General features: G+C 62.6%; 78 protein-coding genes and 1 tRNA gene. 24 read left to right on the top strand and 55 right to left on the bottom strand.

Annotated elements, in window-relative coordinates:
* Positions 1 to 85: 85 nt before the first annotated feature.
* The 4 genes from ACFRJ9_RS20015 to ACFRJ9_RS20030 form a co-directional block, all read right to left on the bottom strand.
* Complete coding sequence (locus ACFRJ9_RS20015) at positions 86 to 1,096, bottom strand: exonuclease domain-containing protein (RefSeq protein WP_377671584.1); 1,011 nt, start codon at positions 1,094 to 1,096, stop codon at positions 86 to 88.
* Positions 1,097 to 1,196: 100 nt separating this feature from the next.
* Entirely contained in the window at positions 1,197 to 1,883 is a 687-nt protein-coding gene (locus tag ACFRJ9_RS20020; RefSeq protein WP_377671586.1) for a hypothetical protein, read from the bottom strand.
* Entirely contained in the window at positions 1,880 to 2,818 is a 939-nt protein-coding gene (locus tag ACFRJ9_RS20025; protein WP_377671588.1) for an ABC transporter ATP-binding protein, read from the bottom strand. Before ACFRJ9_RS20025 ends, ACFRJ9_RS20020 begins: the two co-directional genes overlap by 4 nt.
* Positions 2,815 to 3,216, bottom strand: a complete 402-nt coding sequence (locus ACFRJ9_RS20030; RefSeq protein ID WP_377671591.1) for a GntR family transcriptional regulator — start codon at positions 3,214 to 3,216, stop codon at positions 2,815 to 2,817. The genes ACFRJ9_RS20025 and ACFRJ9_RS20030 overlap by 4 nt, the downstream gene beginning before the upstream one ends.
* A gap of 130 nt (positions 3,217 to 3,346) precedes the next feature.
* Here ACFRJ9_RS20030 and ACFRJ9_RS20035 point away from each other — a divergent pair, with 130 nt between their 5' ends.
* Positions 3,347 to 4,111, top strand: coding sequence for a DedA family protein (locus tag ACFRJ9_RS20035; RefSeq protein WP_377671775.1), 765 nt, complete (start codon positions 3,347 to 3,349; stop codon positions 4,109 to 4,111).
* A gap of 75 nt (positions 4,112 to 4,186) precedes the next feature.
* Here ACFRJ9_RS20035 and rdgB read toward each other — a convergent pair whose 3' ends face one another.
* The 6 genes from rdgB to clpS form a co-directional block, all read right to left on the bottom strand.
* Positions 4,187 to 4,858, bottom strand: coding sequence for an RdgB/HAM1 family non-canonical purine NTP pyrophosphatase (rdgB, locus tag ACFRJ9_RS20040; protein ID WP_377671593.1), 672 nt, complete (start codon positions 4,856 to 4,858; stop codon positions 4,187 to 4,189).
* Positions 4,855 to 5,613, bottom strand: a complete 759-nt coding sequence (gene rph / locus ACFRJ9_RS20045; protein WP_377671595.1) for a ribonuclease PH — start codon at positions 5,611 to 5,613, stop codon at positions 4,855 to 4,857. The genes rdgB and rph overlap by 4 nt, the downstream gene beginning before the upstream one ends.
* A gap of 79 nt (positions 5,614 to 5,692) precedes the next feature.
* Positions 5,693 to 6,490 (bottom strand): MBL fold metallo-hydrolase, encoded by a 798-nt coding sequence (locus ACFRJ9_RS20050; RefSeq protein WP_377671597.1) that lies wholly within the window; start codon positions 6,488 to 6,490, stop codon positions 5,693 to 5,695.
* The gene (murI, locus tag ACFRJ9_RS20055) at positions 6,487 to 7,491 is read right to left on the bottom strand and encodes a glutamate racemase (protein ID WP_377671599.1); all 1,005 of its coding nucleotides are present in this window, start codon (positions 7,489 to 7,491) and stop codon (positions 6,487 to 6,489) included. The genes ACFRJ9_RS20050 and murI overlap by 4 nt, the downstream gene beginning before the upstream one ends.
* Positions 7,492 to 7,594: 103 nt before the next feature.
* A complete protein-coding gene (locus ACFRJ9_RS20060) occupies positions 7,595 to 8,161 on the bottom strand; it encodes a DUF2017 domain-containing protein (protein WP_377671602.1) in 567 nt (188 codons plus the stop codon).
* Positions 8,154 to 8,516 carry an ATP-dependent Clp protease adapter ClpS gene (gene clpS, locus ACFRJ9_RS20065; RefSeq protein ID WP_377671604.1) on the bottom strand — a complete coding sequence of 121 codons (363 nt, stop codon included), beginning with the start codon at positions 8,514 to 8,516 and terminating at the stop codon, positions 8,154 to 8,156. Before clpS ends, ACFRJ9_RS20060 begins: the two co-directional genes overlap by 8 nt.
* A gap of 37 nt (positions 8,517 to 8,553) precedes the next feature.
* Between clpS and ACFRJ9_RS20070 the strand changes: the two genes are divergently transcribed.
* The gene (locus tag ACFRJ9_RS20070; protein WP_377671607.1) at positions 8,554 to 9,882 is read left to right on the top strand and encodes a nicotinate phosphoribosyltransferase; all 1,329 of its coding nucleotides are present in this window, start codon (positions 8,554 to 8,556) and stop codon (positions 9,880 to 9,882) included.
* Complete coding sequence (locus tag ACFRJ9_RS20075; RefSeq protein ID WP_377671610.1) at positions 9,882 to 10,508, top strand: isochorismatase family protein; 627 nt, start codon at positions 9,882 to 9,884, stop codon at positions 10,506 to 10,508. Before ACFRJ9_RS20070 ends, ACFRJ9_RS20075 begins: the two co-directional genes overlap by 1 nt.
* Positions 10,509 to 10,583: 75 nt before the next feature.
* Here the strand turns inward: ACFRJ9_RS20075 and ACFRJ9_RS20080 are convergent, their stop codons facing one another.
* The 8 genes from ACFRJ9_RS20080 to ACFRJ9_RS20115 form a co-directional block, all read right to left on the bottom strand.
* Positions 10,584 to 12,359: a DEAD/DEAH box helicase gene (locus ACFRJ9_RS20080; protein ID WP_377671613.1), complete on the bottom strand. Its 1,776-nt coding sequence runs from the start codon at positions 12,357 to 12,359 to the stop codon at positions 10,584 to 10,586.
* Between the two features lie 112 nt (positions 12,360 to 12,471).
* Positions 12,472 to 12,810 (bottom strand): DUF3039 domain-containing protein, encoded by a 339-nt coding sequence (locus ACFRJ9_RS20085; RefSeq protein ID WP_377671616.1) that lies wholly within the window; start codon positions 12,808 to 12,810, stop codon positions 12,472 to 12,474.
* 8 nt (positions 12,811 to 12,818) lie between these two features.
* The gene (nagB, locus tag ACFRJ9_RS20090; protein ID WP_377671619.1) at positions 12,819 to 13,601 is read right to left on the bottom strand and encodes a glucosamine-6-phosphate deaminase; all 783 of its coding nucleotides are present in this window, start codon (positions 13,599 to 13,601) and stop codon (positions 12,819 to 12,821) included.
* Positions 13,602 to 13,688: 87 nt separating this feature from the next.
* Positions 13,689 to 15,260 (bottom strand): transporter, encoded by a 1,572-nt coding sequence (locus ACFRJ9_RS20095; RefSeq protein WP_377671622.1) that lies wholly within the window; start codon positions 15,258 to 15,260, stop codon positions 13,689 to 13,691.
* Positions 15,242 to 16,087, bottom strand: coding sequence for an ABC transporter ATP-binding protein (locus ACFRJ9_RS20100; RefSeq protein ID WP_377671625.1), 846 nt, complete (start codon positions 16,085 to 16,087; stop codon positions 15,242 to 15,244). The genes ACFRJ9_RS20095 and ACFRJ9_RS20100 overlap by 19 nt, the downstream gene beginning before the upstream one ends.
* Positions 16,088 to 16,127: 40 nt before the next feature.
* Positions 16,128 to 17,228 (bottom strand): NADH:flavin oxidoreductase/NADH oxidase, encoded by a 1,101-nt coding sequence (locus tag ACFRJ9_RS20105; protein WP_377671628.1) that lies wholly within the window; start codon positions 17,226 to 17,228, stop codon positions 16,128 to 16,130.
* Positions 17,228 to 18,205, bottom strand: a complete 978-nt coding sequence (locus ACFRJ9_RS20110; RefSeq protein ID WP_377671631.1) for a tetratricopeptide repeat protein — start codon at positions 18,203 to 18,205, stop codon at positions 17,228 to 17,230. Before ACFRJ9_RS20110 ends, ACFRJ9_RS20105 begins: the two co-directional genes overlap by 1 nt.
* Before the next feature lie 38 nt (positions 18,206 to 18,243).
* A complete protein-coding gene (locus ACFRJ9_RS20115) occupies positions 18,244 to 20,007 on the bottom strand; it encodes a hypothetical protein (protein WP_377671634.1) in 1,764 nt (587 codons plus the stop codon).
* A gap of 202 nt (positions 20,008 to 20,209) precedes the next feature.
* Here ACFRJ9_RS20115 and ACFRJ9_RS20120 point away from each other — a divergent pair, with 202 nt between their 5' ends.
* A complete protein-coding gene (locus tag ACFRJ9_RS20120; RefSeq protein ID WP_377671778.1) occupies positions 20,210 to 21,502 on the top strand; it encodes an AI-2E family transporter in 1,293 nt (430 codons plus the stop codon).
* Positions 21,503 to 21,631: 129 nt separating this feature from the next.
* Here the strand turns inward: ACFRJ9_RS20120 and ACFRJ9_RS20125 are convergent, their stop codons facing one another.
* Positions 21,632 to 22,426, bottom strand: coding sequence for an alpha/beta hydrolase (locus tag ACFRJ9_RS20125; protein ID WP_377671636.1), 795 nt, complete (start codon positions 22,424 to 22,426; stop codon positions 21,632 to 21,634).
* 19 nt (positions 22,427 to 22,445) lie between these two features.
* Positions 22,446 to 22,790 carry an ATP/GTP-binding protein gene (locus ACFRJ9_RS20130; RefSeq protein WP_377671639.1) on the bottom strand — a complete coding sequence of 115 codons (345 nt, stop codon included), beginning with the start codon at positions 22,788 to 22,790 and terminating at the stop codon, positions 22,446 to 22,448.
* Positions 22,791 to 22,839: 49 nt separating this feature from the next.
* On the opposite strand from ACFRJ9_RS20130, the gene nucS reads away from it, so the two are divergent.
* From nucS to ACFRJ9_RS20145, 3 genes are all read left to right on the top strand, one after another.
* Positions 22,840 to 23,535: an endonuclease NucS gene (gene nucS, locus ACFRJ9_RS20135; protein WP_377671642.1), complete on the top strand. Its 696-nt coding sequence runs from the start codon at positions 22,840 to 22,842 to the stop codon at positions 23,533 to 23,535.
* A gap of 31 nt (positions 23,536 to 23,566) precedes the next feature.
* Entirely contained in the window at positions 23,567 to 24,814 is a 1,248-nt protein-coding gene (gene nagA / locus ACFRJ9_RS20140) for an N-acetylglucosamine-6-phosphate deacetylase (RefSeq protein ID WP_377671645.1), read from the top strand.
* A 276-nt stretch (positions 24,815 to 25,090) separates the two neighbouring features.
* A complete protein-coding gene (locus ACFRJ9_RS20145; protein WP_018776337.1) occupies positions 25,091 to 25,294 on the top strand; it encodes a cold-shock protein in 204 nt (67 codons plus the stop codon).
* A gap of 175 nt (positions 25,295 to 25,469) precedes the next feature.
* Here the strand turns inward: ACFRJ9_RS20145 and ACFRJ9_RS20150 are convergent, their stop codons facing one another.
* The 25 genes from ACFRJ9_RS20150 to argS all read right to left on the bottom strand — a co-directional run bounded on the left by ACFRJ9_RS20150 (position 25,470) and on the right by argS (position 52,982).
* On the bottom strand, positions 25,470 to 27,986 hold the full coding sequence (locus ACFRJ9_RS20150; protein ID WP_377671647.1) for a bifunctional lysylphosphatidylglycerol flippase/synthetase MprF: 2,517 nt from the start codon (positions 27,984 to 27,986) through the stop codon (positions 25,470 to 25,472).
* Entirely contained in the window at positions 27,968 to 29,266 is a 1,299-nt protein-coding gene (locus tag ACFRJ9_RS20155) for an alpha/beta hydrolase (RefSeq protein ID WP_377671650.1), read from the bottom strand. Before ACFRJ9_RS20155 ends, ACFRJ9_RS20150 begins: the two co-directional genes overlap by 19 nt.
* A 5-nt stretch (positions 29,267 to 29,271) precedes the next feature.
* Positions 29,272 to 29,703 (bottom strand): DUF2550 domain-containing protein, encoded by a 432-nt coding sequence (locus ACFRJ9_RS20160; RefSeq protein ID WP_377671652.1) that lies wholly within the window; start codon positions 29,701 to 29,703, stop codon positions 29,272 to 29,274.
* 10 nt (positions 29,704 to 29,713) lie between these two features.
* The gene (locus tag ACFRJ9_RS20165) at positions 29,714 to 29,998 is read right to left on the bottom strand and encodes a F0F1 ATP synthase subunit epsilon (RefSeq protein ID WP_216923952.1); all 285 of its coding nucleotides are present in this window, start codon (positions 29,996 to 29,998) and stop codon (positions 29,714 to 29,716) included.
* A gap of 1 nt (position 29,999) precedes the next feature.
* On the bottom strand, positions 30,000 to 31,454 hold the full coding sequence (gene atpD / locus ACFRJ9_RS20170; protein WP_377671655.1) for a F0F1 ATP synthase subunit beta: 1,455 nt from the start codon (positions 31,452 to 31,454) through the stop codon (positions 30,000 to 30,002).
* An 84-nt stretch (positions 31,455 to 31,538) separates the two neighbouring features.
* The gene (locus tag ACFRJ9_RS20175; protein WP_377671658.1) at positions 31,539 to 32,429 is read right to left on the bottom strand and encodes a F0F1 ATP synthase subunit gamma; all 891 of its coding nucleotides are present in this window, start codon (positions 32,427 to 32,429) and stop codon (positions 31,539 to 31,541) included.
* A 76-nt stretch (positions 32,430 to 32,505) separates the two neighbouring features.
* Positions 32,506 to 34,143 (bottom strand): F0F1 ATP synthase subunit alpha, encoded by a 1,638-nt coding sequence (gene atpA / locus ACFRJ9_RS20180; protein ID WP_377671780.1) that lies wholly within the window; start codon positions 34,141 to 34,143, stop codon positions 32,506 to 32,508.
* A gap of 85 nt (positions 34,144 to 34,228) precedes the next feature.
* A complete protein-coding gene (locus tag ACFRJ9_RS20185; RefSeq protein ID WP_377671661.1) occupies positions 34,229 to 35,056 on the bottom strand; it encodes a F0F1 ATP synthase subunit delta in 828 nt (275 codons plus the stop codon).
* Positions 35,056 to 35,610 (bottom strand): F0F1 ATP synthase subunit B, encoded by a 555-nt coding sequence (locus ACFRJ9_RS20190; protein WP_377671664.1) that lies wholly within the window; start codon positions 35,608 to 35,610, stop codon positions 35,056 to 35,058. The genes ACFRJ9_RS20185 and ACFRJ9_RS20190 overlap by 1 nt, the downstream gene beginning before the upstream one ends.
* 56 nt (positions 35,611 to 35,666) lie before the next feature.
* A complete protein-coding gene (atpE, locus tag ACFRJ9_RS20195; protein WP_009356484.1) occupies positions 35,667 to 35,870 on the bottom strand; it encodes an ATP synthase F0 subunit C in 204 nt (67 codons plus the stop codon).
* 78 nt (positions 35,871 to 35,948) lie between these two features.
* Complete coding sequence (gene atpB, locus ACFRJ9_RS20200; RefSeq protein WP_377671666.1) at positions 35,949 to 36,749, bottom strand: F0F1 ATP synthase subunit A; 801 nt, start codon at positions 36,747 to 36,749, stop codon at positions 35,949 to 35,951.
* A gap of 81 nt (positions 36,750 to 36,830) precedes the next feature.
* Complete coding sequence (locus ACFRJ9_RS20205) at positions 36,831 to 37,166, bottom strand: hypothetical protein (protein ID WP_377671669.1); 336 nt, start codon at positions 37,164 to 37,166, stop codon at positions 36,831 to 36,833.
* Positions 37,153 to 37,644, bottom strand: coding sequence for a hypothetical protein (locus ACFRJ9_RS20210; RefSeq protein WP_377671671.1), 492 nt, complete (start codon positions 37,642 to 37,644; stop codon positions 37,153 to 37,155). Before ACFRJ9_RS20210 ends, ACFRJ9_RS20205 begins: the two co-directional genes overlap by 14 nt.
* A gap of 120 nt (positions 37,645 to 37,764) precedes the next feature.
* Entirely contained in the window at positions 37,765 to 38,877 is a 1,113-nt protein-coding gene (locus ACFRJ9_RS20215; protein ID WP_377671674.1) for an MraY family glycosyltransferase, read from the bottom strand.
* Positions 38,878 to 39,159: 282 nt separating this feature from the next.
* Positions 39,160 to 40,116 carry a glycosyltransferase gene (locus ACFRJ9_RS20220; protein ID WP_377671677.1) on the bottom strand — a complete coding sequence of 319 codons (957 nt, stop codon included), beginning with the start codon at positions 40,114 to 40,116 and terminating at the stop codon, positions 39,160 to 39,162.
* Entirely contained in the window at positions 40,117 to 40,902 is a 786-nt protein-coding gene (locus ACFRJ9_RS20225) for a WecB/TagA/CpsF family glycosyltransferase (protein WP_377671680.1), read from the bottom strand.
* A complete protein-coding gene (locus tag ACFRJ9_RS20230; protein WP_377671683.1) occupies positions 40,899 to 41,771 on the bottom strand; it encodes an L-threonylcarbamoyladenylate synthase in 873 nt (290 codons plus the stop codon). Before ACFRJ9_RS20230 ends, ACFRJ9_RS20225 begins: the two co-directional genes overlap by 4 nt.
* A gap of 12 nt (positions 41,772 to 41,783) precedes the next feature.
* Complete coding sequence (gene prmC, locus ACFRJ9_RS20235) at positions 41,784 to 42,656, bottom strand: peptide chain release factor N(5)-glutamine methyltransferase (RefSeq protein WP_377671686.1); 873 nt, start codon at positions 42,654 to 42,656, stop codon at positions 41,784 to 41,786.
* A gap of 34 nt (positions 42,657 to 42,690) precedes the next feature.
* Positions 42,691 to 43,764 carry a peptide chain release factor 1 gene (gene prfA / locus ACFRJ9_RS20240; RefSeq protein ID WP_377671689.1) on the bottom strand — a complete coding sequence of 358 codons (1,074 nt, stop codon included), beginning with the start codon at positions 43,762 to 43,764 and terminating at the stop codon, positions 42,691 to 42,693.
* A gap of 253 nt (positions 43,765 to 44,017) precedes the next feature.
* Positions 44,018 to 46,159 (bottom strand): transcription termination factor Rho, encoded by a 2,142-nt coding sequence (gene rho, locus ACFRJ9_RS20245; RefSeq protein WP_377671692.1) that lies wholly within the window; start codon positions 46,157 to 46,159, stop codon positions 44,018 to 44,020.
* A 306-nt stretch (positions 46,160 to 46,465) separates the two neighbouring features.
* Positions 46,466 to 47,440, bottom strand: a complete 975-nt coding sequence (thrB, locus tag ACFRJ9_RS20250; RefSeq protein ID WP_377671695.1) for a homoserine kinase — start codon at positions 47,438 to 47,440, stop codon at positions 46,466 to 46,468.
* A gap of 2 nt (positions 47,441 to 47,442) precedes the next feature.
* Entirely contained in the window at positions 47,443 to 48,546 is a 1,104-nt protein-coding gene (gene thrC / locus ACFRJ9_RS20255; RefSeq protein WP_377671698.1) for a threonine synthase, read from the bottom strand.
* Positions 48,547 to 49,863 (bottom strand): homoserine dehydrogenase, encoded by a 1,317-nt coding sequence (locus tag ACFRJ9_RS20260; RefSeq protein ID WP_377671701.1) that lies wholly within the window; start codon positions 49,861 to 49,863, stop codon positions 48,547 to 48,549.
* Positions 49,856 to 51,328 (bottom strand): diaminopimelate decarboxylase, encoded by a 1,473-nt coding sequence (lysA, locus tag ACFRJ9_RS20265; RefSeq protein ID WP_377671704.1) that lies wholly within the window; start codon positions 51,326 to 51,328, stop codon positions 49,856 to 49,858. The genes ACFRJ9_RS20260 and lysA overlap by 8 nt, the downstream gene beginning before the upstream one ends.
* A gap of 4 nt (positions 51,329 to 51,332) precedes the next feature.
* Complete coding sequence (argS, locus tag ACFRJ9_RS20270) at positions 51,333 to 52,982, bottom strand: arginine--tRNA ligase (protein ID WP_377671707.1); 1,650 nt, start codon at positions 52,980 to 52,982, stop codon at positions 51,333 to 51,335.
* A gap of 221 nt (positions 52,983 to 53,203) precedes the next feature.
* Between argS and ACFRJ9_RS20275 the strand changes: the two genes are divergently transcribed.
* The 6 genes from ACFRJ9_RS20275 (at position 53,204) to ACFRJ9_RS20300 (ending at position 57,807) form a co-directional block, all read left to right on the top strand.
* A complete protein-coding gene (locus ACFRJ9_RS20275; RefSeq protein WP_377671710.1) occupies positions 53,204 to 53,683 on the top strand; it encodes a hypothetical protein in 480 nt (159 codons plus the stop codon).
* 5 nt (positions 53,684 to 53,688) lie between these two features.
* The gene (locus tag ACFRJ9_RS20280) at positions 53,689 to 54,561 is read left to right on the top strand and encodes an FAD:protein FMN transferase (protein ID WP_377671713.1); all 873 of its coding nucleotides are present in this window, start codon (positions 53,689 to 53,691) and stop codon (positions 54,559 to 54,561) included.
* Positions 54,558 to 56,060: an FAD-dependent oxidoreductase gene (locus tag ACFRJ9_RS20285; RefSeq protein ID WP_377671716.1), complete on the top strand. Its 1,503-nt coding sequence runs from the start codon at positions 54,558 to 54,560 to the stop codon at positions 56,058 to 56,060. The genes ACFRJ9_RS20280 and ACFRJ9_RS20285 overlap by 4 nt, the downstream gene beginning before the upstream one ends.
* Positions 56,061 to 56,154: 94 nt before the next feature.
* A tRNA-Arg gene (locus tag ACFRJ9_RS20290) sits at positions 56,155 to 56,227 on the top strand.
* Positions 56,228 to 56,408: 181 nt separating this feature from the next.
* Positions 56,409 to 57,425, top strand: coding sequence for a M4 family metallopeptidase (locus ACFRJ9_RS20295; RefSeq protein WP_377671782.1), 1,017 nt, complete (start codon positions 56,409 to 56,411; stop codon positions 57,423 to 57,425).
* A gap of 79 nt (positions 57,426 to 57,504) precedes the next feature.
* Complete coding sequence (locus tag ACFRJ9_RS20300) at positions 57,505 to 57,807, top strand: protealysin inhibitor emfourin (protein ID WP_377671719.1); 303 nt, start codon at positions 57,505 to 57,507, stop codon at positions 57,805 to 57,807.
* A 44-nt stretch (positions 57,808 to 57,851) separates the two neighbouring features.
* On the opposite strand, the gene ACFRJ9_RS20305 is transcribed toward ACFRJ9_RS20300, so the two are convergent.
* Entirely contained in the window at positions 57,852 to 58,823 is a 972-nt protein-coding gene (locus tag ACFRJ9_RS20305; RefSeq protein WP_377671722.1) for a GlxA family transcriptional regulator, read from the bottom strand.
* 81 nt (positions 58,824 to 58,904) lie between these two features.
* Here ACFRJ9_RS20305 and ACFRJ9_RS20310 point away from each other — a divergent pair, with 81 nt between their 5' ends.
* From ACFRJ9_RS20310 to hrpA, 3 genes are all read left to right on the top strand, one after another.
* Positions 58,905 to 59,075 carry a hypothetical protein gene (locus ACFRJ9_RS20310; protein WP_377671725.1) on the top strand — a complete coding sequence of 57 codons (171 nt, stop codon included), beginning with the start codon at positions 58,905 to 58,907 and terminating at the stop codon, positions 59,073 to 59,075.
* A gap of 158 nt (positions 59,076 to 59,233) precedes the next feature.
* Positions 59,234 to 60,226, top strand: coding sequence for a helix-turn-helix transcriptional regulator (locus ACFRJ9_RS20315; RefSeq protein WP_377671727.1), 993 nt, complete (start codon positions 59,234 to 59,236; stop codon positions 60,224 to 60,226).
* 13 nt (positions 60,227 to 60,239) lie between these two features.
* Positions 60,240 to 64,190, top strand: a complete 3,951-nt coding sequence (gene hrpA, locus ACFRJ9_RS20320; RefSeq protein ID WP_377671731.1) for an ATP-dependent RNA helicase HrpA — start codon at positions 60,240 to 60,242, stop codon at positions 64,188 to 64,190.
* Positions 64,191 to 64,252: 62 nt separating this feature from the next.
* Here the strand turns inward: hrpA and ACFRJ9_RS20325 are convergent, their stop codons facing one another.
* Genes ACFRJ9_RS20325 through ACFRJ9_RS20335 form a run of 3 tightly spaced genes read right to left on the bottom strand, consistent with a single transcriptional unit; the run spans position 64,253 to position 66,728 of the window.
* Positions 64,253 to 64,681 (bottom strand): HIT family protein, encoded by a 429-nt coding sequence (locus ACFRJ9_RS20325; RefSeq protein WP_377671734.1) that lies wholly within the window; start codon positions 64,679 to 64,681, stop codon positions 64,253 to 64,255.
* Complete coding sequence (locus ACFRJ9_RS20330) at positions 64,678 to 65,832, bottom strand: NAD(P)-dependent alcohol dehydrogenase (protein ID WP_377671737.1); 1,155 nt, start codon at positions 65,830 to 65,832, stop codon at positions 64,678 to 64,680. Before ACFRJ9_RS20330 ends, ACFRJ9_RS20325 begins: the two co-directional genes overlap by 4 nt.
* Positions 65,829 to 66,728, bottom strand: coding sequence for a sulfurtransferase (locus tag ACFRJ9_RS20335; protein WP_377671739.1), 900 nt, complete (start codon positions 66,726 to 66,728; stop codon positions 65,829 to 65,831). Before ACFRJ9_RS20335 ends, ACFRJ9_RS20330 begins: the two co-directional genes overlap by 4 nt.
* A 71-nt stretch (positions 66,729 to 66,799) precedes the next feature.
* Here ACFRJ9_RS20335 and ACFRJ9_RS20340 point away from each other — a divergent pair, with 71 nt between their 5' ends.
* Positions 66,800 to 67,882 carry a PLP-dependent cysteine synthase family protein gene (locus ACFRJ9_RS20340; protein WP_377671742.1) on the top strand — a complete coding sequence of 361 codons (1,083 nt, stop codon included), beginning with the start codon at positions 66,800 to 66,802 and terminating at the stop codon, positions 67,880 to 67,882.
* On the opposite strand, the gene ACFRJ9_RS20345 is transcribed toward ACFRJ9_RS20340, so the two are convergent.
* Entirely contained in the window at positions 67,879 to 68,532 is a 654-nt protein-coding gene (locus ACFRJ9_RS20345) for an MBL fold metallo-hydrolase (protein ID WP_377671744.1), read from the bottom strand. The two genes, ACFRJ9_RS20340 and ACFRJ9_RS20345, sit on opposite strands and share 4 nt — an antisense overlap.
* Positions 68,533 to 68,626: 94 nt before the next feature.
* Between ACFRJ9_RS20345 and ACFRJ9_RS20350 the strand changes: the two genes are divergently transcribed.
* On the top strand, positions 68,627 to 69,094 hold the full coding sequence (locus ACFRJ9_RS20350) for a Fur family transcriptional regulator (RefSeq protein ID WP_377671746.1): 468 nt from the start codon (positions 68,627 to 68,629) through the stop codon (positions 69,092 to 69,094).
* Here ACFRJ9_RS20350 and ACFRJ9_RS20355 read toward each other — a convergent pair.
* From ACFRJ9_RS20355 to ACFRJ9_RS20375, 5 genes are all read right to left on the bottom strand, one after another.
* Positions 69,091 to 69,981: a metal ABC transporter permease gene (locus ACFRJ9_RS20355; RefSeq protein WP_377671749.1), complete on the bottom strand. Its 891-nt coding sequence runs from the start codon at positions 69,979 to 69,981 to the stop codon at positions 69,091 to 69,093. The genes ACFRJ9_RS20350 and ACFRJ9_RS20355 overlap by 4 nt on opposite strands.
* A complete protein-coding gene (locus ACFRJ9_RS20360; protein WP_377671752.1) occupies positions 69,982 to 70,797 on the bottom strand; it encodes a metal ABC transporter ATP-binding protein in 816 nt (271 codons plus the stop codon).
* A gap of 152 nt (positions 70,798 to 70,949) precedes the next feature.
* The gene (locus ACFRJ9_RS20365) at positions 70,950 to 71,951 is read right to left on the bottom strand and encodes a metal ABC transporter solute-binding protein, Zn/Mn family (RefSeq protein ID WP_377671754.1); all 1,002 of its coding nucleotides are present in this window, start codon (positions 71,949 to 71,951) and stop codon (positions 70,950 to 70,952) included.
* A 111-nt stretch (positions 71,952 to 72,062) separates the two neighbouring features.
* On the bottom strand, positions 72,063 to 73,130 hold the full coding sequence (locus tag ACFRJ9_RS20370; RefSeq protein ID WP_377671757.1) for a hemolysin family protein: 1,068 nt from the start codon (positions 73,128 to 73,130) through the stop codon (positions 72,063 to 72,065).
* Complete coding sequence (locus ACFRJ9_RS20375) at positions 73,127 to 74,479, bottom strand: hemolysin family protein (RefSeq protein ID WP_377671760.1); 1,353 nt, start codon at positions 74,477 to 74,479, stop codon at positions 73,127 to 73,129. The genes ACFRJ9_RS20370 and ACFRJ9_RS20375 overlap by 4 nt, the downstream gene beginning before the upstream one ends.
* 479 nt (positions 74,480 to 74,958) lie before the next feature.
* On the opposite strand from ACFRJ9_RS20375, the gene ACFRJ9_RS20380 reads away from it, so the two are divergent.
* The 6 genes from ACFRJ9_RS20380 to ACFRJ9_RS20405 all read left to right on the top strand — a co-directional run bounded on the left by ACFRJ9_RS20380 (position 74,959) and on the right by ACFRJ9_RS20405 (position 82,506).
* Complete coding sequence (locus tag ACFRJ9_RS20380; protein WP_377671763.1) at positions 74,959 to 78,753, top strand: multifunctional oxoglutarate decarboxylase/oxoglutarate dehydrogenase thiamine pyrophosphate-binding subunit/dihydrolipoyllysine-residue succinyltransferase subunit; 3,795 nt, start codon at positions 74,959 to 74,961, stop codon at positions 78,751 to 78,753.
* Positions 78,754 to 78,892: 139 nt separating this feature from the next.
* Entirely contained in the window at positions 78,893 to 79,492 is a 600-nt protein-coding gene (locus ACFRJ9_RS20385; protein WP_377671765.1) for a GDSL-type esterase/lipase family protein, read from the top strand.
* Between the two features lie 2 nt (positions 79,493 to 79,494).
* On the top strand, positions 79,495 to 80,772 hold the full coding sequence (locus ACFRJ9_RS20390; RefSeq protein ID WP_377671768.1) for a serine hydrolase domain-containing protein: 1,278 nt from the start codon (positions 79,495 to 79,497) through the stop codon (positions 80,770 to 80,772).
* A gap of 84 nt (positions 80,773 to 80,856) precedes the next feature.
* Positions 80,857 to 81,705, top strand: a complete 849-nt coding sequence (locus tag ACFRJ9_RS20395; RefSeq protein ID WP_377671770.1) for a DUF4097 domain-containing protein — start codon at positions 80,857 to 80,859, stop codon at positions 81,703 to 81,705.
* Entirely contained in the window at positions 81,705 to 82,319 is a 615-nt protein-coding gene (locus ACFRJ9_RS20400; protein WP_377671773.1) for a PadR family transcriptional regulator, read from the top strand. Before ACFRJ9_RS20395 ends, ACFRJ9_RS20400 begins: the two co-directional genes overlap by 1 nt.
* Before the next feature lie 112 nt (positions 82,320 to 82,431).
* Complete coding sequence (locus tag ACFRJ9_RS20405; protein ID WP_369299106.1) at positions 82,432 to 82,506, top strand: 50S ribosomal protein bL37; 75 nt, start codon at positions 82,432 to 82,434, stop codon at positions 82,504 to 82,506.
* The last annotated feature ends 141 nt before the right edge of the window (positions 82,507 to 82,647 follow it).

The following is an 82,647-nucleotide window of genomic DNA, read 5'->3' on the forward strand; positions in this document are numbered from 1 at the left end:
CCCGGACAGCACCCAACGCAAAGCGGCCCCCGACACGAAAGCCGGGAGCCGCTCACAACTGCCTCTTGACAACAACTTCTACATATCAGTTGCCGCCGACCATCTGCAGGAATTCGCCTTCTGAGACAACCTCGATTTGCTGGCCCTTGGCGTGGAGTTCCAGGACCCTCTTTGCCTTGCCTGTCAGCCGTCCGGCGCGAAGGTCCCCGGCCACGAAGCCGTCCCCCACCACCAGCACTGTGGTCCGGGCGGTCACCCTGCTTTCGGGGCGGGCCCCCATGTCCGCGGCCCGGGATTTCGCGTCGGGTCGCGTGATGGCCAGGTCTCCGGTGAAGACCACCGTTTGCCCGAAGAGCGGGTGCCCGGGTTCTGCCGCGGGATTGGGCAGCGGATTCGGCCCTTCCTCCGGCCAGGCCGACCAACCTCCGGCGACGCCGGATCCCGGGTCCGTTGTCCGCCCGACAGGGCTCCCCGTCTTCGCCGCAAGAGCTGACAGCGTTGCCTTCGAGAGGCCAAGTCCGGGGTCGAAGGCGGGCTGCTTGGGCAGGTTGAGGCCCAGGGACAGGTACAGTTCCGCAATGCTGTTGGCATCGTTGCGGCGTGCGATGTCCACCAGGATTCCGGCGCATGCGCGGGCGTCCTCGGCGGCGTCGTGGTGGTTGACCAGTGGCACGCCGGCTTCTTCGGCCGCATAAGGCAGGGAGTTGGACACCAGCGAGTAGCAGCGGCGTGAAAGCATGACCGTACAGACGTATTCGTAGGCGGGACCGGCGAGGCCGGAGACTTCCAGGCCCGAGCGGATGACACCGAGGTCGAAAGCGGCGTTGTGGGCGGCCAGCACGTCGTCGCCGATGAAGGCTCCGATCTCAGGGAAAAGCTCCCCGAACCGCGGGCGTCCGGCGACGTCTTCGGCGCGAATGCCGTGGATGCGCGTGTTGTGGAATTCGAAATGGTCGTGGTTCTCGGGCGGCCGCATCAACCACGAGGCTTCCTCGACCACGACTCCCCCACGGACTTTGCTGAGTCCTACGGAACAGGGAGAGCCCCTGAAGCCGTTGGCTGTTTCGAAGTCGATCGCCGTAAAGTCCAATGCCACTGGACAAGATTACAGGCGGGCAGGGCCGCCCCTTGCCGATTTCGACGGCGGGGCGGCCCTTCCGGCCTGCATTGTGGCGAGTATTACGTCAGCGGCAGTTTCACGGTGTGGCGCGACGCAGGGTGCTGTACGAGCCGGCTGCAAGGACCACGCAGAGCAGGGCCGTCCATCCGCTGATGCTCAGCGGTGTTTGCACGTAGAACCAGTTGCCGATCACGCCCCACCATTCCCACAGCGTGGAGAGCGCACCCAGTCCGATCAGGAGCACCCCTGTTCCTACCGTGGAGATCAGTACGCCGGTGGTCCCCCATCGCTTGAAGATGGTGGCGAACCAGAAACCGATGATGAACATGAACATCATCACTACGAAGAAGAACGCCGCCGTGGAGTACCAAGGTCCGTCGGTGACCCAGGGAATCTTGAAGAAGAATCCATAGACGCCCCAACCGTTGGTGGCGCCTTCAATGGCACCGCCGACCAAGTAGAGTCCAGTCATGCCCAAGGCAATCAGCGAGAACAACCCCAGGGTGCCCAGGTAGAACGCCTTCCGGCTGATGCTCAGGCCTTGCGAGAACGGGAAGACCAGGGTCATGCTCTGGATTCCCAGGACCATGAAATACCACATGGGCGCTTGGCTGCCGCCGCCGTACTTGCCCTCCTGCACCGGGATGAGCGCGAAGATGGCCAGCGACATCAGGAAGGAAGCGGCGAGGATGGTCAGCGGCCATCCGATGTACGTCCATTTGTTGATCAGTTGCATTCTGGCAACTGCCACTGCCCTGCTCATCGCCGTGCCTCCATCGTGTCATCTGCGAAGTCTCCGGTGCCCGGCCGCGTGCCGCCCTGGCCCGCGCCCGCCATGGTCTTGCGAACAACCAGTTGCTGCAACGAAACCGGCGACAACTCCAGTCCCAACTCCTGCGCTTCGGCACGTTCGCGGCTGCCGAGTGCTTCGTCCACAGTGACTGAGGCCAGGGACCCCAGCGTTTCCCGGTGCAGGATCTTCCGGCCGGCCAGGAATGCGTCCACCTTTTCAGCGGAGCCGGAAACGGTAACGGCAGAGCCGCGGATGTCCTCGGCGTCTGCGTCCATGATGATCCGGCCTCGATCGATGACCACCACATGCTCCAGGAGGTTTGCGACCTCGTCGATCAGGTGCGAGGAGAGGATGATGGTGCGCGGGTGCTCTGCGTAGTCCTCCACAAGGCGGTCGTAGAACAATTGCCGGGCAACGGCGTCGAGCCCCAAGTACGGTTCGTCGAAGAAGGTCAGCTCTGCCCTCGAGGCGAGTCCGATGATGACCCCCACCGCTGACAATTGGCCACGCGAGAGCTTCTTGATCCGCCGCTTCAGGGGGAGCTGGAAGTCCTCGGCCAAGCGGTCCGCGAACTCCTGGTCCCAATTCCGGTAGAACAGTGCGGCGGAGCGGAAGGCGTGCCGGGGCTGGAAATCGTCGGGGTACTTCTGTGATTCGCGAATGAAGCAGATCCGGGACAGGACCGCGTCGTTCTCGTACGCACCGGCGCCGAACACGAGTGCCTCGCCGGACGTGGCGAACGCCTGGGCGGTCAAGATGGACATCAACGTGGTCTTGCCGGCTCCGTTGCGGCCCAACAGTCCGTAGATCCGGTTGGCCGTGAGGTTGAGGTTGACGTTGTCCAATGCTTTGAGATCTTTGTAGCGCTTGTTCAGGTTACGGGCCTCGACGATGGTGTCGTTCACAGGGCCGCGCTCCTTTCCTTGTCTGTCCCGGCGTCCGGGACCAGCCCGGAACTGCGTTCAATCATGGTGTTCAGCTGCTCCGCCGAGATGCCCAGTTTCCGGGCCTCCAGCGTCAGCGGCTTGACGTACAGTTCGACGAACTCTTCGGTGCGCCGCGCTATCAACTGGGCGCGTGCCCCTGTAGCTACGAACATCCCTATCCCCCTGCGTTTGTAGAGAATCCCTGAATCCACCAGCACATTGACGCCCTTGGCAGCAGTTGCGGGGTTGATGCGGTGGAACGCTGCGAACTCATTGGTGGATGGCACCTGCGACTCTTCGGCCATGGTGCCGTCCACGATTCCGTTCTCAATGAGTTCGGCGATCTGCACGAAGATCGGTTTGCTGTCATCAATCATGAGCATCACCGCCTCACTGGTTCATTACTCATGTAACTAACCATACAAGCAGTAGGGCTGGAGTCAAGGCCTTCGCGGGAAAATCACGACGACGGCCGTCAAGTAGGCTTGATGGGTGATCTTTTCTGCGATAAGCGACCTTGCCGTATCCACTTTCGGGGGCGCGGGACCAGTGCGGCCGCCTGCGGCGTCGTTCCTGCCGGACTGGCTGAACCCCCAGATCTTCCTGGCCGACCCCGCTTTGGCTCCGTGGGTGGTCCTGCTGGTTTGCGGCATTGTCTTCGCGGAAACCGGCCTGCTGGTGGGCTTTTTCCTCCCCGGCGACTCCATGCTGTTCACGGCCGGACTCCTGGTCGCCACGGAGACCATTAAGTTCAACATCTGGGCCCTCACCGGCCTGATCATCGTCGCGGCAATCGTCGGCAACCAGGTGGGTTACCTCATCGGCTCGAAGGCCGGCCCCGCCATCTTCAACCGGCCCAACTCCAAACTCTTCAAGAAGGAGAACGTCGAAAGCGCGCACGCCTTCTTCGAAAAGCACGGCGGCAAAGCGTTGATCCTGGCCAGGTTCGTCCCCATCATCCGCACATTCGTGCCCGTGATTGTGGGTGTGGCGCAGATGGACAAGCGAAAATTCTTCCTCTTCAACGTCATCGGAGCCGTACTCTGGGGTGGCGGCGTCACCCTCCTGGGGTTCGTCCTGGGTGACCGCATCCCGTGGGTCAGCAACAACCTGGACATCATCTTCATCGTCATCGTGCTGATCTCGGTTGTCCCCGTCATCATCGAGGTAGCCCGCGGATTCATTGCCAAGCGCAAAGCAGCCGCCGAAGGCACCAACCCGGTGGAGGAATTCATCGAGGAGCACGAGGGCGGCAAGCACGGCGAGCGCTAGCCTCCACCGACCGCAGACAAACGAAATGGCACCCCGTAATGCGGGGTGCCATTCGTTGACAACGAACAATCCTGGTTACTGCTGCGTGGAGTCCGCCCTGGACAGCGCCGAGACGATGGACGGAAGCAACGCCCTGAACGCCTGGCCGCGGTGGCTGATGGCGTTCTTCTCCTCGGACGTCAGTTCCGCGCAGCTGCGGTCCATGCCGGTGGGCTGCAGCACCGGGTCATAGCCAAAGCCACCTTCACCCCGTGGCTCGCGCAGCAGTGTGCCCTCCAGCTGGCCGTACTCCACGGTCTCGTGCGCAACGCCGTCAGCATCGGGCACAGCCAGTGCAGCGGCGCAGACGAAAGCTGCTCCACGGAAGGCATCCGGAACATCCGACAACTGGGCCAGCAGAAGGTTCAGGTTGGCGGAATCATCCCCGTGCCGGCCCGACCAGCGCGCCGAGAAGATACCCGGCGCACCGCCGAGGACATCCACCGCCAAACCTGAGTCGTCGGCGATGGCCACCAAGCCGGTAGCCTCGGCGACTGCGCGGGCCTTCAGGAGCGAGTTCTCGGCGAAGGTCACACCGGTTTCGGCAACATCCGGCGCACCTACTGCAGCGGCATCCACCACTTGGGTGTCGACGTCGAGCCCTGGAACCTGGCCTCGCAGCAGTTCGCGCAGTTCCTTCAGCTTTCCCTTGTTGTGGGTGGCCAGTACCAGGCGGGGCGCGCCGACAGCTGCAACGTGTGCGCTCACGGAGCTTCCGCCAGCGTCTCGCGCTGGATTGCTGCCAGCTGGGTGGTGCCGAGGAGGGCGAGGTCCAGGAGGGCGTTGAGTTCGTCACGGTCGAACGGTGCACCTTCTGCGGTTCCCTGGACCTCGACAAACTTGCCCGAGCCGGTGACCACAACGTTCATGTCGGTCTCGGCACGGACGTCTTCCACATACGGAAGGTCCAGCATGGGCACGCCGTCGATGATTCCCACCGAAACAGCGGCAATCGTGTCCACCAGTGGCTCGGCGTTGCGGGCTATGAGCTTGTTTTCCCTGGCGAAACGGATCGCTTCGGCGAGCGCCACATAAGCCCCGGTGATGGCAGCGGTGCGCGTACCGCCGTCGGCCTGCAGGACGTCGCAGTCCAGGACGATCGTGTTCTCGCCCAGCGCTTTGGTATCGATGATGGAGCGCAGCGAACGGCCGATCAGTCGAGAAATTTCGTGTGTCCGGCCACCGATCTTGCCCTTCACGGACTCACGGTCCGAGCGGGTGTTGGTGGCGCGGGGAAGCATGGCGTATTCGGCAGTGACCCATCCACGGCCTTCGCCTTTGAGCCAGCGGGGCACACCCTCGGTCAGCGAAGCCGTGCACAGCACACGCGTGTTGCCGAACTCGATCAGAGCGGAGCCTTCGGCCTGCTTGGACCAGCCACGGGTGATGCTGATGGGTCGCAGTTGGTCGGGGGTCCGGCCATCGGCGCGGATGACGGGCGTGGTGGTAGCTTCAGAAGTCATGCTTCAAGCTTAGCCAAGCTGAAAGCAACGCCCGACGCCGGTACTCGCCACGGGCGGTCAAAGCGCCTGGGTCCCGCCCTTAGACGGTGTAATGGACTCCCGCTACGGCTACAGCAACGTCCCCGGCAAACACGGGCTTGGCCTCGGACATGACCTTGGTCTGCGACGTCCAGACGGGGATGTGGGTCAGCAGCAGCCGTTTGGCCCCTGAGTTGCGGGCTGCTTCGCCTGCGCGCTTTCCGGTGAGGTGTACGTCCTTAATGGCGTCGTCCCGGCCTTCCTCGAAGGCGGCCTCGCACAGGAACAAGTCGGCATCCTTGGCGGCATCCTCGAGCCCCTGGCAGGAATCAGTGTCGCCTGAGTACGTCAGGACACGGGTTGCCACAGTGCCGTCCTTGCCCGTTTCCGTCGCTTCGACCCGGAGGGCGTAGGCCTCTTCGACGGGGTGGTTGACGGCGTACGGCGTCACCGTGAACGGGCCGACAATGACCGGCTTGAGTTCTGTCCAGTTGGTGAAGTCGAATTCCTCGTGCATGCCCGGATCAAGATCCAGCCCGTAAGCCGTAGCCATCCTGTCCGCCGTGGCAGCGGGACCCCATACAGGAATCCTGTCGCGTCCCCAGCCGCCGGGCTTCCACCTGACAGCCACGTGGAGTCCGCACAGATCCATGCAGTGGTCCGGGTGCAGGTGGGTGAGGAAGATCGCGTCAATGTCTTCAAGATCGGTGTACCGCTGGATGGCACCCAGGGCGCCGCTGCCCAGGTCCATCACGATCTTCCATTCCCTCTCGCTGTCGTGAGCGGTCACCAAATAGCACGACGCCGGGGAACCGGGACCGGGGAATGACCCCGTACAGCCCACGATGGTCAGTTTCACAGGCCACGACCCAGGGCGGCTCCGGCAGCGGCGCCAAGGCCCGCCTCCGGCTGCGCGAAATAGGAGCGCCGGGACAGGCTGGCCCCGGCCCTCGCTGCTTCCAGCATCTCCGGGGTAATGCGGGCCAGGCTGCCTGTGGGGTACTGCGCCGCAACGTGATCCACGTGCTTTACGGACAGGACTTCGGGGCCCAGGAAGCGGCGCGCGAGTGTCTCGAACTGTGCAGCATCTCCGGTGGCGATGAACTCATGGCTGGGTGCGGACGGCGCGGTCCGCTGGATGCCGTGGGTGGCAAGGGCGCGATAGACGTCCTTTGCCGTTTCCTCGGCGCTGGAGACCAGCATGACGTCCTCGCCCATGACAAAGGAAATGACACCGGTCAACAGCGGATAGTGCGTGCAGCCCAGCACCACGGTGTCCACGTTGGCCGCTTTGAGTGGCTCAAGGTACTCATTGGCCGCTGCCAGGAGTTCGGGGCCCGTGGTAACGCCGGCTTCCACGAAGCTGACGAACGCAGGGCAGGCCACGGACGTGATGGTCAGGTCCGGAGCCGCCGCGAACGTGTCCTCGTAGGCACGTGAACCGACCGTGGCAGACGTACCTATGACGCCGATCCTGCCGGTACGCGTTGCAGAGACAGCACGCCGCACGGCAGGCTGGATGACCTCGATGACGGGGATCCCGTAGCGGGCTGTGTAGCGTTCCCGGGCATCCCGGAGCACCGCGGCGGAGGCGGAGTTGCAGGCAATGGTCAGCAGCTTCACGCCGGAGTCCACCAGTTCGTCCATCACCCCCAGGGCGTTGGCCCGGACTTCCGCGATGGGCAACGGACCGTAGGGCCCGTTTGCGGTGTCGCCAACGTAAAGGATGGATTCGTTGGGAAGCTGGTCAATAATGGACCGCGCCACGGTGAGTCCACCAACGCCCGAGTCAAAAATTCCGATGGGGCGGGTGCCCTGTTGGTCGATGACCACGTTTTCCTGGGATTCTGCTGAACTCATGATTATTCGAGAATAAGGCTTCCCCTGTGTTGCGGCCATCACTTGTGGTCCCTGCCTCGTGTCTGATTTGTCACACGGCAGGAGCCACCTTCAGCCTGCCGGATCAGGATTTTGCCTGCCTGGCCGCCATCATGGACTGCACCAGGGACTCCTGGAGCCAGGTGGTGAAGTTGTACACAAGGGCGAGGTAGCTCTCCACGTCCTCCGCCTGGGACCAGTCCTGCATGCTGTGGATGTGTTCGGCATCGGCCTCGTCACGGATGTCCAGACGCTCGGCAAGGACCAACCGCACATCGTTGAGGGCCATGGACCAGCGTGTGGCGTCCTCCGGTGTCAGGACGAGGTCGTTCTTGTCCAGCCCCAACGCCGTCGCCCTCAAGGCGCCGATCTTGTTTTCCCGGACGGAGCGTTCGGTGAGCTGCCGGAATTCCAGCGAGCCGCCGTCGTCGTCCTTCATGACGTTGGGCAAGAGGCGCAGCAACGCGCGGTCACTGGGTTTCTTCACGTCCATGTCCAGGCCAATGAGCGCCGCCAAAGGGTCCTCGTTCTCGCGGACATCCGATTCCAGCATGGAAATGACGTCGTCCAGCAAGCCGCGCAACAGGTCCCGCTCGGCAGGTTCCAGATAGCCGGTGATGCCCTTGATTCCGTACTTAAATGCCTTAGCCACTCTGGCGGCCGCCCTTCCCGGGAGTTTCGTTGCCGCTTGCAGCCTTCTCAACAGTGGCCCACAGGCCAAATCCGTGCATGGCCACCGCGTGCTGCTCCACCTGCTCCTTGCTGCCGTGGGCAACAATGGAGCGGCCTTTCTTGTGGACCTCCATCATGAGCTTGTGTGCTTTGGACTCGGAGTAGCCGAAGTAGCTCTGGAACACGTAGCTCACATAACTCATGAGATTGACGGGATCATTCCAGATCACCAGGTTCCAGGGAATATCCGGGGCGGTCAGAACATCGGTGGACGTCTGCTCTGCAGTCTCCGTCCGTTCATCGATGTCCGTGCCAAACGCAACGCTAGGGGTCATCTGTCCATTCTATGGCGGCTCGCACTAGAGTGAATTCGTGAGTAGAGCCACGTCCTGGGACCATCCCGCAACTTCCTTGTACACCGACCACTACGAACTGACGATGCTTCAGGCCGCCCTGCACTCGGGGGCCGCCCATCGACGCTCAGTGTTCGAAGCTTTCGCCAGGCGCCTGCCGGACGGCCGCCGCTACGGCGTCGTGGGCGGCACCGGGCGCCTTTTGGAGGGGATTGCGGACTTCCGCTTCGGTGAGGCCGAACTCGCGTTCCTGGAGCAGAACAAGGTGGTCAACCAGGAGACACTGGACTACCTTGCCAACTACAAGTTCAACGGCGACATCTGGGGTTACGCCGAGGGCGATGCCTACTTCCCCAACTCCCCCATCCTGATCGTCGAGTCCACGTTCGCCGAGGCCTGCATCCTGGAAACGTTCATCCTGTCCGTCCTCAATCACGACAGCGCCATCGCTTCGGCCGCCTCAAGGATGACATCAGCGGCAGGGAACCGTCCTTGCATCGAGATGGGCTCCCGGCGCACCCAAGAGGAATCGGCGACGGCGGCCGCCCGCGCCGCGGTGATCGCCGGCTTCGCCAGCACCTCCAACCTGGAAGCAGGACGGCGCTACGGCATCAAGACAGTCGGCACTGCGGCGCACTCCTTCACCCTCCTGCACGACACCGAGCGCGAGGCGTTCGAAGCGCAGATCGCCGCTTTCGGCCCCGGAACATCGCTATTGGTGGACACCTATGATGTGGAGACCGCCGTGCGTACCGCCGTGGAACTCGCCGGGGAAAAGCTCGGCGCCGTCCGGCTGGACTCGGGCGACTTGATCGCACAAGCACAATGGGTCCGGCAACTGTTGGACGACCTCGGCAACGTCAACACCCGCATCGTGGTGACCTCGGACCTGGACGAATTCGCCATCGCGGCCCTGCAGTCCGCTCCCGTGGACTCCTACGGCGTGGGAACGTCCTTGGTGACCGGATCCGGAGCTCCCACGGCCAGCATGGTCTACAAGCTGGTCAGCCGCACCAACGACGACGGCGAGTTCATCTCCGTGGCCAAGGCAGCGAAGAACAAGGCCAGCGTCGGCGGACGCAAGTACGCCCTCCGCAAACTCAACGAACGAGGCCGGGCCACCGCCGAAGTCGTGGGCATCGGGCACCGGCCGGAAGACGACGGCAACGATCGCTCCCTGCTTCAGCAGTTCGTGAAGAACGGCGAAGTATTGCCCGGCTGGACAGGCCCCGAAGGCGTCGTCCGCGCCAGGGAACGGCACGCAGCCACCATGGCCGAACTCCCCGCGGTAGTTAACCGCCTGCAACGCGGCGAAGCCGCCATCCCCACCATCTACGAGGAGGACTGATGTCCAAGGCCCTGATCATCGTCGATGTGCAAAATGACTTCTGCGAGGGAGGCACCCTCGCCATAGACGGTGGCGCCGCTGTCGCGGGCGCCATCACCGAGTATGTCGACGCCAACCAACAGCACTTCGACCACATCGTCGCCACCCAGGACTGGCACATCGAACCCGGGACCCATTTCTCCGAAGATCCTGACATGGTGGACTCCTGGCCTCCCCATTGCCGGGCACGGACCAAAGGCGCCGAACTCCACGAGGACCTTGACCCCGAGTACATCCAAGCCTATTTCCGGAAAGGGCAGTACACCGCGGCCTACTCCGGATTCGAAGGCATCCTGGCTCCCGAAGACGACGTCCCATCCGGCGACCTGAAGGCCGGCGCCGCCGTGGCCGAAGTCCTGGACGAGGATGCGATCGGGCTGGATGACTGGCTGCAGAGCCACGACGTCGAAGATGTCGTGGTGGTGGGCCTCGCCACCGACTACTGCGTCAAGGCAACCGCCCTGGACGCAGTACAGGCCGGCTACAACACCACCGTCATCGCAGAACTCACGGCCGGAATCGCCCACGACCTTGGCGATTCCTTCGACGAAATGGAAGCAGCCGGCGTCGAGGTGGAACGCGACTGAGGCTGGACCTCCACGCCTGAATACGCCGAAGGGCGCCGCAACCACGGCGCCCTTCGGCGTTCTTGCTTGAAAGTGCTATTTACGGCCGATGAACCAGTCTTGGAGCTTTCGCAGGCGGGCCTGCAATTGCTCCTCGTTTGCCTGGGCCACCGCCGGACCGCCGCATACTTCCCGCAGCTTGGTGTGGACCACTCCGTGCGGGGTACCGGTGCGGGCCGACCAGGCGGCCACGTTCTTGGCTAATTCGTTCCGCAAATCCATGAGCATCCGGTGATCAGGGATCGCCGGAGAAGCGGCGGCCGCCAGCGGAGACTGGCGTTTCTTGCGGGACTGTTGTTCGTGCTGGCGTTGACGCAGCAGCGTCCCCACCTGTTCGGCGTCGAGTAGTCCGGGAATGCCCAGGAAGTCCAGTTCCTCGTCGGAACCGATATCCGCCCCCGTGCCGAACTCTCCACCATCGAAGAGGACACGGTCAAAGGAAGCCTGGGAGTCCAACGCTTCGAACTTGCCCTTGGTGAGCTCGTCCGAGGCTTTGTCCTCACGGTTTGCCTCCGCCATGAGGTTCTCTTCGGGATTGAAGAGACCGTCCTCGTCTTTCTCCGGACGGTCCAGGGCGTGGTCGCGCTCCGCCTCCATGGTGTTGGCCAGGATCATGAGCGGCGGTACCGACGGCAGGAACACCGACGCCGTTTCGCCCCTCTTGCGGGCACGCACGAAGCGGCCAACAGCCTGGGCAAAGAACAGCGGCGTCGAGGTGGACGTCGCGTAGACACCCACCGACAATCGCGGGACGTCTACGCCTTCGGACACCATGCGGACGGCAACCATCCAGCGCTTGTCCCCGGCCGAGAACTCCTCGATCTTGTTCGATGCCTTGGAGTCGTCCGAGAGGATCACCGTGGGCGACTGTCCCGTGATCTTCTTGAGTTGGCCCGCATACGCCCGGGCGTCGTCGTGGTCCGTCGCGATAACCAGCCCACCGGCGTCTGGAACGGTCCTGCGGACTTCGCCGAGCCGCTTGTCTGCCGCGGCAAGCACTGCCGGTATCCACTCACCCGTGGGGTTCAAGGCCGTACGCCAGGCCTGCGAGGTGATGTCCTTCGTGACGGCCGCTTCACCCAGGGAGGCGGCCATTTCGTCTCCCGCGCTGGTCCGCCACCGCATCTGGCCCGAATAGGCCATGAACAGCACAGGGCGCACCACATGGTCCCGCAGTGCATTGCCATAGCCGTACGTGTAATCGGCCTTGGACCGGCGAATGCCATCACGGTCCTCGGCGTACTCGACGAACGGGATGGGCGAAGTGTCGGACCGGAAAGGTGTACCTGTCAGGGACAGTCGCCTCGTGGCGGGGTCGAAAGCTTCCCGCAAACCGTCACCCCAGGACAGGGCTTCACCACCGTGGTGGATCTCATCCAGGATGACCAAGGTACGGGCGGCTTCGGTCTTGGCGCGGTGCAGCATGGGCTTGCTGGCCACCTGCGCGTACGTCACCGCCACACCCACAAACCCGCGGCCATGCTGTCCATCGGAGTTCTTGAAGTTGGGATCGATGGCCACACCGACCTTGGCCGCGGCGTCTGCCCACTGCCGTTTCAAGTGATCAGTGGGTGCCACGATGGTGATGCGGTTGACCACGCCGCTGTCCAGGAGCGTGGTGGCGATCCGCAGGGCGAACGTGGTCTTGCCGGCACCCGGCGTAGCCACGGCCAGGAAGTCCTTCGGATGGCGGGTCATGTAGAGGTCCAGCGCCTCCTGCTGCCAGGCACGCAACTTGGGAGCCGTGCCCCAAGCAGCACGTTCCGGATACGCCGGAGGCAGTGATGGCCCGCCAAAAAGTGTTTCTGTCATGCTGACTCCCCCAGCCCGGTCGCAGCGGAAATTATCCCCGGTGTTCCGGGCACGCCGCAGCAGACCGCATTGCGGTCACCATCAGAAAGGACCTGTGTTCTCTTCCCACCCACTACTTGGAGTTGTCCGGGCCGCCGCTGTTGCCACCGTCTTTACCGGGGCGAAGGCCTTCGTAGATCTCCTTGCACTCCGGGCAGACCGGGAACTTCTGGGGATCGCGCCCCGGCGTCCAGACCTTGCCGCACAGGGCAATGACGGGCTCGCCGGTCATGGCGGATTCCATGATCTTTTCCTTGCGGACGTAGTGGGCAAACCGCTCGCGGTCGCCGGGCTCCACTTCCTGTCGCGTTTCCTCGCGCTCAATGGTGGCAGTGGACGTTCCGGCTCCGGAAAGCTCGCGCATGGGGTCGTTTTCGAATGGATCCGGAGGAAGCGTAGTCATGCCAAACATCTTACCGTCTACAGGCCCTGCCACTCCGGCTTGTTGTCGAAGGTGTGCCGGTAGTAGTCGGCCAACTTGAGCGATGACGCAGCCGCTTCATCCACCAAGATGGTGGCGTGGGGATGCATCTGGAGGATGGACGCGGCACAGATGGCAGCCACGGGGCCCTCCACGAAGTCACGTACGGCCTGGGCCTTCTGGGCGCCCGTTGCAACCAGGACCACGTGCCGGGCATCCATGATGGTCCCCAGGCCCTGGGTGACTACGTGATGCGGGACGTCGTCGATGCTGTCGAAGAAACGTGCGTTGTCCTTGCGGGTCTGCTCGATCAGCGTTTTGATGCGCGTGCGTGAGGCAAGGGAGGAGCCGGGCTCGTTGAAGCCGATGTGGCCGTCCGTCCCTACGCCCAGGATCTGGAGGTCCACTCCGCCGACGGCCTTAATGGCGTCCTCGTATGCCTGGCAGGCTGCCTCGAGGTCTTCAGCGGCACCGTCCGGTCCATGGACGTTCTCGGGGCGGATGTTGACCCGGTTGGTGAATTCGCGCCGAATGACCTCGCGGTAGGACTCGGGGTGTCCCGCGGCCAGTCCCACGTACTCGTCCAAGGCGAATCCATGGGCCTGGCTGAAATCCAGTCCCCCGGCCTCGTATCGGTGCGCCAATTCGTCATAGACGGGCAGCGGGGAGGAACCCGTGGCCAAGCCCAGCACAGCGTTCGGCTTGCGGCGCACGAGTGCCTCGATGGCATCAGCTGCCAAGGCACCGATCTGCTTGGTGCCAGGGAGAATGACAACTTCCATCGTCACGGCCTTTCTAGGTAAGAATTGTCGAGTTATCTGAAAGAGACGTTATCCCATGTCCCATGTGTTCGCATGGTTGTTACGCGGCTAACGATTCACACTGAGTTGGGCGAACATTTCCGGGCCACGGGCGTCCAACCATTTTCCCCCGAGTCGGACTCCAACAACGAACAACACCACGCCCAACACCGGGCCAACCACCAGGTTGATCCATCCCGCCTCCGGACCTCCACTGAATGCTTGCACGGCCACCAGCGCGAACTCCGGAGCGATCAGGAGGGCCAGGACCCCCATTCCCACCGCCTGCACGGCCAGCGTCTGGGCCACGTTTCCCGGCGGTTTCTTGAACGGGCTGTCACCAGGCAAAGGGACAGCGATGTTGTAACGTGCCGAAATCACCGAGGACAGGCCCAGCCCGGTGAAAAGCGTTCCCAGTGAGAGTCCCAAAAGGTTGGGAAGCCAACCCCAGTCCCCCGTAATGAAGAGCGGACCCACGGTAAAGATCAACACCACAGGAAGGGAGATGGCCAGGCATGCCATGGCACGTCCCAACCTGTCGTCAACACCGCGCACACCGGCAGCAAGGTGAAGGGCGAAGGCCGTGTTGTCATAAGAGATGTCAGCGCAAATGGACCAAGCCATCATGAACGCCGTCAAGGGTCCAAGAATCATGAGCAAGCCATAGCTGCCGCTTTGGGTTCCGCCGAAGAAAAGCAGCACGGGAAGAAGCGGAACCACCACCAGCGATCCCGCGTACCGCGGATCCTTCAACCAGTAAACCAACGCCCGGGCCGCAACCGCCCCGGCAGGGGTCGAGGGAAGGACAGCGAAGAGCCCGAGCTTTCCGCCTTTCCTTGCCGTCCCGCCGGAGTAGGCCGGCGTCACCAGGGCTCGTTGGAGGAGCACGTGCCAGCAGAGGAACAAACCGCCAAGGGTTACCGCTGCGATCAGGAACTTCAAGCCGGCGGCGGCATAGTCACCTGCTTCCATCTCTCCGCCCAAGGACCAGGCAGCCCCGAGAGGTGTCCAGGAAACAGTGCGGGCCAGCACCGGAAGGTAGTCCGCGCTGCCCCGGACCCCGTTGACGATGCCCAGCATGATGGGCCCCATCAGCATCAACGGAATGAAGACCATGATGCTGCTGACGTCCTTGAACCGACGCGAAGCGGCAAGTCCGGCCGTCGCGGTAGTGACAACCTTGGACAACACCACGCAGGTCAGGGCACCCAGCACCGCGGCCAACAATGCCCCGGCAACCGCGGGAACGCTGCGCCACCACGTACCAACCGTGCCCAATGCCGCCAGCAAAGTGGCCAGGCCGGGGATCCCGATGAAACCCGCCAACGCAAGTCCCGTCAGCAGTTGCCTGGGTGGAATCGCGAATGTGGTGAAGCGGGCGGGGTCCAAGGTCATATCGGCCGCTGATGCGACAAGGGGGATGATCGCCCACCCGAGGACGGTAGCCGCACCGCTCAGCACCACCACTGTCTGCGCGATCCCGGCATCCGCCCAACGAAGGGCAACCAGTCCGCCGATCAAGAGAGACAACAGGCCCAACGCGTAAAGGAGTCCCAGGGCCATCCCCACAAGCTGCCACGGACTGCGTTTGAAGCCGTTCAGGAGCAGCCGCCACTTCAGGCTTAGAAGGTGCGCAACCATTCCAGCCCTTCCGTCCGGTGTCCGCCGCCAACCAACTGGACAAACCGTTCCTCCAGCGTGGATCCGTTGCGGACTTCCTCCACCGAACCGGCTGCCAGGACGCGGCCACCGGCCACCACTGCCACGTGGCTGCACATCCGCTGGACCAGATCCATCACGTGGCTGGACACGATCACCGTGCCGCCGGAGGCAACATAGTCCTCCAAAATGCCACGGATATTGGCCGCCGAGACTGGATCCACGGATTCGAAGGGCTCATCCAGGACAAGGAGGCGCGGAGCATGGATCAGAGCCGAGGCCAAGGCGATTTTCTTGGTCATGCCAGCCGAGTAGTCAACAACCAGGGAACCAGCGTCGGCCTCAAGATCAAGTGCTGCCAACAATTCGGTGACCCGTGTGCCCACAACCTCGCGGTCCATCCCGCGAAGCAGGCCCGAATACGTGACAAGCTGCTCGCCGGTCAGCCTGTCGAAGAGCCGGACACCGTCAGGCAGCACGCCCATGAGTTTCTTGGCCTCCAAGGGCCGCGCCCAGACGTCCACCCCGTGGATCAGCGCCGTCCCGAAGTCCGGCCGGAGCAGTCCCGTGGCCATGGACAGCGTCGTAGTCTTGCCTGCACCGTTGGGACCGACCATTCCGTAGAAGGAGCCCGCAGGGACTTCAAGGCTCACGCCATCGACGGCGATCTTCTCGCCAAAGCGCTTGGCCAGTCCCCTGATGGACAAAGCAGCCAGGGGCTGGACCACCGGAGATGATGCAGCGGGTTGCGGCGCTTCATCGTGCGGCGGAACGGGCATGGGCGTGGGTTCATGGCGTGGGTCCGTCATGGAACCAGCCTAACCTCGCAACCGTGAGGCCGCAGGGGTTCTAGAAGCCGTGGCGGGGTACGGCGCGCTGGTACTGCGGAACCCACGGAATGTCATGGCCAAGTTCGTACGCAGCCCTCAGCCACCAATGGGGATCGCGCAGGGCGGCCCGGGCCATGAAAACAGCATCTGCCCGGCCGTTGGCCACGATATCCTCAGCCTGCGCAGGGCTCGTCAGCAGCCCGACCGCGCCGGTGGGGACACCGGCGTCGCGCTTTACCTGCTCCGCGAATCCTGCCTGATAGCCAGGCACAGCATGGATTCGCTGGTGGGCTACGGCACCGCCGCTGGAGACGTCCACAAGGTCGACGCCGCGATCAGCGGCAGCGCGTGCCAGACGGACAGATGCCTCTGCGTCAACGCCCCCGTCAGCCCAATCAGACGCGGAAATACGGAGCAGGAGCGGCATGGAATCGGGAATGGCTTCCCGCACGGCATCCACCACCGCGAGCATGAGCCGGTTTCGTCCGTCCTCGCTCCCGCCCCAACTGTCCGTGCGGGTGTTGATGAGGGGGCTTTGGAACTGATGGAGGAGGTACCCGTGGGCACCGTGGATTTCCACGGTATCGAAACCCGCATCGACGGCCCTGACGGCAGCGGCAGAGAAGTCCGCCACCACTCCCAGAATCTCCTGTTCACTCATAGCGGCCGGTGCGGCATAGCCGTCAAACGCCTGGTTCGTTGGCCCCGCGGTGACCCACCCGCCGTCGGAAGCGGGAACGGAACCGGAGTGCTCGGAAAACGGCCAGTACGTTGACGCCTTCCGCCCCGCGTGGGCCAGTTGGGCACCGATCCTGCAGTCCACGGCACCATGCCGGTGAACGAACTGGACAATCCGTTCCCACGCGGTGGCCTGCTCATCGGAGTACAGGCCTGCGTCCAGGGGACTGATCCTGCCCGCGGCGTTCACTGCAGCGGCCTCGCTCATGATCAGCGCGGCGCCACCGGCAGCGAACGAACCCAGGTGCATCAGGTGCCAGTCGTTCGGTACGCCTTCTCCGGTTTCGGGATGGCAACTGTACTGGCACATCGGCGAAACCCACCCTCGGTGGGGAATGCTGAGCGACCTGAGCTGGAGGGGCGTGAACAGCGCGGACGGCACTAGAAGAGGACCCTCGCGAGTCCGTGGCGGGCTTTGGCCACCCTCTCATCCGAAGTCCCCACCACTTCGAAGAGTTCAAGCAGGCGCACGCGGGCCGTTTCACGTTCGGGGCCGAAATTCCTGCCGATGAACGTGATGATGCGGTTGAACGCGTCCTCAATGTGGCCGCCGGAAACGTCCAGGTCAGCGATGCCCAACTGGGCCTCGATATTGTCCGGCTCCCGTGCCGCCAGTTCACGGAGGTCCTCTGCTGCACGGGCCGAAAGTTCGTCAAGCCGCGCCATCAACTCGACCTGCGCAAGTCCTGCCTTGGCATCTGCATCCGCCGGTTGTTCTAAAAGGGCCTGCTTGTAGGCGGTGGCGGCTCCGGCGTAGTCGCCTGCCTCAATCGCGTCGAGGGCTGCCTGGTGAAGAGGTGGAAGCGGTGCGGCCTCGGCTTCTTCGTCCTGAGCCGGGTCGCCGATGCTGCCCGTGACTCCATTGGCGGCGGCCACTTTCAGGAGTTCCTCCACGAGGCTGCGGATTTGCTCGTCATCGGCCGGCCCCTGGAATAGGGGAACGGGTTGACCCTTCACTACTGCAACGGCGGTGGGGACGGCATCAACCTGGAATGCCTGGGCAAGTTGCGGGAAGGCATCGACATCGGCGGCGGCAAGCACCAATCGGCCTGCATAGCTCTCCACAACGCGCTGCGCGGCATCAAGGACTGCAGGAGATTCCGGCGCGTAGCGTGACCAGAGGAGGAACAGCACGGGGATCTGGGCAGACAACTGCACCAGATCCTGGAAGTTTGTTTCGGTGGCATCCACGCGAAGCGGTGCTTTGCCAGTGTCCCCTCCATGCGGCGCACCGTCTTCTACCGAAGCAGGACGCGCCTGTGAGGGGGCGGGGCGGCGCAACGACGAAAGGTCGACGGCACCGCGAAGGTTGAGCTGGCTGGCAGCGGCTGGAGTGGGTCGGTATCCGGGCGAACTCATACCGTCCACTCTAGCCGCTGCATTGCCAAGGGCATGCCCTACTTGAAGCTGGCTCCGACCAGGCCGCGGGTGGCTGCCACGAGCTTCATGGGGTCGGTTGATCCTGCCGGAGGGATGTAGACGGCAACGGATTCGGCGAAGTTCAGGACCATGCCCGTTGTGGTTTCCTTGCCGCCGGCAAACACGGCGGAGTCGTCTTCCAGCAAGAGCTTGTCGCCTGCGGCCTTGGGCGTTCCTTCGAAGGCAAAGTCCAGCCGTCCGACCACCAGGGCACCACCGTCGGCGGTGCGAAGCACCACAGTCTGGTTGGTGACCGGAGTGTGGGTGAACTTGAAGTTGGCGCTGGTGCCGTTCTTCACCGTGTCCGCCTGGTACGCGAGGGCACCGGCGATGTACGGCGACGACTGCCCGTCAGCGAGCTTGCTCCGGTTGGGAGACTCCGGGTTCGTCAGCATTTCGGCCAGGATGCCCAGAGCCTCGTTGCCGCTGTATGCCAGGCCTGTATTGTCACTTGCGGGCACGGCTTCGGTCCCGTCACGCGGAACCGGGAATGACGGGAAGTTGGTGCCGGGCTGGAGCGGTGCGCTACCCCAGAGCTTGTAGTTTTCGCGGGGCGAAAGCTGTACGAGCGTCAGGACCTGGGGAACGACGTTGCCTTCACCCTGCGTCAGGGCAAAGACCGTGCGGGGCCAGTCGCGCTTGGTGCTGATGACGCTGCTCTGAAGCTTCGTGGCCCGAACCGGCATACGCGGTTCGTAGGCGGAAACGGTGGACCGGATCTTGTAGTTCTGAGTCCGGATCTGGAGTTCCATCTTGTCCACGCGGGGGGCAAGTTTGGCAGCGTCCTTGGCGGCGTCGGCGGCATCCACAGTACTGGCCACCTGTTCCAGGATGCGCTGCAGCTGGGATTCGAGCATGACCGGGACTCCGGCTTCGCCTTCCGCAGCGGAAGCGGACGGGCTCGCAGTGCCGGAGGTGGCCCCGGGGGTGGTGGTGGCCTGGGCCGCCACAGCGGTTCCGCCCACCATCACCGCTGCCAGTGCGGCAGCGACAGCAGTCACCCGAAGGGACGGGCCGGCATTGTCGGAACCACGACGACGGCCAGCCTCGCCCGCAGGCGCCTGCTCAGGCAGCGTGGTGGTTTCAACGCCGCTATGGGGTGCGTCGTCGTCGCCGTCCTTGCGACGGTTGCTGAGGGCCTTGGCCACGAACGGCAGTGCGGCACCGGCAAGGATGATGATGATGCCAAGGACAATCAGCGGCACGGCCCAAGGGGTGGTGGCGTTGTTCGGGAATGTCATGGAGATCGACGACGGCGCAGGCTGGGTACCGTCGCCGGCTACCAGCAGGGACCACTCACCGTCAGCCGGAGGATTCCAGGTGTAGTCCAGCTCGCCGCTGGCGTTCTCAGTGCTCACCCACAGGTCAGAACCAGCCGGGGACGGCGCTGTGGCCTCACCATCGGCGGACGTTACCTCTAGGGACTTTTGGTCCGTGGAGACACCCGTCAGAGTATTGTGGGCAGTCTTGCCAACCCAGGCCTCGACATCATCCGGGCGGCCAGTAGCCACAATGAAGTTGCCTTCACCTTGGATCTTGATCTTCACCGGGCCGTCGTGGAGCGCGATCAACTTCTGGTCGATCACGGTCAGCGGGGCAGCTTTAGTGTCGCCGGGAGCCGAGGCTGTCACGGTCTCGGCGGGAGCCCAGAAGGTCAGCTGGCCAATGCCGGCCAGCATCGTCAGCAGGCCAAGCAGCACCAGCAAGGCTGCAGTCTTCAAACGCACAGGAACACCTATCATCAGCGGTCGTTGAACTTCAAGGGTAACCGTTTTGTTATCAGAGAGTCAGATCGGGGTATCTCCCCGAATGCCCCGGAAAGCCCTCCGTGGCGCCGCTCCGGCGCCATTCGGCGCTCCTGATAGTGTGGCGATGATCATGATATCCGGGCCCTAAAGTGCCCGTATTGACCAAGCAACACCAATGAAAAGGCAGCAAAACCGCGTGAAAGACCACTTGGAGCAACGTCCCACCGATGAGCCCGGGTCAGGTGCAGTCGAAGCCCCTCTGGACGGGACCTCCGCGACGGTTCCGGTCCGCACTGGTCGCCTTGCCGCTATCGGCCGCCGGCTGCGTCAGCCTATCCCCGGCGCCCGCACCCGCGTCCGGTTCGAGATGCCCCCCGAAGACGAAAGCGTCACCGTCCCTGACTCTGCTTCACCCGAGGACGATCACGGCTTCGGCGCCCCGGGACCCAGAATGTCCTCCCAGCATCCCCTATATGTCGGGTTTATGGGCACTGCAGGCGTCGGTGTGGCCCTCGCGGTGTTCTACATCGCCAGCAACACCACACAGCTGATCCTGTGGATCGTCGCCGCGCTCTTTATCGCTTTGGGGCTTGACCCCGTGGTCCGGTGGCTCGAGTCCCGCAAAGTCCCCCGCGTCGCAGGCATCCTGATCTCCGTTTCAGCCCTTGTGCTGGCCGTGGCCGGATTCTTCGCGACGCTGATTCCCACCATCGTTGAACAAGTATCCGAAATCGTGCGCCAGGCCCCGGACTGGATCCGCGGCTTCCTCGACTCCGATTTCTTCCGCAACGCAGACAGCCAGTTCGGCGTGCGCGACCGCATCACCACCGAACTGGACAAATTCGTCAAGGATCCCGAGGCCATGGGTGGCATCTTCGGCGGAGTGGTCGGTTTCGGTTCCACTGTGGCCAATGGCCTGTTCGGCTCACTGATCGTCCTGGTGCTGAGCCTTTACTTCCTGGCCGCACTGCCGTCCATGAAGCGGTGGGCCTACCGCCTGGCCCCGCGGTCACGCCGCCCCAGGGTAGAGGCACTCTCCGAGGCCATCACGGACTCCGTGGGCAACTACGTGATCGGGCAGGCCTGCGTCGCCATCCTGAACGCGATCTTCGCTTTCATCCTGATGTCGATCCTTGGCATTCCGTTCAGCGTGCTGCTCGCATTCGTCGTTGCCCTGCTGGCGTTCATTCCGCTGGTAGGCGGCATGATCGCTGCCGTAGTGGTCATTCTCGTGGCACTCACCGCCGGGTGGCAGACCGCCGTGGCCTACGCAGTTGCCTACTTCGCCTACTTGCAGTTCGAGGCGTACTTCATCTCCCCGCGCATCATGCAGCGTGCGGTGGCGGTTCCTGGCGCCGTAGCGGTCATCTCGGTCATTGCCGGCGGCAGCCTGCTCGGCGTTCTTGGCGCTCTGATCGCCATCCCCACGGCAGCGGCCATCATGCTGCTGATCAAGGAAGTGTTCATCATGCGGCAGGACAGGCACTAAGGTCCCGACACTTGGTACAGATAATGCCCCTCAACAGCGTTGTTGAGGGGCATTATCTTAAACAACCGGGCCAGGCGCTTACTACCGGGCTAGGCACTTGCAACCGGGGCTAGGCACTTGCAACCGGGGCTAGGCACTTGCAACCGGCCCCGCCCACTCGCGGGGCAGGCCGTCAACGCCCGCACCTGCGGGAGTTACGTCGTCGACGATCTCATTCAGTACCCGCGCCGCATATTTTTCGCCCACCCAGAGGTGCTTTGCGCCATCGACGCCCACCAGCCGGGCCTGCGGAACCAGGCTGAACCGCTCGGCGGCTTCGGCCGGCTGCAGGTAGTCGTCATGTTCCGGAACGAGGACGGTCAGCGGCTTGCCGGAAGCGGTCCATTCCTTGAGATGGACGTCCGTGGCACGGTGCAATGGGGGTGACAGCAGGACCGCACCTTCGATCTGCGCCGCCACAGGTTCCACCGCCCCGTACATCAGTGCAAGTTCGGTGCCGAAGGACCACCCAACCAACCATCGGTTCGGTAAGCCGCGTTCCACCGCGAACCGCACCGCGGCCTCGACGTCGTAACGCTCACCGATGCCTTCTTCGAACTGGCCATCGCTCGTGCCCCTCGGTGACGAAGTGCCCCGTGTGTTGAACCTCAGCACGGCGACTCCCGCCAGTGCCGGAAGCCTGTAAGAGGCTTTGCGGTAGACATGGGAATCCATGAAACCCCCATGCGTTGGGAGCGGGTGGAGCGTGATCAGCGTGGCGGTGATTTCTCCTGCCGCCGGCAATGCGAGCTCACCCAGCAGCACCTTGCCGTCTTCCGTGGTGAACTGCACATTCTCGCGTTTCGCGGGAAGGACCGTTGAAGCACGGATCTCAGAAGGAGCGTCCTGCGCAGTGAAAGCGAACGTGGCGGGGTCGAAAGTCATGCATCCAAGCCTAAGCGAATCAGCGGTACCGGTACGTTCGGGACGTCCAGCAGTTGGTGTGCCAGTGCCTGCGCTCCGCGAGCCCTGCGGCCTGGCCGAACAGGTGGCTGTCCTTCCACACCACCAAGTGCGCTATGCCCGGAAGGATGGCGGTGGAACAGCCTGGGCAGATGTATTGCTTTTCAGCTTTCTTGGCCGTCATGGTCCGGACCATCCAGTCGCCGTCCGGCGCACTTTCACGCCGGGCGATTCCGCCCCGCGCCCGTTCAAGGTCGAGCTCTGGAGTCGGTTCGGCCCATTTGCCGCCAGCAGTGCCGGAGCGTGTGCCGGACGCATTGCGACGAGGGCGGTTGGAACGGGGCATGCCTCCATTCTGCCCCAGCACCCCCGCCCGAAGCGGTAATGTGGAGCGGGTGCGACTCGTCATAGCCCGTTGTTCTGTTGATTACGTTGGCCGCCTCAAGGCCCATCTCCCCCTCGCCACCCGGCTCCTGCTGGTCAAGGCCGACGGCTCGGTGCTGGTCCACTCGGACGGGGGCTCCTACAAGCCTCTGAACTGGATGAGCCCTCCTGCGACGCTCCGGGTCACCACGCCGGAGGAAACCGAGGTGGAAGAGGGAGTAGTGGAGCAGTGGACCGTCCAGTCCGCCAAAACCGACGACCGACTCATCATCAACATCTATGAGCAACTCCATGACACCTCCCATGAGCTCGGAACCGACCCCGGTCTGATCAAAGACGGCGTCGAAGCAGATCTCCAAAGGCTGTTGGCCGAGCAAATCGAGCTTCTGGGATCCGGATACTCGCTCATACGCCGCGAATATTTCACCGCAATCGGCCCCGTGGACATCCTTGCCCGCGATGCCAAGGGCGCCACGGTCGCCATCGAGCTCAAACGCCGCGGCGACATCGACGGCGTCGAACAGCTCACCAGGTACCTTGAACTTCTCAACCGGGATCCCCTGCTGGCTCCGGTCCGCGGCATCTTCGCCGCGCAACAGATCAAGCCCCAAGCCAAGGTCCTGGCCAACGATCGCGGGATCGACTGCGTCACGCTGGATTATGACGCCATGCGCGGCGTGGATGACAGCGAGTCGCGGCTCTTCTGACGGGTGTGCCGCAGCCCACTAGAATCGGAACATGACTGCCGCAGACCGCTTGACCTCCTCTTCCGCGCCTAGCCACCAAATCATCAAAGGAACGCTGGTCAGCGACGGTGAGGTGGTGGAAGACGGCCTGGTGGCCATCGAAGGCGACCGTATCGCCTACGCAGGACCGGCGGATGCCTTTGATCCGGAGTCATTCGAGGGTTTCCAGAGCGCCATTCGCCTGGGAGTCCCCAGCGGCAGCTACCTCATCCCCGGCCTGGTGGATGTCCACTGCCACGGCGGCAACGGTGGCGACTTCCCTGGCGGCGAAGAGGCCTCGGCGCGCAAGGCCATCGAGTTCCTGCACCGCTCCGGCACCACCACGTTCCTGGCCAGCATGGTCACTGCTCCGCGCGAGGACCTCTTCCGCGGAATCGAACTCTACGTAAAGCTCGTCGATGAAGGCCTGGTGGCCGGCATCCACCTTGAGGGGCCCTTCCTCTCCCACGCCCGCTGCGGCGCCCAGAACCCGGCCTACTTGCTCGAACCCGACCTCGACCTCATGGACGAGCTCGTCGGCGCCGCGGCAGGCAAGCTCGCCACCATGACCTACGCGCCCGAATTGCCCGGGGCAGCCGCCCTGGTGGACCTGATGACCTCCCACGGAGTGACACCCTCGCTGGGCCACACCGACTGCGACGACGCCACTGCAACGGCGTCTTTGGCTGCGGCCCGCGAGGGACTGGAGTCAGCTGGGTTCGACGGCGTCAGCTCGCTCCCCACCGTGACGCACCTTTTCAACGGGATGCCACCCATGCATCACCGCGCGCCGGGTCCGGTCGCGGCGTGTCTTCGGATGGCGCAGGAAGGAAAGGCCGTGGTGGAACTCATCGCGGACGGGACCCACCTGGATCCGAGTACCGTGGCCACCGTGTTCCAGTTGGTGGGAGCCAACAACATCGTTCTCGTGACAGACTCCATGGCCGCTGCCGGTCTGTCGGATGGAAGCTACATGCTGGGCCCCTCCCCCGTGACTGTCAGCGACGGCGTAGCCACCTTGGATGCCACCGGATCCATCGCAGGTGGCACGGCAACCCTGCTGGACGTCGTCCGCAAGACTGTAGCGGCCGGCGTCGCACTCCCCGATGCCATTTGTTCCGCGACGGCGGTGCCAGCGGCAGTCCTGGGCCTTTCGGATGAAATAGGCGGGCTGCGCCGCGGTCTCCGTGCTGACATCGTTGTCACTAACGAAGATCTGCAACTCACTGGCGTCATGCGCAACGGACAGTGGCTGTCCTAGCAATGCCGCCGCGTGAATTGCAACGCATCCTGTTACCTTCTTTTTACCGAAAATTTTCCCGAATTACCCAAAAGACCGTTGACCTCCGGCAGAGCACATGAAAGTGTTGTAGCAGTCTTTGTGTAGGTGGTTTTTCATGCTCGCAAGACGAGTTGCGAGCGTGAAGCTCCTGCGAAACCAGACAGGCCCCGCCTGCACTGAATCCAGGTCTTCTCGCGGAGTAACAATGCCGGTACGAGGTGTATCGGACTGATGTTCCATAATGAGGAGATATACATGGCACTGGGAACCGTCAAGTGGTTCAACGCTGAAAAGGGCTTCGGCTTCATTACCCCGGATGACTCGGATGGCGACGTTTTCGTTCACTACTCCGAAATCCAGACCGGTGGCTTCAAGACCCTCGATGAGAACCAGCGCGTTCAGTTCGAGATCGGTCAGGGTGCCAAGGGCCCCCAGGCAACCGGCGTTACCGTCGTCTAGTCTGACCCGTTGAAATCTGTTTGTTGCAGATTCAACAAACATGTTGACCCCGGCTTTCCAGCCGGGGTCGACGTGTTTAACGGAACTATTGAAAGCAAATGTCTGATATTTCAACAAGGACTGTTACTAACGGTGAAGAAATGCGAAACCACGCCCGGGAAAAGGCGTTGACAATTCAACCAACCAAGGTTCGGAGCATCCGTGCGGAATGTCGAACAGACAATCCCGGAAGGTAGGCCCTACTGAGTGCACGCCCCATTGCGGGAAGGTGCAGCGGGTCTTGGTAATACATGTACAGAGTCCGGTACTCCGGCTGGAATCTAGACTTAAAGGAAGCGAGGGACCTGAATCCATAAACAGGTTCCAGCGCTTGCCCTACAACATCCAGTATTCCGGCGAGGCCTTTGGCCTGTTGTTCGATCTCACCCTTCTCGCGGGCCAAGGGAGAGCCGGACAGGGAGATCACCTCAACGGTTTCCCGAAGATGCAGAACGGCTGAGGCGATCAGGAATTCCATGACGCCCGGGAAGGCATCGCCACGGCGCCGCATGAAGTCCAACGTCCAGCTGACCACCGTTCCGTCATCGTAGACGGGCAGCCAACTCGTCACGCCGTACACAAGCCCAGCTTCATCCACTGCGACACAACAAAGGACGTCCTTGTCCTCGAGCTCGTCCAGGCCACCCAGCGTGAAGCCCATCTCCGGGACGCGCTTCTGCGCCGCCCACTCCTCTGAAACCTCGCCAATCCGGGCACGCAGTCCGTGCGGCAGTTCCGCATAACGGCCCCACACAGCTGTGATGCCCATCTTTGCGGCCCTGTTGAGGGACGTCCTGACGTTCTGCCACTCCTTGCCTCGGAACTCCAAGCCCCTGATCCGGAGCCGTGTTTCCTGTGCAACCGCCACCCGGCGGAATCCGCGGGTCTGGAGCATGGGCCACAGCTCATCAGTACAGGAATACAGGCACGGTACCAAGGCCCGGCCTGAGCAGTACTCAAGGAAACCGCTGGCCGTTGTGACGTGATGCTCGCCGGAACCAAACGGGCCTGCCATGGTCAGTGCCACGTTGCCGTGCTGTTGATAGGCCACTCCCCCGGTGCCGTCCGGGTTGAACCAGTACTTGTTGGGTTCCCAGAGAGCCATCCAGGACAGCGAATCCCCACCGGCCTTCACCAAGGTCCTGGCTCGTTCCCTGCCCTGCTGATCCAGGCCTCCGCTGTGGTGCCCGCGAATGAGCAGCACCCACACGCCTACCAATGCCACGAGCCAGAAGATTGTGCCTGAGTAGGAGAAAAGAAAGACTTCCACCGCGTCCCGTTCGGCGAAGACCTTCCTATACGCGCCGGGCAGCGGCACCGGGAGGTACTGCCTTGCGAGTTCAGCCGCCAGACCCAACAGGCCGCCGTCGCGGGTCATCCCGCCGGAAGCCAACCACACCAGCGTGTATGCGAGGCTGAGGGCCACCCCTGTCAGGCCGACCAACCAGAACACCCTGCGGCGCAAACGGGACGACGATTCCACGCGGAAATGCCCGCGGTACAAGAAGAGCAGCAATGCCAGGATCAGGGGAACCAAGACCAGTGGGATGAGGTGCACCACCGCAGTGTTCAACATGCCCACCTGTGGTCGACCCGGTGGCCTGGGCATTCCCGCGAACAAACTCAGGTAGACAGCAGAAAGCGCTACCACCACCAACTGCACCCCTATGGCAATGCCAAGGGCCAAGCGCCGGCCACGCCGCATTCCATCCGCGCAGATGAGGAGCAAGACCACGGGAACAATGGCCAGGGCCAAGCCGAAGGGGCCCGTATAGCCTTGTCGCCCGATCTCCAGGCACGCGACGTCGATGGTGCCGCCGCAGTTGCTTTCCAGCTGGCCCAGCGTAGGCATCGGATTCAGAATGACATCCCGTAGCAAAGCCAACGGTCCCGACGGGCTCTTCGCGGCCGCAGTCACGATCGGGCCCACTGCGAAGATCGCCATCGTCAGCGACAAAAGATTCCGGACTTCCCTGCCAGTGGACCGATGCAGGTGGAGATGACCTTGGCTGCTCTGGGTCCACCACCCTGCGGCCAAGCCAATCAGGGCACCAAGGAGCCCCACTACTGTCTCCGCATGACCGACGTACAACACCAAAAGCAGCGAAAGAGAGAGAACCACCGTACGCAGCCGTCTTTGCCACAATGTCGGAAGCAGGGCGCTGGCAGCCAAAGCGGTAGCCAGGATTGCTCCGTATGGCCCGATGAGCCTGGTATCGGCCATTCGTGACAGCCAACCGTCGTCTGCGTAGCGGGCTACCTGGGTGACCAGGAGGAATCCGGAAACGCAGGCAAACTGGCTTGCCAGGAACACCCCCATGGTTCGCAGGAACCCGAAGCGCCTCTCTGCCAGGCCCAGAAGGAAGAGGATCATCAAGACAGCGGTCACGTATGCCAGCGGATTGGTGGTAAAGAACAGCGAGGTCCAGATGGACCACCATTCCCCCGACCGCAACCCTTCCAAAGTCACACCGGCGACGGGCAGCCACGGCTGCGGCGGTCCAGTCAGGAAACTGCCCGACAGGACCGACATCAGCACGAAAGCAGACAGGACCAACAGGGTAAAGGGCGTGGCACGCAAATGCTTGCCCGCCTGCCCCAGAGCTGGCAGGACCATTCCTTTCAGGCCCAGGCTCACTGCGGTATCCCCCACCGGGCAGACAGAAAGTTCAGCGCCCCGGGCATTGCCCTGACCACGGCGTCCCAGGAATGTCCGGCGTGCTGTACAGAGTGTTCTTCCGTGGTGAAGCCAGCTTTGCGGGCAGCTTCGGCAAGTTCATGCATGTAGTCGGTAAATTCCTGGTCGGTGGCACCCGCTGCCAGGAACACCCCGTTACCCGCATAGTTGCGCTGCTGCATCAGGACCAGTGGGGTCCTGGACTCAAAAGCCTCCACATCGCCGTCGAACGAGTCCTGTACGGTCTTGTTGCGATCCTTGGCAAGGGCCGGCTCCCGCTCGGCGGAGAACGCAAGAATGGACGGGAAGACCTCGGGGTGCGCAGTTCCCATTTGCATGGCGCACGTACCACCGAAGGAGAATCCGCCCACCGCCCACTGCTGATGGTCAGTGGACACATCCAACGTAGAAGTGATCCACGTTGGGACATCCTGGGAAAGATACGTATCCGCCTGCGCAATCCGGCTGTCCATGCACATGGTGTTGGCGCTGCCGGAGCCATTCGGGTCCACAACAATGGTGACCGGGGCGATTCCGGAATGGGCTTCAGCGAACCTGTCCAGCTGCGACCTCAATTGACCACCGGTCAGCCAATCCGCGGGCCCACCAGGCTGGCCGGAAAAGAGAACGAGCACCGGCAGGCTCGGGCGGGGCACAGTCTGGTACGCAGGTGGAAAGTAGATGTAGGCTTCCCGTGCCGCAAAACCTGAGACAGTGCCGGGGATGTCGGCTTTCCGGAGAACGCCACCGCCGGGCATGGATGCGGGCGCTTTCCAGGCGGCAGGTGAAGGGCCGGGCTTACTGTCCGGAACGCGTTTCAGTCCCGCTTCCAAGGGCTGGATGCGGGCAACCGCAGTACCCAGCAAGTCAGCCACTGTGTTGTTCAAACCGAAGTAAAGGTTAACCTGCACCACGCTCAACAGCAGAACGCCCAGCATCGCCACAACACTGAGAAGGCGTCCCTTGGCGGAATTGCGCCGAAACCTCGACAGGCACAGCAGAATCGCCGCAACCGCAGGGACCGACCACGCCAGCGTTTCAAAGGGCAGGTTCTCCGAGAACGTCGCCATGAGATCGATCAGGATCCAGTGGACAAGGGCCACCACACCGACCGCCACGAGCAGGGAGGCGGCAACAACCACAGGCCACGTTCGTTCTCGTCGCCACAACAAGTAGGCGCCCCCCACCGCACCACAGGCGATGCTGAACCAGAGGAAAGGCCCATCTACAAGGCTGACGTCCAAAAGAAAGTCCATGGCGCCTAACGCCAGGTACCGACGCCGATGACCGGCCCGGCCTCCAGCCACGATGAAAGACCTGCATAAGCATCAAAATTCATGGCCAGCATGAACTTCTTGCCCTCGTACTGAAGTTCAACGACCACGACGCCGGGCTGAACCCTGACGAGTTCGTCTTCAGTTGGCTGGCGCCGGCCCAGCAATTCCAAGGAACTGCGGGTGAATCTGTGCTTTGGTATGACGCTCAGGGACATCAAACGGAACCACTCAAGTTCACTGTCCTGATAACGACAAACCCCCATCTGCCAGCTGTTTCCAGCCGTGCAAATGGAGGCGTCGACCGTGCCCAGGGCGCGCCGCAAATTGAAGCGGCGCACCCCGAAAAGGCACAGTGTAAAAATCAGCAACGTAAACGCCGTCGCCAAGGCGATGAACGGAATAAGGGAATCGTCCATCAAGGTATTGCTATCGGATCCCCGCTGTAGCCGCTTCGCCCAGTTGGGCGTTGTCAGCAACAATGACCACACGATCGTTGTCCACGGAGAAGAACCCGCCGTCAACCACTACCGCAATACGGTCACCGGAAACCGGCTGGATTGCCAGCTCGCCCTCGGCCAGGATGGCCAGGAGGGGCGAGTGGCCCGGCAGGATTCCGATTTCACCATCGCTGGTGCGGGCCTTGACCATCTTGGCCGCGCCGGACCACACAAAGTGGTCCGCTGCGACAATCTCAACCTCGAGCTCAGCCATACTACTTGGTCTGTTCCTGGATCTTTGCCCACTGACGCTCGACGTCATCCAGGCCACCGACGTTGAAGAACGCCTGCTCTGCAATGTGGTCCAGCTCGCCGTCGCAGATAGCGGTGAAGCCTTCAACGGTGTCCTTGATGGACACGGTGGAGCCTTCAACGCCGGTGAACTGCTTGGCGGTGTAAGTGTTCTGGGAAAGGAACTGCTGGATACGACGTGCACGGGATACGACGATCTTGTCTTCTTCAGACAGTTCGTCGACACCCAGGATGGCGATGATGTCCTGGAGTTCCTTGTTCTTCTGCAGGATCTGCTTGACACGGACAGCCGTGTTGTAGTGATCCTTGCCGATGTACTGGGGATCCAGAATACGGGAGGTGGACGTCAGCGGGTCAACGGCCGGGTACAGACCACGGGATGCGATTTCACGGGAAAGTTCCGTGGTCGCGTCGAGGTGTGCGAAGGTCGTGGCCGGAGCCGGGTCGGTGTAGTCATCAGCCGGCACGTAGATGGCCTGCATCGACGTGATGGAGTGACCCTTCGTGGAGGTGATGCGCTCCTGGAGCAGACCCATCTCGTCAGCAAGGTTCGGCTGGTAGCCCACAGCGGACGGCATACGGCCGAGCAGCGTGGAAACTTCCGAACCTGCCTGCGTGAAGCGGAAGATGTTGTCGATGAAGAGCAACACGTCCTGGTTCTGGACATCCCGGAAGTACTCCGCCATGGTCAGAGCGGACAGGGCCACGCGCAGACGCGTTCCCGGCGGCTCATCCATCTGGCCGAATACAAGGGCGGTGTCCTTGAGAACTCCGGCCTCTTCCATTTCAACCCAGAGGTCGTTACCTTCACGGGTACGCTCGCCAACACCGGCGAAGACGGAAGTACCACCGAAGTTGCGGGCAACACGGGTGATCATTTCCTGGATCAGAACGGTCTTGCCAACGCCGGCGCCGCCGAACAGGCCGATCTTTCCACCCTTGATGTACGGGGTGAGAAGGTCGATGACCTTGATGCCGGTCTCGAGCATCTCCGTGGAGCCCTCGAGGGAGGCGAAGGCCGGAGCCTTGCGGTGGATCGGCCAGTAGGCGTCAGCCTTGATCTCCGACTCAGCGACATCCAAGGGCTTGCCCAGGACGTTGAAGATGTGGCCCTTGACGCCGTCGCCAACAGGCACGGAGATCGGGGCACCGGAGTCCTGCACGGTGGTACCGCGGACCAAGCCGTCGGTAGCCTGCAGGGAGATGGCGCGAACGAGGTTGTCGCCCAGGTGCTGGGAGGTCTCGAACGTGATGGTCTTCGTCTGGCCGTTGAGAGTGATCTCAGTGGTCAGAGCGTTGTAAATCGAGGGGATTGCGTCAGCCGGGAATTCGACGTCGACAACCGGACCAATAACACGGGCAATGCGGCCGGTTGCACCGGCCGTTGCGGCTACGTGTTCGGTAGCAGTGGCAGTCATCTCTCTCACTTCACTCAGTAGATGGCGTGGGGTTAAGTTTATCTGTTTGGTGCAGGTGCGGCTTCGAGCCGAATCCGTTACAGGCTAAGACGCGAGGGCGTCTGCGCCGGCCACGATTTCGGAAAGTTCCTGCGTAATCTCGGCCTGGCGGGCCGTGTTGCGAAGGCGCGTGTACTTCTTGATCAGATCCGTGGCGTTGTCACCGGCCGACTTCATGGCACGCTGGCGGGCTGCGAGCTCGGAAGCAGCGGCCTGCAGCATTGCTGCGAAGATGCGGGACTCGATGTAACGCGGCAGCAGGGCGTCAAGGACCTGCTCGGTTTCCGGTTCAAATTCGTACAACGGCAGCAGCTCGGATTCCGAGGTTGCTTCCTCTTCGACGACCTCCAGCGGGAGAAGACGGATAACCGTCGGCTCCTGGGTCACCATGGACTTGAAACGGGTGTAGACGACATGGATCTCGTCCACGCCACCCTCTTCATAGTCCAGGGCGAAGTCTTCGAGAAGTGCAGCGCCGACTTCCTGCGCAGTTTCGAATTCCGGTGCATCCGTGCCGCCGGTCCATACGCGGGCGTAGGAACGGTTGCGGAAATCGAAGTACGCCTGTGCCTTGCGGCCAACCAGGTACGCCTTGACTTCCTTGCCTTCTGCGTGAAGAAGCTCGGTGAGACCTTCTGCCTGCTTGAGCACGCTCGCAGAGTAGGATCCTGCAAGGCCACGGTCCGAGGTGATAACCAGGACTGCGGCGCGGCGGATCTGCTCCGGCTCGGTGGTCAGCGGGTGATCGATTTCGCTCTGAGTTGCGACAGCAGAAACGGCGCGGGTAATCGCGTTCGCGTAAGGCAGTGAAGCTGCTACGCGGGCGCGGGCCTTACCGATGCGCGAGGTAGCGATCAGTTCCATCGCCTTGAAGATCTTGCGCATCGACGTCGTCGAGCTGATCTTCTGACGGTAGACCCGAATCTGGGCTCCCATACTTATCCTTTCCTAAGTTCTCGATGTACTGCCCTGCCGGGGCCCTCGCGGACCCCGGCAGAACAGATGATCGAAACTAGCGCTTCTGCTTGACGATCTTTTCCTGGTCGACGTCGCCGCCGGAAATCGCTGCGTGCTCCTCGTGTCCAGCGCCAACCAAGTGGTTGTCGCCTTCGCCGAAGAAGCCCTTCTTGAAGGCAACGATCGATTCCTTCAGCGCGGCAGCAGTGTCGTCATCCAGGACGTTGGTCTGAGCCAGCGTGGTGAGGATGGAGGACTTGTGCTTGAGGTGCTCCAGGAACTCGGACTCGAAGCGGTTGATGTCTTCAACCGGAACGTCGTCCAGGTAACCGTTGGTGCCGGCCCAGATGGAAACAACCTGGTCCTCGACCGGGAACGGCGAGTACTGGCCCTGCTTGAGCAGTTCCATCAGGCGTGCACCACGGGTCAGCTGCTGGCGGGAAGCCGCATCCAAGTCCGAGGCGAACATGGCGAATGCCTGCATGTCGCGGTACTGGGCCAGGTCCAGCTTCAAGGTACCGGAGACCTTCTTCATGGACTTGACCTGGGCTGCACCACCAACGCGGGACACAGACACACCAACGTCAACAGCAGGACGCTGGTTGGCGTTGAAGAGATCCGACTGCAGGAAGATCTGGCCATCGGTGATGGAGATCACGTTGGTCGGGATGTAGGCGGACACGTCGTTTGCCTTGGTCTCGACAATCGGCAGGCCGGTCATCGAGCCAGCGCCGAGCTCGTCAGAGAGCTTTGCACAACGCTCCAGCAGACGGGAGTGCAAGTAGAAGACGTCACCCGGGTAAGCTTCGCGTCCCGGCGGACGACGCAGCAGCAGGGATACGGCGCGGTAGGCTTCGGCCTGCTTGGACAGGTCATCGAAGATCACCAGGACGTGCTTGCCGCCGTACATCCAGTGCTGGCCAATGGCCGAGCCTGCGTACGGTGCCAAGTACTTGAAGCCTGCGGGGTCGGATGCCGGGGAGGCCACGATTGTGGTGTACTCCAGCGCGCCGTGGTCCTCGAGGGTCTGGCGGACTGCCGCGATGGTGGAAGCCTTCTGGCCAACACCAACGTAAACGCAACGAACCTGCTTGGTCACATCGCCCGAAGCCCAGTTGGCCTTCTGGTTGATGATGGTGTCCACAGCAATTGCGGTCTTGCCGGTCTGGCGGTCACCAATGATCAGCTGACGCTGGCCACGGCCGATCGGGATCATGGCGTCGATGGCCTTGAGACCGGTCTGCATCGGTTCGTGAACCGACTTGCGCTCGGTGACGCCCGGAGCCTGGAGTTCCAGTGCACGGGTGCCTTCGGCCTTGATCTCGCCAAGGTCATCGATCGGCTGGCCCAACGGGTCAACGACGCGACCCAGGAAGGCGTCGCCGACCGGAACGGACAGGATTTCACCGGTGCGGTGAACTTCCTGGCCTTCTTCGATACCGGTGAAGTCACCGAGGATAATGACACCGATCTCGCGGACGTCAAGGTTCTGGGCGAGGCCCAGCGTGCCATCTTCGAAGCGAAGCAGCTCGTTCGCCATGACCGAGGGAAGACCCTCAACACGGGCGATGCCGTCACTTGCGGTGGTCACACGACCAACCTCTACGCGCTCTGCGTTACCGGGTTCGTAGGACGCCGCGAACTCGTTCAACGCATTACGGACGTCGTCGGCGTTGATGGTCAATTCGGCCATCTGCAGTCCCTGCTCTCCTGTTTTCGTGATCATCGTTGCTCACGATGACCGGGTTTTATATCAGTTAAGTTGTGCTTTGTCTTCGCTAGCCAGCGAGCTGACGGCGGAGGTCGGTCAGGCGGGCGATGACCGAAGCGTCAAGCACTTCGTCGCCAACCTGGACCCGAATTCCACCGATCAGTGCGGGGTCAACATTGACGTTGACCTTCAGTTCGCGGCCGTACAGGGCATCCAGCCCGGCCTGCAGACGGCTGGCCTGCGTTTCCGTCAACGGACGGGTAACGCTGACAGTTGCAATCCAGCGCTGCTGGCGCTTGGCTGCAAGCTTGGCGAAGGAATCGACGAGCTTGCTCGGTTTGACACCGCGCGGCTGTGTGACTGCCTGGCCGATGAGAACCTTTGCTTCCTCGCTGCTGCCAGCAACAAGCTTCTCCACCAGGGCAACCTTGGCCGCACCGGATGCCTGCGGCTCAGACAAAGCACGTTGTACTTCGTGGCTGGAAGCGACGGTCTGGTTGAAGGCAAACAGATCGTTTTCCAGCTCTTCCAGCCCCGTGATACCGGAGGCAGAAACGGCCGACTTGTTTTCAGCTACGGCAATGACGACCGTGGCGGCAAGCGTCTCGAGTGCATCGCCGATATCGCGTGCCGATGCCCAGCGCGAGCTGGCCAATCCGCCTGCAATTTCAGCAGCATCAGCGGAGACTTTTCCGCCAACCAGCTGCTTGACCAGCGCCGACTTCTCGTCTCCGCTACGGGACGGGTCAGTCAGGGCGCGGCGCAAGCCAGCCGAGCTGTCCACCGTTCCCAGGATTCCGAAGAGGTCCTTAGCCAACTGCAGCGAGGCAAAGGGAAGCTTGGCTTCCAACTGCGCCAGCGCTGTGGTCAGCGATTCGCTCGATATACCTGCCATTACTTAGCTGCACCTGCGTTCTGGGTCTCCAGATCTGCCAGGAAGCGGTCCACAACACGTGCGGAACGCTCGTCGTCAGTGAGTGCTTCACCAACAATGCGGCCAGCCAGCGTAGTGGCCAAGGTGCCTACCTCGGAGCGGAGCGAGACAACAGCTGCCTGGCGCTCGGACTCAATGGCAGCGTGTGCCTGCTCGGTGATACGTGCAGACTCGGCAGCGGCTTTGGCCTTCAGATCGGCGAGGATCTGAGCGCCTTCGGCGCGTGCTTCCTCACGGATACGGTTGGCTTCGGCACGGGCATCGGTGAGCTGCTGCTTGTACTCTTCGAGAGCTGCAGAAGCTTCAGCCTGGGCCTGTTCTGCCTTTGCGATGCCACCTTCAATCGCTTCGGCGCGCTCTGCGAAGGTCTTCTCGAACATCGGGACAATGAACTTGACCACGATGTACAGGAGGACAGCAAAGCCGACGAGGACGACGCCCATTTCCCAAACATTGGGAACGAGAGGGTTGGCGCCTTCGCCTTCAGTGGCGGCTGAGATGATCAGCTGATTCATATTTCACCCGTCCTATCTACTCGGTTGCGGAATTCGCTTTGTTCTGAAGCCGAAGACTAAAGAACGAAAGCGAAGACGAGGCCGAGGATGGCGAGAGCTTCGGTCAGTGCCAGACCAAGGAATGCGATCGGCTGCAGCACGCGCTGAGCTTCCGGCTGACGAGCAACACCGTTGATGTAAGCCGCGAATACGAGACCCACACCGATACCACCGCCGATTGCGGACAGACCGTAACCTACGAGGTTGAGATTGCCTTCCATTTTTTTCCTTTCAAGATGCCACCCATGTGGCAGGTTGTTTGGTTTACTTCAATCCCCTCAAGGGGAAGTTTTGGGAGCCTAGTGGCTGTCGGCGTGCAGGGCGCCTTCGATGTAGATCGCGGTCAGCAAGGTGAACACGTAAGCCTGCAGTGCCATGATCAGGGCCTCGAGCATGTACATGGCGATTGCGCCTACAAGAACGAGGACCGAGGTGCCCTTCAAGAGGACGTTCTCCTGCATGACCAAGTACTCGATGCCGGAACCGGCGAGCATCACGATCAAGTGACCGGCCAGCATGGTTGCGAACAGACGGAGGCTGTGCGTCACCGGGCGGACCAGGAAGTTGGAAATGATTTCGATCGGTACAACGATCGGGAGGATGTACCACGGCACGCCCGAGGGAACGGTTGCAAGCTTGAAGTACTTCAGGCCGTTCTTCTTGATGCCGATGGCAATCCAGGTGAAGTACACGATGCCGGCCAGTACATAAGCGCCGCCAACGTGCGAGAAGCTCGGGAGCTGAATGACCGGAATTGCACCGTAGATGTTGTTCACGAGAATGAAGAAGAACAAACTGAACAGCAGCGGGACGTACTTGATGAAGTCCTTGCCGCCGATGATGTCCTTGGCGATGCTGTTCCGGACGAAGCCGTAGGCCATCTCGCCTGCGAACTGCAGCTTGCCGGGAACCAGCTGCTGCTTACGTGCTGCGAGGATGAAGAATATAGCGATAATGACGACCGAAAGGATTACCAGCAGCATCTGCTTGGAGAATCCGTCGTGCGCACCCCAAGGCAGGATTGCCGGCAGGTGCATTTCGTCGATTCCGGGTGGGGTGAAGGACCCCGAATCCTGGGCGGGGAGCGCAAGCGCGATCAACGCGTTTCCTCTCTGCTGTGTCCATCATTGGGCATTGGGCGGAATGTGGACACGTTGGACGCATCCGTATTCCATGTGAAATTATTTGGCATTACTGTCCCCGTCCTTGGACGGACCGCTGTCTGCGTTGCTCTCGCCAGAAGAGGAGCTTTGCCTGGTGAGGCCGTGCATATGGGAAAGATAGAACCCCCCTGTGGCTCCCAGCAGAGCGCCGAGGAGCACAATCCAGCGGGTCCCCCACAGATTATCCAGACCCCAGCCTATCAAACTCCAGACAATGATCCCGCCAACGATGTAGCTGAAGACGGCGATGCCGGCGTTGTATCCGCCGTCACTTCCGGCGTCAGCGGAATCGTCGGCGCCATGACCTTGTGAAGCGGTCCGGGACTGGTGGGAATTTCGCTTACGCAGAGACATCAGGGCCGCCCAACTCATCCGAAGGGTCGTTGTAGATCTGCAGGCGCGCCTTGCTGAAACCGTAGATTTCCGCGGCCTGCCAGAGCACTACCGCAACTACTGCGCCGATCAGGAACCAGCGTCCGTTAAGCCATTCGGGGGTACCGATGACGAACAGGATTACTGCGAAGCCCACGACCTTGACGAAGTACGTGGCCACGAAAAGCCCGATTGCGCCGGAGGGATTGTTGCGGCCGACAAAGTGGCCTATCAAAAGGCTGATCGCGAAGAACAGCATGACGAGTGCTCCACCGAAAACTGCCGAGAGCGCACCCAGGCCGCCGTTCATGAAGGCTGCAACGACGCCCGTGATGGCAAGACCAGCCAACGCAGCGGCGGAGCTCAAGAAGAGCAATCGGAGCCACAAGGAAGATGTCTCTCCCGAAACTCCAACAGCACGCTTGCCGGACGGACGTCCGGAATCGGCGTTGGATGTCATGGGGATACCAATCCTCGTGGCACAGGTGCCATATTCTCAAAGTGGGGTTACGGGCGAGTGACTGTCCGCAGTAAGAATTCTACATGAGATAGAACTGTGACGATAACCGGGCGTCATCAGTTACTCCCCCGGACGCGTCGCATTCCGGGTGAAGTACGGCCATGCCGTCACCGCTGCCATGACGATAGCTGCTGCCACGATTACTGTGAGCACGATTTGCCATGGGAAGACCGCGAAGGCGACGCCGCCGAAGGCCAGGATGCAGGTCCAAACGTAGAGCATGACGACGGCGGTGCGGTGCGAGTACCCAAGGTCCACCAGCTTGTGGTGGAGGTGCCCCCGGTCCGCCGACCAGGGCGACTGTCCCCGCGCGGTCCGCCGGATCACCGCCATGCCAAAGTCCAGCAAAGGGAGGGACAGTACGGCGAAGGGCAACAGAATCGGGACAACCGTGGGAATACCGTTTGCGCGGTCGTAGAGCCCGGAACTGATTTGCCCTGTGGCCACCACGCCGGCGGAAGCCATGAGCAGCCCGATGAGCATCGCGCCCGAGTCACCCATGAAGATTTTTGCGGGGAACCAGTTGTGTGGCAGGAATCCGATGCAGCTGCCAACCAGTATCGCCATCAGGAGGGTGGCGAGGTCCGAGTTGTCGGTGGAGGGGTTGTTGCGGTGAACCCAATAGGCAGTGAGGAAGAAGGCACCTCCGCCGATGATGGCCACGCCTGCCGCCAAACCGTCGAGGCCGTCAATGAAGTTGACTGCGTTCATTGTGGTGACGATCAGTCCGGCTGTCAGGACGATCTGGACGATCTCGGAGTCGATGAAGATCGGCTCCGGAATGAACGGCACCACGGTCATCCGGACTCCCCAGATGGCCACGATGAAGGCGGCCGCGGCCTGCCCCAACAGCTTGATCCACCAGCGGATATCCAGGATGTCGTCAGCGACTCCCACGGCGACGATCACCACGGCACCGGCCAGGATTCCCCACGGTGCGTCGTTATGCCTGAAGATGTCCTTCACGAAGAAGGAATTGCTTGCCACCACAAGGGCCACGAAGAAACCGGCAAAAATGCCCAGCCCGCCGAGCTTGGAAATCAGTGCCGAGTGCATGTCACGGCTCCGGATGGGACGGTACAGCCGCAGCTTGTTTCCGACGACGCGGGCACCCCACGTTCCCGCGTAGGCCACCACGGCTGCCGTGAGGGCCATCAGCAGATACATTGTCATGACGCGGCTCCGGGAAGCAGACCGCCGAATGGGTTAGAAGCCTGGGCCTGCGAACGCAGCCGGTGCGCCGCTTGCATGCCATTGGTTTGTGGGCAGCTCAAGGTGTGGAATTCTGTCTGTCGATAAATGGAACTACTCCGTCGCCATGCCTGCACCGGCTGTGCCGAATGTTGCGGGATTTCTGTGGACTCTAGTCACGATACTAATGCCAACGGCCGTGACCACTCCGTGACGCAGCCGCAACGCTCCAGCCTGTTCGGCTGTGGCCAAGCTGCGCTGCTGCTACTTGACCGGCTCCTGGACATTACGCAGTGCGTAGATGCCTTCAAGCACCTGCACATTGCTGCGTGGTGCCCTGAAGCTGTGGCGCAGGCCTTTGAAGAGCCCGGACAACAGCACCTTCCTGTTGGTTGAGGAGGCGATGGTGCGGGTCCAGTTTCGCACTGATGCGCCGGTGAAGAGAACTTTCTCCCACGGGGCGAGGGCGTTCGAGCGCGTATAGACCCACAGCTTGTTCCGGACTTCGTAGTAGAAGCGCGGCCCTGGGTCGGCGCCTGCATCGCCAAACACTTTGGTGTGGTGGTTTGCTACCGAAGCGTTGGTGGCAAGGGCCGTTCCGCGGCGCGAGATCCTGGCAGTGTACTCAAGGTCGTCGTTCCAGATGAAGTAGTCGGCGATGGGCAGGCCATGGCGACGGATTTCTTCTGCGCGGATGAGCACCGAAACGAAGGACGCACTGCGGATCTGCACGGCGCCGACGCGCGAGGCAACACTGCGCGCCGATTCACTGGCGCGCATTCTGGGCCTCATGCGGTTCATTGGATGGTCGCGGCCGTCCGTCCACACGACACGGCTTGCGATGAACGCCGGGGCCTCCCCTGTTTCCATCGTGTAGGCCTCCGAAGCGTCCAACGCTTCGCGGAGCGCGTTCTGCTGTGGTTCGGTGTCGTCATCCATGATCCACACGTGATCGGCGCCGTGGTCCAGGACAGCCCGTTCCATGCCGACGACGAATCCCCCTGCGCCGCCCACGTTCGCGTTCAGGGTGACGACGTCAGTGGTGGTTGGTCCTTGGTAGGTACGCAGGAATTCCGCGGTACCGTCCGTCGAGGCATTGTCCACCACGACGACGGCGTCCGGCACCTGGGAGCCGGACGCGATGCCTGCCAGGGTGGTTTGGAGGAGCTCGCGCCGGTTATAGGTCACCACAACTGCGACCACAACGGGTTGGGACGTCATTTACTTGCCTTTGGTCTTGGTCGGTTGGAGACGGAGCCGGATCAGCAGCCCGGCGAGCTTCCATGGTTCTACGAAAACCCTGTAGGCAACGCGGCCCGGGTGGAGGATCAGTCGCCAAGCCCATTCAAGGCCCAGCCGTCCGAGCCATCTCGGTGCAACTTTCTGCACTCCGGCAAGTTGTTCAATGGCACCGCCCACCGCGCAGTACAGCGCAGGTGGCATATCGGCGAGCCTGCGGTGCAGGACACTTTCCTGAAGCGGCATCCCGAGTCCAAGGAGAACCAACTGGGGCCGGAAATCACTCAGCCAGTCCACCACTGCGGATTCCAAAGCATCGCCCCACGCTTCGCCCGGCATACCGTCCACGGTTGCTCCAGGAATGATGGAGCGCAGCCGGGCGACAGCCTTGGTGTTGGCTTCACGGCCGGCACCAATCACTGCCACCCTTTCCAATCCCGTCACCCTTCCCAGTTCCGGTATCCAGTCCATGGAGCCCAGGCGGTAGGCCATGGTTCCTTCGCCCAGCGGCTGGAGCTGCCGTTTGTGGGCGAGTCCCCACAGCATGGCTACCGGAGCTCCGTCGAGGAGGATGATGGACGCCTCCTGGTAGAGCGAACGGACATCGGAACGCGAATGGAACAGGGTGATGCTGTGAAGGTTGTGTCCAAGGACGGTGCCGGTGGTCCCGGCGGCTACGAGGCCGCCCATGGCTTCGACGAGCTCATTGACGCGCAGCGGAGTGGCGTCGACGTCAAGGACGGGGACGCTCTGGCGTTCAGGGATCATTCGGTCTTGGCTTCGCTGGGGGCTTCGGAAGCAGCGGCTTCGCTGGGGGCGTCGGGAACAACCGCGTCGGGAGCTGCGGATTCGGTGGAGGCCTCGGGCACGCCGGTCTCTTGTGCCGTCTCCTCGACGGCGGAACCCTCCGCTTGGTCCGCGGGTGCAACTTCTGCGGGGGTCACTTCCGGGGCCGGCTCCGCTTCCGCTGGGATGGTCTCTCCAATGCCGAGCATCGAAGGAACGATCTCGCGGAGGCGCTCCAGTTCGATGGCCCCTTGGCGAACCACACGGAAGGGAGTGGAGGTTGCGTCGACGATCGTGGAAGGCTGGGCGGCGGTGCCCTTGACCGGCCGGAAGCCGCCTTCAAGATAAACCTCAACGGATTCGGCAAGTTGCAGGCGCGCTTCAGAAGCAGTCTGTGCTGCTTCCTGACCCGTGCGGTTGGCCGATGAAACGGCCAGGGGGCCGGTCATGCCCAGGAGATCCAACGCAATGTGGTCATCCGGCATCCGCAGGGCAACGGTGCCCTTCGTTTCGCCCAGGTCCCAGTCCAGGGAAGGCTGGGCGTGCAGGATCAGCGTCAAACCTCCCGGCCAAAATGCCTGGGCGAGGGCCCTGGCATCGGCAGGTACGTCGGTGGCCAGCCCGTCAAGAGCGTTGATCCGTGGAATCAATACAGGCGGCGGCATCTGCCGGCTGCGGCCCTTGGATGCCAGCAACATGGTCACGGCCAGGGGAGAAAAGGCATCCGCGGCTATGCCGTATACGGTGTCCGTCGGCATCACGATGCACTTCTTCTCGCTGATGGCACGCTGGGCGTGCTGAAGTCCTTCGGCCCGCTGGTCATCGGAAGTGCAGTTGTAGGTTGTGGTCACAGCGCTATTCTTTCACTCATCAGGAACGGTGATCGCCAGCACCGCGCTGGTGGCACGTTCCTTGCCGTTCAGGTCAAAGTGTGTGGTGACGTTGTTCCAACGTCCTGTGCGTTGCAGCATTTTGGCGATCCACGCTGCCTGGACTTCCGCGTGTTCCATCACGAAGTAGCCGCCAGGTTTCAGGAGGCGTGCCGCGGAGGCCGCTGCCGCCGTCGGAAGTTCCATGCCGTCCGCTCCCCCACCGTACAGTGCTTCCGGCGGATCGTGGAGGGCAACTTCGGGTTCGGTTGGGATCGCTTCGGCCGGGATGTAGGGCGGGTTGGAAACGACGACGTCGAAGGTTCCGTTGTGCTCGGGCAGGGCATCCCGCAGGTCGCCCTGGATAAGGACGACTCCCAGCGGCTCCAGGTTCTTAGCCGCCCACGCATGCGCGAACATACTGAACTCCACTGCGTGGACCTCGGCACCTGGTACCTCATGGGCAATGGAGCCTGCGATGGCCCCGGAACCGGTCCCCAGATCGACAACCTTCGGGTTGCGCATTCCGGCCACGTGGTCGATGACCAGTTGGACCACCGATTCGGTTTCCGGCCTGGGAATGAAGACTCCAGGGCCCACGCGCAACTCAAGGTGGCGGAAATATGCGACGCCGGTAATGTGCTGCAGGGGGACGCGTCCGGCACGCTCGGCCACCAACTCGCCATATCCTTCCGGCGCTGGAGAATCGCCGAGGAGCATGGCACGGAGGCGACCGAGGCCGACTCCCATCAGGTGGTCGGCGAGCAATTCCGCGTCCACCCGCGGGGTGGGTACACCGGCGGCGGATAAGACGGCAGTAGCCTCGCGAACTGCGTCCGCGAGGCTCTGGCCTTGGTGAAACATCATTGATGTACTCTGCAGGGTTGGTATCGGCCGGCTGCTACTCGCCGATCGCATCCAAACGGGCTTGCTCGTCCGCTTCGATAGCCGACTGGATCACTGGTTCAAGGTCACCGTTCATCACAGCATCCAGGTTGTACGCCTTGTAACCGGTGCGGTGGTCCGCAATACGGTTTTCGGGGAAGTTGTAGGTGCGGATGCGCTCGGAACGGTCCATGGTTCGGATCTGGGACTTGCGCTGTTCGGAGTTGGCGGCATCGATCTGTTCCTGCTGGTGCGCCAAGAGGCGGGCACGGAGAACGCGCATGCCTGCTTCACGGTTCTGAAGCTGGGACTTTTCGTTCTGCATGGCCACCACGATGCCCGTTGGCAAGTGGGTGATACGGACGGCGGAGTCGGTGGTGTTCACGGACTGGCCACCGGGACCGGAGGAACGGTAGACGTCGATCTTGAGGTCGTTCTGGTTGATCTCAAGTTCTTCGGGCTCGTCGACTTCCGGGAGCACCAGGACGCCGGCAGCGGACGTGTGGATGCGGCCCTGGGATTCGGTCACAGGAACGCGCTGCACACGGTGCACGCCGCCTTCGAACTTCAGCCGGGCAAAAACGCCCTGCGCAGGGTCATTCGAGTTGCCCTTGATGGCCACCGAAACATCCTTGTAGCCTCCGAGGTCGGACTCGGTGGCGGAAATCATCTCGGTCTTCCAACCACGGGATTCGGCATAGCGCATGTACATCCGCAGAAGGTCGCCGGCGAACAAAGCAGCTTCGTCGCCGCCTTCGCCACCCTTCACTTCAAGGATCACATTGCGTGCGTCGTCAGGATCACGGGGAATCAGCAGACGGCGCAGCCTCTCCTCCGCCGCAGGAATCTGCTCCTGCAGCACTTCCACCTCAGCGGCAAACTCCGGATCCTCGTCAGCCATTTCCTTGGCTGCTTCAAGGTCGTCGTTGAGCCCGCGCCACTTGTTGTACGCCTCCACAATGCCCTGGAGCTGAGCAGAGCGCCGCCCCAGCTTCCTGGCAGCAGACTGGTCGGCATAAACAGCAGGATCGCTCAACTGTGCCTGGATAGCAGCATGCTCATCAAGCAATCCCTGTACGGACTCAAACATTTTCAAACCTCTTTCGACTCGCAGACAAGTCTAGTTGCGACGATTGGTGTCTTAACGACCAACCGCTCAAATAAGCCGGCCAGCGATGGTGACGGCAACGCCCAAGGTGACCTGACCGCCGTCGAGTAATTTTGCCGGCCCGGGAGTGGCATCGGGCCTGTCGTAGCGTTGCTGCTGACGTACGCAGTACGTCAGCAGCAACGCGAAGGGGCGGGGCCGGCAAAATTACTCGACGGCCCCACCCCAGATAACGCTACTTGTCGTTGTCCGACTTCGCTCCGAGCGTCGTCTTCTGTACCTGCATGAGGAACTCGACGTTGCTCTGTGTCTCCCGGATCTTGTTGGTCAGCAGCTCAAGGCTCTGCTGCTGCTCCAGGCCGGAAAGGACGCGGCGCAGCTTCCACATGATCTTGACTTCTTCAGGCGAGAGCAGGTTTTCTTCACGGCGTGTACCGGATGCGTTGACATCCACGGCCGGGAAGATGCGCTTGTCCGCCAGCTGGCGGGACAGGCGGAGCTCCATGTTGCCGGTGCCCTTGAACTCTTCGAAGATGACCTCGTCCATCTTGGAACCGGTCTCGACGAGGGCCGTTGCCAGGATGGTGAGCGAGCCACCGTTTTCGATGTTGCGGGCTGCACCAAAGAAGCGCTTGGGCGGGTACAGCGCTGCGGAGTCCACGCCACCGGACAGGATGCGGCCGGAGGCCGGTGCTGCCAGGTTGTAGGCGCGGCCCAGACGTGTCATGGAGTCCAGGAGCACTACCACGTCCATGCCCATCTCCACGAGACGCTTGGCGCGTTCGATGGAGAGTTCGGCCACGGTGGTGTGGTCATCAGCAGGCCGGTCGAAGGTGGAGGCAATGACCTCGCCCTTGACGGTGCGCTGCATGTCCGTGACTTCTTCCGGACGTTCGTCAACCAGCACCATCATGAGGTGGACCTCAGGGTTGTTGGTGGTGATTGCGTTCGCGATGGACTGCAGGATGAGCGTCTTGCCTGCCTTCGGCGGGGAGACGATCAGACCACGCTGACCCTTGCCGATCGGGGCTACGAGGTCGATGACTCGCGGTCCGATCTTCTTGGGATCGGTCTCGAGGCGCAGGCGCTCGGACGGGTACAGCGGCACGAGCTTGGCGAACTCGACACGGTCCTTGAGCTCGTCCGGCGTCTTGCCGTTGACAGAGGTAACGCGAACCAGCGCGTTGAACTTCTGGCGTGCGGACTGCTGGCTGCGGTCTTCGCCTTCGCGAGGTGCACGGATGGCGCCCACGACGGCGTCGCCCTTGCGCAGGTTGTACTTCTTGACCTGTGCCAAGGAGACGTAGACGTCGTTTGCGCCCGGGAGGTATCCGGACGTACGGATGAACGCGTAGTTCTCCAGAACGTCCAGGATGCCCGCTACGGGAAGCAGGACGTCGTCTTCAGTGACCTCGACGTCGTCAACGTCCGGTCCCTGGGCGCGGCCACGACGACGTTCGTTACGGTCGCGGAAGCGGTCGCTTCGGGTGTTTCCATCACGGCTGTCCTGACCTCCCCGACGATCGCTCCGGTCATTCTGCTCGTTGCGGTCGCGACGGTTCCGGCGGTTACGGCGATTGCCGGTGTCATCGGCGTCGTTGGTGTCTTCGCGGCGGCCGCGGGTGTTGTCACGGCTTCCGCGCTGCGACTGGTCACCGGAGTCGGCCTGCTCGCGCTGTTCAGTGCGGTCAGTACGGTCAGTACGCTGCTCGCGCTGTTCCGTACGGTCAGCACGGTCAGTACGCTGCTCACGCTGTTCCGTACGGTCAGTCCGCTGCTCACGCTGTTCCGTACGCTCGGCTGCCGGTGCCTCTGCTGCTTCAGCGGGGGCTGCGGCAGCTTCGCCGCGGCGGCGGTTCCGGGTGCGCGGCTGGCGGCGTTCGGTTCCGGCCTCGCCGGCTTCCGGTGCCGTTGGAGCTTCAACCACGGGTGCAGCTGCTGTTTCGGCAGGTGCGGCGGCGGTCTCTGCAGCTGCCACCACGCCGTCACTGGTTGCACGACGGCTGCGGCCGCGTCCCCGTCCGCGGGGCGCTTCCTGGGCAGGAGCCTCGACAGCAGCCTCAGCGGGCACGCTGCTCTCAGCGGCCTTGGCCTCCTTCGCGGGGGCCTCCTTGGCTGCGGCTCCCTTTGCCGCGGCAGTGGCCTTGGCGGGAGCCTTTGTGGTGGAGGTGCCGGCGCGATGGGCGGAAATGGCCGTAACCAAGTCCCCCTTGCGCATACGGGATCCCCCGGAGATGCCCAACTGGCTCGCCAGAGCCTGCAATTGGGCGAGCTTAAGGCCTGCAAGGCCGCTGCTCTTGGTGGTTGCTACCGTTGACGACTCAGCAGCAGAAGATGTTGTGTCCACAGCTGAAGCCAGCTCAGTGGTTTCTGTCACGAAGGATCCTTCCCCCTCGACGGCGTCCAGAGCGAGAGCTGGACGCGATGATTTGTTCTGGGCTGCAGTTCAGATCTGCAGCCGGTGATTGGGCCGTGCCTGATGGATTGTGGCCAACAGGGCCGGATACTGATCGTCTTCACTGGATCCAGTTGCCCGGACAGCCGACTGAAAATTCAGGGAACAGAGAGAGTTCTGCGGCACCTGAGACAGGCCGGAAGGAGACGGCACCGCTAAACGTTGACACAGTTGACGAAAGGTACGGCGTAACCACCGAGAACCAAAATCAGGGAACTGCCCGCGGTTTTACCGCCGGTGCACTTCCACTCTAGCACCTTCAACGTCCACAGCCAGCGTCATCACACGCCAACCGATGTCCGGTGTGTTGGCCCCCGTGAAAGCTTCAATGAAATCGGCAACCGTAGCTGCTTCCGCCTGGCCATTGGCCAGCACCAGCACTGTGGGACCGGCGCCCGAAACAACGGCGGCGTGCCCCGAAGCGCGGAGGGCCGAAATGAGCTCAGCGCTGGGCCGCATGGCCTGGGCGCGGTAACTCTGGTGAAGGTAGTCCTCTGTGCCCGGCAGCAGGAAGCCAGGCTGCGTGGTGAGTGCGTGGATCAGGAGGGCTGCACGTCCGGAGTTCATGGCCGCCGCATGATGGCCAACCGACGCCGGCAAAAGTCCGCGTGCCGTTTCCGTGGACAATTCGTAGTCAGGCACCGCCACGACGGGAATGACTGACTCAGCGACGTCAGCCCGGGTGCTGCTGTACTGCTCGCTGTCCTGCCATGACAGCGCCAGTCCGCCGAAAATCGCGGGTGCGACGTTGTCCGGGTGACCTTCGATCTCACTGGTCAGCTGGAGGATCCAGTCGCGGCCCTGCTGGGCGGCTTCTGGAACCATGGAATTCGCTGCAGTCACCGCAGCAACAACGGCGGAGGCCGACGAGCCCAGGCCTCGGCCATGCGGGTTGACGTTGTCCGCGGTGATCCTCAGGCCTTCCCGACGGAAGCCCAAACGGTCCAAGGCCAGATCGATAGCCCGGACCACCAAGTGGCTGGCGTCGCGTGGGAGGCTCTCCGCGCCCTCACCGGAGAGCTCGAACTCGAGCTCCCCGGTGCTGAGTGTTTCCACCGTCAAGGTGTCGTAGATGGACAGGGCCAGGCCGAGGCTGTCATACCCGGGGCCCAGATTGGCACTCGTACCGGGGACCTTGACGGTCAGCCGCTGGCCGGCCGCGACGAGTGCGCGATCGGTCGCGGTGGGCTGCGTTGATTCCACTCTTACTTTTCTTCCAGTCCCAGTTCTGCGGCCACGGTGACGACGTCGTTCGACACCTTGACGGGCTGGACATCGCTGCCGTCCTCGGTGCGGAGGGCCCACTGGGGGTCCTTGAGTCCGTGGCCGGTGACTGTGATGACAATGGTCTTGCCGGACGGAACCTCGCCAGCAGCGTGCTTTTTGATCAGACCTGCGACGCCGGCAGCTGAGCCGGGCTCCACGAAGACGCCTTCCTTGGCGGACAACCAGCGGTGGGCTGCCAGGATTTCGTCGTCGGTAACGGCTTCGATCAGGCCGCCGGACTCGTCGCGGGCTGCCACGGCAGTGTCCCAGGACGCCGGGTTGCCGATGCGGATGGCCGTGGCGATGGTGTCAGGCTCGGTAATGGGGTGCCCGGCGACGAACGGTGCGGCACCAGCGGCCTGGAAGCCCCACATGATGGGGTTTTTCGTGGAGACAGCCGCAAGGGTTCCGTTAGCGGTCTCGAAAGGCGCGGAGTACTCCTTGTAGCCCTTCCAGTAAGCGCTGATGTTGCCGGCATTGCCGACGGGCAGCACATGGATGTCCGGGGCGTCGCCCAGCGAGTCCACAATCTCGAAGGCACCGGTCTTCTGGCCCTGGATTCGGGCAGGGTTGACGGAATTCACCAGGAACACGGGGTAGGACTCCCCGAGCTTGCGGGCAATGTCGAGGCAGTTGTCGAAGTTGCCGTCCACCTGCAGCAAAGTGGCCCCGTGCGCGATGGCCTGGCTCAGTTTGCCCATGGAGATCTTGCCTTCGGGTACCAGCACTGCGCACTTGAGCCCTGCGGCCGTTGCGTAGGCAGCAGCCGAGGCCGACGTGTTGCCAGTTGAGGCGCACACCACGGCCTTTGCGCCGGCTTCGACGGCAGCAGTCATGGCCATGGTCATGCCACGGTCCTTGAAGGAACCCGTGGGGTTCATGCCTTCGACCTTGAGGTAAACCTCTGAGCCGGTCAGCTCTGAGAGCTTCTGTGCGTGCACCAGCGGTGTGCCGCCCTCGCCGAGGGTGATGACCTTGGTGGCTTCCGTTACGGGCAAACGATCAGCGTATTCACGGATTACTCCGCGCCATTGGTGAGCCACTTAGACTCCTTCTACCCGCAGTACGGATGTTACAGAATTGATGACGTCCAAGCCCTTCACGGCCTCGACGGTTGCTGCAAGTGCAGCTTCGGATGCACGGTGCGTCACGATTTTCAGCTCGGCCGACTCAACGTTGGAGGCAGAGTCACGGTGGATCGTCTGGCGCATGATCTCAATGGAGACGCCGTTCTCGGCGAAGATATGTGCGATGCGTGCGAGCACACCTGCCTGGTCAGCGACGTCCAAGCCGATGTAATAGCTCGTGTTCGAGGCATCGATCGACAACGCCGGAACATGGCCGGTGGTGGTTTCCGTGCGGCCGGGGCCGCCCAGGACCAATCGCCGGGCAGCCGAGACGAGGTCGCCAAGCACTGCGGAGGCGGTGGGGGTTCCACCTGCTCCTTGGCCGTAGAACATCAGTTCACCGGCGTTTTCAGCTTCGACGAACACGGCATTGAACGCACCGCGGACGGCAGCCAGCGGGTGTTCGCGCGGCAGGAGCGTCGGGTGGACGCGTACCGAAATGCCGCTGCCGTTGTCCGAGGAATCAATCTTCTCGGCGATCGCGAGCAGCTTGATGACGAAGCCCGCTTCCTTGGCCGAGGCGATGTCAGCTGCACTGACCTTGGTGATGCCTTCGCAGTAGACATCGTCCAAGGAGAAGCGCGTGTGGAAGGACAGGGACGCAAGGATCGCGGCCTTCGCGGCGGCGTCGTGACCCTCGACATCGGCAGTGGGGTCTGCTTCGGCATAGCCCAGGCGCTGTGCTTCGGCGAGGGCGTCAGCGAACTGGGCGCCGGTGCTGTCCATCTGGTCAAGGATGAAGTTGGTGGTGCCGTTGACGATGCCCAGGACGCGCCTGATGCTGTCACCGGAGAGGCTGTCGCGGATGGGGCGCAGAATGGGGATTGCGCCTGCGACCGCAGCTTCGTAGGAGAGCTGCACGCCGGCCTTGTCCGCCTCTTCGTAGAGGGTGGGGCCGTCCTGTGCGAGCAAGGCCTTGTTGCCGGTGACGACGCTGGCGCCGTTTTGGATTGCGGTCAGGATCAACGAACGGGCAGGCTCGATACCGCCCATGAGTTCGATGACCAGGTCCGCGTCCTTGACGAGGGTATCGGCATCGGTGGTGAAAAGTTCGCGCGGAAGTTCAACATCGCGTGGGGAGTCGATGTTGCGCACGGCAATGCCGGACAGTTCCAGACGGGCGCCGCTACGGGCAGCGAGGGCGTCGGCGTCGTCAACAAGGATCCGCGCGACCTGGGCCCCAACATTGCCACAGCCCAGCAGGGCCACCTTCAGGGTTCGCACTTCAGACATTCGCCACTCCCATGTCGCGGTTCAAGAGATCTTCTTCGGTTTCCCCGCGGACAATCAGTCTGGCGGCTCCGTCGCGCACGGCGACAACGCCAGGCCGGGCCAGGTAGTTGTAGTTGCTGGAAAGGGCCCAGCAGTAGGCGCCGGTACCCGGTACTGCGAGCAAATCACCGGCTGCCACGTCCGCGGGCAGATATACATCTCTAACAACTATGTCGCCGCTCTCGCAATGTTTGCCCACTACGCGGGACAGCTGCGGAGCTGCTTCAGAGTCCCGGGACGCCAAAATTGCCGAATAATCCGCGTCGTAAAGCACCGGACGGGCGTTGTCGCTCATTCCGCCATCCACCGACACATAGCGGCGTGGATACGTAACGTTCTCTTGCCCTGTTAGGGCAGCGGGGGCGTCCACGCGAACTGTTTTCAGCGTACCGACTTCATACAGCGTGAAAGTGGTACTGCCAACGATCGCGCGTCCGGGCTCAATGGAGATCCGCGGAGACGCAATGGCCAGTTCGGCGCATTTGGCCCGCACGACTGCGGCCATCGCCTGCGCGATCTCGGCTGCGGGGCGGGGAGTGTCCACCGGGGTGTAGGCGATCCCGTAGCCGCCGCCCAGGTCCAGCTCCGGCAGGACAATGGAGTACTTGGCCTGCATGGCAGCCAGGAAACCGAGGAGCTTTTCCGCGGCCACCGCGAAGCCGTCCGGCTCGAAGATCTGGGAGCCAATGTGGCAGTGCAGGCCCAGCAGTTCAATGCTCGGATAGGACGTAGCCGCGGCAACGGCTTCCTCGGCTGCCGACAGGCCCGCTTCTTCGGTGGAGTCCTCCGCCATGGAGAGGCCGAATTTCTGGTCCTCGTGGGCGGTGGCGATGAACTCATGCGTGTGGGCATGCACGCCAGGTGTCAGGCGGAGCATGACTTTGGCCGTTTCGCCCCGGCTGGAAGCAATCTTGGCGACGCGCTCAAGTTCGTCGAGGCTGTCCACCACGATCCTGCCAAGCGACATGTCCAAGGCACGGTTGATCTCGGCGTCCGATTTGTTGTTCCCGTGCAATCCAAGGTTTGCCCCGTCAATTCCGGCGCGGGCAGCCACGGCGAGCTCGCCACCGGAACAGGTATCGAGTCGAAGGCCTTCTTCCGCCACCCAGCTGGCCACAGCCGTACAGAGGAAGGACTTTCCGGCGTAGTAGACGTCCACTCCCCCGCAAATGTCCGCAAAGGCAGCGTCGAAGGCGTCCTTGAAGGCGCGGGCACGCGAGCGGAAGTCCGATTCGCTCATGACGAAGAGCGGGGTGCCGAACTGCTCCTTGAGCTCACTGACGGACAGGCCGTCGATGGTGACCTCGCCGGCGTCGTTCTTCTCAACTCCCGCCGCCCACATCGGCGACTGAAGGGCGTTGAGGTCTTCCGGGACAGCCAACCACTCCGGGGCGAGCGGCGAAGCGTGTACAGCGTCTGTTGTCATTGCCTTACATCCGTTCCGGCGCAGAAACGCCCAGCAGTTCGAGTCCGTTGGCGAGCACCTGGCTGGTGGCGTCGTTCAGCCATAAACGAGTGCGGTTGACGTCCTGTACAGGTTCTTCGCCCTGCGGAGAGACACGGCAAGCGTCGTACCAGCGGTGGTAGGCACCTGCGATCACTTCAAGGTGGCGGGCCACGCGGTGCGGCTCACGCAGTTCGGCGGCCTTGGCGACGATCGACGGGTAGCTGCCCAGGTAGGAAAGCAGCTCGTTTTCGGTGGCGTGGTCCAGCAGTGAGGCGTCGAAAACGGACCGATCCACGCCGGCTTCAGCAGCGTTGCGGGCAGTGCCGCGGGAGCGCGCGTGGGCGTACTGCACGTAGAACACGGGGTTCTCGTTGCTGTGCTTCTTCAAGAGTTCCGGGTCCAGCGTCAAGGGCGAATCCGCCGGGAAGCGGGCCAGGGAATAGCGGACCGCGTCCTTGCCCAGCCAGGAAATGAGGTCCTTGAGCTCGATGATGTTGCCCGCACGCTTGGACAACTTGGCGCCGTTCACGGACACGAGCTGGCCGATGAGGACCTCGATGTTGACCTCGGGATCGTCACCGGCGCAGGCCGCAATGGCCTTGAGGCGGTTGATGTAGCCGTGGTGATCGGCGCCGAGGAGGTAGATCTTCTCAGTGAACCCGCGGTCCTTCTTGGACAGGTAGTAAGCGGCGTCCGCGGCGAAGTAGGTAGGTTCGCCGTTGGCGCGGATCATGACGCGGTCTTTGTCGTCGCCGAAGTCGGTGGTGCGCAGCCAGACGGCGCCGCCGTCATCGAACACGTGGCCCTGCTCGCGAAGGCGGGCGACGGCGGATTCGATCGCACCGGCGTCGTGCAGTTCCTTCTCCGAGAAGAAGACATCGAACTCCACACCGAAACCGGCCAGGGTGGCCTTGATGTCGGCCATCTGAGCCTCGTAGGCGGCTGCGCGGATGACGGGCAGGGCTGCCTCGTCCGTCAGTTCGCGGATGTCGGGGTGGGCTTTGAGCACTTCGTCGCCAAGTTCGCGGATGTACTCGCCAGGGTAGCCGCCCTCGGGTACGCCCCGGCCATGCAGGCGGGAAAGCACGGAGTTGGCGAAGACGTTCATCTGCGAGCCGGCGTCGTTGATGTAGTACTCAGCGGTGACATCAGCTCCGGAGGCACGCAGTACACGGGCGATCGCATCGCCCAGGGCTGCCCAGCGCGTGTGCCCGATGTGCAGCGGGCCAGTGGGGTTGGCGGAAACGAATTCCATGTTGACCACACGCCCTGCGAGCGCCGTATTGGTGCCGTATGTGGCTCCGGCCTCAACAATCGCCTTGGCGAGGGCGCCGGCGGCGGCAGCATCCACGGTGATGTTCAGGAAGCCTGGACCGGCGATTTCCACTCCGGTAACACCGGGAATTCCCTGCAAATGGTTGCTGAGGATGCCGGCGAATTCGCGGGGATTCATGCCGGCCTGCTTGGACAGTTGCAGGGCGATGTTGGTGGCCCAGTCCCCGTGATCCCTGTTCTTGGGTCGCTCCACTCGCACAGCATCGGGCACAGCAGATTCCGTCAAGGCGATTTCGCCTGTAGAGACGGCGTCCTTAAGGCAGGCGGATATGGCAGCAGAGAGTTCTTCGGGAGTCACGCATCTAGCCTACCGGGGGCCCGCAAAGACGCGGAATTGATGCAGCCGTATGTGGACAGTTGCTCACACAGTCGACGCACAGGAACGACGATCCACCCACACAGACTGAACCAATATGCTGTTTTCAACGTTGTGAAGACGTAAGAGGTGGCCTTGGCGGTCATCCTGAGACGAACACCAGATCATTGACCAATTCTTGTCCAGTTGAAACGAGCAGAACCATGACTACGCCACTCCGCAAGAGCCTCTACGTCGGAATTGCCGGCCTCTCCATCATGGGAAGCGCCGCCGCCTGTGCACCCACGGCCGAGTCCCCCTCCACCCAGACTCCAGCTACCCAGAACGGCGGACAGGCTTCCACCACCAGCCCTTCATCGTCAGCCGCCGCCGGAGCCGCGGGTGCATCGACTTACAAGGACGGTACTTACAGTGCCGACGGCACCTACACATCACCGAACGGGCAGGAAACCGTAGGCGTTGAAATCACACTCACCGCTGACAAGGTGTCCGCCGTCAATATCACCACCCACCCTTCCAATCCCAACACGAAGAAGTTCCAAGGTGAGTTCGCCAGTGGGATTTCTGCCCAGATCGTGGGCAAGGACATTGACGAGCTCAAGGTCTCAAAGGTTGCTGGCTCCTCCTTGACGTCCGGTGGCTTCAATGAAGCTGTCGAACAGATCAAGTCCCAGGCCAAGTAACAGCGATGCCGCACCCTGGTTGGAGCAGCTTCAGCTTCGAGGGGATCGGTACGCAGTGGGAGATCTCGACGCCGGACCGGCTTGGCCCTCTTGTCCGCCACCAACTGCTGGAGGCAGTGGGCGACTACGACATGACCTATTCGCGGTTCAGGACGGACTCGCTGGTGTCCGGCCTGTCCCGAGGTCCGGGCACCATTGCACTTCCCCCGCATGCCGTTGCCCTCCATGAGCTTTATGCGGCCCTTTATCGGCTGAGCAGCGGAGCCGTGACTCCGCTGGTCGGTACTAGCCTCGAGCGGCTGGGCTACGACGCCAACTACTCCTTGTCTCCTTCGGGGGAACCGCAGGGGGCTCCGCCTTGGGATGACGTGCTCGAGTGGACAGGCACGGCGCTGACCGCCAAGAAGCCCGTGGTCCTGGACATCGGTGCAGCCGGGAAGGGCCAGTTGGTGGATCTGCTGGGAGGGGTTCTGCGTTCAACCGGCCTCACGGACTTCCTGGTGGACGGCAGCGGCGACATGCTCCATGCCGGAGCCCATCCCGTCACTGTTGCCTTGGAGCACCCCTATAACTCCAAGCAGGCAATCGGCACTGTGGAGCTGGACAATTCCGCACTGTGCGCGTCGGCCTCAAACCGGCGTGCGTGGGGTGACGGACTGCACCACGTTCTTGACGGAACCACGGGAAGGCCAATCCGTACCACTGTGGCCACTTGGACCATGGCGGCGAGCGCCCTTGTGGCCGATGGCCTGGCAACGGCGATGTTCATGGTGGAACCTGCCCGCCTCGAGGACGAGTTCGACTTTTCCTGGCTCAGCGTGTCCGCCGAAGGCACCGCCACGTTTTCCACGGGTTTTGAGGGGAGACTGTTCTCATGAATGCCGTTAAGTCGCGAATCGACACCTGGCTGGGCCGTTTCACCATGTACCGGCTGATTCTTTGGGTCCTGGGCGTGCTGGTGGTCTACAGCATGGTCCTCAATGTCCTGGGATGGCTGACTTTCGGCCTCCCGCAAATGCTGGTGCATCTGGTCCTCTGCCTGGGTGTCACGTACGCGTCGAACCGCCTGCTGGCCATGGTCTTCCGGATCACGCCGCATTCGGAGTCATCCCTGATTACGGGACTGCTGATCTACTTCCTTTTCTGGCCCGCGTTCGGGGTAACGGACATGGCAGGAGTGGCGCTGGCTTGCGTGTTGGCGAGCGCCTCCAAGTACGCACTGGCCTTCCGCGGGAGGCATATCTTCAATCCGGCAGCGGCCGGGGCCTTCCTGACCGGCCTGACGGGGCTCAACATCGCCACGTGGTGGGCTGCGACTCCTGCCATGCTGTGGCTCCTGGTTCCCGGCGTCCTGGTGGTCCTCTACCGCACAAGGAAAATGCTCATGGCCACGGTGTTCATGGTGGTGGCCACCAGCATTATCTGTGCTGAGCTTCTCAGCAGGGGAATGACTTTCGGCCAGGCCTTGTGGCAGCCGCTGGCTCAACGGCCGTTGCTCTTCTTCGTGGGCTTCATGCTTTCCGAACCCCTGACCCTCCCTCCCCGCCGCTGGCAGCAGCTGGCGCTTGCCGCCGTCGTCGGTGTTGTCTTCGCGGTTCCCTACAACCTTGGCTTCGTGGCCAATTCCCCGGAGCTTGCCCTGCTGCTGGGCAACCTCATCGCATTTGTCCTGGGCCAGCGTGGTGGTGTGGAGCTGATCTTCAAGGGTTCCCGCGCGCTGACTCCCGGCAGCACGGAGTTCAGGTTCGAACCAACCCGGCCGGTGCGGTATGCCGCGGGGCAGTTCATGGAGCTGAACCTGCCGCATTCAGGATCCGACGGCAAAGGCCGGCGCCGCGTTTTCAGTATCACCAGCCCTCCGGGCGCCGCCGAGGTGACGTTTGGGGTGGGGACGGCGGAACCGCTGTCCACGGCCAAGAAGGCATTGTTGGCGCTTCAGCCTGGCGACAATATTTCTGCCACAACGGTTGGCGGAGACTTCCTGTTACCGCACGACGCCGGGAAGCCGGTGCTGCTAATCGCAGCAGGTATCGGCATTACGCCATTTCTGGCTCACCTGGCTGCCGATGAGGCGGCCCGGGACACCGTGGTGCTGTACCTCGCGAAGGGTCGAGATGAGCTTGCCTGCGCGGAACAGCTGGAAGCCTCAGGTGCCAGGGTGATCGCGCGCTTGGCGGACGGCTCCACTCCTCCGGACTTCATGCTCGACGCCGGGACCTCCAGGATCGACGCACCGCGCCTTAGGGAACTGGTACCGGACCTGGCAGAGCGCGAAGTGTATGTCTCGGGTTCGCCGGCGAGCGTGGATTCCCTGCGGGCCGCGGCGCGGGGAGCAGGAGCCCGGCGCGTCCATGTGGACTCTTTCGCCGGCTACTGAGCTGGTTTTTCCTCCGCAGTGTCTGGTTTTCATTTGCGGCACAGTGGCTGCTAAGCTCTAGGACGTCCCACCGGCAACGGAGGGAACCCTGGATGCCCTCGTAGCTCAGGGGATAGAGCGTCTGCCTCCGGAGCAGAAGGCCGTAGGTTCGAATCCTATCGAGGGCACAATGAAATACCCCGCCAGCCCTGCTGGCGGGGTATTTTTGTGCCGGTTACCGACTATCAGTTCGGGGCTTGCCGGGGCTTCGCCGCAATAATGTCAGTACGTGCTCCTAGGCTGATTTCAATGGTCATTTGCCGATAGCCAAAGGGGTTCGCCGTGATTTGTTCCATCGTCCCGCCGTACATGCTGCGCAGGATCGCAGCCCAAGACGAACCACGGCTGCGGGCAGTTGCGCGCGCCGCCAAGGAATCACTGCTGCATATCAAGGATTTGCAGGCCCTACGCACTGCTCCGGTTCCGGCGGCGCCGCCGCGTGCACGGCAAACACAGCCTGGTCCGCCCAAGCGGACCATCTTCGATGCTGAAACCTCCGAAACCCTCCCTGGCCGCGTTGTGCGGAAGGAAGGCGAGTCCCCCGTCGGGGATCCGGCTGCGGACGAGGCCTACGACGGCCTCGGGAGCACGCACAGGCTTTATGGTGAGGTGTTCGGCAGGGACTCCATCGATGCCGCCGGGCTTGCCCTTGATGCCACCGTTCACTACGGAAAGCTGTACGACAACGCCTTCTGGGACGGAAACCAGATGGTGTTCGGAGACGGCGACGGCGAGATTTTCCAGCGATTCACCAAGTCAGTCAGCGTCATAGGCCACGAACTGGCTCACGGAGTGACGCAGTACACGGCAAATCTGGCGTACAGGAACCAGGCCGGGGCTTTGAACGAGTCCATGTCGGATGTCTTTGGCGTCCTGGTGGAGCAGTACCTGAAGCAGGAATCGGTGGCCAGGGCCAGTTGGCTGATCGGCGAGGGACTCTTCACGGACAAGGTCCAGGGAGCAGCCCTGCGTTCCATGAAAGCTCCCGGCACTGCCTACGACGACGACATCCTGGGCAAAGATCCCCAGCCGGATTCCATGGACACCTATGTCCGGACCAGCGCGGATAACGGCGGCGTGCACATCAACTCCGGCATCCCGAACCGGGCGTTCTATTTGGTGGCCGCGGCCCTCGGCGGCAACGCCTGGGACGCGCCCGGGCAAATTTGGTACGGCACCTTGACCAGCGGCTCCCTGCCGGCAACGTGCACCTTCGGCAAGTTCGCCAAGACCACCGCAGCGACCGCCGAGGAACTCTTTGGAGCCGGTTCTGCCGAGCATGACGCCGTGCTGAAGGCGTGGGAGACTGTGAAGGTCAAGGTTTAGTCAGCTGGCGGGACCGTTCGGCGTGTTTCGGTCCCGCTCGTTGGCCTACGCCAGCAGGTCGAACGAGAAGCAGCCGGTCATGAAGATCACGGTCCAACGCAGCGGAGGTATCGCCGCGATGACACTTGTCTGGAGCGTCGAGGCCGTGTCCTCCGACGAGAAGGAACGGTGGCTTCCAATTGTTGAGGCATGTCCTTGGGATGAAGCCAAGAGCCAGGCCAAAACGCTCAACGAACCGGATCGTTTCATGTACTCCATCAGGGCCGGCCAACGCCGGGCCACTCTTCCTGACCGCGCAGTCACGGGCCCTTGGCAGGAACTCGTGGAATGCGCCAAGGCTGAGGGCTCCGAGTCCCGTGGGCGGCTCGGCCGCCGCCGCTGAAGTGACGAGCCGTCCGGTCCCACCACTCTGAAGCCGGGAGAGACCTAGATGGCCTCCGCCAATTGCCCACGGAAAGCGCGCCGGTAGCTTTGCGGGCTTGTATCCAGAACCTTGGTGAAGTGGTGCCGGAGCAACACTGAATGTCCGAATCCTGCTTCCCGCGCGATTTCGTCGATGTTCAGTTCCGTTGTTTCCAACAGTTCCTGGGCCCTCAGCACGCGTTGCGAATTCAGCCAAGCAGCGGGGGTCGTGCCGGTTTCCGCCCGGAAGCGGCGGGCGAAGGTCCTGGGCGACATGTGGAGCCTGGCAGCCAACTCGTTGACGCTGTGTTCTTCGTCGAGGTGTTCGACCATCCAACGCAGGAGCGCTTCCATCGGCGCAGAGCCACATGTCGGCATCGGCCGGTCGATGAACTGGGCCTGACCGCCGTCGCGATGCGGTGGAACCACCATGTCGCGCGCGATTGCGGCAGCCACATTGGCACCCAGTTCCACCCGGACCAAGTGGAGGCAGGCATCGATCCCGGCGGCGGTGCCTGCGCTGGTGATGATGGTGCCGTCCTGAACGTAGAGGACGTTCTCGTCCACTATGACTTCCGGATAGCGGCTGGCCAGGTCCTGCGAATAGTGCCAGTGCGTGGTGCAGCGGCGCCCGTTCAGCAGGCCGGCCCGGGCAAGGGCATAGGCCCCGGAACAGATGGACATCACCCAGGCGCCCCGGGCGTGCGCGGCCCGCAGGGCGTCCATGACGGCCTCCGGGACTTCCTGGTCCCGTCCGAAGGGCGTCATGATGACCAGGTCAGCATCTGCCGCCGCTTCAAGCCCCAAACTCACGTGCATGGAGAGGCCGGACTTCATGCGGACATCACCTGGCTCAGGAGTGCAAACCCTGAAATCGAACGCGGGAACCACTCCGGCGTCGCGGGCCGACCTGTCGATGCCGAAGACCTCGAAGGCTGTACCGAATTCGAAAATCGAGAAGTCCGGAACGACTATCACGGCTACTGTTTTCAACATATCTCCAGTGTGGCAGAAAATTGCCTAAATGGGGCATTTCTGCCACTGTTTCTTGAGCGGGCACAGGAGCAGGCTTGAGACATGGAAATCTTCGCAATCATCCTCTTCATAGTCCTCATCACCGCAGTCGCAGCCACCATCAGCGCACTCCTGAAGGACGGACGCGGCCACAACCCTCCCATCAACTCCAAGGAACCCTGGAGCGCCTTCGACGCCCCGAGCGGCCCTTACTGGAACCTCCGGATCTACTAGGACCGATCCCACAGAACTGAATCCCACAGAACTGAATAAGGTCCAGTCAGGTTTTATCCAACCGACGCCCGTCCCCTCACGGAATTCTGCAGGATTCCCCGAGCGGCGGGCGTCCCTATGTGCCCGGCGGCAGGGGCGCGTGGGCTAGATTCACTAGCATGATCCAGACCTCTGCCCGGCTCCTCCAACTCCTGTCCTTGTTGCAGGTGCGCCGCGAATGGACGGGCCCTGCCTTGGCCGACCGGATGGGCGTGACGGAACGGACCGTCAGGCGTGACATCGATAAGCTGCGCAACCTGGGATATCCCATCCACGCTTCGCCCGGTATCGCTGGCGGCTACCAGTTGGGCGCCGGCGCGCAACTGCCGCCGCTGCTGCTGGATGACAACGAAGCCCTGGCCGTTGCCCTGGGCTTGAACTCCGTAGCGGCGGGACCCGTGGCCGGCATCGGCGAAGCCTCGGTCCGCGCCTTGGCCAAGCTGGAGCAGGTACTGCCGTCGCGGCTTCGGCCAAAGTTCGCCATGCTGAAGGCTGCGGTGACTACTTTGCCCAGCAATGCCGCCTCCGTGGATCCCCAACAGCTCACCGTGGTGTCCGCCGCGATCTCGGATCGGCGGCAAATCTCCTTTGACTACGTCAAGTCCGACGGCGACTCCGCACGGAGGCTGGTGGAGCCCTACCGGCTGGTGGATACGGGCCGCCGCTGGTACATGGTGGCCTGGGATGTGGAGCGGGAAGATTGGCGGACGTTCCGTGCTGACCGGATTACATCGTTGCCCACGGAACGCAAGAAATACACGCCTCGTCCCCTTCCCGCCGAGGACCTCGCCGCCTACGTGCAGCAGTCCATCACGCGTTCTCCCTACCGGTTCGACGTCGTGGTGCGGTTCCATGCCCCGCTCGCTGAGGTAGCCGCCGTCGTGAATCCCCAGTACGCAACGCTGAACGCCGACGGACCGGCCGCCACCATCCTCCGCTCCGGGTGGGACAACCTTGCCGCACCGGCAGCCTATCTGGCTTCCTTCGACATGGACTTCGAAATTCTTGAACCCGAGGAATTCAAGTCCTTCGCCCTGCACCTTTCCCGGCGTCTCAGGGTGGCGGCAGGGACTGTTACAGGTGCAGCGGACTCCGAACCCCGCTCACAGTAGACTGGCAGCAGCCATGACACTTCATATTTCCTACCCCCCTGAGCTGCCCGTCTCCGAGCGCCGCGAGGACCTGATGGCGGCCATCGCCGCAAACCAGGTGACCATCATCGCCGGTGAGACAGGTTCCGGTAAGACCACCCAGATCCCCAAGATGTGCCTCGAGCTCGGCTTGGGAGACAAAGGCCTGATCGGGCACACCCAACCCCGGCGACTGGCAGCGCGCACCGTTGCAGAACGCATCGCATCCGAGCTCGACGTCGAGATCGGCCAGGAAGTCGGCTTCCAGGTCCGCTTCACCGGCGAGGTCAGCGCTTCCACCAAGGTCAAGCTGATGACCGACGGCATCCTCCTCGCGGAGATCCAGCGGGACAAGCTGCTGCGCAAGTACAGCACCATCATCATTGACGAGGCCCACGAACGCAGCCTCAATATCGACTTCATCCTGGGCTACCTCAAGCGGATCCTTCCGCAACGGCCGGACCTCAAGGTCATCATCACCTCGGCCACCATCGACCCCGAGCGATTCGCAAAGCACTTCGGCAGCGAGGAAGAGCCTTCGGAGATTATCGAGGTTTCAGGCCGGACATACCCGGTGGAAATCCGCTACCGCCCGTTGTCACAGCCCGCCGGTGCGGACGACGAGAGCTCCGATGATGAACTCGAAGAAGACCGCGATCCGCTGGATGCCGTGTGCGACGCCGTGGATGAACTCGCCAAGGAAGCACCCGGCGACATCCTCATCTTCTTCTCCGGAGAGCGCGAAATCCGTGACGCCGCCGAGGCCATCAACGGCCGCATCCAAACGAACCGGCGCCTTGCCGGCACCGAAGTGCTGCCGCTCTTTGCCCGGCTGAGCCTGCAGGAGCAGCACAGGGTCTTCAACCCCGGAGGCAAGCGGCGCATCATCCTCGCAACCAACGTGGCAGAGACTTCGCTGACTGTGCCCGGGATCAAGTATGTGATCGACACCGGCACCGCCCGGATTTCGCGCTACTCACACCGGACCAAGGTCCAGCGCCTGCCCATCGAACGGGTCTCGCAGGCCTCGGCAAACCAGCGTTCGGGCCGATGCGGCCGCGTGTCCGAGGGCATTGCCATCCGGTTGTACTCGGAAGAGGATTTCGAGTCCCGGCCGCAATTCACGGATCCGGAAATCCTGCGGACCAACCTTGCCGCCGTCATTCTGCAAATGACCGCCATGGGCGTGGCCCGCGGACCCAAAGATGTAGAGAACTTCCCGTTTGTGGAACCGCCGGATTCCAGGGCCATCAACGACGGCGTCATGCTGTTGCGCGAACTCGGCGCGTTGAGTGCGCCCAAAGCCAGCGACGCCCCCGGCAACGGCCGCAGCGGCTCCGGACTGACCGCCGTCGGGCAGAAACTCGCCCAACTGCCTGTGGATCCGCGGCTGGGCCGCATGATCGTGGAAGCAGGCAAGCGTGGCTGTGTCCGCGAGGTCATGATCCTCGCTGCCGCCCTCACCATTCAGGACCCGCGCGAACGGCCAACGGACAAGCAACAACTCGCGGCGGAGAAGCACGCGCGGTTCCGTGATGAAAACTCGGATTTCACGGGCTTCCTCAACCTGTGGAATTACGTCCAGGAAAAACAGCGGGAGCTCTCGTCCACACAGTTCCGCAAGCTGTGCCGCAACGAGTTCATCAACTACCTTCGCGTCCGTGAATGGCAGGACCTGTTCACCCAGCTGCGGCAGCTGGCTAAGCCTTTGGGCATCGCGTTGGACAACAAGCGCGAAGCGGACCCCGTAGGGAACCACGAGGGCATCCATATCAGCCTGCTGTCCGGGCTCTTGAGTCACATCGGCCTCCTGGACGAGCGCAAGCGCGAATACGCCGGTGCCCGCGGCAGCCGTTTCGCGATCTTCCCGGGTTCGGCGCTGTTCAAGAAGTCTCCCGCGTTCGTGATGGCCGCCGAGCTCGTGGAAACCAGCCGCTTGTGGGCCCGGGTTGCCGCCAAGTTCGATCCTTTGTGGGCCGAGCAGGTTGCCCCGGACCTCGTGAAGCGCTCCTACAGCGAACCGCATTGGTCTTCGCGGCAGGGCGCAGTCATGGCCCACGAGAAAGTCACGCTGTATGGTGTGCCGATCATCCCCAACCGCCGGGTCAACTACGGGCGCATCGATCCAGAGCTGTCCAGGGAGATGTTCATCCGCCATGCCTTGGTGGAAGGCGAGTGGAAAACGCACCACAAGTTTTTCCACCGCAACCGTGCCTTGCTCCAGGAGATCGAAGAACTCGAGACCCGCATGAGGCGGCGGGACATCCTGGTGGACGACCAGACCCTGTTCGAGTTCTATGACGCGCGCGTGGGCAAAGAGGTGGTCTCCGAGAGGCACTTTGATAAGTGGTGGAAGGACGCCCGCCACTCGGACCCCACTCTTCTGGACTTCGACCAGTCGCTCTTGATGAGCGAGGACGCCGAGGCCTTGGACGACTCCGCCTATCCGAAGTCCTGGCTCCACAAGGGCTTCGAACTCCCCCTGAGCTATGAGTTCCATCCGGTGGCACCGGGTTCGGCTCCCAATCCGTCCGACGGCGTAACCGCTGAGGTTCCGGTGCTGTTCCTTAACCAGCTGGACGACGCACCCTTCCGCTGGCAGATCCCAGGTCAGCGTACGGACCTGGTCACTGCGCTCATCAAGTCGCTGCCCAAGCAGGTTCGCAAGAATTTCGTGCCCGCCCCGGACGTCGCCCGCCAGGCGACCTCCGCACTGGAAGCCGACTTCGACCCCGCTACCGACGACCTTGAGCAGGCCTTGGAACTGGTCTTGCGCCGACTGCGTGGCCATGTCATTCCGCCGGGCTCATGGAACTGGGACGCAGTGCCGCCGCACCTCAGGGTGAGCTTCAAAGTAGTGGACAGCAAGGGCAAGGTGCTGGACGAAGGCAAGGACCTTGCCGAACTGCAGGAAAAGCTGGCACCGGCCACCCGCCGCGCCATTGCCGAATCTCTTGGCGCCACACCCGCAACGACGCCACGCGCCAAGGGAGGGAAGGGAACCAGCGCACCGAACGGCAAATCCGAAACGCCGGCCACCGGCAGCTCCTCAAACGGAGCCGCTGGTGCGGTGGTCGCTGAACGCGCCGGAATCACCGGGTGGGACTTCGGAACCGTCGAACGGCAGGTCACCCGGACGGTCAAAGGCCATGACGTCACAGGTTTCCCGGCGATCGTGGACGACGGAAGTTCTGTTGCCCTCCGGGTCTTCCAGAGCCGGGCCGAGCAGGAGGCCGCCATGCGTGGCGGCGTCATCCGTCTCTTGGCGCTGCGCATTCCGCCTCCTGACCGCTATGTCCTGGAGCATTTGAGCAACACAGAGAAACTGACCTTCAGCCAAAACCCGCACGGATCGGTCAGCGCCCTGATCGCGGACTGCGCCCTCGCTGCCGTCGACAAGCTGACTCCCCAAGAACTTCCGTGGGACCGGGAAGCCTTCGATGCTTTGTACGAAGTTGTCCGGGCCGAGTTGATCGATACTGTGTTCACGGTGACTGCGATCGTCGAGCGCATCCTGGCCAGCACGCGCCGGATCCAGAAACAACTGAAGTCCAGCGCCAGCCTGCCGCTCATCAGTGCCCTGAACGACATGAAGAGCCAGCTGGAGCAGCTGGTCTTCCCTGGTTTTGTGGCACAAACGGGCTACGCGCAGTTGAGCCAGCTTCCCCGGTACCTCCAAGGGATCGAGAAGAGGCTGGAGAAACTCCCCGGCAACGTCCAGCGCGACGGCCTGAACATGGCGATCGTGCAGGCGTTGGAAGACGATTACGACGACGCCGTGTCGGCGTTGCTTCCCGGACGACGGGCAGGCACGGAGTTAACACGCGTGCGCTGGATGCTCGAAGAGCTTCGGGTGAGCCTGTTCGCCGTCGAACTCGGAACCGCCTATTCCGTCTCGGAGAAGCGCATCCGCGCAGTGCTGAACCAGGCACTGGCCCCGGCCTGACGGTCGGTAAAAAGAAAACCCGGCGGAGCTGATTCAGCACCGCCGGGTTAACTCTTGGCAGCTCAGTCTTCCGGGACGAAGTCCCCGTGACCGGCCGTCCGGAGCCCGGCACGAAGCTTCACGGCCGTGGCGTCCATGACCGCCGGGTCCGGGTTGTGGTCCACGTTGTGGACCTCGAAGTCTGCTGTCGAGTACGCCGGCCACACGTGCACATGGAGGTGGTCAACCTCGAAGCCTTCCACCAGGACACCTACCCGCTTGGCGTCAAAAAGCTTTTCCTGGACTTGTCCTATGCTCTGCGCAACGTCCATCACCTTGCCCAGAAGTTCCGGGCTCGCGTGGGTCCACGAGTCAACTTCCTCGCGGGGCACCACCAGGGTGTGGCCGTGCGTCAGCGGCGCGATGGTGAGGAATGCGACCACATCCTCGTCCTTCCAGACGAAGCGGCCCGGGATCTCCCCGTTGATGATCTTGGTGAACAGCGTGCTCATGCGTCTGCCCTTTCTGATGGTTCCTGAAGCGTTGAGGTGTCCAGCACGAAACGGTACTTCACGTCGCCTGCCACCATGCGGTCGTAGGCATCATTGAGTTGGTCAGCGCCAACAATCTCGATGTCGCTGGCCACACCGTGTTCAGCGCAGAAGTCCAGCATTTCCTGGGTTTCCTCAATCCCGCCGATCAACGAACCCGCGTAGGCGAGCCGGCGGCGGATGAGCAAGCCGGGGCTTACCGGCGGCATGTCATCGGCAGGAAGCCCGAGCTGGAAGAGCGCACCGTCCAAACGGAGCGTGCGGAAGTAGGGGTTGAGGTCGTGCGGCGCCGCGACAGTGTCGATGATGACGTCGATGCTGCGGTTGGCTGCCTCCATGGCATCGGCGTCCTTGGAGAGAACCACGTGGTCGGCACCCAGTTCGCGGGCGGCGTCGAACTTGGACTCGGAGGTAGTGAAAACGGTGACGTCCGCACCCATGGCCTTGGCGATCTTGACGGCCATATGTCCCAGGCCGCCCAGCCCCACGACACCTACCGAGTCTCCCTCTTCGACGTCGAAGTACCGCAGTGGTGAGTACGTCGTAATGCCGGCGCACAGTAATGGCGCTGCGGCCGCCGGGTCAAGGGCATCAGGCACGCGCAGCACGAAACGACGATCCACCACCACGGACGTCGAATACCCGCCTTGCGTGATCGCGTCGCCGTTGCGCGGGTCGGCAACCCCGTAGGTGCCAATGTTGCCCCGCTCGCAGTACTGTTCCAGGCCTTCGAGACAGCTATCGCATTCGCGGCAGGAGTCCACCAAGCAGCCAACGCCCACGCGGTCGCCCGGAGCGAACTCCTGCACTGCGGCACCTACCCGGGTCACGCGGCCCACTATTTCGTGGCCGGGAACCAGCGGATAGGGAGGTACGCGCCACTCCCCACGGGTTGCATGCACGTCCGAATGGCACAGTCCACAGAATTCGATGGCGATCTCAACGTCATCCTCTTTGGGTGCGCGGCGAGCTACGGTCAGCGGAACCAGACCACTGTCCGGGGAGGTTGCACCGTACGCTGCGGCGAACATAGCGCGTCCAGGCCCGGTTTCGGTGGTGTCCAAAGGGATGGGTTTGGCAAGAGGCGGGGGCACAGGGCGTCCGGGAGTCATGCTCCGACGCTACTCCCGGCAGCTGTGCTTCTGCCACTTGGGCCTTCGGCGTCCTCGTCGAACGGCTCGCTGCCCACGGCCACGTCATTCGCATCATTGTTGGACCATTGTGAGAACGACCCCGGGAACAGTGCGGCGCGGTAGCCTGCAATCTCCAGCGCGGCGATTTCGTGGGAGGCCGTCACGCCGGAACCGCAATACACAGCAACGTTGGACGACGCGTCCAGGCCCAACTCCTCAAAGCGCCGCCGCAACTCATGAGCCGGCAGGAACGTCCCATCACCTGTGAGGTTTGCAGTGGTCGGGGCGCTCACGGCCCCGGGAATGTGTCCCGCTTTGGGGTCGATCGGCTCCACTTCGCCCCGGTACCGCTCTCCTGCCCTGGCGTCCAGCAGGACTCCGTTGCGGTGCCACTGGGCTGCTTCATGCTCCGTGATTGCCGGCATGCTGCCATCACCCAGTGAGACATTCCCGACGGCGGGCCGCACCTCGCCTGCCTGCGTCGCGTAACCGTTCGCGCGCCAGGCGGCCAGGCCGCCGTCGAGCAGGTAGACGGACTCCACGCCGGCGTTCCGCAGCATCCACCAGACGCGCGCTGCCGCCATGCTCCCGCTGTTGTCGTACGCCACCACAGTGTCGGCGTCGTTGATTCCCCATCTGCGGGCGGCCGCTTGGAAGTGCTCCGGAGACGGCAAAGGGTGCCGGCCCAGTCGCGGCTGCGCATGGTCGGCAAGTTCCGTGGGGAGGTCCACAAAGACGGCACCCGGAACGTGCGCGTCCAGGTATTCGTCGTGCCCGTCGGTGCGGCCAAGGACCCAGCGGACATCGAGGAGCACGGTGTGCTCCCCCGATTCGAGTCGCTTGTGCAGTTCCGACGCCCTCATCAGCGTGGCCATGGGTTCTCCTTCGTTCCGGCGGCACGGGCACCGTTGCTGCCGGCGCCCGGATTCCAGCCTAGGCTTATCCGGTGAGCAATTCGTGTATTCAGGACAGGGCCTGGGCCAACGAGGCCATCCGCAAGATCGAGGCCGAGAACAACCGCTCGGCCGACACGCACCTTTACGCAGTGCCGCTGCCTGAGCACTGGGGCGTGCAGCTGTACCTGAAGGACGAGTCCACGCACAGATCGGGCAGCCTCAAACACCGCCTTGCCCGCTCGTTGTTCCTCTATGGCCTGGTCAACGGCTGGATCACGGAGGGCACCACAATCGTTGAAGCCTCCAGTGGCAGCACGGCGGTGTCCGAGGCCTACTTCGCCCGCCTCATCGGCTTGCCGTTCATCGCGGTCATGACCAAGACCACCAGCCCGGAAAAGATCGCGCTCATCGAAGAATTCGGCGGCGCCTGCCTGTTGGTGGACCATGCTTCGGAGGTCTACGCAGTAGCCGAAGAGACGGCGAAGACGTCCGGCGGCTACTACATGGACCAGTTCACGTATGCCGAACGGGCTACAGACTGGCGTGGCAACAACAACATTGCTGAATCGATCTTCGAACAACTTTCCCTCGAGCAACACCCCGTGCCCGAGTGGATCGTCGTGGGTGCAGGAACCGGGGGTACCAGCGCCACCATCGGCCGGTACCTGCGATACAACCGGCACACCACCCGATTGGCTGTGGTGGACCCGGAAAACTCCGCTTTCTACCCGGCGTGGCGGGACGGCGACGCCGCTGCAGCCACCGGCCTGCCATCCCGTATCGAGGGAATCGGCCGTCCCCGGGCCGAGCCAAGCTTCGTTCCTGCGGTCATCGACCACATGATCCAAGTGCCGGACGCCGCATCCGTGGCTGCAATGCGCCATCTCAGGAAACTCACGGGACTGCACGCCGGGCCTTCCACCGGCACCAACCTTTGGGGCGTATGGCAGTTGGTGGCCAGGATGGTGGCGGAAGGCCGCCAAGGCAGCATCGTTTCACTCATGTGCGACGGCGGCGACCGCTACGCGGGCAGCTATAACGACGCCGGATGGCTCGCCACGCACGAACTGGACCCGTCACCGCACGAAGCAGTCCTGGAGCGGTTCCACGACACCGGAGTATGGACCGGCTAGACCTCCACCGCCTCCCGGGGAGCGAGCCGTGCATAGCTTGTCCCGTACCGGGCGCCGATCCGGGTCACATGGGCCTCAACAACCCCGCGCCCGAGTTCGTTGAGCAGTCCGTCGTGGACGGGGAAAGCTTTGGGAGCGCGGACCGAGATAACGAAGTCAAGGACCTCTCCGACCTTCGACCATGGCGCATGGATAGGGACCAGCAGGGTTTTGACGTCGATGCCGTCCGGAACAACGAACGAGTCACCAGGATGGAATACGTTCCCATCCACCAAGTAGCCGATGTTCGCAACCACCGGGATCTGCGCATGGATGAGCGCGTGCTGGCCACCGAAGGTCCGCACGTGGAAGCCAGCGACGTCAAAATCAACGCCGGGTTCAACAGCGTGAATCCGGTCCGCTACATCACTTTCCTCCCTCAACGCGCCAGCAACACCGGCAGGCGCATGGACTTCCAGCGCGCTGTTGCTCCGAAGGGCCGCCAAGACGGCCGGGCGGTCAATGTGGTCGTTATGCTCGTGGGTGACAAGTACAGCGCGGGCGCCGGCTAAAGCTTCTTCGGACTCGGAGAAAGTTCCGGGATCAATGACAAGGACATTCCCGTCCTTCTCCAGTCGGACGCAGGCATGGGTGTACTTGGTGAGCTTCATGGGGACAGCCTAGGGGTCTCGGCTGAGAGTTTCCAAGGCTGCCCTGCTGGTAAAATTGGGGTTTGCCAGCATCCCCAGGGAAGTGAGTCATTCAATGCCACACGGCACCAATTCCGCTACTACCGGTCAGGCAGCACCGGCCGCCAGCGGCGTCAAAGAGCAGCGCGTCACCAAGCAACGCTTGGCTGTCAGCGCCGCCTTGGACGAATTGGACGACTTCGTGAGCACCCAGGAGTTGTACCGCCTGCTGCAAAACAAGGGCATTTCAGTTTCGCTGGCCACCGCTTACCGCATCCTGCAATCACTGGCCGACGACGGACTCATCGACGTCCTGCGGAACGGGGAGGGCGAAGCTGTGTACCGCCGATGCGCCGTCACCGGACACCACCACCACCTCCTGTGCCGCAATTGCGGCAAGGCAGTGGAGGTGGAGGCGCCCGCCGTCGAGACCTGGGCGGCCCGGACCGCGGCTGAACACGGCTTCACCGAGGTGGCCCACACGGTGGAGATCTTCGGGCTGTGCCCCGAATGCACTGCCAAGAAGGCCGCCGGAAAGCTTTAAAGAGACCCGGCCGGCTGCTCACGGGTAATCCGGCCGTTGAGGCCACGGTTGGCCCGCACCCTTCCGATCACACGGCACACCACATAGATCAGGAACGACAACGTGGTGACGTAGGGGCTGATGGGAATCCGGCTGCCGAGGGCGAGGAGGATTCCGCCCACCGTTGCAGTCATCGCGAAGACAACGCTCAACAGCACCACCAACCGCGGCGATGTCGTCACGCGCAAGGCGGCTGCTGCCGGCGTAATCAGCAGGGCCAGCACCAGCAGCGCGCCCACAATCTGGATGGACAGTGCCACGCTGACGCCCAGCAAAACCATGAAGCCGATCGCTAGTCCACGGACAGGAACTCCCCTGGCTTCAGCCATCTCCGGGTCCACACTGGCGAAGCTCAGCGGCCGCCAAATTGCTGCCAGGGCAATCATGACCACCACCGCGGTCCCGGCAAGCACCTGCAGCTGAACGGTATCGACGGACACGATCTGGCCGGTCAACAGACCGAACTTGTTGGCGGCACGTCCCTCGTAGAGCGCAAGGAAGAGAATGCCAAGGCCCAGGCCGAAGGGCATGATGACGCCGATAATCGAGTTCTTATCCCGCGCCCTCACCCCCATGAAGCCGAGAAGCACGGCCGCAGCCACCGAACCGATCAAGGAACCGAAGATGATGTCGGCACCGATCAGCAGGGCAAAAGCGGCGCCCGCGAATGAAAGCTCGGAAATGCCGTGGACGGCGAAAGCGAGGTCGCGCTTCATCACGAAGGTGCCTACCAGTCCGCCCAGTAGCCCCAGGACAGCTCCGGCCCAGATGGAGTTTTGGACGAGGACCAGCAGTTCGCCGTAGTTCTCGAAGTTGAAAATGGTCTGCAGGATGCTGTCGAGATCCATCTAGAGCTCCTCCCCTGCCGCGGCATGCGCGTCGTCATGGAAGTGGGTGGTTGCGTCCGGAAGGCCGACGACGACGATCCTTCCGTTGGTATGGATGACCTCCACGTGGCTGTCGTACAGCTCGGACAGGACCTCGGTGGTCATGACCTCCTGCGGCGTCCCCACCCGGAACTGTCCGCCCGCAAGGTAGAGGACACGATCCACATAGTCCATGACGGGATTGATTTCGTGGGTGACGAAGACCACCGCACTGTTGCGCTCATGGCATTGTTTGTTGATCAGCGAACTGACGCCTTGCTGGTGGTGCAGGTCAAGGGACAACAGGGGTTCGTCGCACAGCAGGACCTGCGGCTCGGTGGCGAGGGCTTGGGCTACCCTGAGCCGCTGCTGCTCGCCGCCGGATAGCTGCCCGACAGGCACCTTGGCATAGTCCGAAGCCCCCACGAGCTCAAGCAGTTCATCGATCCGCTGGTTGACTTTCCCCGAGGCGAGGCGCAGCCCCCAACGGTGCCCGTCGATGCCCAGTCCCACGAGGTCCCGGGCACGCAAGGGGGTATCCGGGGCAAACGATTTCTGCTGCGGAATGTAGCCGATGCGCTTGCTGCCTCGTTCCACCGGATGGCCTCCCAGCGACACTGTTCCGGAGTGCAGTTCCTGAAGACCGAGGAGGACCTTGAGGAAGCTCGTCTTGCCGCTGCCGTTCGGCCCAAGGACGGCAAAGAATTCTCCCGGGTTGATATCGAGATCAAGATCCCGCCAGAGTGCCCTCTTGCCGAACTGCAGGCTCGCTCCGCGCAGGCTCACTACCGGTGTCAAAAGTCGTCCTCGATCCATGCGCTGCTGGAAACGCAGTTGTTGGTGGCGTTGGTGTTCGCGTCTGTACTGGTGGCAGGCAAAAGGCCCCGCAGCCATCCTGAATATCTTAGGACGTTGACGGGGCCGCTCACCGCAACCGGAGTTCGGGAGTGCTACTTGTTGAGCGCAGTGGACACGGATTCCACGTTGTCCGTCATCCACTGGACATAGTCCTTGCCGTCGGGCAAGGTCTCGGTGAAGTTCACTACGGGTACTCCCGCAGCCTCCGCCGCCCGCTTGACCGCCTCGGTCTGGGGACCTTCTGTTTGTTCGTTGTAGGCCAGCAGCCGGACTCCCTGGGTACCAAAGAGGTCAGTGGTTTCCTTCAGTACCGCGGCGGGAACGTCAGTCCCCTCTTCAATCGCGGCACTGTAGGCCGCAGGTGTCTTGTTCTCCAAGCCGGCAGCTTCCAGGAGATACAGCGGCACAGGCTCCGTGATGGCCACAGGAGCGTGATCGTTCGAGGCCTTCAGGGCATCGAGCTTTCCTGTGAGTGCGGTGAGCTTGGCCTTGAATGCGTCGGCATTCGCAGTGAATGCTGACGCCGATCCCGCGTCCAGGCTTCCGAGCTTGGCGGCAATAGCATCGGCCACCTTGCCCACGGTATCCAGGCTGTACCAGACGTGCTCGTTGAACTCACCGTGATCGTGGGTGTGCCCTTCATCCCCATGGGATGCCTCGCTGTGGGATGCCTCTTCCGGGGCCAAACCGGACACTTCCACGGCGCTGATCATGTTCTCGTGGCCGATATTGGTTTCGTCGGCGATCTTGTGGAGGAAGTCGTCGTAGCCTCCGCCGTTCTCAACTACGAGCTTGGCCTTGGAGATGACCAGCTTGTCCTGCGCGCTGGCCTCATAGGAGTGCGGATCCTGGCTGGTCTTATTGATGATGGCACTGACATTGACCTTGTCCCCGCCAACAGCCTTGACCACGTCGCCGTAGACATTGGTGGACGTTACCACTTCGATGGCACCGGAAGCTGCCGGCTTCTCCGCCCCCGCGCCACCGGCGCAGGAGGACAGCAGAAGGGCGGCGAGACCGGCTGAAGCGGCCATGGACAGGCGGGCGGCGGAACGACGCACGAAGACCTCGGATCTACTCAAAATGAGAATCAAACACAATTACTGGCGGGTTCAAGTGTAACCCTAAATGGGAATGATTCCTATTTAGACAAATCTGGCGCCGACCACACGTGGTCGGCACCAGCCTGCCTTGCCTGATTGAGGTTACGCTTCCTGGCCGCCGAAGCGCCGGATGCCCGTTGCCTGGGTGGCATCCCGGATCTCGCCAACCAGCTGCTCAATGACGTCCTCAAGGAACAACACGCCCTGGGTAGACCCGCCCGGGCCTACAACCCTGGCCAAGTGCGAACCCGTACGTTGCATCACAGACATCGCCTGCTCGATCTCGTCATCCGGAGAGAGGTTGGCAAGCGAACGGATCCGTCCCTCGGCAATAGGATGCCTGCGTCCCTCGTCCGGGATGGACAGGATGTCCTTGACGTGCAGATATCCGGCGAGTTCGCCGTCGTCGTCAATCATCGGGAACCGGGAGAACCCGGTCCGGCTGACCGCCTTCTCCAACTCCACAGGAGTTGACGCAGTCTTAAGCACCACCAGCTTGTCCAGGGGAACCATGATGTGCGCCGCCGTGTGCTCCGAAAACTCCAGGGCGCCGCTGAGCAACCCGGTGTCATCATCCACCAGGCCGTGGCGCGTGGACTCCTGGACGATCGACTGGACTTCCTCGAGGGTGAATGAGGAAGAGACCTCGTCCTTGGGTTCGATTTTCATCAATCGAAGGATGTGGTTGGCCAGCCAGTTGAGCGTCCAGATGATCGGATTCACCAAGCGGGCGATCCACATCAGGGGCGGGGCCAGCAGGAGTGCCGCCTTGTCCGCCACGGATACGGAGATGTTTTTCGGAACCATTTCGCCAAAGGTCACATGCAGGAACGTCACGAACAGCAAGGCGATGGCGAAAGCGATGACATCGGCCAGTTCAACCGGAACGCCCACCATCTCCAACGGCTCTGCCAACAGGTGGTGAATGGCCGGCTCGGCTACTTGAAGAATCAAGAGCGAGCAGACAGTGATGCCCAACTGCGCGCAAGCGAGCATCAGGGAGACGTTTTCCATGGCCCGGAGAGTGGTTTGTGCACGCTTGGAGCCAGCCTCGGCCAACGGCTCAATTTGGCTCCTGCGGGCTGACATCACCGCGAACTCGGCGCCCACAAAGAATGCGTTGCCGATCAGGAGCACCACCAGCCAGACGATACCTACCCAGTCGCTCATGCTGCACCTGCTTCACGGTGGGCGTTCGCGGCCTCTGCGGCGGACGACTCTTCGGTCTCCACGTGGTGGAAACAAATTCTGTCGATACGCCGTCCGTCCATCCTGGTCACCGTCAGCGTGCCGCCGACGGTCTCCACGGTGTCGCCCGCTTTGGCAATCCGTCCCAGCTGGCTCATCACGTATCCGCCTACTGTTTCATAGGCAGACTCGTCAGGAACCGTGAGGTTGGGAATCTGTTCGGACACTTCGTCCGGCCTCAGGAGGCCCGGGAAGTACCAATCACCGGAAGCACTCTGGAGCACCCCGGGGCGAACCTTGTCGTGCTCATCGGCAACTTCACCAACGATCTCTTCCACCAGGTCTTCCAAGGTGGCGATGCCCGCCGTTCCGCCATATTCGTCAAGGACAACAGCCAACTGCAGGTTGCCTTCACGCAGCTCGGAAAGGAGTGCGTCCAAGTGGATGGTCTCCGGAACCCGGAGTACATCCGTCATGATCGCCCCGGCTTCCAGCTTGGCGCGACGCTCTGCCGGCACGGCCACGGCCTTCTTGATGTGGACCACACCGCGGATGTCGTCCGCGGAATCGCCAATAACCGGGAACCGTGAGTACCCGGTGCGCCGGGCGGCGTCGAGAATGTCCGCCACCGGCTGGTCGGCGTCGATGGTTTCCATGCGGATGCGCGGAGTCATGACGTCGGCCGCGGTTCGCCCGGAGAAGTTCAGGGTGCGGGCAACGAAATTGGCTGTTCCGGCATCCAGTGTTCCGAGCTCGGCGGAGCGGCGCACCAAAGAGGCAAGTTCCGCGGGTGTCCGCGCTCCGGAGATCTCTTCCTTGGCTTCGAGACCGAACAGGTTCAAGACCTTGTTCGAGAATCCGTTCAAAACCACGATGGCGGGTTTGAAGACGGCCGTGAAGATCAGTTGCGGACGGGCCAGCCTCTTGCCCAGCGGGAAGGCCAAGGCAATCGCCATGTTCTTAGGCACTAGCTCGCCAAGAAGCATCGACAGGAGGGTGGCAAATGCCATCGCCACAATCAGCGCCACTGAACGCGCCACGTCGGGAGAGATGCCAAGCAAACCCAGTGGCCCCAACAAGAGCTGGCCCACTGACGGCTCCATCACGAATCCAGTCAACAGGGTGGTCAAGGTAATGCCGAGCTGGCAACTGGAAAGCTGCGTGGAAAGGGACTTGAGGCATTTCAGGAGCGGCGCCGCAGCGTGGTCGCCCTTATCGACGGCCCGCTGCACGCTTGCCTGGTCCAAGGCAACCAGGGAAAACTCAACTGCTACAAAGAAGCCGGTGCCAAGAATCAAGGCAAATCCGGCAAGGAGGAGAATCCATTCCACTTAGCGCATCCCCCCAAGGGCGGTCATGTGCAGAGTGGAGAATGCCTGTGGCTCGGGGATTTGCCCCGGCGGAGGCTGATCGGGTCCCGCAGACGCATGGTCTGCAGCACCACCGGCTGTGAGCGCCGGCGCAGGATGGGCATGTGAACGGGTGTTGCCGGCACGAGGGGCGCGCTGTGCGGAGGTGCCAGATTGGCTCCCCCGACAGGACCCAGGCCGGCACCTAGATTTACTGTCCATAAGAATTTCAGTCTACAGTCAGCGCGCCACTGGACCCCACGGACAGCTCAACCTGGCTACGCAAAAAACAATTCATCGGGCACCAACATGATTTAGGTCACCTGTATTGGCAGTTAACCAACGATCCTAACTAGACTGTCATGGGTCTGAGTTCGCGGGACCCGGACCCTGGCGCATCGTTGTGGAAAAGCAACTTTGGCCAGCGGGAAAACAACACTCATGGAAGAGGCGTATTTCAAGTGCCAGAGCAGCCCAGCCACCGTCTACCAGAGGAATTTGGCGGAAACGAGTGGCTCGTTGACGAACTGTACGAGCGGTACCAACAGGACAGGAATTCGGTCGACGCCAAGTGGTGGCCGCTTTTCGAGTCTTTCGCTACCGCTGACGGCACTTCTTCCAACGGAACCTCCGCAGCCCCTTCAGCTGCAAATCCCCCCACCCAAGTACTTCCCGTGGTAGCCCCGGCTGCAGCGGCTCCGGCATCGGCGCCGGCGGCCCCTGCTGCTGCACCCGCCTCTGTGCCGGCGGCTCCTGCCCCGGCTAAGAAAGCACCGGCAACGGTCGCCAGAGACGGAGCAAAGAAGCCCGCCGGCGGCACCACGGCGCAGCCTATCCCTGCCCAGCTTCCCAAGAGCACCAAGGCTCCCACGGCACCCGAGGAAGACGTCGTTTCCGTCCTCCGCGGACCGGCCAAGGCCATTGCCACCAACATGGTGACAAGTCTCGAAGTCCCCACAGCAACGAGCGTCCGGGCCGTTCCCGCCAAGCTGCTCATTGACAACCGGGTCGTCATCAACTCCAACCTTGCCCGTGCCCGCGGTGGCAAGGTGTCCTTCACGCACCTCATCGGGTACGCCGTAGTGCGTGCGCTTTCCCAGTTCCCGTCGATGAACGTCTACTACGACGAAATTGACGGCAAGCCCAGTGCGGTTCAGCCTGCCCACGTCAACTTCGGCATTGCCATTGACATGCCCAAGCCGGACGGCACGCGCCTCCTGATGGTTCCGAACATCAAGAAGGCCGAGACCATGGACTTCGCAGAGTTCTGGCACACGTACGAGGACCTGATCAAGCGCGCCCGCAACGGCAAGCTGACCGCTGACGACCACGCCGGTACCACGGTCTCCCTGACCAACCCTGGTGGCATCGGCACGGTTCACTCGGTGCCACGCCTTTCCAAGGGCCAGGCAGCCATCATCGGCGTCGGTGCGCTCGACTACCCGGCAGAATTCCAGGGTGCGAGCGAGAAGATCATCGCCCAGAATGCCATCAGCAAGATCCTCACCCTGACCTCCACCTATGACCACCGTGTCATCCAGGGCGCAGGCAGCGGCGAGTTCCTCAAGCTTGTCCACCAGCTCCTCCTCGGTGCGCAGAACTTCTACGACGAAATCTTCGAAGCCCTGCGCATCCCGTATGAGCCCGTTCGCTGGAGCCCTGACCTCCAGGTGGATCCGGCCGACGAGATCAACAAGGTTGCCCGCATCCAGCAGTTGATCCACTCCTACCGCGTGCGCGGCCACTTGATGGCCGATACCGATCCGCTGGAGTACGTGCAGCGCAAGCACCCCGACCTTGACGTCCTGACGTACGGCCTGACCCTCTGGGATCTGGACCGCGAATGGCCCACGGGCGGGTTCGGCGGCAAGCCGCAGCTGAAGTTCCGCGACATCCTCGGCGTGCTCCGCGACGCTTACTGCCGCACCACGGGCATCGAATACATGCACATCCAGGAACCGGCAGAACGCAAGTGGTTCCAGGATCAGCTGGAGCACCCGTACTCCAAGCCGAGCCGCGAAGAGCAACTGCGCATCGTTTCCAAGCTCAACGCTGCAGAAGCTTTCGAGACCTTCCTGCAGACGAAGTTCGTTGGCCAGAAGCGCTTCTCCCTCGAAGGCGGCGAGTCGCTGATTCCGCTGCTCGACGCCGTGATCTCCGATGCCGCCGACGACGGCCTGGACGAGGTTGCCATCGGCATGGCCCACCGTGGCCGGCTCAACGTGCTGACCAACATTGCCGGCAAGACCTACGCACAGGTCTTCCGTGAATTTGAAGGCACCCAGGATCCGCGCTCGGTCCAGGGTTCCGGTGACGTCAAGTACCACCTCGGCACTGAAGGCACCTTCACCTCGGACAACGGCAAGCAGACCAAGGTCTACCTCGCCGCTAACCCGTCCCACCTTGAAGCCGTGGACTCTGTCCTCGAAGGCATCGTCCGCGCCAAGCAGGACCGCCTGGACCAGGGCGAATCCTTCCCGGTCCTGCCCATCATGGTCCACGGTGACGCCGCCTTTGCAGGTCAGGGTGTTGTGGCTGAAACCCTCAACCTGTCCCAGCTTCGCGGTTACCGCACGGGCGGTACCATCCACGTGATCGTCAACAACCAGGTTGGCTTCACCACGGCGCCATCCTCATCGCGTTCGTCCACGTACTCCACGGACGTTGCCAAGATGATCCAGGCTCCTGTCTTCCACGTGAACGGCGACGACCCCGAGGCCGTGGTGCGCGTTGCCCAGCTCGCCTACGAGTTCCGCCAGCGCTTCCACAAGGACGTCGTCATCGACATGGTGTGCTACCGCCGCCGTGGCCACAACGAAGGCGACGATCCCTCGATGACCCAGCCGCTGATGTACAACTTGATCGAAGCCAAGCGCTCCGTCCGCAAGCTGTACACCGAGTCCCTCATCGGTCGTGGCGACATCACCGAGGAAGAAGCAGAGCAACTGCTCCGCGACTACCAGGAGCGCCTCGAACGCGTCTTCGCTGAGACACACGCTGCGCAGACCTCACCGATCCCGATCATCACGGCGGACTCCGCTGCTGTTTCGGACATCGAGCGTCCCATCGCCCAGCAGGCTGACTTCGGAACCAACTCCCCGGCATCCACCGCGATTTCCACGGAGACCCTTGCCCGGATCGGCAAGGCCCACCTGGAGATTCCGGAGGGCTTCACCGTGCACTCCAAGCTCAAGCAGCTTCTTGAAAAGCGCGAGCAGATGTCCCGTGAGGGTGGCATCGACTGGGGCTTCGGCGAGATAGCGGCCTTCGGTTCGCTGATCATGGAGGGTGTGCCCGTTCGCCTGGCCGGCCAGGATTCACGCCGTGGCACGTTCGTCCAGCGCCACGCCGTGTTCCATGACCGCGCCAACGGCAATGAATGGCTGCCCCTGGGCAACCTTTCGGATGACCAGGCAAAGCTGTGGATCTATGACTCCCTGCTCTCCGAATACGCGGCCATGGGCTTCGAATACGGTTACTCGGTGGAACGCCCCGATGCCTTGGTCCTCTGGGAAGCCCAGTTCGGTGACTTCGTCAACGGTGCACAGACCATCATCGACGAATTCATCTCCTCGGCAGAACAGAAGTGGGGTCAGCGTTCCTCGCTCGTCCTGATGCTGCCGCACGGCTATGAGGGCCAGGGGCCCGACCACTCGTCGGCACGTATCGAGCGCTTCCTGCAAATGTGTGCCGAAGACAACATGATCGTGGCAAACCCCACCACTGCGGCCTCGCACTTCCACCTGTTGCGCCGTCAGGCCTACAGCCGTCCGCGGAAGCCGTTGATCATCTTCACGCCCAAGCAGCTGCTGCGCCTCAAGGGTGCCGCATCCGCCGTCGAGGACTTCACCACCGGAGGTTTCCGGCCGGTCATCGGCGACCCGGACGTGCAGCAGGCCAACGTGGACCGCGTCATCCTGGTCTCGGGTCGTTTGTACTACGATCTCCTGTCGAACCGCCAGAAGTCCGGCGATACGTCCACGGCCATCATCCGGGTGGAGCAGTTGTACCCGCTGCCCAAGGCCGACATCGATGCCGAGCTCGCCAAGTACCCGAACGCTGACATCGTTTGGGCACAGGACGAGCCCGCCAACCAGGGTCCGTGGCCTTTCATGGGCCTGAACCTGGCACCGGAGCTTGATCGCAAGCTCCGCTTGGTGTCGCGTCCGGCTTCGGCGTCCACGGCGGCCGGTTCCATGAAGCGCCACGCCGCTGAACAGGATGCCCTGATCAAGCAGGCCTTCGAACGCAAGTAAACGAAACTGCCCGGCTGGAGGAGCGATATGCGCACCTCTGGCCGGGCCGTTCTGTTTAATGGGACAGGTACCCGGTTCCATGACCGGCCGCTGATCCGGAAAACCGTGCAAGGACCGTAACGAGTGTGAAGAGGTAACCGTGGAAGACAGGAAGCTGCGCATCGCAGCTGTAGGAGATGAACTGCTCGCGGGCCTGGGGGATCCCCGCGCTCTGGGCTGGCTCGGAAGAGTGCTGGCCCGTACACCCCAGGACGCCGTCGTGGTGGAAAGCTTCCCACTCCCCTGTCCCATGGAAGGCACCGAGGGGCTCGCTGCCCGCTGGCAGGACGAAGCCGGCAGGCGTTTCAGTGATACGCACGAGAACAGATTGGTGATCGGCCTTTCGGGCCGCGACCTTGAGTTTGGCCTGTCCACTGCCCGATCCCGCCTGAACCTGGCCAATATCCTTGACGGCGCCTCGCACAGCGGCGTGGAGGTCTTCGTGGTGGGTCCGCCTCCTACGCTGGACCCCGCACGGAACAAGCGGCTCGCCGAGCTCAATACAGCGTTTGCCGACGTGACCACACGGCGAAACCACCACTACGTTGACACGTTCTCTCCCTTGCTCAATCATGAGCAGTGGAGGACGGACCTCGCAGCCAATGGGGGAACACCGGGCCAGGCCGGCTACGGATTGATTGCGTGGCTGGTCCTGCACCGTGGCTGGTTCCAGTGGCTTAATATCGCTCAACCGGAGTAGCCATGACGCGGAACGTGCAGGTTTCTGTCAGAGCAGCAATGACCGCGGCCTTGGTGGCCGCAGTCGCAGCCACAGCTTCCTGCAGTTCCGGTCCCCCGGCTCCCGCGTCGGTTTCCTCCACAGCCGCACCCGTACCGACATCAACGGCGCCTCCCTCAGCGGCGACCGCAGCATTGCAGCCCTTCGACGCCGCGACTTTGCGGGCAGACTTCGAACGGACGGCGAAGGAAGTGCTTGTCCCCGGGGCCATGATGCTGCTGGAGACGCCGAATGGAGCCCTGACTGCTTCTTACGGCACCGGTATCCGTGATGCCGAACGCCCGGTATCAGCGGAAGACCATATCCGCGTAGGGTCCGTCACCAAGACCTGGACCACCACGGTTATCCTGCAGCTGGTCCAGGAAGGCAAGCTCGCCCTCGGTGATCCCGTGTCCAAGTACCGCCCGGACGTTCCCAATGGTGATGCCATAACCCTTGAGCAGATGATGACCATGCGGAGCGGACTGTTCAACTACACCGAGACCCTTGAGCTCAACTCGGCCATGGACAAGGAACCACAGCGGGCCTGGAAACCGGATGAGCTCCTCGCGCTGGCGTTTGCCCATCCACCATATTTCGCACCCGGCCAAGGCTTTCACTACTCCAACACGAACACGGTCCTTCTGGGTCTCATCGCAGAGAAAGTCGGAGGAAAGCCGCTTGGTGACCTCTTCAAGGAACGCATCTTCGAGCCACTCGGCCTGAAGGGAACTGTCTTTCCGGAGATTTCGTCCAACAGCATTCCGGAGCCGCATCCCCACGGCTACTTCTACGGTGACAACGTCCTGACCATGACGAATCCCGCCCTTCCAGAGGACATGCAGAAGGAAGCCACGGCTGGCACCCTCGCCCCCAACGACGTCACTGACGTCAACCCGTCATGGGCTTGGGCCGCCGGTTCCGGGATCTCCACGGCAGCGGACCTGTTGATCCTGGGAGAAGCCCTTGTCAACGGAAAGCTCCTGAAACCGGACCTCCAACAAAAGCGGCTCGACAGCGTTACCCCGACCAACCCGGACAACCCGGGCGGCGCTTCGTACGGTTTGGGGATTGCGAAATTCGGCAACCTGTACGGGCACACCGGAGAACTTCCGGGCTTCAACACCTTCATGGGCAGCGATCCAACCAACGGCGTCACGCTGGTGGTATGGACCAACCTGGCACCGGCCGCCGACGGGAAGGACCCTGCCGTGATCATTGCCCGCTCCCTCATCGGCAAGGTCTACCGCGCTTCGTCCTGACTCTACACAGTTACCTCTTGCTTCCCTGCCATTCGCGATATATCGTGTTTGCATCAACGCGATATATCGCAACTTGGAGGGGTAATGTCTGACGAACTATGGACCGTGACGGGTCCGCAAACCATTGACGTGGACGATGTCCGCTCACTCAAGCTGGGAATCGTCAAAGGCCGCTTTGACGTCGTTACCCATGATGAGCCCTTCGTTCACATCGAAATCAGCGAAATCACGGGCGACCCCCTGACCGTCACCCTGGTGGACGGCCGCCTGGAAGTTCGCCACCAGCTCCAAGGACCCCAAGGGTGGTTCCGTAATTTGATGGGGACGGTCAACAACACCAGCACCAATTCAGTGGTCGTCGGAATCGCCCTGCCACCCGGCGTCGATGTGGAGGCCGGAACTGTCAGCGGCGACGGCATGGTTTCCGGCATCAGCGGCCGCATCCGGCTCAACACGGTTTCCGGTTCAGTCATGGCAGATGGCACCAGCGGCGAATTGCACGTCAACACCGTCAGCGGCGAAGTCATCGCCCGGAATCACGACGGCGTCCTGACCGCCAAGAGCGTTTCGGGTGAAGTCACCGCTTCGGGAAAGTTCAAGAACGTCCGCGCCAGCACTGTGAGCGGCGACCTCAGCTTCGACCTGCAGGACTACACCCATGACCTCGGCGCCAACTCCGTGTCCGGCGACCTGACCATCCGGCTGCCCCACGATGTCGGCCTGGACATCGTGGCGAAGTCGGCCAGCGGGACTGTGGTGATAGATGACCAGCTGTACGCCCAACCCGGCAGCAACGTGCACACCATCGTCGGCCCGGACGAGCGGCTCATGCTGGTCCGGACCAATACCGTATCCGGCAAGACATATATCATGCACAGCACCGCGCCGGCGTCGGAGGACGACCTTCCGGTCCCCGGCGAGGCAGGCCTCTGATGCCTCCGGTCTTCGCGCACGGCGCATTGCGCCTGTATCTGTTAGCGCTCCTCGAAACCGGCCCCAAACACGGATATGAACTCATCAAGGACTTGGGAGACCGCTTTGGCGGCACCTACTCCCCCAGCGCCGGGACGATCTATCCCCGCCTGGGCAAGCTGGAAGAAGAAGGCCTCGTCGCCACTGAGACGGAAGGTCGGCGGACCAAGTACTTCATCACCGATGCCGGCCGCGCAGAGCTGGACAGCCGACGCCAGGAGCTGGCGGATGTCGAGGATAACATCTCGGCCTCCGTCAGAAGGCTCGCCGACAACCTCCGCGAGGACATCCGGACCAACATGCGTGGCCTGCGGGCCGACCTCGCCGCCACCGCGGAGGCGGCACGCACCAACGCCACATCCGCAACGTTCCGGAGCCGGACCGCAGGCTACACGCCCGAGGGGCAGCGCATCCTCAAGGAAGCCGAATTGATGGTGCAGTCGTTCCGGGATGACATCCGGGTTGAGTTGCGCCAGCACGGCGCCTCGAACGCCTTGACGCCCGTGGCTCTTGAAACCGTGCGCGCGGTGCTGGACCAGGCCCGGATTTCCATCAGGAATTCCCTGCGAAGCTAGCACAAGCGCGGCCTTCAGGCGTCCACAACCCGGCCGGTTCGCGGCGCAGCACCCGGATGTGCGAAACTGGAGGGCAGCTTTATTGAGTATCAATCATTGAAGGAGGCCAGCTATGAGCAAGCGTGCACGTAAGCGTCGTGACCGTAAGCGCGGCGGCGCGAACCACGGCAAGCGTCCCAACACCTAAGCCACTGGCTTAGTGTCACAGGCTTAAAAGCGAAGGCCCCGGAAACTGGCGGTTTCTAGGGGTCGTTGCAACACCTGTTGGTTAGGTGGTTTGTAGTAAATCACGTAAACGCTCGGCTGGGGTTTTCCAGCCGAGCGTTTT

Source organism: Paenarthrobacter sp. NPDC056912 (assembly GCF_042786555.1).
In the GTDB taxonomy this organism is placed as follows: domain Bacteria; phylum Actinomycetota; class Actinomycetes; order Actinomycetales; family Micrococcaceae; genus Arthrobacter.

Bases quoted from the DNA above. Each gene is read 5' to 3' on its own strand.
- ACFRJ9_RS20020 (WP_377671586.1), bottom strand. From the start codon at position 1,883: ATGAGCAGGGCAGTGGCAGTTGCCAGAATGCAACTGATCAACAAATGG.
- ACFRJ9_RS20030 (WP_377671591.1), bottom strand. From the start codon at position 3,216: ATGATTGATGACAGCAAACCGATCTTCGTGCAGATCGCCGAACTCATT.
- rph (WP_377671595.1), bottom strand. From the start codon at position 5,613: ATGACTTCTGAAGCTACCACCACGCCCGTCATCCGCGCCGATGGCCGG.
- murI (WP_377671599.1), bottom strand. From the start codon at position 7,491: ATGAGTTCAGCAGAATCCCAGGAAAACGTGGTCATCGACCAACAGGGC.
- clpS (WP_377671604.1), bottom strand. From the start codon at position 8,516: ATGACCCCTAGCGTTGCGTTTGGCACGGACATCGATGAACGGACGGAG.
- ACFRJ9_RS20075 (WP_377671610.1), top strand. From the start codon at position 9,882: ATGTCCAAGGCCCTGATCATCGTCGATGTGCAAAATGACTTCTGCGAG.
- ACFRJ9_RS20080 (WP_377671613.1), bottom strand. From the start codon at position 12,359: ATGACAGAAACACTTTTTGGCGGGCCATCACTGCCTCCGGCGTATCCG.
- ACFRJ9_RS20085 (WP_377671616.1), bottom strand. From the start codon at position 12,810: ATGTTTGGCATGACTACGCTTCCTCCGGATCCATTCGAAAACGACCCC.
- nagB (WP_377671619.1), bottom strand. From the start codon at position 13,601: ATGGAAGTTGTCATTCTCCCTGGCACCAAGCAGATCGGTGCCTTGGCA.
- ACFRJ9_RS20095 (WP_377671622.1), bottom strand. From the start codon at position 15,260: ATGGTTGCGCACCTTCTAAGCCTGAAGTGGCGGCTGCTCCTGAACGGC.
- ACFRJ9_RS20100 (WP_377671625.1), bottom strand. From the start codon at position 16,087: ATGACGGACCCACGCCATGAACCCACGCCCATGCCCGTTCCGCCGCAC.
- ACFRJ9_RS20110 (WP_377671631.1), bottom strand. From the start codon at position 18,205: ATGAGTTCGCCCGGATACCGACCCACTCCAGCCGCTGCCAGCCAGCTC.
- ACFRJ9_RS20115 (WP_377671634.1), bottom strand. From the start codon at position 20,007: ATGATAGGTGTTCCTGTGCGTTTGAAGACTGCAGCCTTGCTGGTGCTG.
- ACFRJ9_RS20125 (WP_377671636.1), bottom strand. From the start codon at position 22,426: ATGACTTTCGACCCCGCCACGTTCGCTTTCACTGCGCAGGACGCTCCT.
- ACFRJ9_RS20130 (WP_377671639.1), bottom strand. From the start codon at position 22,790: ATGCCCCGTTCCAACCGCCCTCGTCGCAATGCGTCCGGCACACGCTCC.
- nagA (WP_377671645.1), top strand. From the start codon at position 23,567: ATGACTGCCGCAGACCGCTTGACCTCCTCTTCCGCGCCTAGCCACCAA.
- ACFRJ9_RS20145 (WP_018776337.1), top strand. From the start codon at position 25,091: ATGGCACTGGGAACCGTCAAGTGGTTCAACGCTGAAAAGGGCTTCGGC.
- ACFRJ9_RS20155 (WP_377671650.1), bottom strand. From the start codon at position 29,266: ATGGACTTTCTTTTGGACGTCAGCCTTGTAGATGGGCCTTTCCTCTGG.
- ACFRJ9_RS20160 (WP_377671652.1), bottom strand. From the start codon at position 29,703: ATGGACGATTCCCTTATTCCGTTCATCGCCTTGGCGACGGCGTTTACG.
- ACFRJ9_RS20165 (WP_216923952.1), bottom strand. From the start codon at position 29,998: ATGGCTGAGCTCGAGGTTGAGATTGTCGCAGCGGACCACTTTGTGTGG.
- atpD (WP_377671655.1), bottom strand. From the start codon at position 31,454: ATGACTGCCACTGCTACCGAACACGTAGCCGCAACGGCCGGTGCAACC.
- ACFRJ9_RS20175 (WP_377671658.1), bottom strand. From the start codon at position 32,429: ATGGGAGCCCAGATTCGGGTCTACCGTCAGAAGATCAGCTCGACGACG.
- atpA (WP_377671780.1), bottom strand. From the start codon at position 34,143: ATGGCCGAATTGACCATCAACGCCGACGACGTCCGTAATGCGTTGAAC.
- ACFRJ9_RS20185 (WP_377671661.1), bottom strand. From the start codon at position 35,056: ATGGCAGGTATATCGAGCGAATCGCTGACCACAGCGCTGGCGCAGTTG.
- ACFRJ9_RS20190 (WP_377671664.1), bottom strand. From the start codon at position 35,610: ATGAATCAGCTGATCATCTCAGCCGCCACTGAAGGCGAAGGCGCCAAC.
- atpE (WP_009356484.1), bottom strand. From the start codon at position 35,870: ATGGAAGGCAATCTCAACCTCGTAGGTTACGGTCTGTCCGCAATCGGC.
- ACFRJ9_RS20205 (WP_377671669.1), bottom strand. From the start codon at position 37,166: ATGTCTCTGCGTAAGCGAAATTCCCACCAGTCCCGGACCGCTTCACAA.
- ACFRJ9_RS20210 (WP_377671671.1), bottom strand. From the start codon at position 37,644: ATGACATCCAACGCCGATTCCGGACGTCCGTCCGGCAAGCGTGCTGTT.
- ACFRJ9_RS20215 (WP_377671674.1), bottom strand. From the start codon at position 38,877: ATGACAATGTATCTGCTGATGGCCCTCACGGCAGCCGTGGTGGCCTAC.
- ACFRJ9_RS20220 (WP_377671677.1), bottom strand. From the start codon at position 40,116: ATGACGTCCCAACCCGTTGTGGTCGCAGTTGTGGTGACCTATAACCGG.
- ACFRJ9_RS20225 (WP_377671680.1), bottom strand. From the start codon at position 40,902: ATGATCCCTGAACGCCAGAGCGTCCCCGTCCTTGACGTCGACGCCACT.
- prmC (WP_377671686.1), bottom strand. From the start codon at position 42,656: ATGATGTTTCACCAAGGCCAGAGCCTCGCGGACGCAGTTCGCGAGGCT.
- prfA (WP_377671689.1), bottom strand. From the start codon at position 43,764: ATGTTTGAGTCCGTACAGGGATTGCTTGATGAGCATGCTGCTATCCAG.
- ACFRJ9_RS20260 (WP_377671701.1), bottom strand. From the start codon at position 49,863: ATGTCTGAAGTGCGAACCCTGAAGGTGGCCCTGCTGGGCTGTGGCAAT.
- lysA (WP_377671704.1), bottom strand. From the start codon at position 51,328: ATGACAACAGACGCTGTACACGCTTCGCCGCTCGCCCCGGAGTGGTTG.
- ACFRJ9_RS20275 (WP_377671710.1), top strand. From the start codon at position 53,204: ATGACTACGCCACTCCGCAAGAGCCTCTACGTCGGAATTGCCGGCCTC.
- ACFRJ9_RS20280 (WP_377671713.1), top strand. From the start codon at position 53,689: ATGCCGCACCCTGGTTGGAGCAGCTTCAGCTTCGAGGGGATCGGTACG.
- ACFRJ9_RS20285 (WP_377671716.1), top strand. From the start codon at position 54,558: ATGAATGCCGTTAAGTCGCGAATCGACACCTGGCTGGGCCGTTTCACC.
- ACFRJ9_RS20295 (WP_377671782.1), top strand. From the start codon at position 56,409: ATGCTGCGCAGGATCGCAGCCCAAGACGAACCACGGCTGCGGGCAGTT.
- ACFRJ9_RS20300 (WP_377671719.1), top strand. From the start codon at position 57,505: ATGAAGATCACGGTCCAACGCAGCGGAGGTATCGCCGCGATGACACTT.
- ACFRJ9_RS20305 (WP_377671722.1), bottom strand. From the start codon at position 58,823: ATGTTGAAAACAGTAGCCGTGATAGTCGTTCCGGACTTCTCGATTTTC.
- ACFRJ9_RS20310 (WP_377671725.1), top strand. From the start codon at position 58,905: ATGGAAATCTTCGCAATCATCCTCTTCATAGTCCTCATCACCGCAGTC.
- ACFRJ9_RS20315 (WP_377671727.1), top strand. From the start codon at position 59,234: ATGATCCAGACCTCTGCCCGGCTCCTCCAACTCCTGTCCTTGTTGCAG.
- hrpA (WP_377671731.1), top strand. From the start codon at position 60,240: ATGACACTTCATATTTCCTACCCCCCTGAGCTGCCCGTCTCCGAGCGC.
- ACFRJ9_RS20325 (WP_377671734.1), bottom strand. From the start codon at position 64,681: ATGAGCACGCTGTTCACCAAGATCATCAACGGGGAGATCCCGGGCCGC.
- ACFRJ9_RS20330 (WP_377671737.1), bottom strand. From the start codon at position 65,832: ATGACTCCCGGACGCCCTGTGCCCCCGCCTCTTGCCAAACCCATCCCT.
- ACFRJ9_RS20335 (WP_377671739.1), bottom strand. From the start codon at position 66,728: ATGGCCACGCTGATGAGGGCGTCGGAACTGCACAAGCGACTCGAATCG.
- ACFRJ9_RS20345 (WP_377671744.1), bottom strand. From the start codon at position 68,532: ATGAAGCTCACCAAGTACACCCATGCCTGCGTCCGACTGGAGAAGGAC.
- ACFRJ9_RS20350 (WP_377671746.1), top strand. From the start codon at position 68,627: ATGCCACACGGCACCAATTCCGCTACTACCGGTCAGGCAGCACCGGCC.
- ACFRJ9_RS20355 (WP_377671749.1), bottom strand. From the start codon at position 69,981: ATGGATCTCGACAGCATCCTGCAGACCATTTTCAACTTCGAGAACTAC.
- ACFRJ9_RS20370 (WP_377671757.1), bottom strand. From the start codon at position 73,130: ATGAGCGACTGGGTAGGTATCGTCTGGCTGGTGGTGCTCCTGATCGGC.
- ACFRJ9_RS20390 (WP_377671768.1), top strand. From the start codon at position 79,495: ATGACGCGGAACGTGCAGGTTTCTGTCAGAGCAGCAATGACCGCGGCC.
- ACFRJ9_RS20395 (WP_377671770.1), top strand. From the start codon at position 80,857: ATGTCTGACGAACTATGGACCGTGACGGGTCCGCAAACCATTGACGTG.
- ACFRJ9_RS20400 (WP_377671773.1), top strand. From the start codon at position 81,705: ATGCCTCCGGTCTTCGCGCACGGCGCATTGCGCCTGTATCTGTTAGCG.